Source organism: Nocardioides nanhaiensis (assembly GCF_039542785.1).
Lineage (GTDB): Bacteria > Actinomycetota > Actinomycetes > Propionibacteriales > Nocardioidaceae > Nocardioides > Nocardioides nanhaiensis.
This window is the reverse complement of sequence record NZ_BAABIM010000002.1, coordinates 789,000-903,569: the sequence shown is the minus strand read 5'-3', so window position 1 is coordinate 903,569 and position 114,570 is coordinate 789,000. Positions and strand designations below refer to the sequence as shown.

The window sequence follows — 114,570 nt, the reverse complement described above, 5'->3', positions numbered from 1 at the left end:
GGGTTCGGCGGCCTGGGCGAGGACGAGGCGTGCCAGCGGCTCAGCGTCACCCTGCCCGGCGACGTGACCGCGGAGTCGGTGCGCGCGGGTGAGCGACTGCCGGTGATGGTGTTCCTGCACGGCGGCTCCTACGTCTACGGCGCCGCCGACGTGCCCGTCCACGACCCGGCGACGCTGGTGGCCGAGCAGCGGGTGATCGTGGTCGGGGTGACCTACCGGCTCGGGGTGTTCGGGTTCCTGGGCGGCAGCCTCGGCGAGGGGCGCGAGAGACCCGCCAACCTGGGTCTCCTCGACCAGCTCGAGGCGCTGCGCTGGGTGCAGCGCAACATCGCCGCGCTCGGCGGCGACCCCGAGAACGTCACGGTGTTCGGCGAGTCCGCCGGCGCCGACGCCATCGCGCACCTGGTGGCGACGCCGGCCGCCCGCGGCCTCTTCGGCCGGGCCATCCTGCAGAGCCCGCCGCTGGGCATCGCCCGGGGCCGCGCGGCCATGAGTGCCGCGATGCTGGCACTCACCGAGGAGGTCGAGGCCGCGACGCCGTCGGCGGACGTGGTGGCGCTGCACGAGCGGCTCGAGCAGGCCGCCCGGCCCTTCGGGCTCGTGGCCGCGATGCCCTTCGGCACCCAGTACGGGCACCACCCGCTGCCGGCCGAGGACGACGTCGACGCCGCCTGGCGCGCGGCCGCGCCGGAGGTGGAGGTGCTGATCGGCTCCAACGCCCGCGAGGCGGCGTTCTTCGTGCCCAACGTGCCGCCCGCGGCACGGCTGGGGGCGCTGCCCGTGGTGGGCGGTCCCGCGCTCGAGCTGGTGTGCTCGCTGCTCTCGTGGCGGGTCTACGGCAGCGGCATCGCCCGCTTCGCACAGCGCCACGCCGAGGCGGGTGGCCGCGCTCTGACCTACACGCTCACCTGGGGCGCGCCGGGCAACCCGCTGCGCAGCGCGCACACCATCGACCTGGCGCTGCTCTTCCCGAGCCGCGATGCCTGGGCGGGCTCGCCGCTGGTGGCCGGGGTGGCGTGGGAGGACGTCGTCGCGGCCGGGCGCCCCGTGCGCGCGGCCTGGGCGCAGTTCGCCCGCACCGGCGCGCTGGCGGCCGGGCACCACGGAGCAGCGCTGCGCGTCGCGGAGCCGACGGCACCCCGGGGGATCCTCGGGACGCTCGCGGGCGTCGCGGGTGGCGCGGGGCGGCTGGTCAGCCGGCTGCGCGGATGAGGGCGAGGCGGTCGAGCAGGGTCTCGAGCGCCTCCTCGAACTCCGCCGAGGCGTGGTCCTCCATCAGCCCCGGGCGCAGCCGGGCGACGGTGGGGTGGTCCGCCAGGGACTCCTCCTCGCCGTCGTCGAGCACGTCGAGGGGGCCCAGGTCGGCTCCCAGTCCGGCGACCTCGAGCAGCAGGTGGCCGAGCAGGAAGCTGGTGAAGGCCCGGTAGGCGGCCACCGCGCCGTCGTCGCTGAAGCCGTCGGCGGTGAGCCCGGCCAGGAAGGTCTCGACCCAGTCCAGGCTGCGCAGCGGCGGGCGCAGCCAGGGCGCCTCGGGGGGGCGCGAGGCCACCAGGGGGAAGGCGACGGGGTGGGTCAGGGCCACGCGGCGCACGCCGTGGGCCAGGCGCTGCAGGAAGTCCTGCCAGCCCGCCTGCGGTGCGGGAAGCACGTCGGCGTCCTCGCGCAGGTCGCTGATGAGCGTCTCGACGACGGCGTCGAGCAGCTCCTCCTTGCCGGGCACGTAGCGGTACAGGCTCATCGCCTCGACACCGAGCCGGGTGCCGAGCCGTCGCATCGTCAGCGAGGCGAGGCCCTCGACGTCGATGTGCTCCAGGGCGGCGGTGACGATGCGGTGCCGGCTCAGCGGCACGCGGGCCGAGGGCGGCTCCTCGCCGCGCACGAGGGCGGCGTCGGCGTCGAGGTGGTCCTCGCTGGAACCGGGTGGCGAGGGGGTAGCGTCGTCGGTGCCGATGGCGCTGCCCCCCTCGTCACGGTGCTGCTGGTGTCCGGGTCGTGCCCGAGGTTATCCGGCGTGCCTCAGCGGCCCAGGCCGGCGCGGTCGACCTTGCGGTGGAAGTGCATGCCGGCGAGGCCGCCGAGCATCGCACCGGCCAGCGCGGCCACGACGACGCCGACCAGGGCGACGATCGCGGCGAGGCCGAGCTCGGAGAGGTCGCCGGGGATCCGCGGGAACGCGTTCAGGTTGTCGAGCACGTCGTACTGCGAGCCGGCGACGGCGCCGAGCACGGCGACGACGATGGCGGCGACGACCGCCCAGCCGAACACGGCGATGCCCTGGCGGATGCCGTCGAAGCGGGCCATCCGGCCGGCCACGTAGCCACCGCTGTAGTAGGCGACGAAGACGACGACGAGCACCAGGATCACGCCCGCCCAGCCGATCTCCTCGGCGGAGATGTTGTTGCTCTGGGCGGCGTCGGCCACCTCGGAGGCGCTGGAGACCAGGCCCACACCGGCGCCGGCGGCGGCGACCAGGGCGGTGAGCAGGATGGTCATGCCGGTGGCGGTCATCCAGCCGAAGAAGGCGCAGACGACCTTGACTCCGCCGAAGCGCTCCTTCTCCCGGTCGACGACGGTGCGGCGGCCCTCGTTCTCGGGGCTGGCGCCGGGGGCGGGGGTGGACGCGGGTGCGCTCATGGGGTGACTCCTTCGTCGGGGAAGCGGAACTGTCCACAGTGGACTTACGTTGTAAGGTAACCACTGACGGGCGTTCCAACACGGTCGTGCACTACAGAGGTACCCATGGTGAACAACCGTTCACCGTGTCGCCGCTCACCGGTCTGGTCCGGAGTCGAGCGCCCGATGCAAGGAGGACCCGATGGCCCGTGCGAAGCGCAGCCTGTTCCAGCTGCTGGGGTGGCTGGTCTGGAAGCTGCTCTCGATCCTCGGCGTGAAGAAGGCCAAGGAGAAGCTCGCCGGCGGCCAGGGTCGACGCGGCAGGAGCCGCAACCGGCGCTGAGACCCCGCCGCCGTGCAGCCGCCCGGACGGCGGGGCCGGCTCCCTGGCCTGCCCCGCCGTCCGACCGCGGTCGCCGCGCCTCGAAGGTTTCCCGAAGGGTCTTGTGTCACCGTGCCGACATGACCCGACGCCCCCGTGCCTCCCGTGCGCTCACCCTCACCGTGGCCGGTCTCCTGCTCGTCGCCACCGGCTGCGGTGGTGACGACGGATCCGGCGACGGGGGAGGCGACGGCGCCAGTGGCGACTTCTCCGGTGCCGGAGACATACCCCGCTTGCAGGGCGAGGCCTGCGAGGCGCAGGTGGAGCTGACCGGCGCCGTCGAGCGCAGCCTCGACGGCGAGGGCGTGGTCGACGTCAGCGACTCCGACGTCGCGCCGCCCGCGACCTACCAGATCGGCGACGGCGAGGGCGACGACGCGGTCCTGCTGACCCTGGCCTCCGCCGGCAACGGCTTCGAGGACCCCTCGGTCATCGTGCTCGCGGGCACCGACAGCTACGTCGTCCCCTTCGGCGAGGGCGCCGTCGAGGTGGCCGACGACGGCTCGGGCGCCGAGGTGGACGCGCCCGCCTCCAACCCCACCGGTGAGGCACCCGTGCAGGTGCGCGCCACCTTCAGCTGCTGAGTGCCGGGTGAGCGCCCCCCACGGCCGGCGTCAGTGCGCGAGCTTGAGCCCCACGATGCAGCCGACGAGGCCCAGCAGCAGCAGCACCCGCACCGGGCTGGCCGGCTCCGCCCCGGTGGCCATGCCCACCGCCACGGTGAGCGAGGCCCCGATGCCCACCCACACCGCGTACGCGGTGCCCACCGGCAGGGTGCGCATCGCGTAGCCCAGCCCGGCCATGCTCGCCGTCAGGGCCACCGCGAACACCACCGTGGGCACCAGTCGGGTGAAGCCCTCGGTGCGGCCGAGCGCCAGCGCCCACACCGACTCCAGCACCCCGGAGACCACCAGCACGAACCACGCCACGACGTCACGCTCCTCGTGGCCGTCTTGTCGCGCTCCGGGTACGGCTCCCTCGTCCGGCGGCCCGGCACGGGCCGTGCCTCCACGGTAGCGGAGGCGGGTGGCGGGGGGTTCGGCACGGACCCTGAGGGTTATCCCTTGACTTCGTCCCCAGCCGTGTCGCGGCGGCCGCGCGCGCCCCTACAGTCCCGGCCATCGCCGGTGAGGACGAACGCTCTCGGGACAACCGGCGCTCACGAGGAGATCCCCACTGTGACTCGACCCATCCGCATCGGTGCCGCCACGCTGACCGCGCTCGCCGCCGGCACCCTCGCCAGCACGGCCCTCCCGGCCGTCTCCAGCGCCGCCGAGGCCGGCGACCCGGCCCAGGCCGTGCAGCTGGCCCCGCTGAAGACCGCCGGTGCCGGGGCCATCGACGGGCGCTACATCGTCGTCCTCGAGAGCGACGAGAAGGGCAAGGACACCACCGCGGCCGCCCAGCGCGCCCGCCAGGACGGCGCCCAGGTCACCCGCGTCTACCGCAACATCGGCGGCTACACCGCCAAGCTCAGCGCCGCCGAGCTCAGCGAGGTGCGCAGCGACCCCGCCGTCGCCTACGTCGAGCAGGACGCCAAGGTCAGCATCTCGGCCACCCAGTCCAACGCGACCTGGGGCCTGGACCGCATCGACCAGCGCAACCTGCCGCTGTCGCGCACCTACACCTACAACGCCACCGGCGCCGGGGTCGACGCCTACGTGATCGACACCGGCATCGCTCCCCACCAGGAGTTCTCGGGCCGCCTCGCCGCCGGCGCCAGCGCCATCAACGACGGACGCGGCAGCAGCGACTGCAACGGCCACGGCACCCACGTCGCCGGCACCGTGGGCGGCAGCACCTACGGCGTCGCCAAGAGCGTGACCCTGATCCCGGTGCGCGTGCTCGACTGCGCCGGCTCCGGCAGCAACTCCGGCGTCATCGCCGGCATGGACTGGGTGACCGCCAACGCCAGCGGCCCCTCGGTGGCCAACATGAGCCTCGGCGGCGGCGCCTCCACCGCCGTCGACAGCGCCGTCGCCCGGATGACCGCCGCCGGCGTCACCGTCGCCGTCGCCGCGGGCAACGAGAACCAGAACGCCTGCAACGTCTCGCCGGCCCGCGCCTCCTCGGCCATCACGGTGGGCTCGACGACGAACACCGACGCACGCAGCTCGTTCTCCAACTTCGGCTCCTGCGTCGACGTGTTCGCGCCCGGCAGCAACATCACCTCGGCCTGGTACACCTCGAGCACCGCGACCAACACGATCTCGGGCACCTCGATGGCCTCCCCGCACGTGGCCGGCGTCGCCGCCCTCTACCTGCAGGGCAACCCCGGCGCCTCCCCGGCGACCGTCTCGAGCGCCATCGTCAACAACGCCACCACCGGCAAGGTCACCAGCGCCGGCACCGGCTCGCCGAACCGCCTGCTGTACTCGCTGTTCTGATCGCGCACCGACCGGTCGGCCCCAGCGGCGGCTGACCGACCCCCGACCCCCGGCCCCTGTGGTCGGGGGTCGGCTGCGTCCGGGGCGTGGGGGGTGATCCCACGTCCACGTGGGATCGCGGAACAGGGGGGCCTGGATCCTGGCCCCCCTGTTCCGCGAAAGGCCCCCCGGGTCACCACCACTGAGGCTCGTGGGGCTGCTGTGACACCACCGGGGATCGTGCGCAGGCCCTAGCCTGAGCCGATGAGCCACTCGCCGACCGTGCACGTGCACGTCACGGGACCCGTCACCACCGTCGTCATCGACCGCCCGCAGGTGCGCAACGCCGTCGACGGTCCGACGGCGCAGGCGCTGGCCGCAGCGTTCCGGGCCTTCGACGCCGACGACACCCAGCGGGTGGCGGTCCTGACCGGCGCGGGGGGCACGTTCTGCGCCGGGGCCGACCTGCACGCGGTGGGCACCGAGCGCGGCAACCGGGTGGAGCCCGAGGGCGACGGGCCGATGGGTCCCACCCGGATGCAGCTCGGCAAGCCGGTCATCGCCGCGGTCGAGGGCCATGCCGTGGCCGGCGGCCTGGAGCTGGCGGTCTGGTGCGACCTGCGCGTCGTCGCCCAGGACGCCGTCCTGGGGGTCTACTGCCGTCGGTGGGGGGTGCCGCTCATCGACGGCGGCACCGTGCGGCTACCGCGCCTGGTGGGGGCCGGCCGCGCGATGGACCTGATCCTCACCGGCCGCTCGGTCGAGGCCGCCGAGGCGCTCGCCATCGGCCTGGCCGACCGCGTGGTCGCCCCGGGGACGGCCCGGGAGGCCGCCGAGGCGCTCGCCGTGGACCTGGCGGGGCTCCCCCAGGAGTGCCTGCGCCGCGACCGGCTCTCCGCCGTCGAGCAGTGGGGCCTCGCCCACGAGGAGGCCATGGCCAACGAGCTGCAGCACGGCCTCGCCAGCCTCGCCGCCGGGGCGCTCGAGGGCGCCGCGCGGTTCTCGGCGGGCGCCGGGCGGCACGGCGTCCCGGCCTCCGCTCCCGACAGCGGGGGAGGCGGGGAGACCGGGCGTTCCCCCCGCTGACCCGTCCCCATGTCGGGTCAGCGAGGGGTGTCCCAGGCCCTGCCTCAGCGCGAGCCGAGGCAGGTCGCGACCAGGCTGCCGGGGGTCTCTCCGGTGAAGACCCGCCAGGCCTGGTCGACGTCCACGTGACGCACCCGGCCGTCTTGGCGCACCAGTGCCGACCGCGGAGCGGCGTCCTGGGCGAATCCCGCACCCCGGCAGCCCAGGTCGCGCATGGTGCGCTCCAGGGCAGGCGGGTGGCGCGGGCTCTCGACGGCGGAGGCAGAGCCGCTCGGCGCGACGGGGGCGGCGCCCCAGCCGGAGGCCTGCAGCCCCGAGACGACGAGCAGCGTGAGCACCGCACAGAGCAGGGCGCCCTTGAGGGCCGTCAGCACGGGTGTGCTGCGCCCCCTCGACGTCTGCGTCGCCTCCTGCATGGTCACGTGGGGTCAACGACGTCGGCGCGAGGTGGTCACGTCCCCGACGTTGTTTCCGAGGTCACGTCTGCTGGAAAGGTGCACCGCGGACCGGCGGGGTACGGCGATCCCGCGTGGGGGAGGATGCCCTCCATGAGCTGGTTCGCCTCGCCCGCCGAGGTCGTCGAGCGCCTCGGCGCCGTCGGCTACCTGACCGACACCGCCACGGCCACCACCGCCTTCCTGGCCGGCGCGCTCGAGAAGCCGCTGCTGGTGGAGGGCCCCGCCGGCGTCGGCAAGACCGAGCTGGCCAAGGCGGTGACCGCCGCCACCGGCGCCGAGCTGGTGCGCCTGCAGTGCTACGAGGGGCTCGACGAGGCGCGCGCGCTCTACGAGTGGAACTACCGCAAGCAGCTGCTGCGCATCCAGGCCACCCAGGTCGAGCGGGTGGACGACGCGGGGCACGGGGGTGCGGTCGGCGACGCCTGGCAGCAGACGCACGACGACATCTTCGCCGAGGAGTTCCTGCTCACCCGGCCGCTGCTGAGCGCCATCCGCCGCGAGGAGCCCACGGTGCTGCTCATCGACGAGGTCGACAAGACCGACGTCGAGGTGGAGGGGCTGCTGCTGGAGGTGCTCTCCGACTTCCAGGTCACGATCCCCGAGCTGGGCACCATCACCGCCACGCGCCGGCCGTTCGTGGTGCTCACCTCCAACGCCACCCGCGAGCTCTCCGAGGCCGTCAAGCGGCGCTGCCTCTACCTGCACCTGGACTACCCCGACGCCGACCGCGAGCGCGAGATCGTGCTCTCGCAGGTGCCCGCGCTCGAGGAGCGGATCGCCACGCAGCTCGTGGCGACGATCGGTCGGCTGCGCGAGCTGGAGCTGAAGAAGGCGCCCTCGATCGCCGAGTCGGTCGACTGGGCCCGCACCCTGGTGGCGCTCGAGATCCGCGAGCTCGACGACAAGGCCGTCGACGACACCCTCGGTGTGGTGCTCAAGCACGCCTCCGACCACGAGCGGGCCGTGCGGGAGCTGCGGCTGCGGCGATGAGCCAGTCGTCGAGCCGGTCGTCGGGCCAGCCGGCACGCGAGTCCGGCCTGCTGGACAGGCACCTGTCGTTCCTCAAGGCGTTGCGCAGTGCCGGGCTCGCGGTCTCGCTGGCCGAGGACCTCGACGCCGTCCAGGCCCTGACGGCGCTGCCCTGGGGGCACCGCGCCACGGTCCGCGAGGCCTACGCCGCCACCCTGGTGAAACGGCAGGTGCAACGCCCGATCTTCGACGCGCTCTTCGATCTGTACTTCCCGCGGATGGTCGGGGCGGGTACCGGCGGTGCCGTGGCCGACGACGACGCGGCCACCCTCGACGCCGGCAGCGAGGGCGAGAGCCGCCCCGAGGTGCGTGACAACGCCGAGGCGCTCCAGGCCATGCGGGACCGGCTGTCCGAGGCGCTCGCGCGGGACGACGTCGAGCAGCTGGCGCGCCTCGCGGCCGAGATGGTCGACCGGTTCGGCGCGATGCCGGGGCGTGGGCCCGGTCTCTCCTCGTGGTCGGCCTACACGGCCCTGCAGCGGGTGGCGCCGCAGGAGCTCACCGACCGGCTGGTGGCAGCGCTGGTGGCGCAGGGCGACGCCCGTGACGAGGAGGCGGCCGAGCGCACCGCTGGGCGTCGCATCGAGGCGCTCACCCAGCAGGTCCAGGACGACGCCCGCCGGCGCATCGCCGAGGAGAAGGGCCCCGACCACGTGGCCGACGTCGCCCTGCGGCCGAGCATCGACCGGCTCGACTTCACCTCCGCCCGGCGCGCCGACCTGGAGCAGATGCGCCGCGAGATCTACCCGCTGGCCCGCCGACTGGCCACGCGCCTGACCAAGGAGCAGCACGCCCGCGGTCGCGGACCGCTCGACTTCCGGCGCACCGTGCGGGCCTCCATGTCGACCGGCGGGGTCCCGCTCACCACCCACCACCGCCCCAAGCGGCCCCACCGCACCGAGCTGGTGGTGCTCTGCGACGTCAGCGGGTCGGTGGCCAGCTTCGCGCAGTTCACGCTGCTGCTGGTCTTCGCGCTGCGCGAGCAGTTCCAGAAGGTGCGCGCCTTCACCTTCATCGACCACGTGCACGAGGTCAGCCACCACTTCCGCCCCGGTGCCGACGTCGTCGACGTGATGGCCGACCTGGCCGCCTCCACCGCCCAGGCCGCCCTGTGGGGTCGCACCAACTACGGCCGCGCGTTCGCCAAGTTCGCCGAGGAGCACGCCGACGCCCTGGGGCCGAAGAGCTCGCTGCTGGTGCTCGGCGACGCCCGCTCCAACTACAGCGACCTGCACGAGGGTGTGCTGCGCGACCTCGCGTCCTCGGCCCGCCACGCCTGGTGGCTCAACCCCGAGCACCGTCGCCACTGGGGCACCGGAGACTCCGCCGCCCCCGCCTACGGCGCGATCGTGCCGATGGTCGAGTGCCGCAACCTCACCCAGCTCGGCGAGTTCGTGCACGAGCTCGCTCGCTGACCCGGCGCGCGACGGGACGGGTGGGTGCTCGACCCGTGCGCAGTCGGGACGGGTGGGTGCTCGACCCGTGCGCAGTCGGGACGGGTCGGCGTTCGAGCCGTGCGCAGTCAGGACGGGTGGGTGGTCGAGCCGTGCGTGCTCACGACGGGGCGGCGAGGTAGCCGAGGTCGCGCAGGTGGGCGATCTCGGCCCGCAGCTCCGGGTGGGCGGCGGCGTCGGCGGCCCGGGCGCCGGCCACGTAGACGGCCTCGTGGGCGGGCTCGGACCCCGCGGTCGTGTCGGCGCCCGGGGCCCCACCGGCCGCCGTCCGGCCCACCCGGGCGGCCGCACTCGCGGCGCGGGCGGCCTCGGCGCCGTCGAAGACCACGGTGACGCGGTTCTCGGCGTCGGCGTTGACCAGCGAGCCCAGCACGGCCACGGGGTCGCCGCGGTCCTCGAGCGAGAGCACGCGCACCTCGGCGGGCACCCGGGGGACGTGGGCGGAGGGGGAGCCCGCCGTCACGACCTGGTCGACGACGAAGCCCGCGCCGGCGCCCGACCCGGCCACCTCGACGGCGGTGACGCCGCCGGCCCCGGCACCCACCAGCATCACCCGGGCCTCACCCGAGCCGCCCGTGGCCTGCTCGAGTGCGCGCACCACCTGCGCGGCGTAGGCGGTGTGGTCGCCGCCGACCAGGCGCAGGCGCCGGCCGTCGGGGGCCCCGTCGGGCCCGGTCAGGTAGGCGATCCACCGGTCGGCGCCGGCTCGGTGCACGGTGATGGGAGCGGTGCAGCCGGAGAGCGTGGCCAGCAGCTCGCCGAGACTGTCCGGCGCCTCACCCCCGTGAGAGGCCGCGGCGCCGTCGCGCGCGGGCGCCTGGTGCACCAGGCTGCCCGCGACGTCGCGCAGTGCGGCCGAGAACCCGGCGGGCATGGGGGCGACGCCGGCAGCACGACGTCCGCCGTGGGCCGCCAGGCGGCCGCGCTCCCCGGACAGCACGCCGGTGGTGAGCACTGCTCTCATCTGCAGCGCGTCGAGCAGCCCGCCGCCACCACTGGTGACGTGCTCCATCAGCTCGGGGTTGCTCTCGGCCAGCTCGTTCAGGTACGCCGCGACGCCGTCGCGGTCGAGCGCGTCGGTCTCGATCAGACCGGCTGCCACCACGGCACCACCGAGCGCCACCTCGGGCGCGAGGTAGCCGATGGCGCGGCCGGCGATCGCACCGAGGGTCTCGTAGGCGGCGGCCTGCAGCTCGTCGATCCACCGGTAGGTGAGCACGGTGGCGCGCAGCACCAGCGCGTCGGCATCCAGCTCGATGGAGCGCGTCAGCAGCCCGCGCTTGCCGTTCGTGGCCTGGCGCACGTCCTCCTCGGCGCGGGCGTGCGTGCCGGGGGAGAGCGGGGCGGAGTCGGTGAAGGCCGGGTCGGCGAGGATCTCCCCGCCCAGGGCGGCGCGCTCGCGCATCTGCTCGCCGGTGTCGTCGAAGAAGTCGGCCAGCCGCATCATCCGGTCGTACTTGTCGGCCAGGTCGGCCGCCTCCACGGCGGTGGTGGGCAGCTCGCGCTGCTCGGCCGCGGCCTGCGCGACGACGTCCGGGTGCTCGGGCCGGCCGGCGGTCTCCTCGCTCACGCCGCGACCCCCTCTCCCAGCACCTGGGTGAGCACCGGAGCGAGCTCGCGACCCAGCTGCTCGGCCGTCACCGCCTCGATCTCGACGACGAGCGCGGGGCCGTCGTCGCGGGCCCGGAGCGCGTGCCAGCCGTCGGCCAGCAACGTCCAGGAGACGACGCCGGCCACGGTGGTGCCGCGGGGACCCACCTGCGCCACCAGGGCTCGCAGCCGACCGTGGGCCTCGTGCGAGAGCGCGGCCAGCACCTGCAGCGCCTCGGCCTCGCCCAGCGCGGTGGCCGGGTCGCCGTCGGTGCTGATGGCCTCGGGGTGCTGGGCCAGCAGCACCGGCAGCAGGTCGGGCCGCGACTCGCGGGTGGCCTCGGTGGCGGCGTCGAGCAGCTCGTAGGGCAGGACGAGACGCGCGGGCACCGCGGAGGCGCTGAGCGCGAGGTCCTCGGGCAGCACCGGCACCCGGGCGAGCTCGCCGGCCCAGTGCGCCACCGGGAACCAGGCCAGCTCGAAGACGATGCCGTCGGCGGTCGAGAGCGTGGCGACGGCGCCCTCGGAGTGCCGCTGCCACGACTTGGCCTGCACGCCGCCGGCGACGACGTCGAGGTCGAGCGCGATCCGCGGCGTGGCGAGCAGGCCCACCGCGCCGGCCAGCTGCTCCTCCAGCCGCCCATCGGTGAGCAGGCCCCGGCGGGCCAGCGTCGCGGCGGGGTCGTGCAGTGCCTCGAGCGCCGTCCGGTACGCGCGGTCCTCGGCGGTGCCGCGGGTCGCGCCCAGCCGGGCCTCGATGGGCGAGGTGCCGGGGTCGACCTCCTGCAGGTCGAACGGGAGGGGGGCACCGCCGGCCAGCTCGGCCGCCAGCCGCAGCTCGGGGAGCGTCAGCGAGGCGCGCCGGGGCAGGCCCTCCAGGCGCCCGGCCGGCGGCGGGGGAGGGGTGCTCAGGTCGATGGTGGGCACGGCGGGGTGACTCCTCGGGGTCGACAGGTCACGGGCGGCACGGACTCACAGCCCCGGCAGCTCGACGGCGAGCCAGTCCGGGTGGCCGCTCGGCGGGGGCTCGAAGGCGTCCAGGGTCTGGTCGTCGGGGTCGGGCTCGGGCGGGAGCACGTCGGGGTGCTCGGGGTGCTCGCGCGCTGCGGCCACCCGGGCCAGCCGGGTGCGCGCCTCGGCGACCAGCGTGGTGACGCGCCGCTCCACCTGGGCGACCTGGTCGGCGACGGCCTCGGTCTCCTGGGCGTGCTTCTCCAGCGACTCGGCCGCGAGGTCGTGGTCCTCGGCAGCCCGTCGCAGGTGCGTGGCGCGCTCCTGCACCCGCTCGCGCATCGAGGCCGCCGCGCGGCCGGTCCACCCCAGCGCCTCGGTCTGGGCCACCAGCGCGTCGGCGGTGTGCCGCACGTCGGCGGCCTGGTCGCGCAGCTGGCCCGCGCGGCGACGCAGGACGTCGACCATCAGCTCGGGCTCGCCGTGCACGGTGCCTCCTCGGCGCGGGGACTCTCGGGTGATCCGGTGCGGGGTGGACGCGGCGAGCGGATACCCGCGGCGTACCGCGGGCAAACCCCGACACGGGCTCCCACCGTAGTGCCCGGCGTCGGTCGTCGCGTGGATCAGCGGGGTGCCAGCACCGGCTCGAGCCGTTCCAGCGCGGTGGCGATGGTCCGGCTGGTGCCGGCGAAGCTGACCCGCAGCGAGCGGTGACCCGCGGCGGTGTCGAAGTCGACACCCGTGGCGAGCGCGACGCCGGTGCGCTCGAGCACGTGGTGGGCGAAGGCCATCGAGTCGGTGGTGAGGTGGCCGACGTCGGCGTAGGCGTAGAAGGCGCCGTCGGCCGGCGCGAGGTCGGTGAGCCCCAGGGCGGTGAGCCCCTCGAGCAGCTGGCGCCGGTTGGCGGCGTAGCGGCGCACGTGCCCGTCGAGCTCGGCGTAGCTCTCCTCGGTGAAGGCCGCCAGGGCGGCGCGCTGGGCCAGCACGGGCGGGCAGATCGTGAAGTTGCCGGCCAGCACGTCGACGGCGCGGCGCAGCCGGGGCGGCACCAGCATCCAGCCGATGCGCCACCCCGTCATCGAGAAGTACTTGGAGAAGCTGTTGAACACGACCGCCTCGCGGCTGGTCCCCCACGCCGAGCGGGCCAGCGGCGCGCGTCCCTCGAGCGGCGCGTACTCGATGCCGTGGTAGATCTCGTCGGAGATCAGCTGGACCCGGTGCTCCTCGCACCAGCGGGCCAGCGCGGCGAGCTCCTCGGGCAGCAGCATGGTGCCGGTCGGGTTGGCCGGGCTCGCCACCACCAGCCCGGCGAGCGGCCCCTGCGGCCCCTCGTGCAGCGCGGCAACCTGCTCGACGGTGGGCTGGAACCGGGTGGCCGGGCCGGTGTCGACCTCGACGACGGCGCAACCCAGCGCTGCCAGCACGTTGCGGTAGCAGGGGTAGCCCGGGCGGGCGATCGCCACCCGGTCGCCCACCTCGAAGGCGGCGAGGAAGGCCAGCAGGAAGCCCCCGGAGCTGCCGGTGGTGACGACGACCTCGTCGGGGTCGACCGCCAGCCCGTGCGCGCGCCGGTGGTGCCCCGCGATGGCGGCGCGCAGCTCGCCGATGCCGGTGGCCGGCGTGTAGCCCAGCGGGTCGCCGGAGGTCAGCAGGCGCACGGCCTCGTCACGGACGGCGGCGGGCGCGCCCGTGCTGGGCTGCCCGGCGAGCAGGTCCACGAGGTCGCCGCGGGTCTCCCGGCGCCGGGCCGCGGCCGCCATCAGGTCCATGACGTGGAAGGGCGGGACGGCGGCGCGGGAGGCGGCCGCCCAGCGACCGGCGGAGGCGTCGGGGACGGGCACGGAGCTCACCCCGTGGACTGTAGGTCCTCGCTGCGCACGGTCCGCGCGGCGGCGTGCCGGCCGGCCCGCCGCCCGAAGTAGGAGCCCTCGCCCAGCTGGGTGCCCGAGCAGTAGCCCTTGCCGTCCTGGGCCAGGTTGGAGGCGCACGCGCCCGCGGCGTAGAGCCCGGGCACCGCGGCGCCGTCGGGGCGCAGCGCCTCGCCCTCGAGGCTCACCCGGACGCCGCCGAGGGTGAAGCCGGCGTACATCGCCTTGCCCAGGCGCAGGTCGAAGACGGCCCACGGGCCGGTGCTCTGCGGGGCCAGCCACTCCGCCGCCTTGTGGAAGTCGGGGTCCTCACCGCGCGCCGCGTGCTCGTCGTAGCGCGCCAGCGTGCGCTGCACCGACCCGGTGGGCAGGCCCAGCGACTCCTCCAGCTCGGCGAGGGAGTCGTAGCCGTCGAGCAGCGGCACCAGCGGGTACTTGGCGTACTCCACGTGCTCGCTGTCCACGATCAGGTACGCCTCCGAGCCGGGCTGCTCCATCACGTGCTGGGAGGTGCGCGAGTGGTAGCTGTCCTCGGCCACGAACCGCTCGCCGCGGTTGTTGACGATCACGCCGGTGAGCAGCTCCGAGGGCGGGTAGACCGGGGCGGTGATGAACGGCTCCTCCATGTGCTTGAGCTCCGCGCCCGCGGAGGCGCCGAGCCGGATGCCGAGACCGTCGTCGTAGGTGGAGCCGAGCGTGAAGAGCTTCGAGCCCAGCGCCGGCGTGTGCGCGGCCACCATGTCGGGGTTCATCACGAAGCCGCCGGCGGCCAGCACGACGGCGCCCGCGGCCACCACGCCGGTGCGCTCGAAGCTCCGCCAGGCCAGGCCCACCACGTCGCCCCCGCCACGTGACTCGTCGACGACGAGCTGGGTGGCGCCGGTCTCGTAGCGCACCTCGGCACCCGCCTCCTCGAGCCGGTCGCGCAGCAGGTCCATGACCAGCTTGGTGCCCTCGGTGTCGCCGGGCACCGGCACCTTGTGACCGCGCGGGGCCGGTCGGGCCTGCTCCAGGTAGGGCCACACCTTCTCGTTGCCGGTGTACATGACGCCCTCGGTGCCCGGCTGGATGACGGCCTTGCCGGGGAAGAAGCTGCGCTCGAACTCGAAGCCCAGCGCCTCCAGCCAGGTGAAGTGCTCGACCGAGTCCTCGCAGTAGGCGCGGATCTTGTCGTGCTCGGGCTCCTTGGAGACCGCGACGAGGTAGCGGTACATCTCCTCGGGGGAGTCCTCCTGGCCGGTGGCCTGCTGCACCGGGGTGCCTCCGCCGAGGTAGAAGTGCCCGCCCGACATGCTCGACGTGCCGCCGTGCACGGCCGCGCGCTCCAGCACCAGCACGCGCGCGCCGGCGCGAGCGGCCTCCAGGGCCGCGCAGCCACCCGCGATGCCGAAACCCACCACGACGACGTCGAAACGCTCGGGGTCCGCGCCGAGCGCTGAGGCCGGGAGGAGGTCGGGGACCCGGGTGCCGGGGGCGTCACTCATGCCACCAATGTAGAACACGTTCCAGTTCTCGGCACGCCGTCCACCGGGTCGTGGTCGGCCCGGCGACCCCGCGCCGACCACTAGACTCGGACTCCGCCGCCCGCACCCCGAGCCCCGCCGAGGTGAGATGAGCTTCGACGTCCACCAGCTCGACGTGTTCCTGCTCGTCGGCTCGGCCGTCACGCTCCTCGCCGTCCTCGCCGTGCGGGTCTCCGCCCGAGCCGGTCTGCCCAGCCTGCTGCTCTACCTGCTCATGGGGGTCGCGCTCGGTGAGGCCGGGCTCGGCATCCGCTTCGACGACGCCTCGCTGGCGCACGCGCTGGGTTTCGGCGCGCTGGTGATCATCCTGGCCGAGGGCGGTCTGACCACGAGCTGGCGCGACATCCGGCCGGCCATGCGCCTGGGCGTCGCGCTCGCGACCATCGGCGTCGCCATCTCGGTGACCGTGGTGGCGCTGGCCGGCCACTACCTGCTCGGACTGCCGTGGCAGATCGCGGTGCTCCTGGGCGCCGCGACCTCGGCCACCGACGCCGCCGCGGTCTTCTCGGTGCTGCGGGTGGTGCCGCTGCCCAAGCGGCTCACGGGCTCGCTCGAGGCCGAGTCCGGGCTCAACGACGCCCCCACCATCGTGCTCATCGTGCTGGTCTCCAGCGGCGACGCGGCCGCCGACGGACCGCTGCTCATCGCCGGCGAGATCGCCTTCGAGCTGGTGCTCGGCTCACTGGTGGGGCTGGGCATCGGGTTCGGCGGCGGTTGGTTGATGCGGCGCGCGGCGCTGCCCTCCTCGGGCCTCTACCCGATCGCGGTCCTGAGCCTGACCCTGCTGGCCTACGGCGGCGGCACCTACCTGCACGCCTCGGGCTTCGCGGCGGTCTACCTGGCGGCGCTGGTGCTCGGCAACAGCGAGCTGCCCCACCGCGCGGCCACCCGCTCCTTCGCGGAGGGGCTCGCCTGGATCGCCCAGATCGGGCTCTTCGTGATGCTGGGGCTGCTGCTCTCGCCGGGGCGGATCACCCTGGAGATCGTCGGGCTGGCCCTGCTGGCCGGCCTGGTGCTCACCTTCGTGGCCCGCCCGATCTCGGTGTTCCTCAGCGCGCGCCTGGTGCAGCCGCTGCCCTGGCGCGAGCTGACCTTCCTCTCCTGGGCCGGGCTGCGCGGCGCGGTGCCGATCGTCTTCGCCACGATCCCGCTCTCGGAGGGAGTGCCCGGCGCCGAGCAGCTCTTCGACATCGTCTTCGTGCTCGTCGTGGTCTACACGATGGTCACCGGCCCGACGCTGCCGCTGGTGGCCCGCTGGCTGCGGGTGGCCCGACGCTCGGAGCCACGCGACCTCGAGCTCGAGGCGGCGCCGCTCGAGCGGGTGGCCGCGGACCTGCTGCAGGTGAGCATCAGTCCCGCCTCGCGGCTGCACGGCGTCGAGGTGGGAGAGCTCCGGCTGCCGAAGGGGTCGTCGGTCTCCCTGATCATCCGCGACGGCGAGACGCTCGTGCCCGAGTGGCGCACCGTGCTGCGCCACGCCGACGAGCTGCTCGTCGTCACACCCCGGCGCCAGCGCGAGCGCACCGAGGAGCGGCTGCGCCAGGTCTCGGCCCGCGGCCGGCTCGCGCACTGGCTCGACGACGACTGACGCTCGGGTCGCCGTCCTCGGCCGGATCAGCCCGCGGCGGCGACGTCGGTGTCGGCCTCGGTGTCGGGCAGGGGGCCGCAGATGACGGTCTCCTCCTGGGGCACCACCCGCTGACGGCCGCGGCCGACGTCGTCGAAGCGCTCGCCGACCACCACGGTGACGCCGCCGCCGTCGGTGTCGCGGGCGACGACGGGGGTGCGGGGCCCGAAGAAGCTCGCGACCAGCCGCGCCGAGGGGTTGCCGGGGTCCTCGGCCCAGACCTCCACGCGCGCCACGTCGGCGTCGGCGGGGGCGTTGCCCTGCCGGCCGGGGACGAACCCGCGGGACTCCAGGGAGTCCAGGGTCACCGAGGCCAGGCCCAGGCGGCTGCTGGCGTTGAGCACGCTCACCACCACGTCGTCGGGCCGGATCGGCTCCCCGGCGGGCGCGGTCTGCGGCTCGCAGAGGCTCGCGGCGGTCTCGCCGCCGGGCAGCGGGGCGGTGAGTGCCGACCAGGCCCAGGCGGCACCGCCCACGAGCAGCGCCGCCAGCACCCCGAGGGTGACGAGGCTGCGTACCCGGGCCTGCGTGCGGGCGTCCATCACGCCACCACGCGGTGCACGCGGGCGTGGACGACGTTGCGCTGCTGCAGCGCCGCGCGCAGGGCGCGGTGCAGGCCGTCCTCCAGGTAGAGCTCGCCCTCCCAGTGCACGACGTGGGCGAAGAGGTCGCCGTAGAAGGTGGAGTCCTCGTCGAGCAGGGCGGCCAGCTGCAGGGTGTCCTTGGTGGTCACCAGCTGGTCCAGGCGCACCTGCCGCGGGGGCAGCCCGGCCCAGGCTCGCGCGTCGAGCCCGTGGTCGGGGTAGGGCCGGCCCTCCCCGACCCGCTTGAAGATCACGCAGCCGAGTGTAAGCGGCGTCTCGTCCCGGCCCGCCTACAGTCATCCAGCATGAGCACCCCGCCCGTCCCGTCCGAGCCCGCCGTCGACGCGTCCGAGGCTGTCGAGGCGTTCGACGCCAGGGTGGCGGCCGGCTACCAGTTCGCCGGCCCGGCCCTCGAGCTCGGCGGGCTGATGCGCGACGCGCAGACGCTCACCGACGTTCGGGTGCGGATCCCGCTGGCGATGCTGAACCGGCACGGCCTGGTGGCCGGTGCCACGGGCACCGGCAAGACCAAGACCCTGCAGCTGCTGGCCGAGCAGCTCAGCGCCGCCGGGGTGCCCGTGGTGGCCGCCGACGTCAAGGGCGACCTCTCGGGCCTGATGACGCCGGGGGAGCCGAGCGAGAAGGTCACCGCCCGCGCCGCCTCGGTGGGCCAGGAGTGGCGGGCCACCGGCTTCCCGACCGAGTTCTACGCGCTGGGCGGCGAGGGCACCGGCGTGCCGCTGCGCGTCACCATGAGCGCCTTCGGGCCCACCCTGCTGAGCAAGGTGCTGGGGCTCAACGACACCCAGGAGTCCAGCCTGGGCCTGGTCTTCCACTACGCCGACGGCGCGGGGCTCCCGCTGCTCGACCTCGCCGACCTGCGCGCCGTCGTCGCGCACCTGCTCAGCGACGAGGGCAAGCCGGAGCTCAAGGCGCTCGGCGGCCTGGCCACCTCCACGGCGGGGGTCATCCTGCGCGAGCTCGTCGCCTTCGAGGCCCAGGGCGCCGACGCCTTCTTCGGCGAACCCGAGTTCGCCACCGCCGACCTGCTGGCCCTGGCCCCCGACGGGCGCGGCGTCGTCTCGCTCGTGGAGCTGCCCCAGCTGGCCGACCGGCCCGCGGTCTTCTCCACCTTCCTCATGTGGCTGCTGGCCGACCTGTTCCACGACCTCCCCGAGGTCGGGGACGTCGAGAAGCCCAAGCTCGTGTTCTTCCTCGACGAGGCGCACCTGCTCTTCGACGACGCCTCGGAGGCCTTCCTGGACCAGGTGGCGCGCACCGTCCGGCTGATCCGCTCCAAGGGCGTCGGTGTCTTCTTCGTGACCCAGCAGCCCACCGACGTGCCCGAGGAGGTGCTGGCCCAGCTGGGCTCCCGCGTGCAGCACGCGCTGCGCGCGCACACCCCCAAGGAGGGCAAGGCGCTCAAGCAGACCGTGGAGACCTACCCCACCAGCGGCTACGACGACCTGGGCGCCGTGCTCACCACGCTGGGCATCGGCGAGGCCGTCGTCACGGTCATGGACGAGCGCGGAGCGCCGACGCCGGTGGCGTGGACCCGGCTGCGAGCCCCCGAGTCGCTGATGGCGCCCGCCGACCCGGCCGCGATGGCGGCCGCCGTGCAGGCCAGCCCGCGGATGGCGACCTACGGCACCGAGGTGGACCGCGAGTCGGCGCACGAGATCCTCGCCGCGCGGCTCGAGGAGGGCGCCCGCAAGCACGCGGCCGAGCAGGAGGCGGCCCAGGAGCCGGCTCCCACGTTGCCCGAGGACGACCTGGACCGGGCGCTGCGCCGGGAGGCCGAGGCCGCCTCGCGACGGGAGAAGGGCAGCCGCGGCGGCAGCCGGCCGGCACCCGCGCGTGAGCGCGACGTCGTCGGCGAGGTGATGGGCAGCCCGGTGGTCAAGGACCTGGTGCGCACGGCCGCCCGCGAGATCGCCCGCGGGCTCTTCCGCACCGGGCGGCGCTGACGCGAGGCCGGCGGCACCAGCGCCGGCTGCGGCGCCGACGCCGCCCGGTGGGGCGAGGAGGGGTCAGGCGGTCCAGCGGATCGCGTCGTCGACCAGGTCGGCGAGGGCGTGGACGCCGCGCAGGTCGTCGCGCTGCGCCATCAGCGCGGTGAGGCGCTGGGCGTGGCGGTCCTGGAACTGCTTGCGGCGGGCGACGATCCGCGCGAGGCGGGCGTCGAAGTCGTCGGCCGGGTCGGCGACCGGGTCGGCGACGGAGCGCAGGTGGGGGGTGGTCGGGGTGCTGGTCGTGGTGGCGCCGGGGGTGGTGGCACCGAGGGAGTGGAGGGTCATGCGAGAAGCCTGCGCCGCCGAGTTCTCCGGCAGGTTGCCTCCATGTGACGAGCAGGTCTCCGCCGGTGTGACCTGGACGACGCCAGCCCCCTCCCTGGTCCGCCTCCCCGATCCGCCTCCCCGGTCCGAGGTCGCTCAGAGCGACAGGTCGGTCCAGGCCACCTGCAGCGCCTCGACGCCACGCTCGCGGGTGACCAGGTGGCCACGGCCCGGCGGCTGCTTGCTGGGGCGCAGGTTGCCGAGCAGGGCGCCCTCGTCGCGGCTGCCGGAGAGCATCAGGCCCGGCTGGGCCAGGTCGCGCATGCTCTGGATGATCGGCTCGTAGAGCGCGCGCGAGGCGCCGCCGGAGCGACGGCACAGCAGCACGTGCAGTCCGACGTCGCGGGCCTGGGCCATCAGGGGCTGCAGCACCGCCAGCGGCGAGCCCTGCTGGGTGGCCACCAGGTCGTAGTCGTCGACGACGACGAACACCTCCGCGCCGGCCCACCAGTTGCGGGCGCGCAGCTGCTCGGGGGTCACGTCGGGCCCCGGGATCCGGTTGGTGAGGTACTGGGCGAGCTCCTTCATGGCGGGCGTGGCCTGGGTGGCCGAGGTGAGGTACTGCAGCTGGTACTCCTGCGGCACCTCGCCGAGCAGCGAGCGGCGGTAGTCCACGGGGATGATCTGCGCCTCGCGCGGGGTGCGCGTGCGGACGATCTCCTGCACCAGCGTGCGCAGCACGGCGCTCTTGCCGGACTGGCCGTCGCCGAAGACCAGCAGGTGCTGGTCCTTCTCCATGTCGAGCGTGACGGGGGCGAGCTCCTTCTCGTTGATGCCGAGCAGCAGCCGCAGGTCGCGCTCGGCGGGGTCGCTGCCCTCCTCCGGGGGACCGGCGACGGCACCGGCGCTCACGCGCAGGTCCTCGAGCGAGATGAGCTCGGGCAGCAGGCGCAGCTTGGGCCCGGTCGGGCCGGTCCAGGCGGCGCTGCACCGCTTGATCAGGTTCTCGACACCGTCGCCGAGCGTCTCGGCGGTCGGGTCGGCGTCGACGCGCGGCAGCGCGCCGAGGAAGTGCAGCTTGCCGGGCACCAGGCCGCGACCGGGTCGCCCGGTGGGCACCAGCTGGGCGACCTTGCGGTCGATCTCGGAGTCCAGCGCGTCGCCGAGCTTCAGCTCGAGCTTGGTGCCGAACAGGTCGCGCACCGCGGCGCGGAAGTCGGCCCAGCGCGGCGAGGCGGCCACGATGTGCAGGCCGAAGGTCAGGCCGCGGCTCGCCAGCTGCTGCACGCCGACCTCGAGGTCGTCGAAGTCGCTGCGCAGCGTGCTCCAGCCGTCGATGACCAGGAAGACGTCGCCCCAGCCGTCGTCGGCGCGGCCCTGCTTGCGCCGCGAGCGGTAGGTCTCGATGCTGTCGATGCCCTGGGCGCGGAAGTAGGCCTCGCGCCGGTCGACGATGCCGCTGACCTCGGCCACGATGCGGCGCACGACGTCGGGCTCCGAGCGGGTGCCGACGCCCGAGACGTGCGGCAGCTCGGCGAACGGCGTGAACGTGCCGCCGCCGAAGTCGAGCACGAAGAACTGCGACTCCAGCGGGGTGGTGGTGAGCGACATGCTGGCGACGATCGATCGCAGCAGGGTGCTCTTGCCGGTGCGCGGGCCGCCGACGACGGCCGCGTGGCCGGAGGCACCGGCGAGGTTGATGGTGAGGGTGTCGCGGCGCTGCTCGCGCGGGCGGTCCACGGTGCCGAGCGGGACGGTCAGCCCGCCCAGCCCGCGCCACTGCGGCGAGACCAGGCCGAGCTCAGGGTCCTCGACGAGGTCGGGCATGAGCTCGTCGAGGGTGTCGGGCACGTCGAGCGGCGGGAGCCACACCTGGTGGGCGGGCGGGCCCTGGCCCACCATCCGGGTCACCGCGATGTCGAGCAGCGACTCCTGGTGCTCGTCCTCGCGAGCGGTGGGGCGGGGAGCCTCCTCCTGCTCGGGCTCGAGGTCGGGCACCTCGAGCGCCTGCACCTCCGAGACGGTGAACGGCAGGATGCCCTGCACGTGACCGCCCTCGTCGCGCCGCACGCGCGGGCGGGTGGTGGACGGCGGGCCGGAGACGTAGGCGGCCTTGAACCGCAGCATCGAGGTGGGGTCGGGCTTGAGGTAGCCCAGGCCGGGCACGGCGGGCAGCTCGTAGGCGTCGGGCACACCGAGCACCGCCCGCGACTCCTGGGCGCTGAAGGTGCGCAGGCCGACGCGGTAGGAGAGGTGGGACTCCAGGCCGCGCAGGCGGCCCTCCTCGAGGCGCTGGGAGGCCAGCAGCAGGTGCAGCCCGAGCGAGCGCCCGAGCCGGCCGATGGCGACGAACAGGTCGATGAACTCGGGCTTGGCCGAGAGCATCTCGGAGAACTCGTCGACGACGACGAACAGCGAGGGCATGGGCGCGAGGTCCTCGCCGGCGGCGCGGGCCTTCTCGTAGTCGCGGATCGAGGCGAAGTTGCCGGCCTCGCGCAGCAGCTCCTGACGGCGCACCATCTCGCCGGAGAGGGCGTCCTGCATGCGGTCCACGAGCGTGAGCTCCTGGGCCAGGTTGGTGATGACCGCCGAGACGTGGGGCATCTCGGACATCCCGGCGAAGGTGGCGCCGCCCTTGAAGTCGACCAGCACCATGTTGAGCTGCTCGGGGGAGTGGGTGAGGGTGAGGCCCAGCACGAGGGTGCGCAGGAACTCCGACTTGCCGGAGCCGGTGGCGCCGATCACCAGACCGTGCGGGCCCATGCCCTGCTGGGCGGACTCCTTGATGTCGAGGTGCACGAGAGCACTGCCCTCGCCGAGGCCGATGGGCACGCGCAGCCGGTCGCGCGCCGGGCGCGGACGCCAGGCGGCGGTGGGCTCGAACTCGCGGACGTCGCCGAGGCCGAGCAGGTCCATGAAGTCGGTGGGGCCGGTGATCTCGCCGGAGCCGGTGGTGGACTCGCCACCGGCGTCCACGGAGACGACGTGCAGCGGGGTGAGCCGCCGGGCCAGGGCCTCGGCGGTCGCGAGGTCGCACTGGTCGGCCTTGGCGCGCACGGGCTCCTCGCGCAGCCGCAGCGCCTGCACGGGCAGCAGGCCGTTGTCGTCGAGCGGCTCGTCGAGCAGCTCGATGCGCAGCCGCGAGGCGTCCTCGAGCTCGGTCCACCGGGTGGGCAGGTCGAGGACGGTGACGCCGTGCAGGCCGTCGGGCGGCACCACGTGGTTGCCGGGCGGCAGCTCGGCGCCGTCGGTGACGAGCAGGATGTGGGGTGTGGGCGGTCGCTCGTCGGCGCCGAAGCGCGGCCGGTCGCTGAGGTCGGGCGGCAGCAGCCCGGCCAGGTCGTTGAGCGAGGTGCTGACCATCCGCATCGGGCCGACGGCGTCGGTCTGCTGGCTGCTCTGCGCGTGCGGCAGCCACTTGATCCAGTCCCAGTGCGCGAGGTTCTCATCGGAGGAGAGCACCGCCACCACGAGGTTCTCCGGCGAGGTCAGGGCCACCGCGGAGCTGACCATCGCGCGGGCCAGGGCGCGCGCCTGCGCCTCCTCGCCGCACAGCTCGATGCGGTCGAAGGCCCGCAGGTCGATCGCGGCCGGCAGGTCGGGCTGCAGCCGGTGCACCACGAGCAGCCGGTGCAGGGCGGAGGCGGCAGCGGGGTCGACGTCGTCGACCGGGGCGTTCTCGGGCGGCACCAGCTCGAGCGCGAGCGGCTGCGCGCACAGCCCGTAGCGCACCTGGAGGAAGTGCGGGTCGTTGCTGCCGTGGTCCCAGATGCGTGAGCGCTCCTCGGCCAGTGAGGGCAGCGTGCGGGGGTCGGGGTGGTGCCAGGTCAGCGCGCGGCGCTGCTGGTCGGCGGCCTGGCGGGCCGAGCGCCGCACCGTGGCGAGGTAGCGCAGGTACTCGGTGCGCGAGCCCGTGACCTGCTGGGCGCGCTGCTTCCGCTGCCGGTCGATCTGGACGACGATGAAGCCCAGCGTGGCGAACAGGAACATGCCGGCGGCGATGAAGCTGCGACCGCCGCCTCCTCCGCCGGGGCGGGCCATGGTGGCCACCAGCACGATCGACCCCAGGCTGCCGAGCATCGGGATGGCGTTCATCATGACGCCGGCCGCGCCCTCGTCGCGCTGGATCTGAGGGGGCGGCTGCAGGACGAGACGGCCGCCGGGCATCTCCGGCTCGTCGTGGCGCGTGCCGCGCAGCGTCGTCGTGGTCACAACTCGTCCCGTCGGTCGGTGGAGGGAGCGGCCTGCTGCCGGGGGGCGGCGGGTCGCTCGATGATAGGTCGGCGGACCGACCTCGGCAGCCCTACCCGCGCACGCCATCGCGCACACCCGGTCGGGTGCGGGGGTTACTGTGCCCCGGTGAGCGGCGCGGCGACCGGACGGGACTCCAGCCTGGCCCTGAGCGTGCACGGGCCGCAGGGCGTGGTCGACCTGCTCGTGCCCGCGGGCGCCTCCGGGGTCGACGTCGCCCGCGAGTACGCGGCGCAGGTGGGCAGCCGCTCGGTGCCGGCCCTCTGCACCCGACGGGGCCGGCGGCTCGGTGCCGAGACCTCGCTGGTGGAGTCCGGCGTGCGCTCCGGTGCCCTGCTGGTGGCGCTCGACCCCGCCGGCCAGGACCGCGCGGGGCAGACCAGCCGCCGCGAGCGGTTGCGTGCCGAGATCGTCCCCGTGCGTCGCGTCGGTCCGCCGGGTCGGCTCTCGGCCACCTGGTTCGCCGTCGCGGCGCTGCTGGGCGTGCTGGCCGGCTGGATGGCAGCCGGACTGCCCCAGGACGACCGGCTGCGCGAGGTGACGGTGTACGTGCTGGCCGCGACGGCGTTCGTCGGCGTGCTGCCCGTGGGGCGCTTCGCCGCCCACCGGGCCACCTCGGCGCCGGCCTTCGCCGGTGCGGCGGCCTACGCCGTGGCCTACGAGCCCGTGCCCGAGCGCCTCCCCACGATCCTCGGGGTCTCGGCGCTGGTGGCCGCCGTGACCGCCGCCGTCGGGCGGGCCCTCGACCGGCGCGCCGACGAGGCCCTCCAGGTCTGGGTCGTCACCGGTGTGGCCTGCTTCCTGGTCAGTGCAGGCGCCGCCCTGGTGGGCTTCGCGCCCTCGGTGGTGTGGTGCGCGCTGCTGCTGGGCGCCATGCTCGCCACCCGCTTCGTGCCCTCGTTCGCCGTCGACGTGCCCGACCAGTACCTGATCGACATCGAGCGCCTGGCCGTGACGGCGTGGTCGGCACGCGAGCGGCCCCGCGGTCGCCGCGGCCGGATCATCATCCCGCGCCGGGCGGTGGCGGCCGTCGTCGACCGCGGCACCCGGCTGGTCGTCGCCTCCAGCGCCGCCGTGCTCGCGGTCAGCGCGGTGGCGGCGCCGATGCTCCTGGCCACCGCGACCGGCGACGTCGACCGGATCGGCGCGCGCACCCTGGTGTTCTTCGTCGGCGCCACGCTGATGCTCGTGGGCCGCAGCTACCGCAACGGTGCCGCGCGCCTGATGCTGCGCCTGGCCGGGCTGGCGTGCTGGCTGGTGCTGGCGGTCGCGCTCCTCTCACCGCTGGGCCCGGCAGGCCCGACGGCCCGCGGCTGGGTGGTGACGCTGGCGATCCTGGGGGCCTCGCTGCTGGTGGTGGTGGCCGTCGCCGTCGGCCGGGGGTGGCGCTCGGCGTGGTGGTCGCGGCGGGCGGAGGTCGCCGAGGGGGTCAGCGGCGCGTTCGCGCTCGCCTCCGTGGTCGTCGCCGTCGGTGCGTTCCGCAGCCTGTGGGAATTGACAGGCGCAGGTTTAGGCACCTAGGCCCCGGGTAACACGATGGATGTCCGGCCCCACCGCGGGCCGCAGAGCAGCACCGACCAGAGACATCCACCGCAGGACACCACGCGGCCATGCGCCGCCAACCCGAAGGAGCAAGGCACATGGGCAACACCGACTTCGGCCAGGGCGAGGGCACTCTCACCCAGGCAGCCGACCTGGTCACCACCGCGATGACCGACTTCGAGCGCCTCGCCCAGCGGCTGACCGACCAGATCTCCGCCCTCCAGGGCAAGTGGGGCGGCCAGGGCGCACAGGCCTTCCAGACGCTCTACACCGCCTGGGAGGAGAAGCAGGGTGTGATCGTCCGGGCGCTCAACGGCTTCGCCGACTCGCTGGGCGCCACCGAGCGCCTCAACTACGAGCAGGAGGACCTGGTCGTGCAGAGCACGAGCCAGCTCACCGCCGGCCTCGACGCCACCGCCAAGCCGCCGGTCCTCGGCGCCTGACCTCCGCGACCCACCCAGACACCGAAGACTTGAAGGAGACATGAACATGAGCATGGACGGAATCCGCGTCAACCACGCCGCGCTCGACCAGGCCGCGGCCGACATGTACCAGGCCGTCAAGGACATCGACGACCGCATGAACCGGCTCGAGGACGAGCTGAAGCCGCTGAAGAACGACTGGCACGGTAACGCGCAGACCACCTACACCCAGGCCAAGGCCGCGTGGGACGCCGCCATCCTGGAGATGAAGGACCTGCTGGACCGCAGCTCCAAGACGGTCTACGAGTCCAACGCGCAGTACGCCGCCACCGACAAGAAGGGCGCCGACTACTTCCAGTGAGTCGCGGTGGCCGGCCAGCCCGGTCACGACCCGCCGACCGCGGGGGACGGCACCGCCCGGTGCCGGCCCCCGCGGTCGTGTGTCCGCGGGCGGCTCGCGCCGGTGTGCCCGCGCGTCACGACCCCGCGGGTTAGCATCACGACGCCGCGGGCCCGGCCCGTCCGGTCTCGTCCGTCCCACCCGCCCCCAGCCCTGTCGAGGGAGAGTCGATGAGTCAGGCACCCGCCGCAGCCTCGGGCCTGGTGCGCGTCACGGTGGCCTCCGGCCGTCGTCGCGTCGACCTGGTGCTGCCCGGCGCCATCCCGGTCGCCGAGCTGGTGCCCGAGCTGGCGCGCAGCGTCGGGCTGCTCGACGCCGCCACCGTCTACGGCGGCTACAAGGTCGTCACCGCCGACGGACGGCGCCTGGCCGACGACTCCGGCCTGACGCTGCAGGGCGTCGAGGACGGCGGCGTGCTCACGGTGACGGCAGGCATCGACGAGGAGCCGCCGCGCGTCTACGACGACGTGGTCGAGGCGATGACCGACGTCGTCGAGCACGAGCTCAAGCCGTGGCGCCCCGAGTCCGGACGCCGCACCGCCCTGTGGGCCGCCGGGCTGTTGATGGCGCTCGGCGCCGCGGCGCTCCTGGTGCAGCGCGAGTCGCTGGTGGCCTCCGTGGCCGCCGTCGTGGTGGCGGTGGCCCTGGTGAGCGGAGCCGTGGTGCTCTCCCGGGTGCAGCGCGACGCCGAGGCCGCCGTCACCGTGGCCTGGATCGGATCGGGCTACGCGCTGGTCGCGGGCATCATGCTCGCCCCCGCCGGCGCACTGCTCGGCGAGGTGCTGGCCGTGGCGGGGGGCAGCGCGCTCGCCGCCGGCCTGCTGTGCCTGGTCGGGCTCGGCGAGGGCCGGACGCTGGTGATCCCGCCCGCCGTCGTGGGTGCGGTGCTGGCCGGCACCGGGCTGCTGCTCGACGTCACCGACCTCGACGGCACCGTCGTGCTCACCACCGTGCTCACCCTGGTGGTGCTGCTGGGCAGCGTCTTCCCCTGGCTGGCCCTCAGCCTCACCGGCACCTCGGTGGACCAGCTCTACACCCCGGCCGACATCACCGCCGACCCCGACGACATCGACGCCTCCCAGGTGGGTGCGGACGCACGCCTGGCGCACGAGATCCTGCTGGCCATCTCGGGCACCGTGGGGCTGCTGCTGTTCCTGGTCGCTCCGGTGGCCGTCTCCCGCGGTCTGAGCGGCACCCTGCTGGCCGTCGTCGCCTGCCTGGTGGTCATGCTGCGCACCCGGCAGTACCGCACGGGCTCGGAGGTGATGGTGGGGCTGGCCTCGGGCATCGCGGGCCTGGTCTCCACCGCGGTCTCGGTGCTGCTGCTGCACCCGGACTGGCGGCCCACCACCGCGGTCGTGCTGGCCGCCGCCGGCGGGGTGCTGCTGGCCTCGAGCCTGGTGAGCAGCGCGCCCTCGGTGCGCCGTGGCCGCCTCGGCGACGTCGTCGAGACCGTGGCACTGCTGGCCCTGCTGCCGCTGCTGGTGCTGGCCACCGGCCTGTTCGACGCGATCGTCAGCTAGGGCGCGGCGCGATGGCCAACAAGAAGGACCTCGTCGAGGCCTACTCCTTCAGCCGGCGCCGGCTGGTGACCGCCTTCGTCTCCGGTGCCCCGGGCGGCCGCGAGGTCGAGCCCACCAAGCCCGGCCGCACCATCATCGGCGGCGTCGCGCTGGCGATCCTGCTGGTGGCCGGCGCCGCCGTCACCGGCGTCTTCAAGCCCCGGGTCGACGAGGACTGGACCTCCCCAGGGCTGGTGAGCTCCAAGGAGCGCGCCAGCGACTACCTCATCTTCGAGCCGCCGCCGGGTGAGGAGCCCGTGCTGCGGCCGCTCATCAACATCACCAGCGCCATGCTGCTCTTCGGCGCCGACGTCACCTCCACCTCGGTGCCGGAGGTGGAGCTGAAGACCCTCGACGAGGGGCCGGCCATCGGCATCCTCGACGCGCCGCAGACCCCCCCGGACCCCGAGGACCTCGTCAACGACGGCTGGACGGCGTGCACCGTCGACGGTCAGGGCATCAAGGTCACCGTGAGCTCCGAGCCCCAGGTGCAGGTGCAGCCCGGGGCGGGGCTGCTCGTGCGCAGCGAGCGTCGTCTCTACCTGGTCGGCGAGGGCGAGGGTGAGCGCGGCGAGGTGTCGCGACCGCGCGCCTACAGCTACCTGATCGACGACCGCGGGCGCGACGCCCTGCGTGACGTGACCCTGCAGGGTCTCAGCGGCTACCTCCTCGAGGACGCGGTCGAGGTGCCGCCGGACTGGCTGACGCTCTTCCCCTCCGGCGGGTCGCTCGAGGTCGACACCCTCGGCCTCGGCCGGTTGGGTGACCGGGTCGACTACGCCGGTCAGGGCGGCGTGCCTGCCAACGCCCGCGTCGGGGACCGCTTCGAGAACAACGGGCTGAGCTACGCGATCGCCGAGGACTCGCCGGTCGAGCTCACCACCTTCGCCGAGCGGCTGCTCACCTCCCAGCGCGACGAGGAGATCGAGCTCGACGGCCCGCTCGACCTCGACATCGCGCCCCAGCCCTACGCGGAGGCGCACTTCCCGGCCGAGCCGCTCACCAACGTGCAGGGCGAGCAGTGCGCGGTGCTGGCCACCGATCCGCTCTCGCCCGGCGTGCAGGTGGGTGTGCTGCCCGGCGAGCAGGCCAGCGCGGCCGACGTGGAGGCCGGCATCGAGTACGACGTCGACTCCGGCACCGGTGCCATGGTGCGCTCGGGCCAGTGGGACAACCTGCCCGGCGACGGCGAGGTGTTCCTCGTCGACAACCGCGGCGAGCGCTACCTGCTCCAGGGCGGCGAAGTGCCTGAGAGCCTGGGGCTCGCGAGCGTGGAGCAGGTCTTCGCGCCCGCCGAGTGGATGGACCTGTTCCGCACCGGCGTGACGCTCTCGCGCGACGCAGCCCGGTGCCCGCCCGACCAGGACGACGGTGAGTCGTGCGTCGCGATCAGCAGCTGAGCCGGCCCGGCGGCCGCCGCCGTGGTCTGGCGGCCGTCGCGGCCGGGGGACTCGCGTGCACCCTGCTCGCGCTGCCGGTGGCCACGGCGCCCTCCGCCTGGGCCGCTGACAGTTGCGAGAGCATCGCTCTCGACACCGAGCCGGGCGAGCCGCCCGAGGAGAACGAGGTGGGCGACCGGCTGCGCCTCGACGACGTGCACGCCTGGCTCGAGGCACGCGGGCTCGGCCTCGGCGACGGGACGCAGGTCGCAGTGGTGGCCGGCGGCGTCAAGCCCGTCCCGGGGCTCCCGGTGGTGCCGACCGCCTCCTCGCTGGTGGGGCGCGAGATCGAGATGTACGAGGGCACCGCGCTGGCCGGACTGGTCGCCGGCGGCGAGGAGGAGGGGCTGCAGGTCGGCGTCGCGCCGGGTGCCGAGGTGCTCGACGCACGCATCATGGACTCCTTCGCCGGTGGCGAGGGCGGGCTCTACGACTTCAACGCGACCGCCACCGTCGCGATGCTGGGCGCACTGGCCACCACCGACGTCGACGTGGTGGCGATGCCCTTCCCCCTCCCAGACTCGCCGGAGCTCCAGCGGGCGGTCCGCACCCTGCTCGACCGTGACGTGATCGTGGTCGCCGCCGCGGGCGACCGACCACAGGCGGAGGAGGAGCCCCTCGCCGAGGACTACCTGGAGTCGGAGGGCGAGGGCGAGACCGAGGCCCCCTCGGGGTTCTCGCCGCGCGAGGACGCCGTCGCCGACGCCTTCCCGGCCGGCTACGACCACCCGCTGCTGCTCTCGGTGAGCTCCACCGCGTTCTCCGGCGACCCGCAGCAGTTCGTGCTGCCCAACTCCGGCATCGACCTCGTCGCCCCTACCGAGGGGGCCGTCACCTTCGCGCTCAACGACACCCTGTGCGTCCTCGACACCCCGGGCAGCGCCTGGGCCACGGGCACGATCGCAGGAGTGCTGGCACTGGTGCGCAGCGCGCACCCCGACGACACCCCGCGCCAGGTGGTGGCCCGGGTGCTCGAGACCGCGACGGGCGGCGAGGACCCCGCGCCCGGCAACCGGCTGAGCGGGCGGGGCGTCGTCCAGCCGTTCCAGGCCGTGACGGCGGCGCTGCGACCGGCACGCGACGGCGAGGTCGCCTCCAGTCAGTCGCGGGACCGCACCGAGGCCGCGCCCGTGCCCCAGGACGATCCCGACCTGCTCGCCGGCACCCGGCGAAACGCCGTGTGGTGGGGCCTGCTGGGCGGTGGGGCGCTGCTGGTGGCCGTGGTCGTCCGGCCGCTGGTCACCCGCCGACGCGGGTGAGTGGCAGCCCGAGGCTCACCGGCTGCGGCGCCCCCACGAACGAGCGGCCGGGCGCGTAGGGCTCCGGGTCCAGCTCCGTGCGACGCAGGTGGGGGGCGTGGCGTCGCATCACCGTGAGCACCGCTCCCAGCACCCGCTCGTCGACCCGGTGTCGCGTGGCGGCGGGCAGCTCGAGCAGCACGACGTCGTCGCGCACGCGGGTGCGCAGCACCTGCTCACCGGTCAGCCGCGTGGCCATCGCCTCCCCGGCCTCGACGGCGCGGACCAACCCGGGCGTGACCGGCGTGCCGGTGTAGAGCCGGCTGGCCAGGCACGGCGCGGCCGGCAGCTGGTGCCAGGCATGGCCCCGGTCACCGGCGAGCGCGCGGATGTCGGCCTTGCCCAGCCCCGCCTCCACGTAGGGGTGGCGCACCGCGTGCTCGGCCGCGGCCAGCAGGCCGGGGCGGTACTCGCCGAGGTCGTCGGTGTTGGCGCCGCTCAGCAGCGTCCACCCGGCGTGCGCCTGCGGCAGGTCGGCGACGATTCGCTCCAGCTCGTCGTAGAGGTTGGTCTTGCAGAAGAAGCACCGGTCGACCGGGTTGGCCAGGTAGCGCTCGTCGTCGAACTCGGGGGAGTCCACGAGCACCAGGTGCCAGCCGAGCTCACCGGCCGTGCGGCGCACCCGCTCGGTGGCCGCCTCCGGTACCGCGGGGGTCACCGAGTGGGCGACCACGGTGGTGGCCGGGGCCGCCTCGTGGGCGACCGCCGCCAGCAGCAGGCTGTCGACGCCGCCGCTGCACGCGACGACGCGGCGCGGGTGCGCCGACAGCGTGGCCGTCAGGGCCGCCTGGGCCGGGTGCGTGGACATCGGGGACGAGCCTAGGCGAGCCGGCTCCTAGGGTGGACCCGTGACCCCCGCCGAGCCGTCCGACCCCGGCGAGCAGCCACCGACACTGCACGTGCCCAGCGGCGACGCGCGCCTGGACCTCGACCGAGCCCGGCGGACCGGCGACCCCGAGGTGGTGTTCGGGCAGGGCAAGACCCCGGTGCAGGTGGTCGAGATCCTCGCCGCGCTCCACGCGGCCCACCCCGACCGTGCCGTGCTCGCCACCCGCCTCGACGACGCCGCGCGCGCCGCGGTGCGCGGCGGGCTGCCCGGCGCCGTCGTCGACGAGGTGGCGCGCACCGCGCTGCTCGGCCCGGTGCCGGCGCCGGTGGGCGACGTCGTGGTGGTCACCGCCGGCACCAGCGACCTGCCGGTGGCCCACGAGGCGGTGGTGACGCTGCAGACCCACGGCGCCGGGGTCGAGCTGGTCACCGACGTCGGCGTGGCCGGGCTGCAACGCGTGCTGGAGGTGCGCGAGCGGCTGGCCGCGGCCGACGTCGTGGTGGTGGTGGCGGGCATGGAGGGGGCCCTGGCGAGCGTCGTGGGCGGCCTGGTGGGCTCGCCCGTCGTCGCCGTGCCGACCTCGGTGGGCTACGGGGCGGCCCTGGGCGGGGTGACCACCCTGCTGGCGATGCTGACCTCGTGCGCCCCCGGCGTCAGCGTCGTCAACATCGACAACGGCTACGGCGCGGGCGTGTGCGCCGCGCGGATCGTGCGGGTCGGGCGTGGCTGAGGAGTCCGGTGCCCTCGGGTGGGTCGACGCCTCGGCGGGCGCCTCCGGCGACATGCTGCTCGGCGCGCTCGTGGGTGCCGGCGTGCCGCTCGCGGTGATGGCCGACGCCGCCGCGGCCGTGGCCCCCGAGGCCGTGCGGCTGCACGAGGAGTCGGTGCTGCGCGCCGGGCTGGCCGCGACCCGCGTGCACGTGGAGGTGGCCGACACCACGGAGCACCGCGCCTGGCGCGACGTGCACCAGATGCTCGAGGCGGCTCCGATCGCCGACGCAGTCCGGGCACGCGCGCTCGCCGCCTTCGAGCGGCTGGCTGTGGCTGAGGGTGCCGTCCACGGCATCGAGCCTGCGCAGGTGCACTTCCACGAGGTGGGAGCGCTGGACGCGATCGCCGACGTGGTCGGGGTGAGCGCAGGCCTGGAGCACCTGGGCCTGGACCGGCTCGTGGTCTCGCCGGTCGCGGTCGGGTCCGGTCGGGTGGAGGCCGCGCACGGCTCCATGCCGGTGCCGGTGCCCGCGGTGGCCGAGCTGCTGCGCGGCGTGCCCAGCCTGGCCGGCCCCGCCACCACCGAGGCGTGCACGCCCACCGGCGCGGCGCTGCTGGTGGCCGCGGCCGACGCCTGGGGCGCCCAGCCGCCGATGAGCGTCGCCGCCGTCGGCGTCGGTGCAGGCGGCCGCGACCCCGACTCGCACGCCAACGTCGTGCGGCTGCTGGTGGGCCGGGCGGTGGGGGGAGCGGTGCCGGTGCCGGGCGAGGGGCTGTGGCTGCTCGAGACCAACCTCGACGACCTCGACCCCCGCCTGCTCCCCGGCGTGCTCGACCGGCTGCTCGCGCTCGGCGCCGTGGACGCGTGGCTCACGCCGATCGTGATGAAGAAGGGGCGCCCGGCGCACGTGCTCGCAGCGCTGGTGCCGGCGCCGCTGGTGGACGCCGCGCACGACCTGGTCTTCGCCGAGACCACCACGTTGGGCGTGCGCCGCACCCGGGTGGACCGGGCGGTGTGCGAGCGGGAGGTGCGCCCGGTGCGGGTCGGCGGGGTCGAGATCGCCGTCAAGGTCGCCACCTGGCGCGACCGCGTCGTCAACGCCCAGCCGGAGTTCGACGACGTCGCGGCTGCTGCCGCGGTGCTTGGCCGTCCCGTCGTCGAGGTGCTCGCCGAGGCCGCTGCCGCGGCCCGGGTGCTGACCCCGGGCGCCTGACGGGGACACGAACGCCGGCCCAGGCGCGAGGCGGGGCCGGCGTGTGGCTGCGGGACCGACGCGCTCGTCGGCGGCAGCAGTGGCGGAGGATAGGGGATTCGAACCCCTGAGGGCTGTTAACCCAACCCGCTTTCCAAGCGAGCGCCATAGGCCACTAGGCGAATCCTCCGCGCAGGAGCGTACCGGTGGGTGTCGGGCCGGTGAAATCCGGGGCGTCGGGGCCCCGCGTGCCTGGTGCACCGCTTGCCGCCGCGCCGGACCCATCGCCTAGACTCCGGGGCAACCCCCCGTGCGGCGGCACCTCGCCCAACTCCCCCAGGGCCGGAAGGCAGCAAGGGTAAGTGAGCTCTGTCGGGTGCGCGGGGGGCCTTTTCATGCCCGGGAGGCCGCGCGCTACCGGGTGTCGGAGGCGGTCGTTAGGGTCGGCACGTGGAGTCACCCCTGGCGCTGTACCGCCGCTACCGACCCGAGACCTTCGCGGAGGTCATCGGGCAGGAGCACGTCACGACGCCGCTGCGCGCGGCGCTCGCCGCCAACCGGGTCAACCACGCCTACCTCTTCTCCGGACCGCGCGGCTGCGGCAAGACCACCTCCGCGCGCATCCTGGCCCGGGCCCTGAACTGCGAGCTCGCCCCCGTGGCCGACCCGTGCGGCCAGTGCGACAGCTGCCGCGACCTCGCCCGCGGCGGGCCGGGCAGCATCGACGTCATCGAGATCGACGCCGCCTCGCACGGCGGCGTCGACGACGCGCGCGACCTGCGCGAGAAGGCGTTCTTCGCGCCGGTGCGCAGCAGGTACAAGGTCTACATCATCGACGAGGCGCACATGGTCACCACGCAGGGCTTCAACGCCCTGCTGAAGCTGGTCGAGGAGCCACCGCCGCACCTGCGCTTCGTCTTCGCCACCACCGAGCCCGAGAAGGTCATCGCGACCATCCGCTCGCGCACCCACCACTACCCGTTCCGGCTGATCCCGCCGCGGCTGCTCACCGACTACCTCGGCCAGCTGTGCGAGGCCGAGGGGGTGAGCATCGAGCCGGCGGCGCTGCCGCTGGTGGTGCGCGCGGGCGCCGGGTCGGCCCGCGACACCCTCTCGGTGCTCGACCAGCTGCTCGGCGGGGCCGGGCCCGAGGGCGTCACCTACGACCTCGCCAGCGGACTGCTCGGCTACACCCCCGACACGCTCCTCGACGAGGTGGTCGACGCCTTCGCCGCCGGCGACGGCGCGGCGGTGTTCGGCGTCGTCGACAAGATCATCGAGACCGGCCAGGACCCCCGCCGCTTCACCGAGGACCTGCTGCGCCGGCTGCGCGACCTGGTGATCGTCGCGGCGGTGCCCGACGCGCCCGCCACCGGCCTGATCGACGTCGCCCAGGACGCCGGCGAGCGACTGGTGGCCCAGGCCGCGCGGTTCGGCCGCGCCGACCTGAGCCGTGCGGCCGACCTGGTGGCCACCGGGCTCACCGAGATGCGGGGCGCCACCGCGCCGCGGCTGCTGCTCGAGCTCATCTGCGCGCGGGTGCTGCTGCCCGGGGCCGACCACACCACCCAGGGCGTGCAGGCGCGCCTGGACCGGCTCGAGCGACGCAGCGCGATCACCGGCACCCCCAGCGCGGCAGCCGCCGAGCAGGCGGCCCCCGCGCCGGCACCCGCCGCGCCGGCACCCGCCGCGGCGGCACCGGCGCCGCCCGCCCCGGTGCAGGACCGGGCGGCCCCCGAGCAGCCCGAGCCGGTGCCCGTGCGGGTCGAGCACGAGCGCGAGGCGGAGCCGGCGGGCCCGCACGCCCCGCCCCCGCCCGCCCCGGCCGACCAGGCCCCGCCCCGCATCAGCTCCTCGCCCCCGATCAGCTCCACGCCCCCCGCCGCGAGCCCGCCGCCGGCGGCACCGCAGCCGTCCCCCGAGGAGCGCCCGGTCCCCGATCCCGCGGCGGCCGGCCCGGCACCGAGCCCGACACCGAGCCCGGCACCGAGCGCGCCGGCAGCGTCGACCACGGCGGGCGGCTCCGGCCTGGGGCTGGTCGACGTGCGCCGGCTGTGGCCCGACGTCATCGCCGCCACCGAGCAGCGCCGCCGACTCACCTGGATCGCGCTGCGCACCCAGTGCCAGGTGGTCGGTCTGAACGGCAACGTGCTCACCCTCGGCTTCGGCAACGGTGGGGCGCGCGAGTCCTTCGACCGCAACGGCAGCGGCGAGATCGTGCGCCAGGCGGTCATCGACGTCATGGGCGCCGACTGGCGCATCGAGACCATCGTCGACCCCGGCGCCGACCCGGAGGCCGCCCCGCCGCCGGCCGCCCGACCCGCCGCCCCGATGACCCCCGAGGCCCCGGCTGCCCCGGCCGCACCTGCCCCGACCTCGCCGGGCACCGCGGAGGCTCCCCCCGCCTGGGCCGACCGCGAACCACCTCCCGACGACGAGGCGCCGTCCGAGGAGCCATCGCCCGGCAGTGCCACCGGCAGTGCCACCAGCAGTGCGACCAGCAGTGCGGCGGCCCGCGAGGCCATCAGCCCCACCCGCACCCGGTCCGAGCACGACGCCGGCGGCGGCACCGCTCGTCCCGACTGGGCGGCGGCCGACGCCGACGCCCGGCCCGACGACCTCGACGCCGACCACGACTCCCTGGCCGGACCCGAGCTGCTGGCGCGCGAGCTGGGTGCCGAGGTCATCGAGGAGATCCCCCACCAGTGAGCCCGGCACGACCAGCCCGGCCGCGGACCCGACCGACCACCCGGACCACCCGGACCACCCGGACCACCCAGACCACCCAGACCACCCAGACAACTACGTACGGAGCCTCCCGATGACCCAGAACCCCTTCGACAACCTCGGCGGCGAGGGCGGCTTCGACATGAACGCCCTGCTGCAGCAGGCCCAGCAGATGCAGGAGCAGCTGATGGCCGCCCAGGAGCGGCTCACCGAGATGGAGGTCGAGGGCAGTGTCGCCGGCGGCGCGGTGACCGTCACCCTCACCGGAGGCGGCGAGCTGCGCGGCATCACCGTCCGGCCCGGCACCGTCGACGGTGACGACGAGGAGTCGCTGGCCGACCTCGGCGACCTCGTGGTCGCCGCCTACCGCGACGCCAAGGCCCGGGTCGACCAGCTGGCGCAGGAGGCCCTCGGCCCGCTGGCCGGCGGCATCCCGGGCATGGGCGAGCCCGGCCAGGGCGGCATGCCCGGCCCGGGTCAGCTCGGTTTCTGAGCGGAGCACCCCACTCCCGTGTACGAGGGTGTCGTCCAGGACCTCATCGACGAGCTCGGCCGCCTGCCCGGCGTCGGGCCCAAGAGCGCGCAGCGCATCGCCTTCCACCTCCTGCAGGCCGACCCGGCCGACGTGCGGCGGCTCTCCGACGTGCTGATCGAGGTCAAGGCCAAGGTGCGCTTCTGCGGCACCTGCTTCAACGTCAGCGAGGACGAGCAGTGCCGGATCTGCCGCGACCCGCGGCGCGACCCCTCGGTGCTGTGCGTCGTGGAGGAGTACAAGGACGTCGTCGCGGTCGAGCGCACCCGTGAGTTCAAGGGCCGCTACCACGTGCTGGGCGGGGCGATCTCGCCCATCGACGGCATCGGACCCGACCAGCTGCGCATCCGCGAGCTGATGACCCGCCTGGCCGACGGCACGGTGACCGAGGTGATCCTGGCGGTCGACCCCAACCTCGAGGGCGAGGCCACCGCCACCTACCTGACCCGCCTGCTGACGACGCTGGAGGTACGTGTGACACGGTTGGCCAGCGGCCTGCCTGTCGGCGGCGACCTGGAGTACGCCGACGAGGTCACCCTGGGCCGCGCCTTCGCCGGCAGGAGGAACGCCGAATGAACGAGCAGAGCACCGACCAGATGGACCAGATGGACCAGGTCGACCTGATCGAGCACCTGGGCGCCGAGCCGGCGCCCGAGGTCGTGCTCGACGAGGAGACGGTCGACTTCGCCCAGTCCATCGCCGACTCCGTGGCCAGCTTCCTGCTGGTGCTGCGCGAGCTGGCGCGCGCCGGCGACCCCGCGCCCGCGATCTCGCTGCTGCTGCTCGAGATCAGCCAGATCTCGCTGGCCGGGGCCCGCCTGGGCGCCCAGCAGGACTTCGAGACCGCCGGCCCCTACCAGCCCGACGTGGGCGAGGAGGCCGACCTCGAGGGCCTGCGGCTGCGGCTGGCCACCATGCTCGGCGACGTCGACACCTACAGCTTCGTCTTCGACCCCTACGAGCCCGAGATCGTGGAGGGCCAGCTCTCCGACGACCTCACCAGCATCGCCTCGGACCTCGAGAACGGGCTGCGGCACCACCGCAACGGCGACCTGGCCGAGGCGCTGTGGTGGTGGCAGTACTCCTACGTCTCCTCGTGGGGCAACCTCGCCGGCGCGGCGCTCAACGCGCTGCTGGCGATCGTGGCGCACGACCGCCTCGACGTCGAGCACGTCGGCGAGGAGGAGCAGATCGAGGCCGCCGAGGCCGTGCTCGAGGACGGTCTGGCCGAGGGCGGCCAGCTGCCGCGGGGATCCACGGACTGACCGCGGCCGCCGGGCGACGACGTCCGGCTCGGTAGACTCGGGCGTCCTCGCACGAGCGAACCAAGGAGAGTGCCCGGTGGTCAGCCCCGACCCCGTCAGCGGCCCGATGAGCCGACCCCTGAGCGGCATCGTCGTCCAGAAGTACGGCGGCAGCTCGGTGGCCGACGCCGCGGCCATCAAGCGTGTGGCCCGACGCATCGTGGAGGCCAAGAAGGCCGGCAACGCGGTGGTGGTCGCCGTCTCGGCCATGGGCGACAGCACCGACGAGCTGCTCGACCTGGCCAACCAGGTCAGTCCGCTGCCGCCGGCCCGCGAGCTCGACATGCTGCTCACCTCCGGTGAGCGGATCTCGATGGCGCTGCTCGCGATGGCCATCTCCGACCTCGGCTTCAGCGCCCGCAGCTTCACCGGCAGCCAGGCCGGCGTCATCACCGACTCGGTGCACGGCAAGGCCAAGATCATCGACGTGACGCCGGGCCGGATCCAGTCGGCGATCGACGAGGGCCACATCGTGATCGTGGCCGGCTTCCAGGGCGTCTCCCAGGACACCAAGGAGATCACCACCCTGGGCCGCGGCGGCACCGACACCACCGCCGTGGCGCTGGCCGCCGCCCTGCAGGCCGACGTGTGCGAGATCTACACCGACGTCGACGGCGTGTTCACCGCCGACCCGCGCATCGTGCCGGCCGCGCAGAAGCTGGCCACCGTGACCTACGAGGAGATGCTCGAGCTGGCCGCGTGCGGCGCGAAGGTGCTGCACCTGCGCTGCGTGGAGTACGCGCGCCGCTACGACATCCCGATCCACGTCCGCTCGTCGTTCAGCCAGCTGGAGGGCACCGTCGTGTCCGGCAGCATCGACCACCAGGAGCCCACCATGGAGCAGGCCATCATCGCCGGCGTCGCGCACGACCGCAGCGAGGCCAAGATCACCGTCGTCGGTGTGCCCGACAAGGTGGGCGAGGCCGCGCGGATCTTCGAGGCCCTCGCCGGCGCGCAGATCAACCTCGACATGATCGTCCAGAACGTCTCGGCCGCGGCCACCAACCTGACCGACATCTCCTTCACGCTGCCGCGCAGCGACGGCCAGACCGCCATGACGACCCTCGCGTCGCTGCAGAGCGAGGTCGGCTTCGACTCGCTGCTCTACGACGACAAGATCGGCAAGGTCTCGCTGATCGGGGCCGGCATGCGCAGCCACCCGGGTGTCACCGCCAAGTTCTTCAGCGCGCTCGCCGGCGCCGGCGTCAGCCTGCGGATGATCTCCACCTCCGAGATCCGCATCAGCGTCGTCGTCGACGAGGACGAGGTCGACTCCGCGGTGGCCGCGGCCCACACCGCCTTCGACCTCGACGCCAGCGAGGTCGAGGCCGTGGTCTACGGCGGGTCGGGCCGATGAACGCCCCGCGGAACCCGCTGAACATCGGTGTCGTCGGTGCCACGGGCCAGGTGGGCGTCGCGATGCGCCAGATCCTCGAGGAGCGCGGCTTCCCGCTGGGCGAGGTGCGCTTCTTCGCCTCAGCCCGCTCGGCCGGCACGGTGCTGCCCTTCGCCGGTCGCGAGGTGGTCGTCGAGGACACCGCGACCGCGGACCCCACCGGGCTCGACGTCGCCCTCTTCTCCGCCGGTGCCTCCACCTCGCGCGCCCACGCGGCGCGGTTCGCCGAGGCCGGTGCGATCGTGGTCGACAACTCCTCGGCCTTCCGCCGCGACCCCGCGATCCCGCTGGTCGTCTCCGAGGTCAACCCCGGTGCGCTCGCGCCGGTGCTCGAGGCCGGCCAAGGCATCGTGGCCAACCCCAACTGCACCACCATGGCCGCCATGCCGGTGCTCAAGCCGCTGCACGACGAGGCGGGTCTGGTGCGCCTGGTGGTCAGCACCTACCAGGCCGTCTCCGGCTCCGGCGTCGCCGGCGTCGAGGAGCTGGCCGGCCAGGTGGGCGCGGCGGGCGAGAAGGCCCGTGAGCTGGCCTACGACGGCGGCGCGGTGGCCTTCCCCGACCCCGGGGTCTACCAGCGCACGATCGCCTACAACGTGCTGCCGCTGGCCGGCTCGATCGTCGACGACGGCCTGGGGGAGACCGACGAGGAGCAGAAGCTGCGGCACGAGTCGCGCAAGATCCTCGACCTCCCCGACCTGCTCGTCTCCGGCATCTGCGTCCGGGTGCCCGTCTTCACCGGTCACTCGCTGGCCATCAACGCCGAGTTCGCCCGCCCCCTGGGCCCCGAGCGCGCCCGCGAGATCCTGGCCGGTGCCGCCGGCGTCGAGCTGAGCGACATCCCCACCCCGCTGCAGGCCGCCGGCGCCGACCCCTCCTACGTGGGCCGGATCCGCGCCGACGAGGGCGTGCCCGACGGCCGCGGCCTCGCGCTGTTCGTCTCCGGAGACAACCTGCGCAAGGGTGCCGCCCTCAACACCGTCCAGATCGCCGAGCTGGTGGCCGCCGCCCGCTGATTGTCAGCGCACGGGCTGGTCCACCTCGACGAACGCCGTCGTGACCCACTGGGCCGCCAGGTAGGCGAGCAGCGAGATGGCCGGGATGACCAGCAGCATCCAGGGGCTCAGCAGCACGTCGAGCAGGAACAGCAGGGAGACGACAGCGACCAGTCCGACGGCCAGGAAGCTCGTGGCGGTGGGGTCCGGGACGCCGGCGGCGCGCAGCATCAGGCCGCCCACCACCACGAGGAGCGCGAGGATCAGCACCAGCAGCAGCGTGCCCACGCCGCCGCCGCAGGTGGAGGTGCCCCGCACCGCCTCGCAGCCCTGGAGCCCGCCGGCGGTGAGTCCGACCATCAGCAGCCCCACCACCACGCCGGTCAGGGCCGCGGCGGGGTAGCCGGCCAGGCGGACCAGGGGCCGGACGCCCCGACGCGGCCGCGCGGCGGGCGCCGGCTGCTCGGGCTCGTCGAGCTCGACCGGCGCCTGGTCGGCCAGCAGCGTGTCGGAGAGCGAGCGCGTCTGCGGCGCGGGCGCCTCGTCGGCGAAGAGCGGGGTGCCGTGCGCCAGCGGTCCCGGGCGTTCGTCGGGCATCGTCGGCTCGGGCTCGGGCTCGGGCTCGGGCTCGGGCTCGGGCTCGGGTGTCGGCTCGGGCTCCGGCGCCGGCTCGGGGGCGGCTGGCAGGGGCTCCTCGGGCGGCGGCGCCGGGATCTCCTCGACCACCGTCGGCTCCGGGACGGGAACCGGCTCGACGGGCTCGACGGGCTCGACCGCCTCGACGGGCTCGACCGGGGGCGGCTCCGCAGCGGTGGGCTCGGGCGGCGGGGTCTCGCGGGAGGCGCTGCGGCGCTTGCGCCGGCGCGAGAGCACGCCGGGCAGCTCGAGGCTCGGCTGCTTGTCCTGCTCGTCGGCCATGCACGCAGTCTCGCACCGTCGCCCCGGGCGCGGGGCGCGCACTCCCGGAAACCTCGCGGAAGACCCGGAGACGACGACAGCCGGACCCTGGGGGTCCGGCTGTCCTGCGGTGCTCGGGAGGCACCACTCGCATGGTCGGGCTGACAGGATTTGAACCTGCGGCCTCCTCGTCCCGAACGAGGCGCGCTACCAAGCTGCGCCACAGCCCGATGCAGTCCCAGACAGTACCCCAGCCCGGTGTCCGTGCCGCAATCGGGTGACCGGCGCGAGACCGGGTGGCCGGGCGGTCAGGGGCGGGCGGTCAGCGTCAGCAGCGTGGCCTCGGGTCGGCAGGCGATCCGGACCCGGGTGTAGGGGCTGGCACCGAGGCCCGCGGAGACGTGCAGCCACGCCGACCCCGGGTCGCCGTCGTGGGAGTCGGCCGGGTGGCGGTGCAGCCCCTTGGCGCGCGCGGTGTCGAGGTCGCAGTTGGTGGTCAGCGCCCCGACGCCGGGCAGGCACAGCTGGCCGCCGTGCGTGTGCCCGGCGAGGACGGCGTCGTAGCCGTCGGCGGCGTACTGGTCGAGCACGCGCAGGTAGGGGGCGTGGGTGACGCCCAGACGCAGGTCGGCGTCGGTGTCCGCGGGGCCCCGCACCGCGGCGAGGTCGTCGTAGCCCAGGTGGGGGTCGTCGACGCCGGCCAGGGCGATCCGCACGCCGCGGACCTCCAGGGTGTCGCGCACGTTGGTGAGGTCGCGCCACCCCGCGGCCACGAAGCGCCGGGAGAGCTCGGGCCACGGCAGGGGAGGCGTGTGCGTCTGGCGCTTGCCGTCGTCGGGCAGCACGTAGCGCAGCGGGTTGCGCAGCGTGGGCGCGAAGTAGTCGTTGGAGCCGTGCACGAACACGCCCGGCACCTCCAGCAGGGGGCCCAGCGACTCGCACACGACCGGCACCGCCTCCGGGTGGGCCAGGTTGTCGCCGGTGTCGACCACGAGGTCGGGCTCGAGCCGGGCCAGGCCGCGCAACCACTCCTGCTTGCGCCGCTGCTGGGGCAGCATGTGCAGGTCGCTGAGGTGCAGCACCCGCAACGTCGGCGCCCCGGGGGGCAGCGCGGGCACCTGCACGTGGCGCAGGGTGTAGGCGCGAGCCTCCCAGGCGGCGTAGGCGCCCACCGCGAGGCCGGAGCCGACGGCGAGCGCTGCGGCGCGCGCGAGCGACGTCGGGGAAAGCGGGGGGAGCTGCACGCCCTCAGGCTGCCACAATGGCGGGCATGAGCGCCCTCAAGGACCGACTGCGCACCGACCTCACCGCCGCCATGAAGGCGCGCGACAGCCTGCGCTCCTCGACGCTGCGGATGATCCTCACCGCGATCACCAACGCCGAGGTGGCCGGCAAGGAGTCGCGCGAGCTCACCGACGACGACATCGTCGGGGTGCTCTCCACGGAGTCCAAGAAGCGTCGCGAGGCCGCGGTGGCCTTCGAGGACGGCAACCGTCCCGAGCAGGCCGCGCGCGAGCGCGAGGAGGCCGAGGTGATCGCCGACTACCTGCCCCAGCAGCTCGGGCCGGCCGAGATCGCCGAGATCGTCAGCGCGGCCCTCGAGCAGACCGGTGCCGCCGCCGACGGGATGAAGGGCATGGGCAAGGTCATGGGCGTCGTCCAGCCGCAGGTCAAGGGCAGGGCCGACGGCGCCGCGGTGGCTGCCGAGGTGCGCCGCCAGCTCAACGCCGGCTGACCCCGGCCCCGTCCGGACCGGCCTGGGACTCAGCCCCGGCCGCGCCCGCGGCCGGTGTTCTGCGGCGGCGAGGGGGACGGGGGCGGAGCCACGGAGGTGTTGCCGACGCCGGAGACCCCGCTGGGGTAGACGAAGTCCTCGTACTCGAAGTCGTCGTCGATGACCCGCATCGCCTCGCCCCAGATGGGCGCGGCGAAGCCCGAGCCCGAGGCGGAGTACACGGTGGATCCGCCGACGGTCTTGTACAGCAGGCTGTCGGGCTCGCCGGCCTCGGTGACGCCGGCGATCATCGCCGCGGCCGCCATGCCGGGCATGTAACCCGCGAACCACACCGAGTTGCCGTCGTTGGTGGTTCCGGTCTTGCCCGCGGAGGGCTGGTCGAGCGCCTGCGCGGCTGCGAAGCCGCTGCCCTCGAGCACGCCGCGGAGCACGTCGCTGACGGCGTCGGCGGTGCTCTGCTCCATCACCTGGTCGCACTGGGCGGGGTAGTTCTTCAGCACGTTGCCCTGGGCGTCACGGATCTGGGTGACCGGCCGCGACTCGCAGTGCAGTCCGCGCGCGGCGAACGTGGCGTACGCCTCGGCCATCTCCAGCGGGCTGACGTCGGCGACGCCGAGGGTGAAGTTGGGGTACATCTCGGGCTGGACGCCGCCTTCGCCGTTGGGCGAGGTGAGGCGCACGCCCATGGCGCGCGCCAGCTCGAAGGGCTTGCAGATGCCGACCTCCTCCTCCAGCTGGATGAAGTAGGTGTTCACCGAGAGCCGCGTGCCCGAGTACATGTTCATCAGGCCGCTCGAGGTGGAGTTGACCATCGGGAAGGTGCCGCCGAGGTCGGGACCGTAGTCGCAGGTCTCGAAGTTGGCCTGGTCGAAGGTCATCGGGGACAGCGAGTTGTAGGTGGTCGAGAGCGGCAGGCCGTCCTCGAGGGCGGCCGCGAGGGTGAAGGACTTGAAGGTCGAGCCGGCCTGGAAGCCGTTGGCCTTGCCGATCTCCTGCGGGATGACGTAGTTGAGGAAGGTCTCGCCGGCGTCCTTGTCGGCGCCGTAGGGCCGCGACTGGGAGATGGCCTTGACCTCACCGGTGCCCGGCTCCACCACGGCGAGGGCGCCGATGGCCTGCTCGCGGGGGAAGACGTTGTCGGAGACGGCCTGGTCGGCGGCCTCCTGGTACTTGAAGTCCACCGTGGTGCGGATGGTCAGGCCGCCGCGCTTGAGCATCTGCTCGCGCTGGCGGGGGGTGCGACCCAGCGAGCGGTCCTGCTTGAGGTAGCTCACCACGTAGTCGCAGAACAGCGGCACCCGCGAGGTGACGCAGCCGTTCTGCTTGGCCGGCTGGTCCAGCCCGAGCTTGCGGGTCTTGAGCTGGTCGGCCCGCTGCTGCTCGATGACGCCGAGCTCCGCCATCCGGTTGAGCACCACGTTGCGGCGCTCGGTGGCGAGGTCGGGGCTGTTGGTGGGGTCGAAGCGTCCCGGGTTCTGCACCAGACCGGCCAGCATGGCGGCCTGGCGCAGGTTGAGCTGCCCGGCGTTGACGTCGAAGTAGTTGCGGGCGGCGGCCTGGACGCCGTAGGCGCCGTCGCCGAAGTAGGCGGTGTTGAGATAGCGCTCCAGGATCCAGTCCTTGGAGTGCTCCTGCTCCAGGGCGATCGCGTAGCGCAGCTCGTTGATCTTGCGGGCGTAGGAGTCGTCCTGCGCAGCGGCGATCTCCTCGGGGGAGTCGGCCTGCTGGATCAGCGTCAGCTTGACCAGCTGCTGGGTGATCGAGGAGCCACCCTGCACGACCGAGTCGCTGGCCTGGTTGCTCACGAACGCGCGCAGCGTGCCCTTCAGGTCCAGGGCGCCGTGCTGGTAGAAGCGGAAGTCCTCGATGGAGACGATGGCCTGCACCATGGGCCGCGAGACGTCCTTGAGGCTCACGTTGACGCGGTTCTGGTCGTAGAGCGTGGCGATGGTCTCGCCGCGCTGGTCGACGATACGGGTGCGCTGCGGGAGCGCGTCGGTGACCAGCTCCTGCGGCAGCTCGTCGATGCCGGAGGCCACGGTGCGGGCGGTGAAGCCCAGCACGCCGGCGAAGGGGATGGCCAGGCCGGACACGACGACGCCGAGGACGGCCGCGACGACCACCATCACGCCGAGGTGGGAGACCACCCGCGGTGCGGAGAGACGCTCGCTTCGAGGACGCGACATGACTCTCAATGTACGTGAGTGCCACAGGCCCCCGCGATTCCGCGGACGGCGGCCCCCAGCGCCCGCTGGCCAGGAGGGACTAGTCATTTCGGACTATCGAAGTTGGGACGAACGCGCCTGTCGCGAATTGCGGTACTTCTTTAACTTTGTCCTCAAGAGTTTCTCAGGGATGGCGTCATGGGGCGTCGACCTCCTCTTCCGACGATGTAGGGACAACATCATGTGGGTGGAAGATTGGGCGCCTCGCGCCGCGTGCAAGGCGACGACGCCGGACCAGCTGTTCGTGCGTGGTGCCGAGCAGAACAAGGCCAAGCAGCTGTGCAACGGCTGCCCGGTGCGCACCGAGTGCCTCGCCGAGGCCCTCGACAACCAGATCGAGTGGGGTGTCTGGGGCGGCATGACCGAGCGCGAGCGCCGGGCGCTGCTGCGGCGCAAGCCGCACGCCTCGTGGCGCGCGGTGCTCGAGACCGCCCGCACCCAGGCCACCGACCCCAGCCTGGTCTGACCCGCCGGCGGGCCGGCCGCTAGGCCGTCTCGGCCAGCAGCTCGCCCACCCGGCGCAGGCCGTCGAGGTCGTGCACGTCGCCGGCGAGCGCGGGCACGGTGGTCGTCGGCACCTGCGGGTGGGCGGCGGCGAACCGCTCGCGCAGCCGCGCCTCGCGCTCCACCATCCGCTGCTGGTCGGCGTGCAGGCGCAGCAGGCCGGCCGTCGTCGAGGAGCCGGTGGTGTCACCGGCTGCTCCGGACCGCCGCAACCGCTCGACCGCTGCCATGGCCTCGTCGGCGTTGAGGTCGCCGCGGGGAGCGGTGCTGGCGCGGTTGACCAGCAGCCCGGCCAGCGGCATGTCGTCCTCGCTGAGCCGCTCCACGAAGTAGGCGGCCTCGCGCAGCGCGTCCGGCTCCGGGGCCGCCACCACGATGAACGCGGTGCCGGGCGCCTGCAGCAGCGCATAGGTCTTCTGCGCCCGCTGGCGGAACCCGCCGAAGACGGTGTCGAGCGCGGTCACGAAGGTCTGCAGGTCGCGCAGCACCTGGGTGCCGAGGACCTTGGCCAGCGCGCCGGTCACGAGCCCGAAGCCGGCCGTCATCAGCTTGGCCGGCCCCCGGGCGGGGGCCAGCATCAGCCGGATGAAGCGTCCGTCGAGGAAGCTCGAGAGCCGCTCGGGCGCGTCGAGGAAGTCCAGCGCCGACCGGGAGGGCGGCGTGTCGACGACGACGAGGTCGTAGGTGCCGGTGCGCTCGGCGTCGGCGTGGATCTGGCCCAGCTTCTCCATCGCCATGTACTCCTGGGTGCCGGCGAAGGAGCTGGAGAGCGCGATGTAGAAGGGGTTGGCCAGGATCTGCTGCGCCTTCTCGGGGGTGGCCTGGCTCTCCACCACCTCGTCGAAGGTGCGCTTCATGTCGAGCATCATCGCGCTGAGGCTGCCGCCGGCCTCGTGCCCGACGTCGGTGACCGGACGCGGGGTGTTGTCCAGCTCCTCGATGCCCATCGACTGCGCCAGCCGACGGGCGGGGTCGATGGTCAGGACGACGACCTTGCGGCCGCGCTCGGCGGCGCGCAGCGCCAGGGCGGCCGAGGTGGTGGTCTTGCCGACGCCCCCGGAGCCGCAGCACACGATGATCCGGGTGGCGCGGTCGTCGAGGAGTGCGTCGACGTCGAGCTCGCCGGCGGAGGTGGTGTGCGTGGGCCGGGTCGAGGTGTCCTGCGGGCCGACGCGGCTGTGCTTCCTGCTGGGCTTCCTGCTGGCCATGGTCACGCCATCCCTTGCTCGCGGAGGTGACCGGCGAGCTCGTAGAGCCCGCCGAGGTCGACGCCGGCGGGCATCCGCGCCAGCTCGTAGGTGGGGACGCCCAGCTGCTGCACCAGCGCGCGCTGGGAGTCCTCCAGCGCGCGGCGCTCGGCGTGGTCGCGAGCACCGGCCAGCAGCCCGTCGAGCAGCTCGTCCTGCGCCTCGACGCTGGCGGACTCCAGGTCCCCGGCGAGGGCCTGCCGGTCGAGCGAGCCGTCGCGGGCGGCGCCGAGGGCCTCCGTGCTGAGGTCCTGGGGCCGCACGAGGTTGACGACGACGCCGCCCACGGGCAGGTCGGCGGCGCGCAGCTCGGCGATGCCGTCGGTGGTCTCCTGCACCGGCATCTCCTCGAGCACGGTCACCAGGTGCACGGCGGTGCGGGGGGAGCGGAAGAGCGTCATCATCGTGTCGGCCTGCGACTTGATGGGGCCCACCTTGGCGAGCCCGGCGAGCTCGTTGCTGACGTTCATGAACTGGGCGATCCGGCCGGTCGGCGGGGCGTCGAGCACCACGTGGTCGTACTCGATGGCGCCCTTGTTGCGGCTGTTGCGCTGCACCGCCTCGAAGACCTTGCCGGTGAGCAGCACGTCGCGCACCCCGGGTGCGATGGTGGTGGCGAACTCGATGACGCCGAAGCGGTCGAGCGCGCGCCCGGCACGACCGAGCTTGTAGTAGAGCGAGAGGTACTCCAGCAGCGCGGCCTCGGGGTCGATGTTGAGCGCGTGCACGACTCCGGCGCGGCCGTCGGCGCCGGGCAGGCCGGTGGTGAGCCGGCGCTCCTCGGGGGGCAGCGGCTCGACGTCGAACATCCGCGCGATGCCCTGGCGCCCCTCGACCTCGCAGAGCAGCACGTTCTTGCCGCCGGAGGCCAGGGCCAGGGCGAGGGAGGCGGCCACGGTCGACTTGCCCGTGCCGCCCTTGCCGGTGACGACGTGCAGCCGCACCTTCGGCCAGTCGGTGGAGGTGCTCACCTCGTCGACCCTAGTGGGCGGTGGGGCCTCAGCCACGCGCTCGCGGTGTGACGTCGGCAGCGCTCTGGACCGCCTGGGAGAGCTCGTGCGCCTCGTGCAGGAGCAGGGCGCCGAGCTCGCGACGGCGGGCGGGGCCGAAGCGCTGGGCGATGCCGGTGAGGCTGAGCGCCCACCCGGGGCGGCCCGCGGCGTCGAAGACCGCGGCACCCATGCCCCAGCTGCCCTCGACGAGCAGGCCGGGGTTGACGGCGTAGCCGAGCTCTCGGGTGCGTCGGATGCGCGTGCGCAGCGGTCGCACGGCGTGCGCCGGGCCGTGCTCGGCGGTGAGGTCGTGGCGGGCCAGGAAGTCGCGCACCTGCGCCTCGGGCAGGTGCGCCAGGATCGCCAGACCGGCGGAGGCGACCCCGAGCGGGAAGCGGATGCCCTCGTGCAGCACGTGCGATCGCAGCGGGAAGCTGCCGTCCTCGCGCAGCAGGCAGATCGTCTCCTCGCCGCGCCGGGCGGAGAAGAAGGCGCTCTCGCCCGTGGCGAGCGCGAGGCGGCGCACCACCGGCTGGGCGTGGGCCGTCACGTCGTACCGGGCGGCCGCGGCGCTGCCCAGCAGGTACAGCTCGGGTCCGAGCACCCAGTGGCCGTGCTCGGGCGTCCGCTCGGTGAGCCCCTCGGCCTCCAGGGAGGTGAGCAGCCGGTGCGCGGTCGGCCTGGCCAGACCGGCGGCACGGGCGAGCGCGGCCGTGCCCGCGCCGGTGGGCTCGGCGGCCGCCACCGCGCGCAGCAACAGCGCGGTGCGGCCCACGACGTCGACGGGTGCGTCCATCCAGCGGACGCTACCGCGTGCGGTCGTCCACTGGTCGAGAGATCGCCTGGCGCGGCGGTGCTGCCCGTTGACGGCCTCGCGGTCGCTGGGTTGGATCGGCCGCATGGACAAGGTGTGTGCGACGGCAGCGGAGGCGGTGGCCGACATCGGCTCGGGCGCCACGCTGGCCGTGGGCGGGTTCGGATTGTGCGGCATCCCCTCGGCGCTGATCGAGGCGGTGCTGGAGGCCGGCGTCGAGGACCTCGAGGCGGTCTCGAACAACTGCGGGGTCGACGACTGGGGGCTGGGCCGGCTGCTCATGGCCAAGCGGCTGCGCCGGATGATCAGCAGCTACGTCGGTGAGAACAAGGAGTTCGCCCGGCAGTACCTCTCCGGTGAGCTCGAGGTCGAGCTGACGCCGCAGGGCACCCTCGCCGAGCGCATGCGGGCAGGTGGCTCGGGCATCCCGGCGTTCTACACCGCCACCGGCGGCGGCACCCAGGTGGCCGAGGGCGGGCTGCCCTGGCGCTACGACAGCGAGGGCGCCGTCGTGGTGGCCTCGCCGCCGAAGGACACCCGCGTGTTTGGCGAGGGCGACGAGGCGCGCGAGTACGTGCTCGAGGAGGCGATCGTCGCGGACTTCGGTCTGGTGCGCGCCTGGCGCGGCGACCGGCACGGCAACCTCGTCTACCGCGACTCCGCGCGCAACTTCAACCCGCTCGCCGCCATGTGCGGCCGGGTCACCATCGCCGAGGTCGAGGAGCTGGTGGAGCCGGGGGAGCTGGACCCCAACCACGTGCACACCCCCGGGGTGTTCGTGCAGCGCGTGGTCGCGCTGACGCCCGAGCAGGCGGCCGAGAAGCGGATCGAGAAGAGGACGGTGCGGGAGGCATGAGCTGGACGCGTGAGCAGATGGCGGCGCGGGCGGCGTCGGAGCTGACCGACGGGTCGTACGTGAACCTCGGCATCGGGCTACCGACGCTGGTGCCCAACTACGTGGCCGACGACGTCGAGCTGGTGCTGCAGAGTGAGAACGGCATCCTCGGTGTCGGTGCCTACCCGGCGGCCGGCGAGGAGGACCCGGACCTCATCAACGCCGGCAAGGAGACCGTGACGGTGCGCCGCGGTGCCTCGTTCTTCGACTCCGCCACCTCGTTCGGGATGATCCGCGGCGGCAAGATCGACGCCGCGATCCTGGGCGCCATGCAGGTCTCGGCCGCCGGCGACATCGCCAACTGGATGATCCCCGGCAAGATGGTCAAGGGCATGGGTGGTGCCATGGACCTGGTGCACGGCGCCAAGCGGGTGATCGTGCTGATGGAGCACGTGGCCAAGGACGGCTCGTACAAGATCGTGGAGCAGTGCTCTCTGCCCTACACCGGCAAGGCCGTCGTCCAGCGGATCATCACCGACCTCGCGGTCATCGACGTCGTCCCCGCCTCGGAGGGTGGCGGTCTGAAGCTCGTCGAGCTGGCGCCCGACGTGACCGAGGACGAGGTGCGCGAGAAGACCGAGCCCGAGCTGGCCTGACCTCAGCGCTCCTTTGGGGGCAGCGCGGCGGCGACGGCGTCACCGCGCCGGCACCAGGCGCGGAGCGCGTCGTAGTCGGTGAGCAGCCCGGTGGCCACGACCACCCACGAGGCCGAGGCGCGCCCACCCATGACCATGGGCCCGACGCCGTCCTGGGCACGCAGCGCCGGGGAGTCCTCGGCCGGCACCCGCACGAGCAGTCCCTCGCCCGAGCCGGCGACGCAGACCGCCATGTGGCCGCCGTCGGTGAGGAAGCCCAGCCCGCCGAACATGGGGCGCTCGCGCACCGGCGCGACCGGCAGGCTCGGCACGAGGGCGCGCACCCGCTCGGCCAGCTGCTCGTCGTAGGGCATGTGAGCAGTCTGGCGCCGCGGCAGGGCGGGTGGAAGGGTGTCGCCCCATGAGCGACCTCGGGAGCACGCCCACCGACCCCGCCGCCGACGAGCGCCCACCCCGCTGGCGGGTGATCGGGCCCGGACTGGTGGTGGCGGCCACCGGGGTCGGAGCCGCCGACCTCGTGGCCACGCTGGTGGCGGGCTCGCGCTACGGCTACACGCTGCTGTGGGTGGCGGTGCTCGGCTCGATCATCAAGGTGATCCTGGTGGAGGGCGCGGGACGGTTCTCGCTCGCGACGGGCCGCACGATCTTCGAGGGTTGGCGCAGCATCGGCCCCTGGACCGCCTGGTACTTCGCTCCCTACATCATGGTCTGGGGCCTGGTCTACGGCGCGACGGCGATGTCCTCGACCGCGTTGCCGCTCGTCGCCGTGTTCCCCGACCTCCCTCTGCGGCCGGTCGCGATCGTCGCCGGGCTGGTGGGGCTGGCGCTGGTGTGGTTCGGCAGCTACGGCTTCTTCGAGAAGATCATGGCGGCGCTGATCGGCGTCATGTTCGTGGCGGTGATGGGCGCGGCGATCCTCACCCTGCCCAACCTGGGCGAGGTCCTGCTCGGCCTGCGCCCGATCGTGCCCGAGGGCTCGGTCGTCTACCTGCTCGGCATCCTCGGCGGCGTCGGCGGCACCATCACGCTCGCGGCCTACGGCTACTGGCTGCGCGAGAAGGGCTGGGTGACGCCGCGGTTCATGCGCGTCATGCGCCTCGACAACGGCGTCGCCTACGCCATCACCGGGCTGTTCGTGGTGGCCATGCTCGTCGTGGGCGCCGAGCTGCTCTACTCGGCCCAGATCGCGATCGACACCGGAGACCAGGGGCTCGTGCAGCTCAGCGACGTGCTCGAGGACCGCTACGGCCAGGTCTTCGGCTACGTGTTCCTCATCGGCTTCTTCGCCGCCTCCTTCTCCTCGCTGATCGGCGTCTGGAGCGGCGTCAGCCTGCTCTTCGCCGACTTCGTGGGCAACCTGCGCGGGCTGCCGTCCGGTCACCCCGACACCCGCACCGGCGGCCGCTACTTCCGGGTGTACCTGCTGTGGCTGACGTTCCCACCGATGCTCCTGCTGCTGCTCGACCGCCCGGTGGGTCTGATCCTCGCCTACGGCGTGCTCGGTGCCCTGTTCATGCCCTTCCTCGCCGTCACCCTGCTGATCCTCCTCAACCGCAAGGGTTCTGGACTCTCCGAGGACGACGGCGTACCGGATCAGTGGCGCAACCGCTGGCTCTCCAACGCCGGCATGGTGCTCTGCGCGGTGCTGTTCGTCGCGCTCGCGGTCAACGAGATCCGCAACGCGGTGGCGGGGGCTTTCTGACGCCTACGGCACGAGCGGGCGTGTCGCTGGTGGTGTGATGCCGTGGAGTCGTGGGCGCGGCTATCGTGCCCCGCGTGCGGCAGCGTTCTCTCGAGACGGCGGATCGGTGCGTGACACCGGTCAGCCTCCCCGGGGCTACCCCGGGGGCCACCGGAATGTTCGGGCACGGCACCGCGCGCGACTCGCTGCGCTTCGCTGCAGGTCATCGCGCGCACGACGGGACAGGTCGAGCAGCGCTGCCGCACGCTCCCTCGTCCGCCCGGCCCGCGCCAGCATGAGGGCCGACCTGGCGCGGGCGTTGGCGTCCGGCTTCCTCGCGGGGGAATGGACGTCGGCGGGACTCGCCACGAGCGGAGCCGCCGTCCTGGGACGCCGGGCACGGTGGCTGACGCCGCTCGTGCGTCAGACGCTGGAGCTCTATCCACGACCCCCACACGACCGGCCGCGAGAGCTGGCCACGAACATCGCCTCCCGCCCGGCGGCAGCGAAGGCAGCCCACGCAAGGCCGCTCAGGCAACCCGTGGCCGAGACCCGGATGACCACCAACCGCTGGCGGCTCCCGGTGCTCGACAACATCGGCGACCTCGCCGACCTCCTGGGCATCACCACGTCCGAGCTGGACTGGTTCTCCGACCCGCGCCACCTGGCACGCTCGACACCGACCGGACCTCTCCAGCACTACCGAGTCAGCCACAGGGTCGCCGCGAGCGGGGCCATCCGAGTCCTGGAGGCGCCCAAGAGACGACTCAAGACCCTTCAACGACAGCTGCTCGACGACGTCGCGTCCCTGATCCCTCCGCACCCCGCGGCCCGCGGCTTCCGCCCTGGCGGGTCGGTGCGGTCATACGCCGAGCCGCACGCGGGCCGGCCTGTCGTGATACGTCTGGACCTCGAGGCGTTCTTCGGCAGCATCACCGTCTCCAGGCTGTACGGGATCTGGCGCTCGGCGGGCTACCCCGAGCCGGTCGCGCACCGCCTGGCCGGTCTGGTGACCAGCACCCTGCCGCGCTCGGGCTGGCGTGCGGTCCCGCGCCCCGCGGACGACCGGCTCCTCGACGCGCACTGGCGCCTGGGCCGTCGACTGGCCGCGCCACACCTGCCCCAGGGAGCGCCCACCTCTCCCGCGATGGCCAACCTCGCGGCGTTCCGGCTCGATGTGCGCCTCACCGCGCTCGCGGAGTCGTGGGGTGGGCGGTACACACGCTACGCGGACGACCTCGCGTTCTCTGGTGACCGAGGTTGGGGAAGCGGCACGTCGCGACTGCTCGACGTCGTGGAGGAGATCGTCCGGGGCGAAGGATTCCGGCTCAACGCCCGCAAGACGGGGGTCATGCCTCGCGCTGGTCGTCAGACCCTCGGCGGGCTGGTCGTCAACCAGCGACCGCGGGTGTCTCGTGCCGAGGTCGACGTCCTGCGTGCCATCCTGCACAACTGCCGCCGTCACGGTCCGAGCAGCCAGAACCGGGCCGACGTCCCGGCGTTCGAGCACCACCTGCGCGGCCGGATCGCCTGGGTCGCCCAGCACGATGCCACCCGCGGGGCACGCCTGCTGGCTGACCACGCGGCCATCGACTGGACCCGATGAAGGATCGCTCTGGCTCCCGGACGGCTCACGCTACGACCTGGCACCACATCACGTGAGCGACTTCGGGCGGCGTCAGCTCGGCGCTCGGACAACTCGATGATCTGGCCGATCTACTCGGTCAGCGGGTAGTCGAAGACGGGATCGTCGGGAGATTCGGCTTCCCAGTCCTCGGGTGGTGGGGGTTTCGGCCACTGTGGTTCGTGGGTGCCGAGGTGGTCGCGGACGATGGTCATCCCGGTCTGGAACTCCCACTCGTAGGCACCCGGCCCGAGTCGTCGGTAGGTGACGGCGCCGTGGGTCTTGAACCTGTGGTGGCGTCGGCAGAGTGGGGCGAGGTTGCAGGTGCAGGTCGCGCCGCCCTGCTCGTAGGGCTTGAGGTGGTCGCAGTCGCAGCGGTCGCCGGGTCGGTTGCAGTGGGGGTAGACGCAGCGCGGGTCGGTCCACCGGGAGCGTTGCTTGATCCGGTCGGGGACCTCGTACTGCTCCACGTGCACCGCACCGTTGAGGTCGATGACCGGCCGGATGGTGATCTTGGCGGCGGTGCTGCACCACGCGCGGATCACGTCGGCGCTGACCGGGGTCTGGGTGCTCTCGAGGCGGCCGACCATGAACCCGGCGGCGGTGAAGGCCTCATCGGAGAGGTGCACGACCAGCTCGACCGCGCGGCCGTGCTGAGGCAACGGCTCCTGGACCTCGCCGGTCTCGAGGTCGAGGGCAAGCTGGTTGCGGGCCAGTTCGCCGACGGCGGCGGCGCGGCGGACGTCCAACGAGTCCTCGCACCCGGCCTTGCCGAGCGCCCTCGCGGTGTGACGGATCGCGGCCTCGAGGTCCGCAGCGTCCGCGGCGTCCAGGCACCCCGTCACCTCGACCGTGCCGGCCAACGACTCCAGGGTTCCGGCGATGGACTCGGTGCGGCGGGACTCGCCGACGTCGAAGAACCGCCGCTCGCGCTTCTTCTCCGCTGCTTCGGCTGCGGCGTCGGGATCGAACCTCGCCTGGGTCTCGGCCACCAGGCGCTCCATCTGGCGCTTGCCGATCTTGCCGGCCGCCGCCTCGACCTGCCGGTCCACGTGCCCCGCCGCCTCGTACGGGAGGCTCTGGGTGAGGTCGGCCAGCTCGAACGCCTTCCACACCGGCACCTGCAGCTCCTCCACCCGCCGGTACAGCCGCGGGAGGCGGTACTTGAGCTCCAGCACCCGCCCCACCAGGGTCAGACCGGCATCGGTGCCCATGCCGAGCGTGCTAGCGAGCTCCACCACCGCGAACTCGCTGACCACCGGCGCACCCGTACCCGCCACCGACAGCCAGCGGTCGCAGAATCCCTGGTCACCCAGGGCGGCCTCGAGCTCGGCGACCTGCTCGTCGCTCATGACGGCGTCGGGGTCGGGCTCGCCTTCGAGGTGGTCGTCGTCGAGGCGGTTGACCTTGGCCCACTCCACGATCATCCGGAGCTCGTCCACCTCGGACCGCATCCGGTTGGCCCGCGCCGAGCGCACCATCCGCAACGCGTGCTCACGCTCACCACGATCGCGCTCCTCGCGCGCGAGAGCCTCGGCGAGGTCGGGAGCGGTGGTGGTCATGGGTCTACCCAAGCACTCACCACCGACACTCCAGCCACGGTTTCGGGGGTTATCCACCGAGCACTCAGGAACAAGCTGGTAACAGTTTCCTGCACAGCGGACTGAGTGGTAAGTGTCGGCAGTTGAGTTCAGGGGTCTCGCATCGAGCACGCACCGTCCCTCGTTCCTCGGGACGGCGCTACTCGACCACCGGTAGGCGGCGTCGCCACCCGGCTGCGCGACCACCGGAAGGCGGCCGCCCTCCGTGACCCACCGCGGCACGTTCGCCGTCGTCGCTGGCGCTCCTCGCACCTCAACCAGCAGGGGATCGGCGCTCCTCAGGCGGAGCCGGCAGTCACGGGTCGACGTGCCAGCTCGAGCGCGAACCAGACGGTGGTGCCGGCGGCGTCGAGCTCGGAGCCCCAGCGGTCGGTGAGCTCCTCGACCAGGGCGAGACCGCGGCCGTGCACGCGCAGCGGGTCGACCAGGTCGGTGCTGGGGACCGTGGGGCGGTGGCGGGTGCCGGCGTCGCGCAGCACGACGGTGAGCACGCCGCGGTCGAGGGTGACACGCAGCTCGGAGGGGGAGCCGGTGTGCACGACCGCGTTGGTGACCACCTCGGAGAGGCAGAGCAGGGCGTCGTCGGCGACGTCGTCGTCCACCTCCCACTCCTGCAGCCGGTGCCGCACGGCCCGGCGGACCGTCCCGACCGCGCGTGGGTCGGGCTCCACCTCGACGTCCACCACCCGTGCGCCCTCGGGGACCGGTTGGGCGGCGAGCGGTGCGTCGGTGCGGGGGACCGCGGCCTGCGCTGCCCGCACCGTGGTGGCGATGTGCATGGCGCGTCGGACCAGGTCGAGGCGCTGCTCGGGGTCGAAGCGTTGCGCGATGCCGTAGAAGAGCACCAGACCCCCCACGGGTGGGCCGTCGGCGACCAGCGGGACGGCGGCGATGCTCGCGATCCCCGCCTCGCGCTGCTTGGCGACGACACCGTGGAAGCGCCCCTCGAGCTCGTCGAGGTCACCGAGGAGCACCTCGCCGGTGCGCACCACGGCGGTCAGCGGCACGTCGTCGTAGGCATCGATCAGGCACCAGTCGACGAGGGGGCCGCGGCGGTCGCTGGCGGTGAAGTGCAGACGGCGCCCACCGCCCTCGGTGAGCGCGAGGCCGGCCCGCACCACCCCGGGCAGCCCGGCGAGCAAGGCGAGCGACTCCGCGACGGCGACGTCGACGGGGCCGCCCGGTGGCGGCGTCGTGGAGTGGGGGAGGCCGGCCACCCGACGAGGGTAGCCCGACGCGTGGGACCGGCGGAGTGCGCGCGGCGGGGTGGCTGGCCAGGAGCCGGGGAGCGGGTCTAGCGTCCGATCCCATGAGCGTGTGGCGGACCAAGAGCATCGAGCAGTCCATCCAGGACACCGACGACCCGGAGACCAAGCTCCGCAAGGACCTCGGGGCGCTGGACCTCGTGGTGTTCGGCGTCGGCGTCATCATCGGCGCCGGGATCTTCGTGCTGACCGGCACCGTCGCGGCCACCAACTCGGGCCCCGCGCTCGCCATCAGCTTCGTGATCGCCGCGGTGGCGTGCGGCCTGGCGGGCCTGTGCTACGCGGAGTTCGCCTCGACCGTCCCGGTGGCCGGGAGCGCCTACACCTTCAGCTACGCCACGCTCGGCGAGCTGGTGGCCTGGATCATCGGGTGGGACCTGGTGCTCGAGTTCACCATCGGCTCGGCGGCCCTCGCCTCGAGCTTCTCGGGCTACCTCGACCAGGTGCTCGGCATCGCCGGGATCACCCTGCCGACCTCGCTCTCCTCGGCCTCCGACGGCTTCGTCGACCTGCCCGCGATGCTCGTGGCGCTGCTGGTGATGGGCATGCTGGTGCGCGGCACCAAGTTCTCCAGCCGCTTCAACCAGGTGGTCGTGGCGATCAAGCTGCTGGTGGTGGCGCTGGTGATCGTCGTCGGCGTCACGCTGATCGACACCGCCAACTGGGTGCCGTTCATCCCCGAGTCGCAGCCGGTGGGCGACACCGGCGGCGGGTTCCGCGACCTGCCGCTGATCACCTCGCTGTTCGGCATCGAGCCCGCCGTGTTCGGTGTCGGCGGCGTCATCGCGGGTGCGGCCATCGTCTTCTTCGCCTTCATCGGCTTCGACATCGTGGCCACCACCGCCGAGGAGGCCAAGAACCCCCAGCGCGACGTGCCGATCGGCATCCTGGGCTCGCTGGCCATCGTCACCGCGCTCTACGCGGCGGTCTCGCTGATCGTCACCGGCGTGCAGAGCTACGAGGACATCGACCCCTCCGACGGCGCCCCGCTGGCCACCGCCTTCGACGCAGCCGGCGCCGAGTGGGTGGGCAACATCGTGGCGGTGGGCGCGTGCATCGGCCTGATCGTCGTCGCGATGATCCTGATGCTCGGGCAGAGCCGCGTCGCCTTCGCGATGGCCCGCGACGGCCTGCTGCCGCGCTCGCTGGCCCGGGTGCACCCCACCTACGGCACGCCGCACCGCATCACGATCATCGCGGGCGTCGCCATCTCGCTGCTGGCGGGCTTCGTGGACCTGGAGACCCTCGCGAACCTGGTGAACATCGGCACCCTGTTCGCCTTCGTGCTGGTCAGCATCGCGGTGCTGGTGCTGCGCCGCACCCGGCCCGACCTCCCGCGCGCCTTCCGCACGCCGATCGCCCCGGTGGTGGCCGGCGGCGCCGTGCTGCTGTGCGTCTACCTGATGCTCAACCTCACCGGTGAGACCTGGGAGCGCTTCCTGATCTGGATGGCGCTCGGCGTGGTCGTCTACTTCGCCTACGGGCGCCGGCACAGCCGGCTCGGCCTGCAGGGCCGCGACGGCGCCTCACTCGACGGCCAGCCCGGCAGCGGGAGCGGTGCGGGCGGCACGGCGGGCGGGCAGCACCCCGGCCAGTAGCCCGGCGAGCCCGGCGACGGCGACGACGCCGGCCAGCTGCCCCCACGGCAGCACCATCGGCGTCTGCTCGACCGCGAGGGTCACCATCACCTGGACCCCCACCCAGGCGAAGGCCGTCCCGATCAGCGTCCCGATCAGGGTGGCGGCCACCGAGAGCAGCACCGCCTCGGCCGCGAGCGTGGCCCGCAGCTGACGGCGGGTGAGGCCGAGCGCACGCAGCAGCGCGTTCTCCCGGGCCCGCTCCAGCACCGAGAGCCCCAGGGTGTTGGCGATGCCCAGCAGCGCGATCACGACCGCGATGCCGAGCAGGCCGACCACGGAGCCGGTGACGACGTCGAGCTGCAGCTCCACCCACGCCCGGCCCTCGATGCCGGCGAGCGAGGTGGCGCCGCCGGCCTCCGCGACGTCGGCGAGGTCGGTGGCGAGCGCCGTACCGTCCACGTCGTCCGCGGTGCTGCCCCAGACGGCGAGCACCTGGGCGCCGGCGCCGCCGGCCAGCCGGGTCAGGGTGGCCGGCGCGACGACGGCGGCCTCCCCGAAGCCGTCGCCGGTGACGACGCGCAGCGTGACGGCGCCTCCGGGCCCGGTGACGCGGACCCTGCTGCCGGGGGTGACGCCGAGCGACCAGGGCACGAGCACCTCGCCGGCGGCCGGCGTCAGCACTGCGCGGTCGCGCGCCAGCGAGAGTGCGGCCTCGTCGGGTGCGAGGGCGGGGAGCGCACCGCCGCCGCGGACGCGCACCTGCACCCCGCGGACGGGCTCGGCCGCGGTGACTCCGTCGACCGCGCGCACGCGGGCGAGGTCGGCGTCGTCGAGCGCGTCGCCGCCGCTCACCACCAGGGCGTCGACCGGGTGCTGCCGGTCGAGCTCGGTGAGCAGCGCCGATCGAGCGGTGGCCATGCCGGTGAGCACGGCCGTGGTGAGCGTGACGCCGACCAGCAGCGACGCGGTGGTGGCGGCGGTGCGCCGCGGGTTGCGCACGGCGTTGTCGGTGGCGAGGCGCCCCGGGACGCCGGCCACTCCCAGCGCCCGCCCGCACCACCGCACGACTGCGGGCACGACCACCGGACCGAGCACCAGCACCCCGGTGAAGAAGACGGTGCCGCCACCGAGCATGGCGGGCACCGACTGGGCCAGGACCGCGAGCCCGAGCAGCGCCGTGCCGACGATCAGCATCAGCACCCCCAGCAGCACGCGACCGCGGCCGGCACGCGTGCCGAGCCCCGGTGCCGGCTCGGTGCGCAGCGCCGCGACGGGCGCCACGCGCGCGCTGCGCAGCGTGGGGAACCACGCGGCGACGAGCGTCACGAGCAGGCCGACGACGAAGGCGCCGGCGTACCAGGCGGGCGCGATGCTGACCCGGCCGAGGCCGACGTCGGGGAAGAGACGCGCGACGAGCGCAGTGATCGCGTGAGCCAGCAGGGTGCCGGCGAGGAGGCCCACCGTGGCGGCGGTGACGCCGAGCGCGAGCGCCTCGGTGCGCAGCGCGCGGACCACCTGACGACGGGTCGCGCCGACGCAGCGCAGCAGCGCCACCTCGCGCTGGCGCTGGGCGAGCAGGACGGCGAAGGTGTTGGCGATGACGAGCACGGAGACGAACAGCGCGATCGTGGCGAAGACCAGCAGCAGGATGGCGAGCACGTCGACGCCGTCGTTGGCCTGGACCACGAGCTGGGCCACGTACTCCTCGGCCGGCACGACGGTCGCCCCCGGTGCCACCCGGGTGATGGGATCGGTCGGACCGGCCCAGGTGACCAGGTCGACGCCCAGGGAGTCGACGAACGGCGCGAGGTCCCGCTGCGGCAGGTACAGCTGTCCGTACCCCGCGGACTCGACCAGGCCGACCACCCGCACCTGCAGGGTCTGCCGGCTGCCCGACGGGGTGAGCACCAGCTCGTCGCCGGGCTCCACCCCCACGGCTGCCGCGGCGTCGGCCTCGGCCACCGCCTCGCCCGGGCCCTGGGGCCAGGCACCCTCCAGCAGCTCCTCCTGACGCAGCGGGCCGGCGTCGGGGAGGAAGCCGATCAGCGTCTCCTCGGCCAGGACCCGACCGCCGCGCGAGGTGGAGGCCAACGCCACGCCCTGCACGGCGGCCTCGGCCCCCGCCTGCTCCGCGGCGGTCAGCAGCGGTGCGACGTCGCTGCCGCCGAGGCCGGTGAGCACGACGTCGGCGCCGGCGAACGGCGCGGAGACCTCCTGCTCGATGCCGTGGCGGGCCGAGGAGGAGATGCCCGCCGTCACGACGACGAACGTCACGCCGATGACGACGGCGAGGCCGGCCGCCACGTAGCGGCGCCCGTGGTGGCGCAGCGAGGCCAGCAGGACGGTCCTCATCGGGCACCTCCGCGCAGCGTCTCGACGAGCTGGTCGGCCGTGGGCTCCACCAGGTGCGCGCGGATCCGGCCGTCGGCGATCACCACGACGTCGTCGGCGTAGGCCGCGGCCTCCACCTCGTGGGTCACCATCACGACGGTCTGGCCGAGCTCGCGCACCGAGCGACGCAGGAAGTCGAGGACCTCCGCGGAGGTGGTGCTGTCGAGGTTGCCGGTGGGCTCGTCGGCGACGACGATCGCCGGCTGCGCGATGAGGGCGCGGGCGATCGCGACGCGCTGCTGCTGCCCGCCCGACAGCTCGGAGGGGCGGTGGTGCAGCCGGTCGCGCAGGCCCAGGGTGTCGACCACCTGGTCGAACCGGGCGCGGTCCTCCGCGCCCAGCCGCCCGCGGCGGCCGGTGCGGCCGGCCAGCTCGAGGGGAAGCACGATGTTCTGCTCCGCGCTCAGCACCGGCAGCAGGTTGAAGCTCTGGAACACGAAGCCGAGGTGCTGGCGGCGGAACAGCGTCAGGGCGGTGTCGTCGAGCTGCTCCAGCGCCGTGCCGGCCACCACCACCGAGCCGCTCGTGGGCTGGTCGAGGCCCGCCAGGCAGTGCAGCAGGGTGCTCTTGCCGGAGCCGCTGGCGCCCATGACGGCGGTGAAGCGGCCCGCCGGCAGGTCGAGGTCGACGCCGTCGAGGGCGCGCACCTCGGCGTCGCCGCGCCCGTAGGTGCGGGTGAGGCCGCGGGTGCTGGCGGCCAGGGTGGTGGCGCCGGCCCCGTGCTGGTGCTGGGAGGAGATGAGTGCTGTCCGGGTCATGCCTCCAGCCTCGGCGCCGGGAGGGGTGCCCGTCGTCCACCCGGGGTCTGGACCTGCTCCACCCGTGGGTGGATACCGGCGTGGGACCGGCGTCAGACCAGGCGCAGCTCGTGCGCCAGGACCACCAGCTGCACGCGGTCGCGCGAGCCGGTCTTGGCGAGCAGCCGGCCCACGTGGGTCTTCACCGTGGCCTCGGCCACCACCAGCTCGGCCTGGATCTCGGCGTTGCTCAGGCCGCGGCCCACCAGCACCAGCACCTCGCGCTCGCGCTCCGTGAGGCCGACGAGCCGTCGGTCCTGCGGGTGGGCCGGCTCGGCGGGCGCGTCGGTCTCGTGGGGGCCGGGTGGGAGCGAGTCCGCGAACCGCTCGAGCAGCCGCTTGGTGGCGCTCGGGGCCACGACGGCGTGGCCGGCGTGCACGGTGCGGACGGCGTCGAGCAGCTCGTCGGGGCGGGCGTCCTTGAGCAGGAACGCCGAGGCGCCGGCCCGGATGGCGGCGAAGACGTGCTCGTCGAGGTCGAAGGTCGTCAGCACCACCACGGCAGGCGGGTCGGGGCGTGCCGTCAGCTCGCGGGTCGCGGCGACGCCGTCCAGGCGGGGCATCCGGACGTCCATCAGCACCACGTCGCAGTCGGTGCCGGCCAGCACGTCGAGGGCCTCCTGGCCGTCGCCGGCCTCGCCCACCACGGTCAGGTCCGGCTGGCTCTCCACCAGCATCCGGAAGCCGGCGCGCACCATGGCCTGGTCGTCGACGAGGAAGACCCGGATCGGGTTGCTCACCGGGGGATCCTCGCGCGCACCGCGAAGCCGCCACCCGGCCGGGGTCCCGCGTGCAGCTCGCCGTCGTGCGCGGCGACCCGCTCGTGCATGCCGAGCAGGCCGAGGCCCTGCCCGTCGGAGTCGGCAGCGGCGCCGCGGCCGTCGTCGAGCACCTCGACCACGACGGCGTCGCCGGCCACCTCCACGCGCACCCGCGCGGCCGCACCGGGGCCGGCGTGCTTGCGCACGTTGCTGAGCGACTCCTGCACCACGCGGTAGGCGGTGAGTGCGACCCCGTCGGCGACGGGGGAGTCCAGGCCCAGCAGCTCGGACTCGACGTCGGCGCCGCCCACCAGGTCGACCAGGTCGCCGAGCCGGGGCTGCGGGGCGGTGGCCGGGGAGTCGTCGTCGCGCAGGACGCCGAGCAGCCGGCGCATCTGGGTCAGCGCCTCGCGGCCGGTCTCGCCGATGTCGCCGAGCGCTTGCACCGCCACCTCGGGGCGCTGGGCGGCGGCGTAGCGGGCGCCGTCGGCCTGCACCACGATGGTGGTCAGGCCGTGCGCCACGACGTCGTGCATCTCGCGGGCGATGCGGGCCCGCTCGGCCGACGCCGCGAGCGAGACCTGTTGTGCCGCCTCGCGCTGCACCTGGTCGCTGCGCTCGATCAAGGCCTCCACGTAGGCCAGGCGGGTGCGGCCCAGCGTGCCGAGCGCCCAGGCGGCCACCACGATGACGGTGATGGTGAGGAAGTAGGCGGAGAGGTCGCCCAGCGTGAAGGTGCCGTAGGCGCGCACCCAGTCCAGCGCGGCCACGCCGGCGCCGATGACGCCGGTGGTCACGGCCGCCACCCCCCACGCCGCCGAGGCGAACCGGGCCACCGAGTACACCGCCACCGGGAAGGCGACCTGGCTGTAGAGCGGGGCGTCGAGCAGGACCGCCTGCGTCACCGAGGCGGCTGTGACGAGCAGGAACACGGTGACCGGCTGGGTGCGCCGCCAGTAGAGGGGCACCAGCTGGGCGAGCGAGAGCGGCAGCGCGACGAGCGCCAGGCCGGCGGCGGGGTAGAGCAGCAGCGGCAGCAGGAGCCCGGTGGCCAGGGTGCGGTCGAGCCACACCAGCTGGCGCGAGGAGAGCCGCCGGGGCCTGCGCGGCGCCGGCGTCGGCTCGGGCGGGCTCACCGGCCCTACGCTAGCCGCGGCGGCGGGAGAGGTCGTCAGACCACGGTCTGACTCCCTGGCCGGACGAGTAGGGTCCGGGCATGACCAAGTGGGAGTACCTGACCGCACCGATCCTCACGCACGCCGCCAAGCAGATCCTGGACAACTTCGGGGCCGACGGCTGGGAGCTGGTGCAGATCGCACCCGGCATGAACCCCGAGAACCTCGTGGGCTACTTCAAGCGCCCGCTGGAGGGCTGAGCCGTGGCGGGGGCGACGCCCGAGGAGCGGCTCGCCGAGCTGGGCCTGGCGGTGCCCGAGGTGGCGGCCCCGGTCGCGGCCTACGTGCCGGCCGTGCGCAGCGGCGCCCACGTGTTCACCTCCGGCCAGCTGCCCATGCGCGAGCGACGCCTCATCCTCACCGGCAAGGTCGGCGAGGAGGTCACCCCGGAGCAGGCGGTGGAGTGCGCCCAGCAGTGCGCGCTCAACGGCATCGCCGCGGTGCGTGCCGAGATCGGTGATCTCGCGCTGGTCAAGCGCGTCGTCAAGGTCGTTGTCTTCGTGGCCAGCACGCCCGACTTCACCGGGCAGCCCGCGGTGGCCAACGGCGCCTCCGAGCTGCTGGGCAAGGTGTTCGGCGACGCCGGGGTGCACGCCCGCTCGGCGGTCGGCGTGGCCGTGCTGCCGCTCGACGCGCCCGTCGAGGTCGAGCTGCTGGTGGAGGTGTGAGGATCCCGCTGCCGCCGGTGCCGCTGCCCGAGAAGGTGGTGGGCATCGCCCGGGAGTACGAGGACGGCACCCGGACGCCGGTCGAGCCGCGCGACGCGGCGACCGTGATCCTGGTGGCGCCTGCGCAGGGCCCCGACGCCGGGCCGGCCGTGTACTACCTGCGGCGCCAGGTCTCCATGGACTTCGCCGGCGGGATGGTCGTCTACCCCGGTGGCGGCGTCGACCCGCGCGACTTCGACGCAGGCGTCGCCTGGGCGGGCCCGACGCCCGCCGAGTGGGCCGAGCGCCTGGGGTGCGAGGAGGACAAGGCGCGTGCCCTGGTGTGCGCCGCGGTGCGCGAGACCTTCGAGGAGTCCGGGGTGCTGCTGGCCGGGCCCTCCGACCACGAGGTCGTGGCCGACACGACCGGCGAGGACTGGGAGGCCGACCGGGTCGCGCTCGAGACCCGCGAGCTGGCGATGACCGACTTCCTCACCCGCCGCGGCCTGGTGCTGCGCACCGACCTGCTCGGGGTCTGGGACGCGTGGCTGACGCCGGTCTTCGAGCCCAAGCGCTTCCGCACCTGGTTCTTCGTCGCGCGGCTGCCCGAGGGGCAGGTGACCCGCGACGTCTCCACCGAGAGCTCCGAGGTCACCTGGCTGCCGGCCGGCGCCGCCGTCGAGCAGGCCGAGGCCGGCACGCTGGCGATGATGCCCCCCACCTACCTGACCTCGATGGAGGTCGCCGAGCACGCCGATCCCGACGCCGTGATGGCGGTGGCGGCCGACCGTGCGGTGCAGATGTTCACGCCGTCGGTGGAGCCGTTGGGCGAGGGCCACACGCTCTCGATGCCCGAGCGGCTGCGCCCGCTGGCGGCGGCCCGGCGCGCAACCGTGAGCGACGGCGACTGAGGTGGCCCGGCCCGACCCGTGGCGGGGCGGCTCCTTCGGGGAGCGCGGCACCTGCCTGCTGGCGCCCAACCCCGGGATGATGACGCTCGACGGCACCAACACGTGGGTGCTGCGCGAGCCCGGCGCCTCGCGCGTCGTCGTCGTCGACCCCGGTCCGGTCGAGGACGGCCACCTGGACCTGCTGGTCGAGAGCCTCGACGACGTCGCGCTGGTGCTGCTGACCCACCACCACCACGACCACTCCGAGGTGGCGAACGCGTTCGCCGACGCCAAGCACTGCAGCGTCCGCGCGCTCGACCCCGCCTTCTGCCACCGCGGCGACCCCCTGCGCGACGGTGAGGAGATCGAGGTCGAGGGGCTGGGGCTGCGGGTGCTCACCACGCCCGGCCACACCGCCGACTCGGTCTCGTTCGTGCTGCCCGCCGACCGCGCGCTGCTCAGCGGCGACATGGTGCTCGGCCGCGGCACCACCGTCGTCGCCTACCCCGACGGCCAGCTGGCCCCCTACTTCGACTCCCTCGAGCGCATGCGCGCCGTCGCCGAGTCCGAGGTCGACGTCGTCTGGCCCGCCCACGGGCCGGTGCTCGACGACGCCGCCGGCGTGCTCGACCACTACCGCGATCACCGGCAGGCCAGGCTGGCGCAGGTGCGCGCCGCGCTGGGCGAGCTGGGCCTGTCTCCGGCCTCGCTCGACCCCGGCGTCGCGGACGACGACACCGTCCCGCGCCAGGTGGTCGAGGTCGTCTACGCCGACGTCGACGAGTCGCTGTGGGGTGCCGCCGAGCTCTCCGTGCGGGCTCAGCTGGGGTACCTCGCCGTCCACGGCTGAGTCGGTCACTACGATGGGCCTCGTGCCCCGAGTCGTCGTCGACGTGATGCCCAAGCCCGAGATCCTCGACCCCCAGGGGAAGGCGGTGCTCGGCGCGCTGCCGCGCCTGGGCTTCTCCGGCGTCACCGAGGTGCGCCAGGGCAAGCGCTTCGAGCTGCAGGTCGAGGGCGAGGTGACCGAGGCCGTGCTGGCCGACGTGCACCGGATGGCCGAGATGCTGCTCTCCAACCCCGTGATCGAGAACTTCGAGGTGCGCGTGGAGGAGACGGCGTGAAGGTCGGCGTCGTCACCTTCCCCGGCTCGCTCGACGACCACGACGCCCAGCGCGCGGTGCGGCTGGGCGGTCACGAGGCCGTGGCGCTGTGGCACGGCGACCACGACCTGCGCGGCGTCGACGCCGTCGTGCTGCCGGGAGGATTCTCCTACGGCGACTACCTGCGCTGCGGGGCCATCTCGCGCTTCTCGCCGGTGATGACCGAGGTCGTCGAGGCTGCCGGTCGCGGCCTGCCGGTGCTCGGCATCTGCAACGGCTTCCAGGTCCTGTGCGAGGCGCACCTGCTGCCCGGCGCGCTGATCCGCAACGACCACCGCAAGTTCGTGTGCCGCGACCAGCGGCTGCGCATCGAGAACAACCGCACCGCCTGGACCGCCGGCTACGAGGAGGGCCAGGAGGTCACCATCGTGCTGAAGAACGGCGAGGGCGGCTACGTGGCCGACGAGCCCACGCTCGAGCGGCTCGAGGGCGAGGGCCTGGTGGTGGCCCGCTACCTCGACGACAACCCCAACGGCTCGCTGCGCGAGATCGCCGGAATCACCAACCCGGCCGGCAACGTCGTCGGGCTGATGCCGCACCCCGAGCACTCGGTGGAGGAGCTCACCGGCTCTGGCACCGACGGTCTGGCGTTCTTCACCTCGCTCGCCGCCTCCGCGTTCGCATGAGCGGAGCGGGTGCGACGACCCCCACCACGGTCAGCCCGCTGCGGCTGTTCCGGGTCGTGGCGGTGGCCGAGGCGATCACCTGGGCGCTGCTGCTGACCGGCATGTTCCTCAAGTACGCCACCGAGACCACCGAGCTCGGCGTGAGCATCGGCGGCATGCTGCACGGCGTCGTGTTCGTGGCCTACTGCGTGACCACCGTCGTCGTCGCCCTCGACCAGCGCTGGACGCCGGGTCGCACGCTGCTCGGCCTGGCCGCCGCCGTGCCGCCCTTCTTCACCATCTGGTTCGACCGCGCCGCCGAGCGTCGCGGCTGGCTGGGCACCGCGTGGCGGCTGCGCCACGACGAGCCTGCCACCACCCTCGAGCGCCCCACCGCCTGGGTGGTGCGCAACCCCGCCCGCGGGCTGCTCGCCGGCATCCTCGCCGTCGTCGCCCTGACCGGCGTCGCGCTGCTGGTGGGTCCGCCGGTCGGCTGAGGCTCAGCGCTTGGCGGCCCGCAGCAGCGCCCAGCCGCGCGAGTTGATCACGCCGGTGGGCGGCAGGCCGACCGTGCGCTGCCAGGCCTTGATGGCGTTGCTGGTGCGGGTGTCGGCGGTGCCGGTGGGCACCAGCTTGGTGGTGGGGGAGGCGGCGTTGAGGGCGCGCTGGACCCGACGCACGTGCGGGCCGTAGGAGCCGAACTTGACCACCTGGGTCGCGCCCGAGGGGCCGGCGGCGAAGGCCGACATCCAGTTGGCGCGCGACCACCACATGCTGCGGGTCGCTCCGGTGCGGGCCTGCCAGGCGTTGACGGCGGTGCGGGTCGCGGCGTCGTAGCTGCCGCTGATGGCGCCCGCGTAGACGCCGTGCTCCTTGAGCAGGCACTGCATCGCCTTGACCAGCGGGGCCGGGGAGGTGCGACCGGCCTTGGGCGGCCGCAGCGGCGTGTAGTCGGGGAAGCCGATCCGGGTGCCGCCACAACGGTTCTCGGGCAGGGCGCGCGAGCCGGTGCCGAGGTCGAGGTAGTTGCTGTCGATGTTGATGCGGACGCCACCGTGCACCTCGTCGTGACCGCCGAGGTACTGCTTCATCCGGCCGCCGGGGCGCCAGCCGTCGTTGGTGATGTAGGTGCTGGAGGTGTTCGCGATGCCGTCCCAGCGCGCGAGCCAGATGAACTCCGGCAGCGTGACGTCGGTGCGGCCGGCCCGGCGGGCGTCGTCGAGCATCTTGATGCCCGAGGAGGCGCTGGAGTACATGCCGGTGCGGAAGCCGAGCTTCTTGGTCTGCACCGACCAGCCGCTGACGAAGGCCAGCGCGGACTCGCGGCAGCGGGTGTCGCCGAGGTTGAAGCCCTCGAGGTCGTACCAGAGCGTGCTGCCCGGGGCGATGCCGAGCCGCTTGGCGTCGGCGGCGTTCTTGACCGCCTCGGTGCGGCCCTGCTTGCGAGCGACCGAGTACTGGCCGTTGCGTCCGGGGGTGGGGTTGATCCGGAAGTCGTCGGCGTACCGCGGGAAGCGCGGCTGGCAGGAGGCCTGGGGGCCCAGGATGATCGGCAGCAGCCGCCAGCCGATCGCCAGCTGCCGGCTGATCCACGCCGGCGTCAGGTTGGGCTGGCTGCGGCAGGCGCGCGAGTCGCCGGAGATGTAGATGCCCACGGCCTGGTAGGGCGAGTGCAGCCACCAGCGGTTCATCGACTTCTGGGTGGGCGCCAGGCACTGGTCGAAACCGAACCCGGTGAAGTTGCCGGGCGTGACCGGGTTGGCGGCGCGGGCGGCGGTGGGCGCTGCCACCGCTGCGGCTGCGGGGGCCGATGCGGGGGCGGCCGCGGTGCTCGGCGCGGCCATCAGGCCGGCGGCCAGGGCGAGTGCGGCCAGGGGGGTGGCCAGGGGAAGGCGGGGCATGGCGGGGCTCCAGGGGAAGGGGGGCGTGCCGTCGAACCGTCACCCTAACCTCACCAGTCACACCCGTCACAGCGATCGACGTGAACTACAGGCCTGTACTTCACGAGCGCCCGACCGGGGCGGACGCGCGCGGGCCGCCGTCGGTGGCGGTCGGTAGATTGCGGCCCGTGCCCGAGACCCGCGAGACCACCGAGGCGCCGCGCCTCGACACCGTCGCCGTCGCCGCCCAGGACCCGGGTCGCGAGCAGCCCTGGGCCGACCTCGGGCTCAAGGCCGACGAGTACGAGCAGATCCGCGAGATCCTCGGCCGCCGACCCACCAGCAGCGAGCTGGCGATGTACAGCGTCATGTGGAGCGAGCACTGCTCCTACAAGAGCTCCAAGGTGCACCTCAAGCAGTTCGGCGAGCTCAGCCAGGAGACCCCGGCGGGCAAGATGCTGGCCGGCATCGGCGAGAACGCCGGCGTCATCGACATCGGCCAGGGCTATGCCGTCACCTTCAAGGTGGAGAGCCACAACCACCCCAGCTACGTGGAGCCCTACCAGGGCGCCGCCACCGGCGTCGGCGGCATCGTGCGCGACATCCTGGCCATGGGTGCGCGGCCCGTCGCCGTCATGGACCCGCTGCGCTTCGGCCCCCTCGAGGCCGACGACACCCAGCGCGTGCTGCCCGGGATCGTGGCCGGCGTGGGCGGCTACGGCAACTGCCTGGGCCTGCCCAACATCGGCGGTGAGGCCGTCTTCGACAGCACCTACCTGGGCAACCCGCTGGTCAACGCGCTCTGCGTGGGCGTGCTGCGCCACGAGGACCTCCACCTCGCCAAGGCCTCCGGCACCGGCAACCAGGTGATCCTCTACGGCGCCCGCACCGGCGGCGACGGCATCGGCGGCGTCTCGGTGCTGGCCTCGGAGACCTTCGACGAGACCGGTCCCGCCAAGCGCCCCAGCGTGCAGGTGGGCGACCCCTTCATGGAGAAGCTGCTCATCGAGTGCACCCTCGAGCTCTTCGCCGCCGGCGTCGTCGCCGGCATCCAGGACCTCGGCGGCGCCGGCCTCTCCTGCGCCACCTCCGAGCTCGCCAGCGCCGGCGACGGCGGGATGCACGTCGAGCTCGACCGGGTGCCGCTGCGCGACTCCACGCTCGCGCCCGAGGAGATCCTGATGAGCGAGAGCCAGGAGCGGATGATGGCCGTCGTCGAGCCCGACGACGTCGCCGCGTTCCTGGCCATCTGCGCCAAGTGGGAGGTCGACGCCACCGTGGTCGGCGAGGTCACCGACTCCGGCCGCCTGCAGATCGACTGGCACGGCGAGCGCGTCGTCGACGTGCCCCCGCGCTCGGTGGCCCACGACGGCCCCACCTACGAGCGCCCCTACGCCCGCCCCGAGTGGCAGGACGCGCTGCAGGCCGACCGTGCCGAGGCGCTGCCCCGGCCCGCCGTCGAGGACCTGCGCGGGCTGCTGCTGCGCATGGTCGGCTCACCCAACCTGTGCGACAAGTCGTGGATCACCGACCAGTACGACCGCTACGTGCGCGGCGACACGGTGCTCTCCCAGCCCAGCGACTCCGGCATGGTGCGCGTCGACGCCGAGAGCGGCCTGGGCGTCGCCGTCAGCACCGACTGCAACGGCCGCTTCGCCAAGCTCGACCCCTACGCCGGCGCCCAGCTGGCGCTCGCCGAGAGCTACCGCAACGTCGCCACCGGCGGCGCGGTGCCCGTCGCCATCAGCGACTGCCTCAACTTCGGCTCGCCCGAGGACCCCGCCGTCATGTGGCAGTTCGCCGAGGCCTGCCGCGGTCTCAAGGACGCCTGCGCCACCCTGGGCGTCCCGGTCACCGGCGGCAACGTCAGCCTCTACAACCAGACCGGCGAGACGGCGATCCTGCCCACCCCCGTGGTGGCGGTGCTCGGCGTGGTCGAGGACGTCACCCGTCGCACCCCCACCGGCTTCGTCGCCGACGGCGAGGCGGTGCTGCTGCTCGGCGCCACGCGCGAGGAGCTCTCCGGCTCGGAGTGGGCGCACGTCGTGCACGACCACCTGGGTGGCACCCCGCCGATGGTCGACCTCGAGGCCGAGCGCTCGCTGGCCGCCCTGCTGCACGAGGGGGTCGGCCTGCTCACCAGCGCCCACGACCTCTCCGACGGCGGCCTGGCCCAGGCGCTGGCCGAGTCGTGCCTGCGCCGCGGCATCGGCACCCGGGTGGCGCTCGAGGGCGTCGCGCAGGACCCCTTCGTCGCGCTGTTCTCCGAGTCCACCGCGCGGGCCCTGGTCACCGTGCCCGAGGCCGACGTCGAGCAGGCGCGCGCGCTCGCCGAGCGCCACGGCGTCCCGGTCACCGTGCTGGGCAGCACCGGCGGCACCGACCTCGAGGTCGACGGCGTCCTGCAGATCGACCTCACCCTGCTGCGCGACGCCTGGACGGCGACGCTGCCGAGTGTCCTGGGCTGATCGGGTCCGAGCTCACGCGGACCCGATCGTCAGCCGAGCTCGTCGAGCACAGCGAGCGTCTGCGCCCACGCCTCCGAGTCGGGGTCGATGACCACGAAGTGGTCGCCGGCCACCTCCACCAACGTGGCCTCGGCACCGGCCTCCTGGGCGCGGGCCACGTAGGAGCCCGACTGGGAGAGCGGCACGTTGGTGTCGGCGGTGCCGTGCACGCACCAGACGGGCACGTCGAGGGGGATCTGCTGGGCGGGGTCGTAGGCGGCGTCGGCCTCGGTGGGGGCGTGGCCGAGCAGCGCGGCGGCCGCACCGCCGCCGAGCCCGGCCTCCTCGGAGGCGCGCAGGTCGAGCACGCCGGCCTGCGAGACCACCGCGGTCACGGGCAGGCCGCCGGCCCACCGCTGGTCGCGCAGGCGGCCCGCGGCCCAGGCGGCGAGGTGGCCGCCCGCGGAGTGCCCGAGCGTGACGACGGGCGCGGTCGCGAGGTCCAGGCCGCCGAGCCGCAGGTCGCGCAGGGCGTCGATGCCGGCCGCGACGTCGTCGAAGGTGGCCGGCGTGCCGCCGCCGTTGCCGATCCGGCGGTACTCCAGGTTCCACGCCGCCCAGCCCTCCGCGGCCAGGCTGACGGCGAGGGGCCGGCCCAGGCTCGCGTCGTACTCGGCGCGCCAGAAGCCCCCGTGGATCACGACGACGACGCCGCGCGGCGCCCCGACCGAGGCGTCGGGCAGGTAGAGCTCTCCGTACTGGCTGGGGTCCTCGCCGTAGGCGATGCGGCCCTCCCCGGGGGCGTCGGGTTCGCGCACGGACCCATCCTGCCCCGGGACGGCCGGTGCGCACGCCGCGGCCGCGGCCGCGAGGACCCCGAGAGCGGGCAGGCCGAGCAGGGTGCGTCGCTTCACCAGGAGGGTTCGCCACCGAGCGCCGCGCGGATGGGAGAGCCGGTCCCCACATCCCGGCTCAGTCGTCGCGGGCGCTGCCCCGACCGCGCTTGGTCTCGCCGCGGCGCTTCTTGGCCGCGAGCCGCCGCTCCTGCGACCCGCGCGTGGGGCGGGTCGGTCGGCGACGCGGCGGGGGCGGCGCGGCGGCGTCGCGCAGCACCGAGGCCAGCCGCTCGCGGGCGGCCCGCCGGTTGGCCAGCTGGGTGCGGTGCTCGCTGGCGGCCAGGGTCAGGACGCCGTCGACCAGCCGGCGCTCGAGGCGGTCCAGCAGCCGTGCCCGCAGGTCGTCGGGCACCGCGGGCGAGCGGGCGACGTCGAAGGAGAGCTCGACGCGGCTGTCGGCGGTGTTGACCCCCTGCCCGCCCGGCCCCGAGGAGCGGGAGAACCGCTCGGTCAGCTCGCCCGGTGGGATTCGCAGCCGCGAGGTGACGACCAGCTCCTCGCCGGTGCTCACGGCAGGGCGACGTCGCCGCGGGCCTCGACGCTCAGCGTGTCGGGGGCGTCGATCACGCCACGCGCGAGCTCGCGGGTGAGCTCGATGCGGCGACCCACGCTGATCTGCCCGGGCACGCGCCCACGCACCTCGAAGGTGAGGAAGTCGGTGACGGTCGCAGGCCCTCGCTCGGCGGTGTCGACCTCGAGCGGGCGCTCGCCGCCGAGGCGGGTGGTGCTGCGGCTGGAGGCGACGGCGTAGGTGGCCGAGGAGAGCCCGTCGGCGCCGGGGAGCAGGTAGCCCTCGAGGGTGGAGGTGACGCCGACGACGGCGAACGAGGTGCCCTCCTCGGCCCAGGCGCCCTGGCGGAACGGCGTGACGAGCGGGTTGGTGACGGTGCAGTAGAAGTACAGCTGCCCCAGCGGGGCGTCGTCGGGGGCCCAGTCGCGATCGGGGCACTCCCGGGTGCGCACCTCGAAGCCCTGCAGGGGGTAGAGGCCCTGGGCGACGCCGGACTCGCGCTCGCCGGTGCGCAGGTCGAGGGTCTGCGTGACGCCCGCGTAGGCCAGCTCCAGCTCGAGGTCCTGCCCGTCGCCGGCCACCGCCACGTAGAACTCGTCCTCGTCGGAGGCGCTGCGGTCCTCGGCGGGCGGCACCAGGGGGTAGCGCTCGCCCTCGGCCACCAGCGTGACGCCGAGCTCCTGCGGCGCCCCGAACACCGAGGCAGCGGCGTCGAGCACGTCGGTGAGGTAGCGCCAGGTGAGCGGCACCAGCACCGAGCCCTCCGGGGCGACGACGGCCTCCCGGGCGCGGGTGGCGTCGCCCTCGACCTGTGCGGTCGGCTCGCCGGCCCGGACCTCGAGCCGGCCGGTGGGCACCACCAGGAAGGGGGTGCGACCGGTGGACTCCACCTCCAGCTGGCGCGCGACCACCACCTCGCCGGCCTCGACGGTGCGCGGGCCGGTCTCCTCCTGGGGGCTGCACGCCGTCAGGAGTGCCGTGGCCACGGCCGGGACGAGCGCGAGGACGAGCGCACCGCGTCGTCGGGGGTGGGGGGAGCGCAGCACGCGCCCCATCCTTCCGCACCGGGGAGTGATGCGGCGGATCATCCTGGATTCATCGCAGCAGCTGGATCTTCTGCCACACGTTGCGCGACATCGAGCTGGTCACGGTCTCGATGGTGCTGACGGTCTGCAGCACCACCTGGTCCTGGCTCTGCTCGGCGCACAGCGCCGCGGTCTTGCCCACCAGGCTGAACAGCTCCGAGCAGTAGTCCAGGTAGGCCTCCATCTGCGCGCGGTCCAGGTCGACCTCCACGCTCGCGGGGCTGGGGCGGAAGTCGCTGCGCAGCCGCTCGGGGTCCTTGGTGAGCTGGTGCATGTCGATCACGTGGGCCAGCGAGCGCAGCCGGTGCAGCTGGCGCAGCAGCCGCTCGCGCTGCAGCCGCTCGGGCACCGACCACAGGAACCAGGCGGCCAGCCCGGCGAAGACCAGGTCGTTGATGACCGACTCGAGCAGGGGTAGCCAGTCCAGCGTCTCTTCCGGTCCGCGCCGCGAGAGCGCCTCGCCGGTGGCGAGCACCAGGAGGACGACGGTGGCCGCCACCACCGCCGCCATCAGGACGCGCGAGGCCCAGCGCGCGACGCGTCGGCCGACGCGTGCCTCGCCCGCGGCCTGCTCGACGTCGGAGACCAGCACCCGCAGCTGGGCGGCGACGCGCAGCAGCCCGCGCTGCGGGAAGCGCGCCGCGATGCGCTCCTCGAGCCGGGTGACCGTGGCCAGCACCGGGTCGGCGCGCAGCCGGTCGAAGCCGCTGCTCGCCCCCGCGCCGGTGGTCACGGGGGCGAGCGTAGTGGCGCCGAGCCGCGCGGCGGCTCAGCTGCGGCGGTTGATGGTGCGCAGACCGACGACGAGCCCGAGCGCCGCCACCAGCAGGGCAGCACCCGCGCCCGCCGCCAGCTCACCCGCGGGGAAGGTGCCGGCGAACAGGGCCCGCTCGGCCCCGACGATGTAGGTGAGCGGGTTGAGGTCGGAGGCCACCTGGATCCACCGCGGGCCGTCGTCGACCGGCAGCAGCACGCCGGCCAGGAGCAGCAGCGGGAAGATGAGCGTCTGCTGCACCGTCCAGAAGAGCCAGTCCTGGCCCTCCGAGACCAGCGCCAGGGCGAACGAGAGGGCGCCCACGCCGACGGCGAACACCGCCAGCATCAGCGCCCCCACCAGCACGCCGGCCAGGTGCAGGTCGAAGCCGAACGGGGTCACCACCGCCACGATCAGCGCGGCCTGCGCCAGCACCGGCACGACCTCCTTCAGGGCGCGACCCACCAGCAGCGAGGTGCGGCTGAGCGGCGAGACGAGCAGCCGCTCGTGCGAGCCCGAGGTGATCTCGAGGGTCAGGTTGGAGCCGGTCATCGAGGCGCCCATGAGCGCGGTCATCGCGATGATTCCGGGCACGAACCACTGCAGCGCCGAGCCGCCCTCGACCTCGGGCAGGAGCGGGGCGAACAGCGCGAGGAAGACCAGCGGCTGCACCATCGCGAACAGCAGCGAGACCGGCTCGCGGAGCACCGGGCGCAGCTCGCGCGTCATCACCAGCCAGGTGTCGGTGAGCACCCCGGGGGTGCTGTCGGTGCGGATGCTCTCGGTGGTGGTGCTCATGCGGCTGCTCCCTCGGTGGCGGTGGCGGTGGCGGTGGCGGTGGTCGTGGCGGGGTCGGTGGTCTGCTCGCTCTCGCGCAGGCTGCGGCCGGTCAGCTGCAGGAAGACGTCGTCGAGGGTGGGGCCGGCCACCTCCAGGCGAGCGACGGCGGCGCCGGCCGCGGCGAGGTCGGCGACCAGGCCGGGGGCCAGGTCGCGGCCGTGCGGCACCCGCAGCACCAGGCGGGCGCCGTCCAGCGCGACCGTGGCGCCGGGCAGTCGCCCCGCGCGCTCGGCCGCCGTCGTGGCCTGCCCCGGGGAGTCGAAGCCCAGGGTCACGAGGTCGCCGAGCCCGGACTTGAGCCGGTGCGCGCTGTCGTCGGCGATCACCCGCCCGTGGTCGATCACCACCACCCGGTCGGCGATGGCGTCGGCCTCCTCCAGGTAGTGGGTGGTGAGCACGATCGTGGTGCCGAGGTCGCGGTTGAGCCGCACCACCTGCTCCTGCAGGTTGGCCCGGTTCTGCGGGTCGAGCCCGGTGCTCGGCTCGTCGAGGAACAGCAGCCGGGGCCGGTGCACGAGGCCGATGGCGACGTCGAGGCGACGGCGCTGGCCGCCCGAGAGCGTGGCGACCGGGCGGTCGGCGTGCTCGGCGAGGTCGAAGGCCTCCAGCAGCTCGCCGGCACGCCGCGACGCCTCGCTGCGGGTCAGGCCGTGGGCGCGACCCTGCGCGACCACCTCGTCGCGCCCGCGCTGCTGGGGGCCGGCGGCGTTGCCCTGGCCGACGAAGCCGATGGCGTGACGCACCTGCCGGTGCTGGCCGACGACGTCGAAGCCGGCGACCTGCGCCGAGCCCGACGTGGGCGGCAGGAGGGTGGTGAGCATGCGCAGGGTGGTGGACTTGCCGGCGCCGTTGGGGCCGAGGAAGGCCACCAGCTCGCCGTCCGCCACCTCGAGGTCGAGGCCGCGCACGGCCTCCACCGGGGTGCCGTGCTGCGAGTAGGTCTTGGTGAGGGCGGAGGTCCGGATCGCCGGACCGGGCTGGGGTGCGTGTCGGGTCATGACGAGGACTCTTCCGGCCCCAGCGGTCAGGTCCTGGCCACAATCGGACCTAGTCTCGGACCATGTCCACCAGCGCCCGGATGCTCTCGCTGCTCTCGCTCCTGCAGACCCACCGCTACTGGCCCGGCGAGGAGCTGTCCTCGCGGCTCGAGGTGAGCCCTCGCACGCTGCGGCGCGACATCGAGCGACTGCGCGACCTCGGCTACCACGTGGACTCCTCCCGCGGCGTCGCCGGCGGCTACCAGCTGCGCGCCGGGGGCCAGCTTCCCCCGCTGCTGCTGGAGGACGACGAGGCCGTGGCGATCGCCGCCGGCCTGCACTCCGCGGCGGCCGGCTCGGTGGGTGGCCTCGAGGAGAGCTCGGTGCAGGCGCTCACGAAGGTGATGGGCATGCTGCCGCCGCGGCTGCGACGCCGGATGGACGCCGTCGCCTCCCAGACCGAGACGCCTGCGCCGTGGGCGGACGGACCCCGGATCGGAGCCGACCTGCTCACCTCGCTCGCCCAGGCCTGCCGCGACGACGAGCTCGCCCGCTTCGGCTACTCCGGCCGTGACGCCGAGCCCACCCAGCGTCGCGTCGAGCCCCACCGCCTGGTCTCGCTGGGCCGGCGCTGGTACCTGGTGGCCTACGACCGTGACCGCGGCGACTGGCGCTCCTTCCGGCTCGACCGGATCGGCGAGCTCACCCTCACCGGCGAGCGGTTCCGCCCCCGCGAGCTGCCGGCCCCCGACGCCCTCACCTTCGTGCGCTCCGGCTTCACCCAGCGCCCCCAGCGGTACGCCGTCTCGGCGCTGGTGCACGCGCCCGCGGAGCAGGTGCGCGCCGCGCTCGGCCACTGGGGCGAGGTCGAGCCCGAGGGAGAGCAGCGCTCCCGCATGCACCTCAACGTCGACTCCCTGCACTGGCCGGTGATGGTGCTCGCGCACGTCGGCGCCCACTGCACCGAGGTCGAGCCCGTCGAGCTGCGTGACGAGCTGGCCCGGGTGTCCCGGCAGTTCGCGGGGATCGTGGGTGGGTGATGGTGTCTTCGGCTCGGTGCATGTGGTGGGTGTGCCCGCGCCGGTAGCACGGCCGGTCTCACCGTCAAGGACCTCACTTCGTTCGGCCGCTTCGCGGTCGGCTCCGCCGATCCGTTGACGGCGAGCCTCGTCGGCCGTGCTGATGGCCGGCACTGGGGCGGCGGCAAGCCGCCGCCCTCCAGGCGCGGGCCCTCCGGGCCCGCCCCTGTCCCAGCGGGTGGGACGGACCGGGGACTTGTCGGCCAAGGCCAATGCTTGTCGGCCAACGCGTTGGCCGACAAGTTCCACAACAGGCCGACAAGTCCCCGGCTGATCCCGCATCCCGAGACACACCACCCGATGGGGGCTCGGTGCGGGCCCAACGCCAGCCCGAGGACAACAACCCGCTGAGAGCACTCAGTCCGGAGCCGGCCCCGGCTGGCAGTGGGGGCACCAGTAGGTGACCCGGCGGTCGCGGTCGTTGGGCACCTCGTCGCGGCGCTCGATGCCGGTGCCGCACCGGCGGCAGGGGCGGTGGCGGCGGCCGTAGACCCAGTGGTCCTGGCCAGGACGGGCGTTGCCGGTGGTCACCTGGTAGGCGCCGGGGGTGTGGGCGGAGTGCCGCAGGAAGCGGGCGGCGCGGTCGACGACCTTGGGCAGGTCGGTCTCGCCGACGGGGCGCCACGGGTTGATGCCCAGCACGAAGGCGAGCTCGTTGACCCACAGGTTGCCCAGGCCCGCCACCAGCGTCTGGTCCAGCAGCGCCGAGACGAAGGGGCGGTCGGGGTCGGTGCCGAGACGGCGCACGGCCTCGGCGGCGTCCCAGTCCTGGCGCAGCGGGTCGGGGCCGAGGTGGCCCACCAGCCTGTCCTCCTGGGTGGTGGCCACGAGGTCCAGCTGGTGCAGGCGCAGTCCCCAGGCGGTGCCGGCGGCGGTCTCGAGCACCAGCCGCACGTCCTTCATCATCCGCGCGGGCAGCCGTCGGCCGGGGCCGGTGGCGGTCCACTCGCCGTCCATGAGCAGGTGGCTGTGCAGCGTGATGCCCTCGCTGAACCGGGTCAGCAGGTGCTTGCCGTGGGTGGCGTGGCCGAGCACCGTGCGCCCCGACAGGTCGCGGGTGGCCAGCTGCGGCACGCGGAAGTCCGAGCGCACCACCTCGCGGCCGCGCAGCGCCCGGTCGAGCTTGCGCGCCAGCAGGAACACGGTGTCGCCTTCGGGCACGTCGGCCAGCGTAGGCTCCCGCCGTGCCTGCCCGTCTGCGACCCGCACCGGCGGCCGAGGTCGCCGCAGCCCTGGCCCGCGCCGAGGCCGCCGTCCACGCGGGGGACGCCGCGGAGCGCGCCGACCTCAAGCTGCTCACCAAGCACTACCTCGCGGTGCTGGAGGAGCGGGCGCCCGGCCACTCCGTGGAGGTGCGGGTGCCCCCGTTCGCCGCGGTGCAGGTGGTGCCCGGCGTGCGGCACACGCGCGGCACCCCGCCGGCGGTCGTCGAGACCGACGCCGCCACGTGGATCGCGCTCGCCAGCGGCGCCCTGACCTGGGCGCAGGCGGAGGCCGACGGGCGCGTGCGGGCCTCGGGGGAGCGGGCCGACCTGAGCCCCTACCTGCCGCTCACCGCTGGGTAGGTTGGCGGGCATGAGCCAGCCGACCCACCATGACCACCTCGAGGCCGCCGCCATCCGCCAGCGCGTCCAGGAGCTGATGCCCGGCATCCGCGCCGACCTCGAGGACCTGGTGCGCATCGAGTCGGTGAGCGCCGACCCGGAGCGCGCCGCCGAGGTGCAGCGCAGCGCCGAGGCCGTCGCCGCGCTCGTGCGCGCCGAAGGCTTCGACGACGTCGAGATCGTCAGCGCCCGCGCCGACGGCGGCGCCCCCGCCGTCATCGCCCACAAGCCGGGGCCGGCGGGCTCGCCCACCGTGCTGCTCTACGCCCACCACGACGTGCAGCCCGAGAACGACCACGCCGACTGGGACAGCCCGCCGTTCGAGCCCACCGAGCGCGGGGAGCGCCTCTACGCCCGCGGCGCCGCCGACGACAAGGCCGGCATCGCCGCCCACCTCGGGGCGTTGCGGGTCTTCGGCGACGACCTGCCGGTCGGCGTGACGCTGTTCGTCGAGGGTGAGGAGGAAGTGGGGTCCGAGACGTTGCCCGACCTGCTGGCCGCCCACCGCGAGCGCCTGCGCGCCGACGTGATCGTGATCGCCGACTCCGGCAACTGGGACATCGGCGTCCCGGCCCTCACCACCAGCCTGCGCGGGTTGGTGCGCGTCGACGTCGAGGTGCGCACGCTCACCCACGCGGTGCACTCCGGCATGTGGGGCGGGCTGGTGCCCGACGCGCTGATCGCGCTGAGCCGGTTGATCGCCAGCCTGCACGACGACGACGGTGCGGTCGCCGTGGCCGGGCTGCACCGCGGCCCCGCGGCCGACGTCGAGTACCCCGAGGAGCGGCTGCGCGCCGAGTCCGGGGCGACCGCCGGCGTGCAGTGGATCGGCGAGGGGTCGGCCGTCGAGCGGCTGTGGACCCAGCCCGCGCTGAGCATCACCGGGCTCGACGCCCCGCAGGTCGCGGGGGCGAGCAACACCCTGGTGCCGGCGGCCCGGGCCCGGATCAGCATGCGCATCGCGCCCGGCGACACCACCGCCAACGCGCTGGCGCGCCTGCAGGAGCACCTCGAGCAGCACGTGCCCTGGGGAGCCGAGCTCACCGTCACCGTCGTCGACACCGGCGAGGCCACCCAGATCGACGCCACCGGCCCCGCCTACGACGCCGCCCGCCAGGCCTTCACCGAGGCCTGGGACGGCACGGCTCCGGTCGACATGGGGGTGGGGGGCTCGATCCCGTTCATCGCCGAGTTCCTCGAGGCCTTCCCCGAGGCCAGCGTCCTGGTGACCGGCGTCGAGGACCCCGACACCCGCGCCCACGGTGCGAACGAGGGTCTGCACCTGGCCGAGTTCGAGCGCGTGGTGGTGGCCGAGGCCCTGCTGCTGCGCAACGTGGCCGCGGCCCTGGGCTGAGCCGGGAGGGTCGGCGGGTGCGGGCGCAGACACGGGAGTTCCTCGCCGAGCACCGTCGCGCCCGCGTGGTGCCGATCGCCCACCACCTGGTCGACGTGATCGTCGAGGAGAACCGCGGCTACCGCGACCTCCCGGTGGTCACCCGGGCGGACCTGCTGCGCTCCTGCCTGGCCAACGTGGCCCGGTTGCTGGAGCTGCTCGCCGAGGCCGCGGACACCGGGCGGCTGCGCGACGGCGGCGACCCCGCCTACGACGCGGCCCGCGAGACCGGGCAGCGCCGCGCCGAGCAGGGCTTCCCCCTCGACGACGTGCTGCGCTCCTTCCGGATGGGCGGCCGGCTGATCTGGGCCGACCTCGTGGCCCAGGCTCCCGCGGTGCTCGACTCCGCCGACGTGCTCGACATCGGCACCGCCCTGTGGGAGGTCGTCGACCGCACCTCGGCGGAGGTGGCCACCTCCTACCACCGCCACGAGCGGGCGGCGGTCGACGCCGACGCCCAGCAGCGCGCCGAGCTGTGGGAGGGGCTGCTGACCGGTCGGGCGCGCGAGCCGGCCTTCGCCCACCTCGCGGCCCGGGTGCTCGACCTGCCGGTGAGCGGTGACTACCTGGTGGTGAGCGGCACCGAGCTCGAGCTGCTGCGGGCCGAGCGCTCCACCGGCGCGGCGGCCTCGCGCTGGGTGCGGCGCACCGACGGCGTCGTCGGGCTGGTCGCGCTGCGCGAGAGCGACCCCGCCCCGGTGCTGCGAGCGCTGGCCCACGAGGCCGAGGCCTCCGGGTGCGTGCTCGGCGTCTCGACGGTGGTGGCCGGGCTCTCGCGGGTCGACGACGGCGTCGGGCAGGCGCAGCTGGCCCTGCGCGCCCGGGACGGCCGTCCCGGGCTGGCCACGTTCGACGAGCAGCTGCCCGAGGCCCTGCTGCTGAGCTCGCCCGTGGTCACCCGGCGGCTGGTCGCGGTCTGGCTCTCGCCCGTGCTCGAGCTGGGCGGCAGCGAGAGCGGCGTCCTGATCGACACCCTGGCGGCGTGGGTGGCGAGCGGGGGGTCGGTCACCGCGACGGCGACCGCGGTGCCCTGCCACCGCAACACGGTGATGAACCGGCTGCGGCGCGTGGAGGGGCTGCTGGCGCTCCCCTTGCTGGACCGGGCGCCGCCGGTCGAGCTGGCGCTGGCACTGCGCGCCGTCAGGCTCGGGCCCCAACCATGAGCCAACCCTGAACCAACCCTCGACGACCGCCGGATTCGCACAACCGAGTGTCGCGTAGAGCGCGACAACGGCCGAGGTGCCCCGGAGGTTACTGTGCATTCTGCACAGTAACCGTGGTCACGTTGTGGGCGTCACACCCCTTCGGTGCGCACGTGGCGGCTGTCACGCTCGGAGGTACGTCACGGTGAACGCCGTCCCTCGGGCTCCCGCTCGGCATCGTGGCGCGAAGGGGTGCCGCCATGACAGTCCTGGACCAGAACCACCACGCCGCCGACGACGACGGCTCGCGCGCACGACCGAGTGGTCTGCCGCGTCGCAGCTTCCTGGGGTACGTGATCGGCGGCAGCACGCTGATCGCCGCCGCCGACATGGCGCTGGGCGCCTCGCCGGCCAGCGCGATCCCCAGCGCGCCGAGCATCCCCGAGCTCTACGACCTCAACGACTTCCTCACCGACGCCGCCCGGCCCACCGCGAACCTGATCAAGATCGTGATCGAGGAGGACGGCACCGCCTCCTTCGCGCTGCCGCGCTCCGAGAACGGCCAGGGCATCGTCACCTCCACCGCGATGATCATCGCCGAGGAGCTCGAGCTGCCGGTCGAGAAGGTCAACGTCACCCTCGCCGACGCCCGCCCCGAGCTGCTGTTCAACCAGCTCACGGGCGGCTCCAACACGACCATCTCGACCTACACCCCGATCCGCGTCGCCGCGGCCATCGCCAAGGGCGCGCTGCTCGAGGCCGCCTCCAACCTGCTCGGCGACGAGGTCGACAAGCTCGTCGCCAAGGGTGGCGTGATCCAGGGGCTCACCAAGTCGCTCACCTACGGCGAGCTGGCCCGCGAGGCCGCGAGTGCCACCACCCAGCGCCGCGAGGTCGAGCTCAAGGAGTCCGGCTTCCGCGTGATCGGCACCGGGCAGCGCCGCACCGACGCCCTCGCGGCCGTCACCGGCGCGAAGGAGTACGCCACCGACCTCGACGTCGCCGACGCGCTCCCGACCATGGTCTGCCGCGCCCCCACGCTCAACGGCACCGTCCGCAACCTGGTGAACGGCCGCGCCATCCTGGAGATGCCCGGTGTCACCGACGTCGCCATCGTCGACACCGGCGTGGCGGTGCGTGCGCGCACCTTCGGTCAGTGCATCGACGCCGTCCGCGCGATGCAGGTGGAGTGGAACGACGGACCGGTCGCCGGCCTCTCGGACCAGGACATCCTCGACAACCTCAAGAAGGCCGAGGTGGCCCTGCCCAGCAACAAGCAGCTGGGCCTGGACAAGCTGGGTCTGGACAAGCTCGGCCTGGTCAAGACGATCGACGCCGACTTCACCTTCTACTTCCGCAGCAACTCCGCGATGGACACCAACTCCGCCATCGCCGACGTGCGTGCCGACTCCGCCGAGATCTGGGCCGGCCTGAAGTCCCCGGTCACCGCCCAGGCGCGCATCGCCGAGGCTGTCGGCCTGCCGCAGGACAAGGTGACGGTGCACGTCACCCAGGGCGGTGGCTCCTTCGGTCGCCGCCTGTTCTTCGACGCCGCGCTCGAGGCCGCCAAGATCAGCAAGGCCATGGGCAAGCCGGTCAAGCTCATGTGGCACCGTGCCGACGACGCCCGCGTGGGTCGCGGCCACCCGATGGCCACCAGCAAGATCAAGGCCGTCTACGCCGGCAAGGAGGTCCTCGCGCTCACGCAGGGTCACACCAGCGTCGAGACCGACTACCGCCACGGCCTGGGTGACCTGATCAGCGCCAACGTGGCGAGCCTGCCCACCGGCCTGGGCAACCTGGGGTTCGCGGAGACGATCTTCGCGCTGACCCAGGAGGTGCCCTACAACTTCGGCGCCGTCGTGCAGACGCTCACCGAGACCGACGACCGGTTCAACACGGCCTCGATGCGCAACATCTACTCGCCCGACGTACGCACCGCCAACGAGCTGGTCGTCGACCAGCTGGCCAAGGCCATGGGGGAGGACCCCTTCGAGTTCCGGCGCCGCACCCTGCGCGACGAGCGCACGCTCGCGGTCCTCGAGAAGGTCGCCGAGGTCGGCGACTGGGGCCGCCGGCTGCCCGCCGGCACCGCCCAGGGCATCGCGATCCACAAGGAGTACAAGGGCTCCAGCGCCTGCCTGGTCGAGATCGACTGCCGCCCCGAGACGGTCAACCGTCCGATCCGCGAGGGTGTCACCGGCCCGCGCGTCACCCGCGTGGTCTTCGCCATCGACGTCGGCCTGCCGATCAACCCGCTCGGCCTGGAGGCCCAGATGCAGGGCGGCATCAACGACGGCATCGCCCAGGCGCTGACCTCCAGCATGCACCTGGAGAACGGTCACTTCGTCGAGGCCAGCTGGGACAACTACTTCTACACGCGGCAGTGGAACACGCCGCCGGTCGTCGACGTGATCATCATGCCGGAGACCACCGGCGTCCCCGGTGGCGCCGGCGAGGCCGGCGTCGCCGCCTCGATGGCCGCGGTGGCGTGCGCCTACGCCCGGGCTACCGGCGAGGTGCCGACCTACTTCCCGATCAACCACAAGGCCGAGCGGCCCTTCGAGGTCAAGTCCTACGAGCCGCCGCTGCCCGCATCGCCCACCAACGGGCTCAAGCTGACCTTCTGACCGCCCGCCCACCACGACCACAGAGCAACTGAGCAACGGAGACTCCCATGCCCATGCAGAGCTTCATCGTGAACGGCGAGCGTGTCGAGGTCGACGTCGAGGACGACGTCCGCGTGCTGTGGGTGCTGCGCGACATCCTCGGGGTCAAGGGCCCCAAGTACGGGTGCGGCATCAACGTGTGCAAGGCCTGCACCTCGCACGTCAACGGCAAGGCGTTCAACCCCTGCGCCGTCCCGGTGGGCGACCTCGCCGAGGACGACGAGATCACCACCATCGAGGGACTGGCCGACACCGTCGAGGGTGACGGCCTGCACCCGATGCAGGAGGCCTGGCTCGACCGCGACGTCGCGCAGTGCGGCTACTGCCAGCCCGGCCAGATCATGGCGGCCGTGGCGCTGGTCCGCAAGGCCAAGGAGGAGGGCCGCCAGGTCACCCTCGGCGACATCGAGGGCCTGCGCAACATCTGCCGCTGCGGCACCTACACCCGCATCCGCGAGGCGATCGAGCAGGGCGCCCGCGCCATGTGAGTGCCCCCGCCCCGACCACCGACCGCCCCGGAGCCCACGGCTCCGGGGCGTTCGTCGTCCACGGAGCGTCTATTCGGCTAAAGACAAGTGATCTTGTAGAGTCACTCCGGTGAGTGACAGCGCACCCGGCCCCGTGACCAGTCCCGCGACCTACCGCGTCAGCGTGGTGGGCGGCGGCGCGAGCGGCGTGCTCACCGCCATCAACCTCCTGGCAGCCGACCGCGAGCACCGGCTGCGCGTGACGGTCCACGAGGCCACCGGCATCCTCGGCCGCGGGATCGCCTACGGCACCTCCGACCCCCGGCACCTGCTCAACGTCCGGGCGCGACACATGAGCGCCTTCCCCGACGTGCCCTCCGACCTGCTCGACTGGGCCTCCCGGACCGGCCGCGACGTGCACCCGCAGGGGTTCCTGCCGCGCCGCGATTACGCCGCCTACCTGCAGGACACCCTCGCCACCGTGGCCGACCACCGGCTCACCGTGCGCGCCGGACGGGTCGAGGACCTCCAGGAGGTGGCCGGCGGCGGCTACGCGGTGCACGCTCCCGGTGGGCCGCAGGAGTCCTGCGAGGCCGACGCCGTCGTGCTGGCGCACGGCAACCAGCGACCCCGCCCGCTCACCGTCGACGGGGACGAGCTCCCGGCCGCCCCCTGGCACGTCGCCGACCCCTGGGACCTCTCCCGCCTGCACCACCTGCGCCCCGACGCCACCGTCGTCGTGGTGGGCTCCGGGCTCACGGCCGTCGACGCCGTCATCACGCTGCTGACCGACCACCCGCGCCGGCGGGTCGTGATGGTCAGCCGCACCGGCCTGCTGCCCCGCACCCACGTGGCGCAGCTCTCCACCGCGTGGGTGAGCCCCGTCCCGACCGGTCGGCTGACCGCCGACGGCCTCGCCGCGCTCGTGCGCGAGCAGGTGGCCGCGGCGGCCGCGCAGGGCGTCGACTGGCGCGCCGTCGTCGACGGGCTGCGCGCGCCCACCCAGGACCTGTGGAGCCGGCTCGACCTCGCCGAGCGCACCCGCTTCCTGGCCACCTACGCCCGCGAGTGGGACGTGCACCGGCACCGGATGGCGCCCGAGGTGGCGCAGGCGCTCGCCGGCTTCGAGGCCGAGGGTCGGCTGCTGCGCGTGACCGGTCGGCTCAGTGCCGTCGCCGACCGGGGCGAGCGGTGCACGGTCCGCGTCCGTACCGACCACGGCACGGGACCGACGACGGCCGAGGGCGAGCCGGTGCTGGCCGACGCCGTGCTGAACTGCACCGGCCCGCTGACCGACGTGACCCGCTCCGACGACCCGCTGCTGCTGGCGCTGCGCGAGCGCGGCCTGGCGGCCCCGGACCCCCTCTTCCTGGGTCTGGCGTGCACCACCGACGGTCGGCTGACCGACCCCGAGGGTCGGGCCCGCCCCGAGCTGCTCGTGGTCGGTCCGGGGCGCAAGGGGGTCCTGTGGGAGTCCACCGCCATCCCCGAGATCCGTGCCCAGGCAGCCGAGGTCGCCCACGCCCTGGTCGCCCGCGCCGGCCGGACGGTCGGGGTCGGCAGGTGCCGCCCCTACGCGCCGGGCGCCACGGGCGCCGGCGCGGCGCGCAGGTAGAGCCGGAACTCGCTGCCCTTCCCGGGCCGGGAGGAGACCTCCACCCGGCCGCCGTGGCGCCGGGCGATCCGCTGGACGATCGCCAACCCCAGGCCGGTGCCCTTGCGCTCGAGCGCGTGGGGGTCCGCGGCCCGGTAGAACTCGGTGAACAGGTGCGGCAGGTACTCCGGCGCGATGCCGATGCCGTCGTCGCGGCACCAGACGACGACCTCCTCGCCGTGGACCGTCGAACCCAGCTCGACCCGCCCGCCCTCGCGCCCGTACTTGACCGCGTTGGCCAGCAGGTTGCTCAGCGCCCGGTCCAGCTCGGCGGCGTCGCCGCGCACCCACACGTCGTCGGCCAGCGCCGTGCGGATCTCGACACCGGCCAGCTGGGCGGTGGCGCGCTGCAGCTCGACCGCCTCCTGCCCCAGCCGCCCCAGGTCGACGGCGGCGACCGGCGGTGGTGCGGCGGGGTCGCCGACCCGGGAGAGCAGCGTGAGGTCGTTGATGACGCGCTGCAGGCGTGCGGTGCCCCGACCCATCGGGGCCAGGGCGCGGCGCAGGTCGTCGCTGCCGGCACCGGTGGTGCTCAGCAGCTCGAGGTGGCCGACGATCGCGGCCAGGGGGCCGCGCAGCTCGTGGGAGACCGTGGCGATCAGGCTGCTCTTCTCGGCCTCGACGGCGCGCATCTCCGCCGTCAGCCGCTGCTCGCGCGCGAACGAGCTGGCGTTGCGCATGGCGCGCCCGAGGTCGCGCCCGATCTCGAGCGCCATCTCGCTCTCGTTGGGGCTCCAGGTGCGGTCCGGCGAGACGTCGCCCAGCGTGAGCTGACCCGTGCACCGGTCGCGGAAGCCCACCGGCACCAGCAGGGCGCTGCCGATCCCGGCGGCGTCGGTGAAGTGCCGCAGCGCCGCGACCTCCTCGGCGCTCACCGCGGCCCCCTGGACGTCGTCGGGCCGGACCGCCAGCACCCGTTGTGTCGCCCAGAGCCGGGCGCACAGCTCGCGCACGATCCGCACCTCCCGCGCCGAGGCGGGGATGGGGTCGGTGCCCTGCCCGCGGACCCCCGGTCCGTCGGCGTACTCGCGCACCAGCACGGTGGCGACCCGGAAGCCCTCCCGCAGGGCGGTGACGACGGCGGGCACCGAGGCGGTGAGGTCCATCCGGGCGGTCACCCGACGCACCACCTCGCGCGCAGCCTCGGCCAGGCGCACCTGCTCGTCGAGCTGCTGCTGCTCCAGGGAGCCGCGCAGCTCGCGCTCGGCGTGCGCGGCGTAGGCGGTCACCAGCGCGTGGACGGCGACCGCCGTCAGCGGCGTCCCCGGGTCGCCGCTGGCCACGAACAGGCGCGCGCGGACGCCGCCGCTGCGGTCGCGCAGCGGGAGCACGCACAGGTCCGGGGTCAAGCGGGCGGCCGACCCGCCGCCCTCGGCGGTGGTCGGGGCGAGGCGGGCCAGCACCTCCTCCAGCGACGGCGGGCGCGGCGACGCGGGCCCGTCCAGCTCGTCGCACTCCGAGGTGGCGTGGGCCAGCAGCGCGGGCTCGAGCCCGGTGCTGACGACGCCGGCCCGGGCGCGGGGCAGTGCGACCACGAGGCCGTCGACGATCAGGGCCAGCCCCTCCAGCAGCAGGTGGCGCGAGCGCTCCTCGAGCTCGAGGAGCACGTCCTCGGGCGCGGCGGCAGGGAGCACGCCCTCCACGTCACCGCCTCCTCTCGCCGGGCTCGACCGGGTCATGCTACGGCGCTGTCAGGCCGCCGGGAGCCGGACGACGACGGTGGTCCCCCACCCGGGGCGCGAGGAGATCTCGACGGCGCCACCCCACCGCTCGGCCACGCGCTGGACGATCGTGAGGCCGAGCCCGGTGCCCACGGCGGCGCGCACCCGGGGGTGCGGGCTGCGCCAGAACTCGGTGAAGACCTCGGGCAGCTCGTGCTGCTCGATGCCGATCCCGCGGTCGGCCACGGTGAGCTCGACGTGGCTGCCGGGGTGCTCCACGGTGACGCTCACCTTGCCGCCGGGGCGGCTGTAGCCGATGGCGTTGTCCAGCAGCTGCGCCACCACCTGGCGCAGGTCGCGCGTCGTGCCGGGCACGTCCGTGGACCCCGAGCGGGCATCCACGTGCAGCGCGACGCCGTGGTTCTCGGCGCGGGTCGCCACCTCGTCGAGCACCTCGGCCACCACGCCGACGAGGTCGACCGGCCCGGCCTGCTCGCCCCGGCCCACGGGGTCGGCCAGTCGCGCCAGGGTGAGCAGGTCGTCCACCACCCGGCCGAGCCGACGGGTGCCCCGGTCCATGGCCTCGAGGGAGGAGCGGGTGGGGTCGGGCAGCGGGTCGTCGGTCTGGTCGAGCATCTCCAGGTGGCTGGCGATCGCCATCAGCGGTGTCTTGATCTCGTGCGAGACGGTGGCGATGAGCCGGCTCTTGTAGGTGTCGAGCTCGCGCAGCTCCTGGGCCAGCCGCCGCTCCCGCTCGAAGGCGCGGGCGTCGAGGATCGCCGAGCCGAGGTCCCGGCCGATGTCGAGGGCGCCCGCGGACTCCACCGCCGACCACGGTCGACCGCCGGGCTTGCGGGTGAGCGCGAGCATGCCGAAGTACGCCTCGCCGGCACCGAGCGGCGCCACGAGCATCGTCGCCTGCCCGCGCTCGCTCATCTGCTCGACGACGGTCGCGAGGTCCTCCGGCCCCAGGAGCGGGGTCGAGGTGGGGGCCTCGGCGCCGATGACGGCGACGGACTGCTCCTCCCACAGCCGGCGCGAGAGCTGGTCGACGGCGCGGACGGCGGGATGGTCGGTGGCGAGCAGGTGTCCCGGCAGTCCGGCCCGGACGTTGAACGTCGAGCCGGTCCCGTCGTCGACGAGCATCCACAGGGCGTGGGCGCGGTAGCCCTCGAGCAGCGCCCCGCGGACCTCGCGCAGCACCTGCGCCGCGCTCGCGTCGCCCGCCGAGACGCGCACCAGGGCGCGTGCGGTCTCGGCCAGGCGGATCTGCTCGGCGATCTCCGCCCGGTCCAGGGCCAGCTGCACGGCCCGCTCGGCCTGCGCGGCGTAGCGCTCCAGCAGGCGGCGCTGGTCGGCGCCGGGGCGCCGCCCGCTGATCGGCAGGTCGATCGACATGACGCCGATCCACCCGCCGTCCGCGTCCAGGAGCGGCGCGGCGAGCAGGTCGAGCGGGCGCCAGGCGTCCTCGCCGCCCAGGGGCACGAGGTCCGGCACCCACATCGCGTCGGTGGCGCGGGCGTCGTAGCGCTCCTCGGGCAGGAAGCGGAAGCGCCCCCAGACCTGGGCCCTGTCGAGCTCGCGACGCAGCCGCTCGACCGGGTAGGCCGACCCCAGCAGCTGCTCGCGGGCGGCCGGGTCGCCCGCCACCGAGACCGCCACCAGCAGGTCGTCGAGCACGATGGAGATGCAGGCGACCCGGAAGTCGACCAGCTCCAGCGCGGAGGCGGCGATCAGGTCGAGGGTCTCGCGGGAGGCGGCGTCGGACCACGACGTCATGTCGACGTAGCGCGCGCTCGCCTCGGTGCTGCTCATCTCTCCCCATGCCGACCCCGGCGCGCGTCGCCGGGTGACGGTGCCGTGGGGGGTAGGCACCACTGTATGGCCGGAAGCGGGGTCCGGCGCCCGGTTCTCCTACACTCGGTCCGTGCCCTACGAGAGCAGTCGTGCCCGGCGGACCGGGGGCGACGGTCGCCTCACGGCCGCGCTCGACCCCCACGACGCCGGCCCGCAGGACGCCTGCGGCGTCTTCGGCGTCTGGGCGCCGGGCGAGGACGTCGCCAACCTGACCTACTTCGGGCTCTACGCGCTGCAGCACCGCGGCCAGGAGTCCGCCGGCATCGCGGTCAGCAACGGCCGCCAGATCCTGGTCTACAAGGACATGGGCCTGGTCTCGCAGGTCTTCGACGAGACCACGCTGGCCTCGCTGCGCGGGCACGTGGCCATCGGCCACTCCCGCTACTCCACCACCGGTGCCAGCACCTGGCAGAACGCGCAGCCCACGTTCCGCCCGACCGCTGTCGGCTCGATCGCGCTCGGCCACAACGGCAACCTGATCAACACCCACGAGCTGGCGCAGATGGTCGCCGACCTGCCCTCCGACGAGGGCGAGCTCGACATCCACAGCCACCAGCTGGAGGGCTCCACCAACGACACCGGCCTCGTGACGGCGCTCCTGGCCCACCACCCCGACACCACGCTCGAGCAGCGCGCGCTCGAGGTGCTGCCGCAGCTGCGCGGGGCGTTCTGCTTCGTGTGGATGGACGAGGACGCCCTCTACGCCGCCCGCGACCCCCAGGGCATCCGGCCGCTGGTGCTCGGGCGCCTGGACCGCGGCTGGGTGGTGGCCTCCGAGGACGCCGCCCTGGCCACCATCGGCGCCAGCGTGGTGCGCGAGGTCGAGCCCGGCGAGATGATCGTCATCGACCACGAGGGCCTGCGCACCCACCGCTTCGCCGAGCCCGACCGCAAGGGCTGCGTCTTCGAGTACGTCTACCTGGCCCGGCCCGACGCGCGCATCAGCGGCCGCAGCGTGCACGAGGCGCGGGTCGAGATGGGCCGCGAGCTGGCCCGCCAGTTCCCGGTCGAGGCCGACCTGGTGATGCCGGTGCCCGAGTCGGGCACGCCCGCGGCGGCGGGGTACGCCGAGCAGAGCGGCATCCCCTTCGGCCAGGGCTTCGTGAAGAACGCCTACGTGGGCCGCACCTTCATCCAGCCCAGCCAGACCCTGCGCCAGCTCGGCATCCGGCTCAAGCTCAACGCGCTCGAGCACATGATCCGCGGGCGGCGCATCGTGGTCGTCGACGACTCGATCGTGCGCGGCAACACCCAGCGGGCGCAGGTGCGGATGCTGCGCGAGGCCGGTGCGCTCGAGGTGCACGTGCGGATCTCCTCGCCGCCGGTCAAGTGGCCCTGCTTCTACGGCATCGACTTCGCCACCCGCGCCGAGCTGATCGCCAACGGCCTCGACGTCGACGAGATCGCCGCCTCCGTGGGCGCCGACAGCCTCGGCTACATCTCCCTGGAGGGGATGGTGCAGTCCACCGGCCAGGCATCCGAGACGCTGTGCCAGGCCTGCTTCACCGGCGAGTACCCCGTGGCGCTGCCCGACGAGAGCCAGCTGGGCAAGCACCTGCTGGAGACCAGCCTCGCCTCGCCCACCCTGGGCAAGGCGCTGCCGGTGCTCAACAACCCCTGACCCGACACCGACCCGGGCCTGACCCGAGCCCCGCAGGAGCCACACCGTGAGCGACCCCGTCACCCCCTCCGCCTACGCCGAGGCCGGCGTCGACATCGAGGCCGCCGACACCGCCGTCGAGCTGATGAAGGGCTGGGTCGCGAAGGCCAGCCGCCCCGAGGTGATCGGTGGTCTGGGCGGGTTCGCCGGCCTCTTCGACGCCTCGGCGCTGACCCGCTACACGCGGCCGCTGCTGGCCACCTCCACCGACGGCGTGGGCACCAAGGTGGCGATCGCGCAGATGATGGACGTCCACGACACCATCGGCCACGACCTCGTCGGCATGGTCGTCGACGACCTCGTGGTCTGCGGCGCCGAGCCGCTGTTCATGACCGACTACATCGCCACCGGCCGGGTGGTGCCCGAGCGGATCGCCGCGATCGTCAAGGGCATCGCCGAGGCGTGCGTGCTGGCCGGTTGCGCGCTGGTGGGTGGCGAGACCGCCGAGCACCCCGGCCTCCTCGACCCCGAGGAGTACGACGTCGCCGGCGCGGCCACCGGCGTCGTCGAGGCCGACCGGCTGCTGGGCCCGGGGCGGGTGCGCCCCGGCGACGCCGTCGTGGCCATCGGCTCCAGCGGCCTGCACTCCAACGGCTACTCGCTGGTGCGGCACGTGTTCTTCACGCAGGCCGGCTGGGAGCTGGACCGCGAGGTGCCCGAGCTGGGCCGCACCCTCGGCGAGGAGCTGCTGACCCCGACCCGCATCTACGCCCGCACCTGCCTCGACCTCGCCGAGCAGGTGGAGGTGCACGCGATGTCGCACGTGACGGGCGGCGGCCTGGCCGCGAACCTGGCCCGGGTGATGCCCGTGGAGCTGGGGGTGGCCCTGGAGCGCGGCACCTGGACCCCCGGCCCGGTCTTCGACCTGGTGCGCCAGGTGGGCGCCGTCGGCCAGGAGGACCTCGAGGCGACGCTCAACTGCGGCGTCGGCATGGTGGCCGTCGTGGCGCTGGACGCCGCCGGCCCGGCGCTGGAGGTGCTGGCCGGCCACGGCCTGGAGGCCTGGGTGATGGGCGAGGTGGCCGTCGACCCCGAGCAGGCGGGCACCGTGCGGATGGTGGGCCAGCACCCGGGCTGGCGGGCGTGAGGCCCGTCCCGCGGGCCTGCGGCACGTGATTTCGCCGACGGCGTAGCCCATTTACGGCGGCGGGTGTGCGGGAACCTGGGGCGAGCGGGTACCGTGAGCATCACGACGAAACTCAGGTGTCCCGGAGGCCTTGGTGCCCCGGCAGAGCGTGCGAGGGGGCTGGACCCTATGGGCCGCGGCCGAGCAAAGGCCAAGCAGACGAAGGTCGCGCGCGACCTGAAGTACCGGACTCACGAGACGGACTTCGCCGCGCTTGCCAGTGAGCTGCATGGTGACGACAGCAAGAACGACACCGAGCGACTCCCCGAGGAGGAGCTCGAGAAGTGGTCGGACTACGACCCGCGTCGCGACTGACGTCGTCGACGCCCTGAGTCACCAGCACGACGCCGCCTGAGCGGGCGGTCCCGGCGTGCGCCGGGACCGCCCGCTCGGCACGGTCAGTGCGTGGTGGGCAACCAGATGCCGCGCAGGCGGCCGACCTCGCGCATGCGCTGCTCGGCCAGGCGGTCGGCGGCCACGCCCGGCGGGACGCCGTCCTCGGCGGCCCGGGCGAAGATGGCACTCGTCGTCGCGCCGATGCCGGTGGCGCGCTGCTGGGCGCGCTCGAAGCTGAAGCCGGAGGGGTCGAGCTCGTCGGCCACCTGGATCAGGCCGCCGGCGTTCACGCAGTAGTCGGGCGCGTACAGCACGCCGCGGTCGGCGAGGGTCTTCTCGACGCCGGGGTGGGCGAGCTGGTTGTTGGCCGCTCCGCACACGATGCGCGCGCCGAGGGTGGCCGCCACCGTGTCGGTGAGGGCACCGCCGAGCGCGCAGGGGGCGTAGACGTCGAGCGGCAGCGCCAGCAGCGCCTCGGTGCTCTCGGCCACCTGCACCTGCGGGTGCTCCTCGCGCAGCGCGGCGACCGCGGGACCGTGGGGGTCGGTGACGATGACGGTCGCGCCCTCCGCGAGCAGGTGGCCCACCAGGTGGCGACCCACCTTGCCGACGCCGGCGACACCCACGGTGCGCCCGACCAGCGCGGGGTCGCCCCAGGCGACCTCGGCGGCGGCGCGCATGCCCTGGTAGACGCCGTAGGCGGTGAGCACCGAGCTGTCTCCCGCCCCGCCGTGCGCGGTGGTGCGGCCGGTCACGTAGTCGCACTCCCGGGCCACGTGGTCCATGTCCTCGGAGTAGGTGCCCACGTCGCAGGCGGTGCGGTAGCGGCCACCGAGCGACTGGACGAAGCGGCCGTAGGCGCGCAGCAGGGCCTCGGACTTCAGCCGGGTCGGGTCGCCGATGATCACCGCCTTGCCACCACCGAGGTCCAACCCGGCCAGGGCCGCCTTGTAGGACATCCCGCGGGAGAGGTCGAGCACGTCGCGCACGGCGTCGTCGGTGCTCGCGTAGGGGTAGAACCGGGTGCCGCCCAGGGCGGGGCCCAGCGCGGTGGAGTGGATGGCCACCACGGCGCGCAGCCCGGTGGCCGCGTCGTGGGCGAGGACCACCTGCTCGTGCTCGGAGGCGAGCTCGAAGAGGTCCTCGGGGTGGTGGCGGGGGCTGCTGGTCTCGGGCACGGGTCTCGTCCGTTCTGCTCGGGGCCACGGGGTGGGTGGCCGGGGTGGGCCGCAGGGGTGGCGCGACCGTGCGACCAGGGTAGGCCCAGACGTGCCGGTCAGGTGAGCAGCGAGGTGGCGGCGTAAGCGGCGCCGAAGCACGCCACCGCGACGAGCAGGCTGATCAGCACCAGCGGCCATCGGACGGACCGGCCGGCGTGGCCGGCGTCCCCGCCCAGGGTGGTGCCCTCCAGCGGGGGCGCCGCGGCGCCCTGCCACACCGTCGTCACGCGGTGCGGGGCGGCCTCGACCGCAGGGACGGCGGCGCGCAGCGCGAGCACGAACGCGTCGACGTCGGGCCACCGGTGGCCGGGCTCGGGCGCCAGTGCGCGCGCGAGCACGGCACCGACGCCGGGCGGCAGCTCGGCCAGCTCGTCGGCCGGGCGCGGTGGCAGCGCTCGCGCCACCTCGGCCACCGAGCCCCGGCGCGCCGGGTGCCCGGTGAGCAGGTGGTAGGCCACGGCGCCGAGGGCGTGCACGTCGGCGCGCACGTCGATCGGCTCGCCGGTGGCCTGCTCGGGAGCCATGTACGCGGGCGTGCCGACCACCTGGGTGAGCCCCGAGGCGTGCAGCAGCGCCTTGGCGACGCCGAGGTCGGCCACCAGCAACCGCTCGCCGCCGTCGGTGCCGCTGGTGCGCAGCAGCAGGTTGTGAGGGGTGATGTCGCGGTGCACGACGCCCAGCCCGTGCAGCACCCGCAGGCCGTCGGCGGCCTGCTCCACCAGGTCCAGCACGCGGCCGGGGTCGACCGGTCGGCCGGCCTCCACCAGCGGGCCCAGGGAGCCGCGGTCGGCGTAGGACATCACGAAGTAGGGGGTGCCGTCGGCCTCGCCGACGTCGTAGACCCGCACGATGTGGTCGGAGTCGGCGCGCCGCAGGATGCGCGCCTCCTCGACGAAGCGCTCCCGCACGTCGAGCCGCTGCGCCCAGTTGTCGGCCAGCGCCTTGACGGCGACGTCGGAGCGCAGCTCGGCGTCGTGGTAGAGCCAGACGGAGGCGAACCCGCCGACCCCGAGCCGCTCGACCCGCCGGAGCCGACCGAGACGTTCGGGCAGCGACACGCTGGGTATCGTGCCAGACGATGACCGACGCCCCGGGCGAGATCACCCCCGACGACCTCGACGCGCTGGCGCTGCGCGCCGCCGCGGGCGACCGCGATGCCCTCGAGGCCGTGCTCGCACACGTGCAGCCGCGGGTGCGCCGGATCTGTGGGCGGATGCTGCTGCACCCCGAGGACGCCGAGGAGGCCGCGCAGGAGGCGCTGCTGCTGGTGGCGACCCGGATCGGCTCCTTCGCCGGACGCAGCCGGTTCACCACCTGGCTGCACGCCGTGGCCTCCAACAGCGCCCGCACCACCTACCGGTCGCTCAAGCGACGCAGCGCCGAGCACCCCACCGACGAGCTGCCGGTGCGGGCCGACCCGCGCACCACCAGCGTGATCGCGGGCAGCCGGCTGGACCTGCTCGAGGCCCTCGAGGTGGTGGGTGCCGACCACCCCGAGCTGGTGGAGCCGCTGGTCCTGCGCGACGTGCAGCAGCTGGACTACAACGAGATCGCCACGCTGCTCGAGGTGCCGCTCGGGACGGTCAAGTCGCGCATCCACGCCGCCCGCAACGCCGTCCGGCCGTTGCTGCGCGTCGCCGACTGAGCTGGTGCCCGGCCGATCCAGCTGGGCCAGCCGGTCAGCCCGGGTGCTGCCGCAGCGCCTCGACGGCGGCACGCATCTGCTCGCCCAGGCGTGAGCGGGCCGCGCGCGCCGACTCCGTGCGGCCGTGCCGGGCGTGGTCCTCGACCTCGGCGGCCACCTCGGCCAGCCGTTCCAGCCCCAGGTTGCCCGCCGCGCCCTTGAGGCTGTGGGCGAGGCGGACGACGGTGTCGGTCTCACCCCGCTCGAGCGCCTCCAGCAGCTCGCGCCGCACGTCGTCGGCGCGCGCCAGGAAGGAGGCGCGGGTGCGCACGAAGAAGCTCACGCCGTCCTTGACCAGCTCGCTCAGCGCCTCGACCCGGGTCAGGTCGAGCACCGGGGGCAGGTCGGGATCCGGGAGCGGCTCCTCACGAGGCCCGGTCGCGGTGGGGCGCTCCTGCAGCCCGGGGATCCAGCGCGCCAGGGCCCGGGCCAGGGCGTCGGGGTCGACGGGCTTGGTGAGGAAGTCGTCCATGCCGGCCTCGAGGCACCGCTGGCGCTCGCTCGCCACCGCCGAGGCCGTGAGCGCGATGATCGGCACCCGCTGCGACTCCTGGGCGGCCCGGATGGCGCGGGTCGCCCCGTAGCCGTCCAGGCGCGGCATCCGGCAGTCCATCAGCACCGCGTGCAGCGGCGGGGCGCCCGGGCGGGTGACGCGGTCGACCGCCTCGACGCCGTCGGCGGCGACCTCCACCTCGAGTCCGAGGCGCTCCAGGAAACCCCGTGCGACCAGCTGGTTGACGGCGTCGTCCTCGACGACGAGGACGCGCGCCAGCGGTGCCTCGGGAGTCGTGGTGACCGCTGGCTCCGGGGCCTGCTCCGACGTGGAGCCGCCCCGCACCACGGTCCGCACCGCCTCGAGCAGCTCGCGGTCCCCCACGGGGGTCGCCAGGCCGGCACGCGCCCCGAGCGACTCGGCGACGCCCTCGGGGACGCCCGGCAGCCCGGCGAGGAGCAGCAGCGGCGAGCGCGAGGGCAGTCCGCCCCGGGCGTCGTCCGAGAGCGACGCTCCGGAACCGCCGGGCACGCCGAGGTCGAGCACCACCAGGTCGGGGTCGGGACCGTCGTCCACCCGGTGCTCGACGACGTGGGCCCCCCATCCGCGGAGCCGCTCCGTCAGGGCGTCGCGGGTGGCCGCCCGCTCGCCGAGCACGAGCACCTCGGTGCCGGCGAGCTCCCGGTGCGAAGGGGTGGCGGACGGTCGCGCGGAGCCGGTGCGCAGGGGCAGGACGCACGCGAAGGTGCTCCCCGTGCCCGGGGTGCTGTCGATCTCCAGCCGCCCGCCCATCGCCCGCACGATCCGGTCGACGATCGTCAGGCCGAGTCCCGAGCCGCTGTGGCGCCGGGTGGTCGAGCCGTCGCCCTGGGTGAAGGGCTGCAGCAACCGCTCGCGGTCCGCGGGGTCGAGGCCGATGCCGGTGTCGCTGACCGCCAGGCGCAGCTCCCCGTCGATGGTCGGGAGGACCCGGAGCGTGACGTGTCCGTCGTCGGTGAACTTGACCGCGTTGGATCCCAGGTTGAGCAGCACCTGCTCGAGGCGCAGCGGGTCGCCCCGCACCGTCGTCGGCACGGAGCCGTCGCACCACGCCGCGAGGTCGAGCCCGCGCTCGGCCGCGGGGCCGGCCAGCATCCCGGCGACCCTGTCCAGCAGCGCACGCGGGTCGAGCTCGTCGTCGGCCAGGTCGAGGTGTCCCGACTCGATGGCCGAGAAGTCCAGGAGGTCGGAGATCAGCGCGACCAGGGTGTCGCCGGTGCTGCGCAACCGGGTGAGGAGCCGGCGCTGGTGGTCGTCGAGGTGGGTGTCCAGCAGCAGGTCGGCCAGGCCGATGACGCCGTTCATCGGGGTGCGCAGCTCGTGGCTCACCGCGGCCAGGAAGGCCGACTTGTGGTCGGAGGCGGCCAGGGCCTCGTCACGGGCCTCCTCCAGCTGTGCCGCGACGTGCTCGCGCGCCGCCACGTGCCCGAGGATCGAGGCGGCATGGCTGGCCAGGTCCAGGTAGTCGCAGGGATCCGGGGTGGTGGCCGACATCTCGACCACGCGCACCACCTCCTCCTCGCGCAGCACCGGGACGGCGACGATGCTGAACCCGGGCAGGTCCTCGCGCGGTCGGAAGACGGGGCGTGCACCGGTGAACGCCTCGGACGCGAGGTCGGGCGCCAGCGGCTCCGCGGACGTCGGGGTCAGGGGGTGCCAGGTGGCGGGAGCGGTGCTCTCGGGGTCTCGACGGTGGTAGCCCAGGGCGCGCCATCCCGAGTGCGCGGTCACGGACTCCAGCGCGCGCACCAGGAGCGGGTCGAGGCGCTGCGCCCGGTTGGCGGCCTCGGCGACCTCCTGCAGCATCAGGAGGTCCTCGCGCGCCCGCTCGGCGCGCTGGTGGCTCTCGGTCAGCTCGGTGACGTCCTCGACGGTGCCGGTGAGGCGCACGACGTCGTCCCGCGACGACTGGTGGGTCAGCCAGCGCATCCGCACCCACCGGACGGTGCCGTCAGGACGCACCACGCGTCCGGTCCACGGCTCCCCGGAGTGCCCGACGTAGGAGCGGGCCAGCAGCCGGCGCAGGGAGGGCTGGTCCTCGGGATGGATCGAGCCCAGCACCTGGTCGGCGGCACCGGGCCCGAGGGAGGGGTTGCGGCCCAGGATCCGGTAGAGCTCGTCGGACCACCAGAACTCGCCGGTGTCGGTGCGCATCTCCCAGGTGCCCACGTGTGCCACCGCCTGCGCGGAGGCCAGCTGCTGCTCGCGGCGTCGCAGCTTGTCGATCAGGCGTCGGTGGTCGGAGAACTCGGTGAACGAGTGACCCCACCCCAGCAGCTCGTCGTCGTCGTCACGCAGCGGGCGCCACGAGGTCAGCGTCCACACGGGTGTGCCGTCCGGACGGTGCAGCAGCACCTCCACGGAGTCCTCCCCGGGATGGCCGGTGCGCATGAGCTCGAGGTAGAAGTCGAACTGCCGCGCTCCCTCCTCGTCGAGCAGCGCGGTGATGCTCAGCCCCACCAGCTCCTCGGGCGTGCGCCCGACGATCCGGGCGGCCTCGGTGTTGGCGTAGGTGATGCGGCCGTCGATGTCGACGAGCCAGGCCGCCTCCAGCCCGCGCTCGACGCTGTAGCGGTGCAGCTGCGTGAGGGCGGAGGGATCCGGCGGCGAGGTGCCGTAACCACCGAGGCGTTGCTCGGCCATGCCCGCCTCCCGCTCCCACTCACGCGTGCTGCTGAGCCCCCGCGGTCATCCTGCCTCACCACGGACCGACGCGCGGGCGCCGTGGGGAGCCGGTCGGGTCGGTCTAGCCCAGCAGCTCGCGCATGCGGTCGATCTCCGCGGTCTGCCCCAGCGTGATGTCGGCCGCCAGCTCGGCGACCCGCACGTCGACGCCGTCGACGGCCACGGCGCCCGCCATCGTCAGCGCTCCCTCGTGGTGCTGGATCATCCGCTGCAGGAACATCCGGTCGAAGGCACGGCCGCGGGCCTTCGCCAGCGCGTCGAGCTGCGGCGTGGTGAGCATGCCCGGCATGCCGGACATGTCCATCCCGTCCATGCCGTCCATGCCCTCCATCCCCTCCATCCCCTCCATGCCCTCCATCTCGTCCATGTCGTGACCCTCGTGGTCGCCGTGCGCCTGCGCCCCGGCCTCCTCGAGCAGCGAGGACATCAGCACGATCTCGGGCCCCTGCGCGGCGCGGATGCGGTCGGCGAGCGCACGCACCGGGCGACTGGTGGCGTAGCGGTCGGCGAGCTCGGCCATCTCCACCGCCTGCGCGTGGTGGGGCACCATCATCGCCAGGAACTCCAGGTCGGCGTCGTTGGGCGCCGGCGGCTCGGCTACCTCGACCTCGCCGGGCGCCGCGGTGCTGGCGTCGTCGCCGGGGGCACCGGGCACCAGCACGGTGACGTCGTCCTCCGTGCCTGCTGACGGCGCCTGCGACGTCGCCTCGGGAGACGGCCGGTCCGCGGCATCACCTCCCCCGCCGGCGTCGGAGCAGCCCGCGAGCGCCAGCCCGAAGGTCACGAACAGGATGAGAATCAAGGCCCGAGTCTTGTGCAGCATGGTGCGTTCACGGTACGACAGACCCTCGAAGTAGTGCACCGCCTGTTCTCGGAAGGACCGTGCCTTGTCTCGGATCACCTCGGCGACCCCTCGCCACCCCTCCCGCCGTCGCGGCCGCCCGCTCGTCGCGGCCGTCCTCGGCGCCGTGGGCCTGGGCCTCACCCTCGCCCCCGTCTCCTCCCAGGCCGAGGAGGCCACCGCGGCCGCCGCGGCGCAGGCCGACTGCCCGCCCGGGCTGGTCAAGAAGCTCCAGGCCGCCGGTGACCGGTTCGGTACCGGCTGCTCGGTGGCGGGCGGCAAGTTCGCCAAGCTCGACGACAGCGACACCGTGCTGCCGCCGGGCTCGCAGGCCAGCAGCAAGAACCTCGGCCTCGTCGCGAACCTGCCCAAGACCGGAGCGTTCGCCGCCGAGACCGCCTACAACTCCGACCTCGCCTTCCAAGGCAAGTACGCCTACGCCGGCAACTACGAGGGCTTCACGGTCTACGACATCAGCAAGCCGACGCGGCCGCGTGCGGTCACGCAGGTCGTCTGCCCCGGTGCGCAGAACGACATCTCGGTCTACAAGAACCTGCTGGTGCTCAGCGTCGACAGCAGCCGCAGCAACGACACCTGCACCAACACCGCCCAGTCGGCCACCATCAAGGAGTCGTGGGAGGGCATCCGGGTCTTCGACATCTCCGACCCGACCGAGCCCGAGTACGTCGCCGCCGTCGAGACGCCCTGCGGCTCGCACACCCACACGCTCGCGCCCGACGACAACGGCCGCAACGTGTACGTCTACGTCTCCAGCTACAGCCCCAACGCGGCCTTCCCCGACTGCCAGCCCCCGCACGACGCGATCAGCATCGTGAAGATCCCGCGCAGCGCGCCGGACGCCGCGATCCTCAAGTCGACGCCGGTCCTGTTCCCCGACGGCGGCAACCCGGGCAGCGCCCAGGGCGCCACCCCCGCCTACTCCGCGACCAGCGGGTGCCACGACATCACCGCCTACCCCGAGCGCGACATCGCGGCCGGTGCCTGCATGGGCGACGGCATCCTGATGGACATCTCCGACCGTGAGAAGCCCGTCGTCACCGAGGTCGTGCGCGACACCGAGAACTTCGCCTTCTGGCACTCCGCGACGTTCAGCAACAACGGCCGCAAGGTCGTCTTCACCGACGAGCTCGGCGGCGGCGGCGCCCCCACCTGCAACCCGACGGTCGGTCCCAAGCGCGGCGCCAACGGCATCTACGACATCGTCGCCGGCCAGCTGGAGTTCCGCAGCTACTACAAGATCAAGCGCACCCAGTCCAACACCGAGAACTGCGTGGCCCACAACGGCTCGCTGATCCCCGTCAAGGGCAAGGACCTGATGGTCCAGGCCTGGTACCAGGGCGGCATCTCCGTCTACGACTTCACCAACTCCCGCAAGCCCAAGGAGATCGCCTGGTTCGACCGCGGCGCCCTCTCCGCGGACCGTCTCGTGCTCGGCGGCTCGTGGTCGGCGTACTGGTACAACGGCTACATCTACAGCAACGACATCCAGAAGGGCCTGGACGTGCTGAAGCTGAACGACAAGGCGATCAAGAAGGCCCAGAAGTACAAGGGCTCCTTCAACCCGCAGTCGCAGCCGTCCTTCAACGGGTGACGGCCGGCTGACCCACCGCACGACCCTGACAGGCGCGGTCCGCTTCGGCGGGCCGCGCCCGTCGGCGTCTGCCGAGCCTCACGGCAGGTCCCGCCAGAGGACGAGGAGGTCCACGAACCCCAGCGTGGGGTGCAAGAAGCCACCAGGTGCGGCTCCGACGACCCGGAAGCTTTCGGACTCGTAGAGCCGGACGGCGCGCTGGTTCGAGGCCACCACAGCGTTGAACTGGATGCCGCGGAAGCCGTACCCGGTCGCCCACGCGACCATGTCTCGCACGAGCGCCCGACCGACGCCGCGGGCTCTCGCCGGGGCCGCCACCATGAGCGAGCCGGAGGCGACGTGCGAGCCTTGGTTCGGACGGTTGGCGTACATGTTGGCAGTGCCCAGGACCTGTCCCACGATGTCGATTGCGACGACGACCCGGCCAGGGGGCTGCGTCATCCACGACGCACGCATCGCACACTCGCTGGGCGTCGCCTCCATCGCGAAGGTGTCCTGAGAGGCCGCGATCTCCAGGATGATCGGCCAGATGCAGGGCCAGTCGGCGTCGGTGGCAGGCCGGACGGAGATCGTCATGCGGACCAGCACAGCGGAGACCGCTTCGGTGCCGCAACCGCATTCACCGGCTCCGGTCGCCGACTGAGCTCCCGGTAGGTGGTCGGACGGAGTGCGCTGCGCGGCAGGCCGGGTCGCGCTAGCGTCGTGCGCTGACAAGAAGCCGGTCCGGCGAGCGTCGCCCGACTCCCTCGCGCATCTCGATACTCCTGAAGCCCGCGCTGTCCAACCGCCGCTGCATCTCGCCACGCGTCCACGGACGCATCTCGAAGAGGAACTCGCTCACCTCCGGTGCCTCGCCACGGTCGCCAGTGAGCTCGTGGCGTTCCTGCACCACGATGCGTCCGTCGTGCCATGTCGGTCGGCTGACGAACCGCAGCGTCGAGCCGTCCTGCAGATCGACGCCCGCCGTGCGCCAGGTTCCATCCGCTCGGTGCTGGGACATCGCGGCCTCCCGCACGTCGAGCACCAGGACACCGCCGCGGCGGGTGAGTCGTGCGAAGGCGTCGAGCGCACCCGCCCTCTCGTCATCGGTCAGCAGGTCGTTGAGGACGCCTCGGGCGATGACGGCATCGAACGCTCCGCCGATGGCGGGGTCGCAGAGATCTGTCACGACAGCAGGTGCGTCGGGACAGCGCCTGCGGGCGATCGTGATCAACGCCTCCGAGGCGTCGAGCAAGGTGACGTGGTGCCCGCGCTCTATCAGTGCAGCAGCGTGGCGCCCGGTGCCACAACCAGCGTCAAGCACCTGTGCGGTGCTGAATCCTGCGGCCCGCAGTGACGCATCAGCAGCCTCTACCCACGGCTCGACCGGGTCCGAGACCAACGCGTCGTAGGCGTCGGCGTGTCGGGCGTAGAACGGCCGCTCGGCAGCCACGTCGGCGGAACGAGATGCCACATCGACAGAGTGTCACGAAGGTGGCACCCCGTGGGAACCGGAGGCTCGCATCTCTGCATGGGTCGCAGGCGAGCCCGCGGAGAGGCATGGCGGGTGACACCGGGGAAAGGGTCATCGCAGCGAGTCGACCGCTGTCACAGCGGCCTGGCTGATCGCTGCGTTCGCCGCCCACGGATCGAGCGGCGGTTCGAGCGCTCGGGCGAAGACGGCCACCGCGTACGCCGAGCCGTCCGCCAGCGTGACCACCCCGACCTCGTTGCGCCACACGCCGAAGAGACCGCCGCTCTTGGCCGCGACCTCGGCGCGGCCACCGAAGCCGGCCGCCAGCCGGTCACGAGTCAGCTGACGCTGCATCGCCCAACGAACGGGAGCCGCGGCCGGCTCCGCCCAGACAGCCCGCAACAACGTGGTCTGGTCGCGTCCGGTCGTGCTGAGGGGGCCGTCCGCCGAGACGTCGTGCCTCGCGATCAGGTCGCCCAGCGAACACTCCATGCGTGTGGCGCGGAGACCGAGGGCGTCCGCGAGCCCACGGAGCCGCTGAGGTCCGACCAACCGGTAGAGGGCATCAGTCACCACGTTGTCGCTGATGGTCAGCATGAGGGTCACGGCGTCTCGGACCGAGAGCTCGGCCTCGTCCCGGAACAACGACAGTCCCACCGGCCCAGGAGTGCGTTCGGCATCTCCGAGACGCAGGCGCTGACTGCCGTCCAGCTCACCGCAGGCAAGGGCGAGCAGCACCTTGATGACCGATGCAGGATTCACGGGATCATCTGCCCCGGACCCCACCTCGTCACGTCCGTCGAGCCGGATGGCATGCAGGTGCCCGGTGCATCGCGCCCGATCGAAGGCCTCGGCGATCGATTCGCTGGACACATTGCGAAGACTAGATGGACCCTGCCGTGTGGCCCTCGCGGGTTGCGGGAGGACGCTCGGGTGCGGGATCTCGGTACGCGCCGTCCCTCGTTCCTCGGGACGGCGCTACTCGATCAGCGGGGAGGGGCGGTCGAGGACTGGGTCGTCCGATGGTTCGATGTCGAAATCGTCCGGTGGTGGGGGCTTGGGCCACTGGGGCTCATGGGTGCCGAGGTGGTCGCGGACGATGGTCATCCCGGTCTGGAACTCCCACTCGTAGGCGCCGGGTCCGAGTCGGCGGTAGGTGACGGCGCCGTGGGTCTTGAACCGGTGGTGCCGTCGGCAGAGGGGTGCGAGGTTGCAGGTGCAGGTCGCGCCGCCCTCGTCGTAGGGCTGGGTGTGGTCGCAGTCGCAGCGGTCGGCGGGGCGGTTGCAGTGCGGGTAGACGCAGCGGAGGTCGGTCCACCGGGTGCGTTGCTTGATCCGGTCGGGGACCTCGTACTGCTCGACGTGGACCGCACCGTTGAGGTCGATCACGGGCCGCACGGTGATGCGGCCGGCGGTGCCGCACCACTCGCGGATCACCTCGGCGCTCACCGGGGTCTGGGTGCTCTCGAGGCGGCCGACCATGAACCCGGCGGCGGTGAACGCCTCGTCGGAGAGGTGCACCACCAGCTCGATCGCGCGGCCGGTGTGGGCCGATGGCTCGTGGATCTCGCCGGTCTCGAGGTCGAGGGAGAGCTGGTTGCGGGCGAGCTCCCCGACGGCGGCGGCGCGGCGGACGTCCAGCGAGTCCTCACAGCCGGCCTTGCCCAGCGCGCGGGCGGTGTGGTGGATAGCGGCTTCCAGGTCCGCGGCGTCCGCGGCGTCCAGGCAACCGGTGACCTCGACGGTGCCGGCCAGCGACTCCAGGGTCCCGGCGATGTCGGGGGTCCTGCGGGACTCGCCGATGTCGAAGAACCGGCGCTCGCGCTTCTTCTTCTCGGCCTGGGCTGCGGCGTCGGGGTCGAACCGGGCCTGGGTCTCGGCGACCAGGCACTCCATCTGGCGCTTGCCGATCTTGCCTGCGACGGCCTCGACCTGCCGGTCCACGTGCTCGGCCGCCTCGGCCGAGAGCGGCGTCGTGAGGTCGGCCAGCTCGAAGGCCTTCCACACCGGCACGCCCAGCTCCTCCACCCGCCGGTAGAGCCGCGGGAGGCGGTACTTGAGCTCCAGGACCCGTCCGACCAGGGTCAGTCCGGCGTCGGTGCCCATGCTCAGGGTGGAGGCGAGCTCCATGACCGCGAACTCACTGACGACGGGCGCACCCGGACCGGCGACCGAGAGCCAGCGGTCGCAGAACCCCTGGTCACCCAGCGCGGCCTCGAGCTCGGCGACCTGCTCGTCGCTCATCACGGCGTCGGGGTCGGCCTCGCCCTCGAGGTGGTCGGCATCGAGACGGTTGACCTTGGCCCACTCCACGATCATCCGCAGCTCGTCCACCTCCGAACGCATCCGGTTGCTCCTCGCCGAGCGCACCATCCGCAACGCTTCCTCACGCTCACCGCGCTCGCGCTCCTCGCGTGCGAGGACCTCGGCGAGGTCGGGAGCGGTGGTGGTCATGGGTCTACTCAAGCACTGACCACCGACACTCATGGCTCGGAATCGGTGGTTTATCCACCGGACGCTGAGGAACAAACCGGTAACAGTTTGTGGCATACGTGAGCGAGTGGCTGAGGCGGGCGGTCGTGTGCGGGGGTCTCGCATCGAGCACGCCAGGTGTCTCGCAAGCTCGCCACCCGGCTACTCGACCACCGGTGGGTGGCGTCGCCACCCGGCTACTGGACCAGCGGAAGGCGGCCGCCCTCCGTGACCCACCGCGGCGCTCGCCGTCGTCGCTGTCGGTCCGGACCACCGACCGCCCGTCACGAACGGTGCCGGTTCTCAGGCTGCTTCTCGGCTCGCTGGGTTTCGAGGCTCGTCGCTGGCGCTCCTCGCACCTCAACCAGCAGGGGCAGCTGGCGCTCCTCGCACCTCAACCAGCAGTCCGAGCAGTCGCTACCTGCCGAGCGAGGACGACGTCGCCGTGGCTGCCGTAGCCGACGAGCGGACCGCCCGAGGGGGTGGTGTCGAAGCCGACCATCAGCAGGCCGGCGGAGGAGGGGACGAGGGTCGGCCAGGGGATGTTGGTGGGGTAGGGGGCGTCGAGAGCACCGATCTCGGTCAGGTCGAGGTCGAAGACCGGGTAGCGCTCGCGCTGACCACGCCGTCCGTCGCGGCCGTCGCTGGCGAGCACGAGCCACCCGTCACCGACACGCGGGTCGCGGTGCAGGGTGGTGCCCTCGGTGGCGGTGCGCCGTGCGGCCGCCGCACGCAGGGCGAGCCGGTCCAGAGCAGGGCCCTCGGCGAGCACGGGGTGGAAGCGGAAGAACCGCGAAGCGCTCACGTAGCCCACGAGCCACCGGTCGTCGTCGAGCACGAGGTGCGGGTCCCAGACCCCGACCGACGTCAGCCCGTCGGTGGGGAGCGGGAGGGGCGAGGAGTCCAGCAGGTGCACGCCCTGGGTCAGGTCGGCGGAGGACTCCGCGAGCGTGACGCCGACCGAGGCGCCAGGGCGTCGCTTGTCGAAGTCGCCCCACGTGCTCGCGGCCACCAGCCACTGACCCTCGTGGTGCAGCAGGTGCACGGCGTGGTCCCCGAAGACACCCGTCCCCGCCGCACCGCGGCGCCGGAAGAACAGGTCGGCGCGGTGCGTGAGCTCGAGGCGGGCGGTGTCGAGCGCCCACACCGAGCAGTGCCCGCTGCTGAACGCACCGGGGCCGGCGCTGGTGGCGGTGAGCAGCACGTGGTCCGCCGGCAGGTCGGGAGCGCGGTAGGCAGTGCCGTCCGCCTCGGTGACCAGGCGCAGGTCGCGCAGCCCCACCTGCCCGAACAGGCCGTGCTGCGCGGCGTCGGGTCGCAGCGAGGCCAGCCAGTCCTCCCGGTGGACCTCGACGCCGTGGTCGACGGCGAGATCGACCCGGGCGCGCACCCGCCACCGGCCGGCCTCCAGCGTCCAGGCCACCAGGTGCGGTCCGGTGAGGGTGAGGGCGAGCGAGTCCGGCGCCGCCTCCGGTCGTCCGTGGCGACGGCTGCGGTGCCGGTGGGTCTCAGCCACCCCGGCGAGCCGCACCTCGAGTCGGACGCCGTCTCGGTCCAGGTGTGCGGCGATCTCGGTGCCGTCCTCGGCGCGCCATCCGGTGCGGGTGGCGGCCCCGGCGACGGGCTGTGCTACGGCGAGGCAGGGTACGGCGGGCAGGGGACCGGCCACGGGCCGCACGAGGTCGACCGGGCGCAGCCGTCGCACCTCCTCGAAGCGTCCCAGCACGCGGCCCAGGCTACGAGGTGGCGAGTGCCTGCCAGTCGGGCCCGTCGAGCCGAGCCGCCTCGGAGCGCGCCGGCACGGCGACGTGCAGCGCGTTGCGGCGCACGGAGAACTCCACCGGGGTGGCGGAGGCGATCTCGCCGTCGAGGTTGACCGGGCGCGCCGGGTCGGTGACGACGCGCACGCGGCGCGTGGTCAGGTGCAGCACCCGCTCGTGCTCGATGAAGGTGCCGTCCTTGAGGAAGCGGGCGATCGAGACGTGGTCGCGCAGGCGGCCGCGGGTGATGGCGTAGACGTCGAGCAGGTCGTCGTCGAGGCCGGCGGTGGGGGAGATGCTGTTGCCGCCGCCGTAGTGGCGCCCGTTGCCGACCGCCACCTGCATGAGGTCCTCGAGGGCGAGCGCGGTGTGGTCGCCGTCGGGGAACTCCAGCACCGCCGCGAACGGCTGGTGGTGGCGGTAGGCGCGCAGGGTGGCAGCGGGGTAGGCGAGCGGGCCCAGGCGGCGCTTGAGGCGCGGGGTCAGCCGCTCGGTGACGCCCACCGAGAGCCCGAGCGAGGCCACGTTGAGGAACGTGCGGTCGTTCGCTGCGCCCAGGTCGACGTCGACGACCCGGCCGTGCAGCAGCTCGGTGACCGCCGCCGGGAGGTGGCTGGGGATGCCGAGGGTGCGGGCGAAGTCGTTGGCGGTGCCGAGCGGCAGCACGCCGAGCACCGTGGAGGAGCCGGCCACGCGACCGGCGGCGGCCCCCACCGTCCCGTCGCCACCGCCGACGACGAGCAGGTCGGGGCGGGTGGCGACGACGGCGTCGAGCGTCGGCTCCAGGTCCAGGCCGCTTCCCACCGCGTGCGCCTGCACGGGCACCCCGGCGTCGGCCAGCAGCTCGCGGGCCTGGGTCAGCGCGTCGCGCCCACGGCGCGAGCCGGCGTTGACGACGAGGGCCACGCGGGGCGCCTCGGGTCGGGTGAGCAGCTGCGAGACCTCCATGGCACACGACCGTAGGGGCGGTGGATGAGGGTTCGGTGAGAGGAACCTGTGAGCGGTCTGTCGGGTGGGCCCAGCGTGCGGCCCGGCGTGCTGCGGGTCAGTCCCGCGACCCCGAGATGATGCTCACGGCGATCAGCAGGTCGATGATCGACTCCACCCGCCGCACGTCGCAGCCGGTGCGCTCGGAGATCCGCTCGAGGCGGTAGTAGACGGTGTTGGCGTGCACGTGCAGCTGCAGCGCGGCCAGCTTGGCGTTGAGGTCGCAGGCCACGTACTGGCGCAGGGTGGCCACGAACGTGCCGCCGGCGGCGAGGTCCTCCTGCACGAAGGCGCGCACCTCGGGCCGCACGAGGCGCCGCGCCGTGCGGTCGTGGGTCTGCACCAGGTAGTCGAGGGTCGACATGGTGGAGAGCGACTGCACGCCGGTGCGCCCGCGCAGCGAGCGCCGGGCCAGGCAGGCCTCCTCGTAGGCGTCGGGCACGTCGGTCAGGCCGGTGCGCACCGAGCTGACGCCCACGCACGGGAAGACGCCGTGCCCGGCCAGCGAGGCCACCGACGCCCGCATCCGCGCCAGCACCTTCTCCTCGCCCCCGACGTCGACGGGCAGCACCGCCACCACCTCGTCGTGGCGTGCCACGGTGAGGCCGCGGCCGGGGTTGTTGAGGGCGGTGCGCAGCATCGCGTGACCCGCACGGGTGCCGGTCTCGTCGTCGGGCACCGCGTAGGAGCCGACGGCGACGACGAGCTGCTGGCCCTCGGCGATGCCGACGTCGGCGAGCATCTCGAGCCGCCGGGCGACCGTGGGCGGGCGGCCCTCGAGCAGGTCGTCGAGCAGGTCGCGGGCGAGGCGGGTCTGGTCGGCGAGCGTGAACTGCTGGGCCTCCAGGTAGGCCTCGGCGGCCGCGGAGCTGCCGACCTCGATGGTGCGCATCAGCTGGCCGGCGATCGAGAGGGCGGAGTCCTTGGTCTGGGGGTGGTCCTCGACGACGTCGAGCACGCGGTCCCACATGGTGATCTGCCCGACCCGGAAGGCCTTGGTGAAGTCGGGGAGGGGGATGCCGAGGTCGACGCGGCGCATCGCGTGGCGACCGGTCCACGGGAAGTCGGCCCGGGTCGGGTCGCGGCGCGAGTCGAGGCTGCCGAGGAAGGCCGAGACGACCTGGTGGCAGTGGGTCTGCACCTCGGCCTGGAGGTTGCCGTCGGCGGAGGCACCGTAGGAGTCGATCTGCTCCCAGATGCTCACGGTCGCGTCGGCGGCGATCTCCTCGATCCGCGTGCGCACGGAGCGGGAGAGGAAGTCGATGCCGTGAACCGAGGCACCTGCTCGGAGCCTCGGCCCAGGTTCTGTCGAGGCAGTCGGTGTCCCGTGCTCCGCACCCATCACGCACCCCATCGTCGCCGTCCGTGCCCACCCGGACGTGGTGCCGCCCAAGCATGCCCGGGTGGTGGCCGTCACACCACCGTCCCGGGCCGGTCGTGGACAGCCGATACCGGTTCGTGACCCGCCTCGGGGCGCCGCGAGTTGTCGCGAGGCGCGGTGTGCGCGGGGAAAGCCCTGGTCAGCGGCCTCTTGTGACCGGGTGACGGGTGCCCCCACCCGGATCTTGTGCCGCAGACACAAAGACAACCGTGTGACGGTCACCACAGGATGGGGACGTGCTCAGTGCCCGCAACCTCGAGGTCGTCTACGACGACGTCGTGCGCGCCCTCCGTGGGGTCAGCCTCGACGTGCCCGACGGCCGCATCGTCGCCCTGCTCGGTAGCAACGGCGCCGGCAAGACGAGCCTGCTGCGCTCGCTGACCGGTCTGCTCGACGTGCACCACGGGGAGGTGACCAAGGGCACCGTGAGCCTCGACGGCGACGACCTGCGCCGCACCCCGCCGGAGAAGATCGTCAAGCGCGGCGTGCGCCAGGTGCTCGAGGGCCGCCGGGTCTTCGTAGAGCTCAGCGTCGAGGAGAACCTCAAGGTCGGCGCCCACACGGCCAGGTCCCTGATGGCGCAGAACCTCGAGCGGGTCTACGGGCTCTTCCCGGTGCTGGCCGACCGTCGCGGCAAGACCGCCGGCTACCTCTCGGGCGGTGAGCAGCAGATGCTGGCGATGGGGCGCGCGATGATGTCGTCCCCGCGCTACCTGCTGCTCGACGAGCCGAGCCTGGGCCTCGCGCCGCTCATGGTGGCCGCGATCCGCGACGTCATCGTCGAGATCAACCAGGAGGGCACCGGCATCCTGCTCGTGGAGCAGAACGCGGCGATGGCGCTCTCGATCGCCCACCACGGCTACGTGATGGAGACCGGCCGGGTGGTGCTCGACAAGCCCGCCGCCGAGCTCAACGCCGACGACGACGTGCGCGAGTTCTACCTCGGCCTGCACCCCGGCGAGGACGGCGAGGGGCGCAAGTCCTTCCGCGACGCCAAGCACTACCGACGCAGGAAGAGGTGGTCGGCATGAGCGGCACCCAGACGGGCTCCCACCGGGCCGGCGGCGCGCACGCCTCCCCGGTGGTCGAGCTGGACGACGTCCACCTCTCCTTCGCGGGGGTCAAGGCGATCAACGGCGTCAGCCTGCAGGTGCAGCCGGGCGAGCTGTTCGCCGTCATCGGCCCCAACGGCGCCGGCAAGACCTCGCTGTTCAACGTGATCTCCGGCGTCTACCGGCCTCAGAAGGGCCGGATCAGCGTGCTCGGCGAGGACGTCCTGGGCGCCAAGCCCAACGCGATCGCGCGCCGGGGCGTGGCTCGCACGTTCCAGAACATCGCCCTCTTCGAGCACCTCACGGTGGTCGACAACCTGATGCTGGGCCGCCACCAGCACATCGGCTACGGCGCGCTCTCGGCGGTGCTATGGCGCGGCCGTGCGCGCAGCCAGGAGATCGAGCACCGCCGCCGCTGCGAGGAGATCGTGGACTTCCTCGAGCTGGCGCAGTGGCGCTCGCTGCCCGTGGGTCTGCTGCCCTACGGCGTGCAGAAGCGCGTCGAGCTGGGGCGCGCTCTCGCGATGGAGCCCAAGCTGCTGCTGCTCGACGAGCCGGTGGCCGGCATGAACCTCGAGGAGACCGAGGACATGGCCCGGTTCGTCCTGGACATCCGTGACGAGCTCGACCTCGCGATCATCATGGTCGAGCACGACATGGGCCTGGTCATGGACCTCGCCGACCGCGTGCTCGTCGTCGACTTCGGCACGCCCATCACCACCGGGACGCCCGACGAGGTGCAGCGCCACCCCGAGGTCGTCCGCGCCTACCTGGGGGAGGCCCTCTCGTGACCGCACCCGCCGTCGAGCGCACCGGCTCGCCCGCGACGTCGTCGACGACGCTCGTGACCCGCGTGCGCGAGCACGCCCGCACCCGCCCGAAGGCCGTGGCGCTGCGTGACAAGCACCTGGGTGTCTGGCGGCCCTGGACCTGGGAGCACTACTGGGACCAGGTGCAGCTGACCGGGCACGCGCTGCTCGCCCTCGGCGTCTCGCCCGGCGACCGCGTGGCCATCCACTCCGAGAACCGCCCCGAGTGGCTGGTCGCCGACCTCGGTGCGCTCGCGGTGCGTGCCGCCTCGGTGGGGGTCTACCCGACCAACCCCGCGGCCGAGGTGGCCTACCTGCTGGCCGACTCCGGCGCCGTCGTGCTGGTGGCCGAGGACCAGGAGCAGGTCGACAAGGCGCTCGAGGTGATCGACCAGTGCCCCGACCTGCGCCACGTGGTGTACCTGGAGCCCCGGGGCATCCGCGGCCGGTACGACCACCCGGCGCTGATCTCGTGGGAGGACTTCCTGGCTCGCGGCGCCGAGCACCGTGCGGCGCACCCGGGTGCCGTCGAGGCCCTGGCCGACGCCGCCGAGCCCGACGACCTGGCCACGCTGATCTACACCTCCGGCACCACCGGCCCGCCCAAGGGCGCGATGCTGACGGTGCGCAACGTGGAGTTCGCGGTGAGGATCCTCGCCGAGGAGGGCGCCTTCACCGACCCGCCCCCGGGCCCGGACGACCTGCTGCTCTCCTACCTGCCGCTCTCGCACGTGGCCGAGCGCATCTTCACCACGTGGTTCAACGCCGCCTCGGCCACCCAGGTCAACTTCGCCGAGTCGATCGAGACCGTGCCGCAGAACCTGCACGAGGTGCAGCCCTCGGTGCTCTTCGGCGTGCCGCGCATCTGGGAGAAGCTGCTGGCCGGCGTCGAGACCCGGCTCTCCGGCGCGAGTCGCCTCAAGCGCGCCTCCGCCAGGTTCTGGCTCAAGGTGGCCGAGGGCATCGGCGACGACCTGGTGGCCAACGGTGGTCAGCACACCACCTCCACCCGGCTGCGCTACGCGATCGGCTGGGTGTTCTGCTACCGGGCGCTGCAGGAGCGGCTCGGCATGCGCCGCGTGCGCTACGCCGCCTCGGGCGCCGCCCCGGTCGCCCCGGAGGTGCTGAAGTTCTTCATGGGCATCGGCATCCCCATGCACGAGGTCTACGGGATGACCGAGAACACCGCCGTCGCCACCGCCAACCGGCCCGGTCGGGTCAAGCTCGGCAGCGTCGGCGAGGCGCACCCCGGCGTCGAGGTGCGCGTCGACGAGACCACCGGCGAGATCCTCACCCGCCACGACGGCGTCTTCGCCGGCTACTGGCGCAAGGAGGAGGCCACCGCGGCGGTGCTGCGGGCCGACGGCTGGCTGCACACGGGCGACGTCGGCGAGTGGGACGGCACGCACCTGAAGATCACCGATCGGATGAAGGACATCATCATCACCGCCGGCGGCAAGAACATCTCGCCCTCGCAGATCGAGAACGAGCTGAAGGCCTCGCCGTTCGTCAAGGAGGCGCTGGTGGTGGGCGACGGACGCACCCACCTGACGGCGCTGATCGGCATCGAGCTCGACACGGTCGGCGAGTGGGCGCAGCGCAAGAAGCTCGGCTACAGCACCTACCGCGACCTCACCCAGAAGCCCGAGGTGGTCGAGCTGGTGCAGAAGGTCGTCGACGACGTCAACACCCGCTTCGCCACGGTCGAGCAGATCAAGACCTTCCGGCTGCTGCCCAAGGAGCTCGACCACGAGGACGGCGAGCTGACGGCCACCCAGAAGGTCAAGCGCTCCGCGGTGGTCGGCGCGTTCGCGGAGCTGGTGGAGGACATGTACGGGACGGGGGCACGCGGATGACCGACCTGCTCGAGGCGCTGCTGCGCGGGCTCGGCACCGGTTCGGTGTACGCCCTGCTGGCACTGGCCTTCGTGATCATCTACAAGGCCACGCGCGTGATCAGCTTCGCGCAGCCGGCCATGATGCTCACCGGTGCCGTCGCCACCTCCTACATCGCCCCCGCGATCGGGTTCGTGCTCTTCACGGGGCTCTCCTTCTTCATCTCCGTGGCCCTGGCCGCGCTCGCCACCGCCGCGCTGGCGCTGGTGGTCGAGCGGCTGGCCATCCGGCCCATGGTCGGCAAGGAGGTCTTCGTCGTCGCGATCATCACGATCGGCATCGACATCGCCATCCGCGTGGTGGCCAACGGCTTCATCGGCCTCGGCGCCCGTCCCATCGGGTTCCCCTGGGGCCTGGACCGGGTCGAGCTGCTCGGCCTCCAGGTGCAGATCCGGCACCTGGTGATGATGGGCACCGTCGCCGTCGTGGTGGCGCTGCTGTTCCTGTTCTTCCAGAAGACCCGCTACGGCCTGGCCATGCGCGCCGCCGCCTTCGACCAGGAGGCCGCGATGACGCAGGGCGTCAGCGTGGGCGGCGTGTTCGCCATGTCGTGGGCGATGGCGGGGGCGCTCGCCGCCATCGCCGGCTCGCTGCTGGCCACCGGCGCCGGCGTCGACCGACAGCTGTGGCTGGTCGCGCTCGCCGCCCTGCCCGCGATCATCCTCGGGGGCCTGGACTCCCTCGAGGGCGCGGTGGTGGGCGGTCTGGCGGTCGGCGTGGTGGAGGCGCTGGTGGGCACCTACCAGCGGGAGTACGCACCGTGGCTGGGCGACAACGTCGCGCTGGTCTCGCCCTACGTGCTCATGCTGCTGGTGCTGCTCGCCAAGCCCTACGGGATCTTCGGCACTCCAGAGGTGAGGCGGGTATGAGGGGACGTCCTGCGTTCTACGAGAGCTACTCCCAGGAGCTCGCGCTCTTCAACACCCGCCCCAAGCAGGTGGGCGTGGGGGTGCTGGTCGTCATCGCGGTGCTGATGCCGTTCGTGCTCCAGGACGCGCTGCTGCGCACCCTGGCCATCGCGTTCGTGTTCGCCATCGGCGCGCTGGGGCTCAACATCGTCACCGGTCTCGCCGGTCAGGTCTCGCTGGGCCACGCGTTCTTCCTGGGGGTGGGCGCGTACACCGCGGCCGCGATCTCGGGGGACCCGGAGGGTCGCACCATCGGGTTCGGCATCCAGGAGATGTGGGTGTGGCTGCCGGCCGCCGGCATCGTCGCGGCGATCTGCGGCGTCATCGTGGCACCGCTGGCCACCCGGCTGCGTGGTCTCTACCTGGCGATCGTGACCCTGGGCCTGGTCTTCATCGGTGAGCACGTGTTCCGGGAGTGGAGCGACCTCACCGGTGGTGCCGGCGTCGGGCGCACCGCCGCCGAGCCCGTGCTGTTCGGCTTCAACTTCAGCGAGAGCAGTGCTTCCTTCTCGCGGGACCAGCAGCTGTACCTGCTGATGTTCGTGCTGATGCTGGTCTTCGCCCTGGCGGCCCGCAACATCGCGCGCAGCCGGGTGGGCCGGGCGTTCTCCGCCATCCGTGACCGCGACATGGCCGCGGAGATGATGTCGATCGACCTGCCGCGCACCAAGACGCTGGCCTTCGCCATCTCCTCGTTCTACGCCGGGTGCGCGGGGGCGCTGCTCTACACGATCTCCGGCTTCTTCGA

Annotated in this window: 103 protein-coding genes, 2 tRNA genes, 1 other RNA gene and 1 riboswitch (2 of these 107 running past the window's edge); of the genes, 56 read left to right on the top strand and 50 right to left on the bottom strand. The window is 73.7% G+C overall.

The window, feature by feature from the left end; translation table 11 throughout:
- On the top strand, positions 1-1,212 hold the 3' portion of the coding sequence (locus ABD948_RS12440; protein ID WP_345266202.1) for a carboxylesterase family protein. 240 nt of this gene lie to the left of the window's left edge; the window shows 1,212 of its 1,452 coding nt (coding positions 241-1,452); its start codon lies beyond the left edge, outside the window; the stop codon is at positions 1,210-1,212.
- Here ABD948_RS12440 and ABD948_RS12435 read toward each other — a convergent pair.
- Positions 1,193-1,879, bottom strand: a complete 687-nt coding sequence (locus ABD948_RS12435) for a TetR/AcrR family transcriptional regulator C-terminal domain-containing protein (RefSeq protein ID WP_345266200.1) — start codon at positions 1,877-1,879, stop codon at positions 1,193-1,195. The genes ABD948_RS12440 and ABD948_RS12435 overlap by 20 nt on opposite strands.
- A gap of 137 nt (positions 1,880-2,016) precedes the next feature.
- Entirely contained in the window at positions 2,017-2,634 is a 618-nt protein-coding gene (locus ABD948_RS12430) for a hypothetical protein (protein ID WP_345266198.1), read from the bottom strand.
- Between the two features lie 181 nt (positions 2,635-2,815).
- Between ABD948_RS12430 and ABD948_RS12425 the strand changes: the two genes are divergently transcribed.
- Together ABD948_RS12425 and ABD948_RS12420 are read left to right on the top strand one after the other, a co-directional pair.
- Positions 2,816-2,956 carry a hypothetical protein gene (locus tag ABD948_RS12425; RefSeq protein ID WP_345266196.1) on the top strand — a complete coding sequence of 47 codons (141 nt, stop codon included), beginning with the start codon at positions 2,816-2,818 and terminating at the stop codon, positions 2,954-2,956.
- 119 nt (positions 2,957-3,075) lie between these two features.
- On the top strand, positions 3,076-3,579 hold the full coding sequence (locus ABD948_RS12420; protein ID WP_345266193.1) for a hypothetical protein: 504 nt from the start codon (positions 3,076-3,078) through the stop codon (positions 3,577-3,579).
- Between the two features lie 30 nt (positions 3,580-3,609).
- Here the strand turns inward: ABD948_RS12420 and ABD948_RS12415 are convergent, their stop codons facing one another.
- Entirely contained in the window at positions 3,610-3,924 is a 315-nt protein-coding gene (locus ABD948_RS12415) for a DMT family transporter (RefSeq protein ID WP_345266191.1), read from the bottom strand.
- A 13-nt stretch (positions 3,925-3,937) separates the two neighbouring features.
- A riboswitch (guanidine-III (ykkC-III) riboswitch) is annotated at positions 3,938-4,001 on the bottom strand.
- Between the two features lie 172 nt (positions 4,002-4,173).
- On the opposite strand from ABD948_RS12415, the gene ABD948_RS12410 reads away from it, so the two are divergent.
- Positions 4,174-5,382: a S8 family peptidase gene (locus ABD948_RS12410; protein WP_345266189.1), complete on the top strand. Its 1,209-nt coding sequence runs from the start codon at positions 4,174-4,176 to the stop codon at positions 5,380-5,382.
- A gap of 243 nt (positions 5,383-5,625) precedes the next feature.
- Entirely contained in the window at positions 5,626-6,447 is an 822-nt protein-coding gene (locus tag ABD948_RS12405) for a crotonase/enoyl-CoA hydratase family protein (protein WP_345266187.1), read from the top strand.
- Between the two features lie 44 nt (positions 6,448-6,491).
- Here the strand turns inward: ABD948_RS12405 and ABD948_RS12400 are convergent, their stop codons facing one another.
- Positions 6,492-6,821 (bottom strand): hypothetical protein, encoded by a 330-nt coding sequence (locus ABD948_RS12400; RefSeq protein ID WP_345266185.1) that lies wholly within the window; start codon positions 6,819-6,821, stop codon positions 6,492-6,494.
- A 165-nt stretch (positions 6,822-6,986) separates the two neighbouring features.
- Here ABD948_RS12400 and ABD948_RS12395 point away from each other — a divergent pair, with 165 nt between their 5' ends.
- Together ABD948_RS12395 and ABD948_RS12390 are read left to right on the top strand one after the other, a co-directional pair.
- Positions 6,987-7,895, top strand: a complete 909-nt coding sequence (locus ABD948_RS12395; RefSeq protein ID WP_345266183.1) for an AAA family ATPase — start codon at positions 6,987-6,989, stop codon at positions 7,893-7,895.
- On the top strand, positions 7,892-9,349 hold the full coding sequence (locus ABD948_RS12390; protein WP_345266181.1) for a vWA domain-containing protein: 1,458 nt from the start codon (positions 7,892-7,894) through the stop codon (positions 9,347-9,349). Before ABD948_RS12395 ends, ABD948_RS12390 begins: the two co-directional genes overlap by 4 nt.
- 139 nt (positions 9,350-9,488) lie before the next feature.
- On the opposite strand, the gene ABD948_RS12385 is transcribed toward ABD948_RS12390, so the two are convergent.
- The 5 genes from ABD948_RS12385 to ABD948_RS12365 all read right to left on the bottom strand — a co-directional run bounded on the left by ABD948_RS12385 (position 9,489) and on the right by ABD948_RS12365 (position 15,281).
- A complete protein-coding gene (locus tag ABD948_RS12385; protein WP_345266179.1) occupies positions 9,489-10,958 on the bottom strand; it encodes a hypothetical protein in 1,470 nt (489 codons plus the stop codon).
- Positions 10,955-11,905 carry a hypothetical protein gene (locus ABD948_RS12380; RefSeq protein WP_345266177.1) on the bottom strand — a complete coding sequence of 317 codons (951 nt, stop codon included), beginning with the start codon at positions 11,903-11,905 and terminating at the stop codon, positions 10,955-10,957. Before ABD948_RS12380 ends, ABD948_RS12385 begins: the two co-directional genes overlap by 4 nt.
- A 45-nt stretch (positions 11,906-11,950) precedes the next feature.
- Positions 11,951-12,418, bottom strand: a complete 468-nt coding sequence (locus ABD948_RS12375) for a WXG100 family type VII secretion target (protein WP_345266175.1) — start codon at positions 12,416-12,418, stop codon at positions 11,951-11,953.
- Positions 12,419-12,552: 134 nt separating this feature from the next.
- Positions 12,553-13,779 carry a pyridoxal phosphate-dependent aminotransferase gene (locus tag ABD948_RS12370; RefSeq protein ID WP_345266173.1) on the bottom strand — a complete coding sequence of 409 codons (1,227 nt, stop codon included), beginning with the start codon at positions 13,777-13,779 and terminating at the stop codon, positions 12,553-12,555.
- Positions 13,776-15,281, bottom strand: a complete 1,506-nt coding sequence (locus ABD948_RS12365; protein ID WP_345266171.1) for an FAD-binding protein — start codon at positions 15,279-15,281, stop codon at positions 13,776-13,778. The genes ABD948_RS12370 and ABD948_RS12365 overlap by 4 nt, the downstream gene beginning before the upstream one ends.
- A gap of 127 nt (positions 15,282-15,408) precedes the next feature.
- On the opposite strand from ABD948_RS12365, the gene ABD948_RS12360 reads away from it, so the two are divergent.
- Positions 15,409-16,908 carry a potassium/proton antiporter gene (locus tag ABD948_RS12360; RefSeq protein WP_345266169.1) on the top strand — a complete coding sequence of 500 codons (1,500 nt, stop codon included), beginning with the start codon at positions 15,409-15,411 and terminating at the stop codon, positions 16,906-16,908.
- A 26-nt stretch (positions 16,909-16,934) separates the two neighbouring features.
- On the opposite strand, the gene ABD948_RS12355 is transcribed toward ABD948_RS12360, so the two are convergent.
- Together ABD948_RS12355 and ABD948_RS12350 are read right to left on the bottom strand one after the other, a co-directional pair.
- Complete coding sequence (locus ABD948_RS12355; protein WP_345266167.1) at positions 16,935-17,489, bottom strand: LytR C-terminal domain-containing protein; 555 nt, start codon at positions 17,487-17,489, stop codon at positions 16,935-16,937.
- Positions 17,489-17,785, bottom strand: a complete 297-nt coding sequence (locus ABD948_RS12350) for a type II toxin-antitoxin system VapB family antitoxin (RefSeq protein ID WP_345266165.1) — start codon at positions 17,783-17,785, stop codon at positions 17,489-17,491. Before ABD948_RS12350 ends, ABD948_RS12355 begins: the two co-directional genes overlap by 1 nt.
- A gap of 51 nt (positions 17,786-17,836) precedes the next feature.
- Between ABD948_RS12350 and ABD948_RS12345 the strand changes: the two genes are divergently transcribed.
- Positions 17,837-19,498: a helicase HerA-like domain-containing protein gene (locus ABD948_RS12345; RefSeq protein WP_345266163.1), complete on the top strand. Its 1,662-nt coding sequence runs from the start codon at positions 17,837-17,839 to the stop codon at positions 19,496-19,498.
- 63 nt (positions 19,499-19,561) lie between these two features.
- Here ABD948_RS12345 and ABD948_RS12340 read toward each other — a convergent pair whose 3' ends face one another.
- On the bottom strand, positions 19,562-19,828 hold the full coding sequence (locus tag ABD948_RS12340) for a hypothetical protein (RefSeq protein ID WP_345266161.1): 267 nt from the start codon (positions 19,826-19,828) through the stop codon (positions 19,562-19,564).
- 135 nt (positions 19,829-19,963) lie between these two features.
- Positions 19,964-24,019: a type VII secretion protein EccCa gene (gene eccCa / locus ABD948_RS12335; protein ID WP_345266159.1), complete on the bottom strand. Its 4,056-nt coding sequence runs from the start codon at positions 24,017-24,019 to the stop codon at positions 19,964-19,966.
- 147 nt (positions 24,020-24,166) lie between these two features.
- On the opposite strand from eccCa, the gene ABD948_RS12330 reads away from it, so the two are divergent.
- The 6 genes from ABD948_RS12330 (at position 24,167) to ABD948_RS12305 (ending at position 30,682) form a co-directional block, all read left to right on the top strand.
- The gene (locus ABD948_RS12330) at positions 24,167-25,579 is read left to right on the top strand and encodes a hypothetical protein (protein ID WP_345266157.1); all 1,413 of its coding nucleotides are present in this window, start codon (positions 24,167-24,169) and stop codon (positions 25,577-25,579) included.
- A 119-nt stretch (positions 25,580-25,698) separates the two neighbouring features.
- Complete coding sequence (locus tag ABD948_RS12325) at positions 25,699-26,043, top strand: WXG100 family type VII secretion target (protein WP_345266155.1); 345 nt, start codon at positions 25,699-25,701, stop codon at positions 26,041-26,043.
- Between the two features lie 46 nt (positions 26,044-26,089).
- A complete protein-coding gene (locus ABD948_RS12320; RefSeq protein ID WP_345266153.1) occupies positions 26,090-26,383 on the top strand; it encodes a WXG100 family type VII secretion target in 294 nt (97 codons plus the stop codon).
- A gap of 209 nt (positions 26,384-26,592) precedes the next feature.
- Positions 26,593-27,945 carry a type VII secretion integral membrane protein EccD gene (eccD, locus tag ABD948_RS12315; RefSeq protein ID WP_345266151.1) on the top strand — a complete coding sequence of 451 codons (1,353 nt, stop codon included), beginning with the start codon at positions 26,593-26,595 and terminating at the stop codon, positions 27,943-27,945.
- A gap of 11 nt (positions 27,946-27,956) precedes the next feature.
- Positions 27,957-29,384, top strand: a complete 1,428-nt coding sequence (locus tag ABD948_RS12310; RefSeq protein ID WP_345266149.1) for a type VII secretion protein EccB — start codon at positions 27,957-27,959, stop codon at positions 29,382-29,384.
- The gene (locus tag ABD948_RS12305) at positions 29,363-30,682 is read left to right on the top strand and encodes a S8 family serine peptidase (RefSeq protein WP_345266146.1); all 1,320 of its coding nucleotides are present in this window, start codon (positions 29,363-29,365) and stop codon (positions 30,680-30,682) included. Before ABD948_RS12310 ends, ABD948_RS12305 begins: the two co-directional genes overlap by 22 nt.
- Here the strand turns inward: ABD948_RS12305 and larE are convergent.
- The gene (gene larE / locus ABD948_RS12300) at positions 30,663-31,529 is read right to left on the bottom strand and encodes an ATP-dependent sacrificial sulfur transferase LarE (RefSeq protein WP_345266144.1); all 867 of its coding nucleotides are present in this window, start codon (positions 31,527-31,529) and stop codon (positions 30,663-30,665) included. The two genes, ABD948_RS12305 and larE, sit on opposite strands and share 20 nt — an antisense overlap.
- Before the next feature lie 40 nt (positions 31,530-31,569).
- Here larE and larB point away from each other — a divergent pair, with 40 nt between their 5' ends.
- The gene (gene larB / locus ABD948_RS12295) at positions 31,570-32,280 is read left to right on the top strand and encodes a nickel pincer cofactor biosynthesis protein LarB (RefSeq protein ID WP_345266142.1); all 711 of its coding nucleotides are present in this window, start codon (positions 31,570-31,572) and stop codon (positions 32,278-32,280) included.
- Positions 32,273-33,475, top strand: a complete 1,203-nt coding sequence (larC, locus tag ABD948_RS12290) for a nickel pincer cofactor biosynthesis protein LarC (RefSeq protein WP_345266140.1) — start codon at positions 32,273-32,275, stop codon at positions 33,473-33,475. Before larB ends, larC begins: the two co-directional genes overlap by 8 nt.
- Positions 33,476-33,555: 80 nt before the next feature.
- Here the strand turns inward: larC and ABD948_RS12285 are convergent.
- Positions 33,556-33,644, bottom strand: a tRNA-Ser gene (locus ABD948_RS12285).
- 112 nt (positions 33,645-33,756) lie between these two features.
- Here ABD948_RS12285 and ffs point away from each other — a divergent pair.
- From ffs to ABD948_RS12250, 7 genes are all read left to right on the top strand, one after another.
- An RNA gene (gene ffs, locus ABD948_RS12280) (signal recognition particle sRNA small type) lies at positions 33,757-33,847 on the top strand.
- 57 nt (positions 33,848-33,904) lie between these two features.
- Complete coding sequence (locus tag ABD948_RS12275; RefSeq protein ID WP_345266138.1) at positions 33,905-36,163, top strand: DNA polymerase III subunit gamma and tau; 2,259 nt, start codon at positions 33,905-33,907, stop codon at positions 36,161-36,163.
- 112 nt (positions 36,164-36,275) lie between these two features.
- Positions 36,276-36,674, top strand: a complete 399-nt coding sequence (locus tag ABD948_RS12270; RefSeq protein ID WP_345266136.1) for a YbaB/EbfC family nucleoid-associated protein — start codon at positions 36,276-36,278, stop codon at positions 36,672-36,674.
- A gap of 18 nt (positions 36,675-36,692) precedes the next feature.
- Positions 36,693-37,289 (top strand): recombination mediator RecR, encoded by a 597-nt coding sequence (gene recR / locus ABD948_RS12265; RefSeq protein WP_345266134.1) that lies wholly within the window; start codon positions 36,693-36,695, stop codon positions 37,287-37,289.
- The gene (locus ABD948_RS12260; RefSeq protein ID WP_345266132.1) at positions 37,286-37,978 is read left to right on the top strand and encodes a DUF5063 domain-containing protein; all 693 of its coding nucleotides are present in this window, start codon (positions 37,286-37,288) and stop codon (positions 37,976-37,978) included. Before recR ends, ABD948_RS12260 begins: the two co-directional genes overlap by 4 nt.
- Positions 37,979-38,084: 106 nt before the next feature.
- Positions 38,085-39,374: an aspartate kinase gene (locus ABD948_RS12255; protein WP_345266801.1), complete on the top strand. Its 1,290-nt coding sequence runs from the start codon at positions 38,085-38,087 to the stop codon at positions 39,372-39,374.
- On the top strand, positions 39,371-40,429 hold the full coding sequence (locus ABD948_RS12250) for an aspartate-semialdehyde dehydrogenase (protein ID WP_345266130.1): 1,059 nt from the start codon (positions 39,371-39,373) through the stop codon (positions 40,427-40,429). The genes ABD948_RS12255 and ABD948_RS12250 overlap by 4 nt, the downstream gene beginning before the upstream one ends.
- Positions 40,430-40,432: 3 nt before the next feature.
- Here ABD948_RS12250 and ABD948_RS12245 read toward each other — a convergent pair whose 3' ends face one another.
- The 3 genes from ABD948_RS12245 to ABD948_RS12235 all read right to left on the bottom strand — a co-directional run bounded on the left by ABD948_RS12245 (position 40,433) and on the right by ABD948_RS12235 (position 42,549).
- Positions 40,433-41,326, bottom strand: coding sequence for a hypothetical protein (locus ABD948_RS12245; protein WP_345266128.1), 894 nt, complete (start codon positions 41,324-41,326; stop codon positions 40,433-40,435).
- A gap of 132 nt (positions 41,327-41,458) precedes the next feature.
- Positions 41,459-41,535 (bottom strand) — tRNA-Pro (locus tag ABD948_RS12240).
- Between the two features lie 78 nt (positions 41,536-41,613).
- Positions 41,614-42,549, bottom strand: coding sequence for a metallophosphoesterase (locus ABD948_RS12235; RefSeq protein WP_345266126.1), 936 nt, complete (start codon positions 42,547-42,549; stop codon positions 41,614-41,616).
- Positions 42,550-42,575: 26 nt separating this feature from the next.
- Here ABD948_RS12235 and ABD948_RS12230 point away from each other — a divergent pair, with 26 nt between their 5' ends.
- Positions 42,576-43,040: a GatB/YqeY domain-containing protein gene (locus ABD948_RS12230; protein WP_345266124.1), complete on the top strand. Its 465-nt coding sequence runs from the start codon at positions 42,576-42,578 to the stop codon at positions 43,038-43,040.
- 29 nt (positions 43,041-43,069) lie between these two features.
- On the opposite strand, the gene ABD948_RS12225 is transcribed toward ABD948_RS12230, so the two are convergent.
- A complete protein-coding gene (locus ABD948_RS12225; protein WP_345266122.1) occupies positions 43,070-45,226 on the bottom strand; it encodes a transglycosylase domain-containing protein in 2,157 nt (718 codons plus the stop codon).
- Positions 45,227-45,446: 220 nt separating this feature from the next.
- On the opposite strand from ABD948_RS12225, the gene ABD948_RS12220 reads away from it, so the two are divergent.
- Entirely contained in the window at positions 45,447-45,731 is a 285-nt protein-coding gene (locus ABD948_RS12220; protein ID WP_345266120.1) for a WhiB family transcriptional regulator, read from the top strand.
- Positions 45,732-45,750: 19 nt separating this feature from the next.
- On the opposite strand, the gene bagB is transcribed toward ABD948_RS12220, so the two are convergent.
- The 3 genes from bagB to ABD948_RS12205 are packed head-to-tail and all read right to left on the bottom strand — an operon-like array spanning position 45,751 to position 48,804.
- Entirely contained in the window at positions 45,751-46,977 is a 1,227-nt protein-coding gene (bagB, locus tag ABD948_RS12215) for an ArsA family ATPase (RefSeq protein WP_345266118.1), read from the bottom strand.
- A 2-nt stretch (positions 46,978-46,979) separates the two neighbouring features.
- Positions 46,980-48,023, bottom strand: coding sequence for an ATPase BagA (gene bagA, locus ABD948_RS12210; protein ID WP_345266116.1), 1,044 nt, complete (start codon positions 48,021-48,023; stop codon positions 46,980-46,982).
- Positions 48,016-48,804 (bottom strand): IclR family transcriptional regulator, encoded by a 789-nt coding sequence (locus ABD948_RS12205; protein WP_345266114.1) that lies wholly within the window; start codon positions 48,802-48,804, stop codon positions 48,016-48,018. Before ABD948_RS12205 ends, bagA begins: the two co-directional genes overlap by 8 nt.
- Before the next feature lie 103 nt (positions 48,805-48,907).
- Here ABD948_RS12205 and ABD948_RS12200 point away from each other — a divergent pair, with 103 nt between their 5' ends.
- Together ABD948_RS12200 and ABD948_RS12195 are read left to right on the top strand one after the other, a co-directional pair.
- Positions 48,908-49,678: a CoA transferase subunit A gene (locus tag ABD948_RS12200; protein ID WP_345266112.1), complete on the top strand. Its 771-nt coding sequence runs from the start codon at positions 48,908-48,910 to the stop codon at positions 49,676-49,678.
- Positions 49,675-50,313, top strand: a complete 639-nt coding sequence (locus ABD948_RS12195) for a CoA transferase subunit B (RefSeq protein WP_345266110.1) — start codon at positions 49,675-49,677, stop codon at positions 50,311-50,313. Before ABD948_RS12200 ends, ABD948_RS12195 begins: the two co-directional genes overlap by 4 nt.
- 2 nt (positions 50,314-50,315) lie before the next feature.
- Here the strand turns inward: ABD948_RS12195 and ABD948_RS12190 are convergent, their stop codons facing one another.
- Positions 50,316-50,666 carry a TfoX/Sxy family protein gene (locus ABD948_RS12190; protein ID WP_345266108.1) on the bottom strand — a complete coding sequence of 117 codons (351 nt, stop codon included), beginning with the start codon at positions 50,664-50,666 and terminating at the stop codon, positions 50,316-50,318.
- 47 nt (positions 50,667-50,713) lie between these two features.
- Here ABD948_RS12190 and ABD948_RS12185 point away from each other — a divergent pair, with 47 nt between their 5' ends.
- Positions 50,714-52,015, top strand: coding sequence for an Nramp family divalent metal transporter (locus ABD948_RS12185; RefSeq protein ID WP_345266106.1), 1,302 nt, complete (start codon positions 50,714-50,716; stop codon positions 52,013-52,015).
- Positions 52,016-52,550: 535 nt separating this feature from the next.
- A complete protein-coding gene (locus ABD948_RS12180; RefSeq protein WP_345266104.1) occupies positions 52,551-53,600 on the top strand; it encodes a reverse transcriptase family protein in 1,050 nt (349 codons plus the stop codon).
- Between the two features lie 110 nt (positions 53,601-53,710).
- Here the strand turns inward: ABD948_RS12180 and ABD948_RS12175 are convergent, their stop codons facing one another.
- Both ABD948_RS12175 and ABD948_RS12170 read right to left on the bottom strand, forming a co-directional pair.
- Positions 53,711-55,180, bottom strand: a complete 1,470-nt coding sequence (locus ABD948_RS12175; RefSeq protein WP_345266102.1) for an HNH endonuclease signature motif containing protein — start codon at positions 55,178-55,180, stop codon at positions 53,711-53,713.
- Positions 55,181-55,497: 317 nt separating this feature from the next.
- A complete protein-coding gene (locus tag ABD948_RS12170; RefSeq protein ID WP_345266100.1) occupies positions 55,498-56,436 on the bottom strand; it encodes an ATP-binding protein in 939 nt (312 codons plus the stop codon).
- Positions 56,437-56,528: 92 nt separating this feature from the next.
- On the opposite strand from ABD948_RS12170, the gene ABD948_RS12165 reads away from it, so the two are divergent.
- Positions 56,529-58,082, top strand: a complete 1,554-nt coding sequence (locus ABD948_RS12165) for an amino acid permease (protein WP_345266098.1) — start codon at positions 56,529-56,531, stop codon at positions 58,080-58,082.
- Here ABD948_RS12165 and ABD948_RS12160 read toward each other — a convergent pair.
- The 4 genes from ABD948_RS12160 to ABD948_RS12145 all read right to left on the bottom strand — a co-directional run bounded on the left by ABD948_RS12160 (position 58,011) and on the right by ABD948_RS12145 (position 63,149).
- The gene (locus ABD948_RS12160; RefSeq protein WP_345266096.1) at positions 58,011-60,416 is read right to left on the bottom strand and encodes an ABC transporter permease; all 2,406 of its coding nucleotides are present in this window, start codon (positions 60,414-60,416) and stop codon (positions 58,011-58,013) included. The genes ABD948_RS12165 and ABD948_RS12160 overlap by 72 nt on opposite strands.
- The gene (locus tag ABD948_RS12155) at positions 60,413-61,213 is read right to left on the bottom strand and encodes an ABC transporter ATP-binding protein (RefSeq protein WP_345266094.1); all 801 of its coding nucleotides are present in this window, start codon (positions 61,211-61,213) and stop codon (positions 60,413-60,415) included. Before ABD948_RS12155 ends, ABD948_RS12160 begins: the two co-directional genes overlap by 4 nt.
- 92 nt (positions 61,214-61,305) lie before the next feature.
- Complete coding sequence (locus ABD948_RS12150; protein ID WP_345266092.1) at positions 61,306-61,992, bottom strand: response regulator; 687 nt, start codon at positions 61,990-61,992, stop codon at positions 61,306-61,308.
- Complete coding sequence (locus ABD948_RS12145) at positions 61,989-63,149, bottom strand: sensor histidine kinase (RefSeq protein ID WP_345266090.1); 1,161 nt, start codon at positions 63,147-63,149, stop codon at positions 61,989-61,991. The genes ABD948_RS12150 and ABD948_RS12145 overlap by 4 nt, the downstream gene beginning before the upstream one ends.
- An 80-nt stretch (positions 63,150-63,229) precedes the next feature.
- Here ABD948_RS12145 and sp36 point away from each other — a divergent pair, with 80 nt between their 5' ends.
- From sp36 to ABD948_RS12110, 7 genes are read left to right on the top strand one after another with little or no spacing between them, the layout of a single operon-like run.
- Positions 63,230-63,388, top strand: a complete 159-nt coding sequence (gene sp36 / locus ABD948_RS12140) for a Sp36 family protein (protein WP_180935256.1) — start codon at positions 63,230-63,232, stop codon at positions 63,386-63,388.
- Positions 63,389-63,391: 3 nt separating this feature from the next.
- Entirely contained in the window at positions 63,392-63,856 is a 465-nt protein-coding gene (locus tag ABD948_RS12135; RefSeq protein WP_345266087.1) for a RidA family protein, read from the top strand.
- Positions 63,853-64,746 carry an NUDIX hydrolase gene (locus tag ABD948_RS12130; protein WP_345266085.1) on the top strand — a complete coding sequence of 298 codons (894 nt, stop codon included), beginning with the start codon at positions 63,853-63,855 and terminating at the stop codon, positions 64,744-64,746. The genes ABD948_RS12135 and ABD948_RS12130 overlap by 4 nt, the downstream gene beginning before the upstream one ends.
- 1 nt (position 64,747) lies before the next feature.
- Positions 64,748-65,575, top strand: coding sequence for an MBL fold metallo-hydrolase (locus ABD948_RS12125; protein ID WP_345266083.1), 828 nt, complete (start codon positions 64,748-64,750; stop codon positions 65,573-65,575).
- A 22-nt stretch (positions 65,576-65,597) separates the two neighbouring features.
- On the top strand, positions 65,598-65,849 hold the full coding sequence (gene purS, locus ABD948_RS12120) for a phosphoribosylformylglycinamidine synthase subunit PurS (RefSeq protein ID WP_345266081.1): 252 nt from the start codon (positions 65,598-65,600) through the stop codon (positions 65,847-65,849).
- Complete coding sequence (purQ, locus tag ABD948_RS12115; protein ID WP_345266077.1) at positions 65,846-66,514, top strand: phosphoribosylformylglycinamidine synthase subunit PurQ; 669 nt, start codon at positions 65,846-65,848, stop codon at positions 66,512-66,514. Before purS ends, purQ begins: the two co-directional genes overlap by 4 nt.
- A complete protein-coding gene (locus ABD948_RS12110; protein ID WP_345266075.1) occupies positions 66,511-66,990 on the top strand; it encodes a DUF3817 domain-containing protein in 480 nt (159 codons plus the stop codon). Before purQ ends, ABD948_RS12110 begins: the two co-directional genes overlap by 4 nt.
- Before the next feature lie 3 nt (positions 66,991-66,993).
- Here ABD948_RS12110 and ABD948_RS12105 read toward each other — a convergent pair whose 3' ends face one another.
- Positions 66,994-68,394, bottom strand: coding sequence for a glycoside hydrolase domain-containing protein (locus tag ABD948_RS12105; RefSeq protein ID WP_345266073.1), 1,401 nt, complete (start codon positions 68,392-68,394; stop codon positions 66,994-66,996).
- A gap of 167 nt (positions 68,395-68,561) precedes the next feature.
- Between ABD948_RS12105 and purL the strand changes: the two genes are divergently transcribed.
- Entirely contained in the window at positions 68,562-70,841 is a 2,280-nt protein-coding gene (purL, locus tag ABD948_RS12100; RefSeq protein ID WP_345266071.1) for a phosphoribosylformylglycinamidine synthase subunit PurL, read from the top strand.
- 29 nt (positions 70,842-70,870) lie between these two features.
- Here purL and ABD948_RS12095 read toward each other — a convergent pair whose 3' ends face one another.
- The 6 genes from ABD948_RS12095 to ABD948_RS12070 form a co-directional block, all read right to left on the bottom strand.
- Positions 70,871-71,638 (bottom strand): alpha/beta hydrolase, encoded by a 768-nt coding sequence (locus ABD948_RS12095; protein ID WP_345266069.1) that lies wholly within the window; start codon positions 71,636-71,638, stop codon positions 70,871-70,873.
- 154 nt (positions 71,639-71,792) lie between these two features.
- The gene (arfB, locus tag ABD948_RS12090; protein ID WP_425576594.1) at positions 71,793-72,209 is read right to left on the bottom strand and encodes an alternative ribosome rescue aminoacyl-tRNA hydrolase ArfB; all 417 of its coding nucleotides are present in this window, start codon (positions 72,207-72,209) and stop codon (positions 71,793-71,795) included.
- A gap of 14 nt (positions 72,210-72,223) precedes the next feature.
- Positions 72,224-73,273 (bottom strand): hypothetical protein, encoded by a 1,050-nt coding sequence (locus tag ABD948_RS12085; RefSeq protein WP_345266065.1) that lies wholly within the window; start codon positions 73,271-73,273, stop codon positions 72,224-72,226.
- A gap of 49 nt (positions 73,274-73,322) precedes the next feature.
- A complete protein-coding gene (locus ABD948_RS12080) occupies positions 73,323-74,045 on the bottom strand; it encodes a hypothetical protein (RefSeq protein ID WP_345266063.1) in 723 nt (240 codons plus the stop codon).
- A gap of 36 nt (positions 74,046-74,081) precedes the next feature.
- Complete coding sequence (locus ABD948_RS12075) at positions 74,082-74,864, bottom strand: ABC transporter permease (RefSeq protein WP_345266061.1); 783 nt, start codon at positions 74,862-74,864, stop codon at positions 74,082-74,084.
- Positions 74,861-75,904 carry an ATP-binding cassette domain-containing protein gene (locus tag ABD948_RS12070; RefSeq protein ID WP_345266059.1) on the bottom strand — a complete coding sequence of 348 codons (1,044 nt, stop codon included), beginning with the start codon at positions 75,902-75,904 and terminating at the stop codon, positions 74,861-74,863. Before ABD948_RS12070 ends, ABD948_RS12075 begins: the two co-directional genes overlap by 4 nt.
- 62 nt (positions 75,905-75,966) lie before the next feature.
- On the opposite strand from ABD948_RS12070, the gene ABD948_RS12065 reads away from it, so the two are divergent.
- Positions 75,967-76,923 (top strand): helix-turn-helix transcriptional regulator, encoded by a 957-nt coding sequence (locus ABD948_RS12065; protein WP_345266057.1) that lies wholly within the window; start codon positions 75,967-75,969, stop codon positions 76,921-76,923.
- A 396-nt stretch (positions 76,924-77,319) separates the two neighbouring features.
- Here ABD948_RS12065 and ABD948_RS12060 read toward each other — a convergent pair whose 3' ends face one another.
- On the bottom strand, positions 77,320-78,123 hold the full coding sequence (locus ABD948_RS12060; RefSeq protein WP_345266055.1) for a DNA-formamidopyrimidine glycosylase family protein: 804 nt from the start codon (positions 78,121-78,123) through the stop codon (positions 77,320-77,322).
- Between the two features lie 23 nt (positions 78,124-78,146).
- On the opposite strand from ABD948_RS12060, the gene ABD948_RS12055 reads away from it, so the two are divergent.
- The 6 genes from ABD948_RS12055 (at position 78,147) to ABD948_RS12030 (ending at position 85,852) form a co-directional block, all read left to right on the top strand.
- On the top strand, positions 78,147-78,527 hold the full coding sequence (locus ABD948_RS12055) for a sterol carrier family protein (protein WP_345266053.1): 381 nt from the start codon (positions 78,147-78,149) through the stop codon (positions 78,525-78,527).
- A gap of 10 nt (positions 78,528-78,537) precedes the next feature.
- Positions 78,538-79,920: a dipeptidase gene (locus ABD948_RS12050; protein ID WP_345266051.1), complete on the top strand. Its 1,383-nt coding sequence runs from the start codon at positions 78,538-78,540 to the stop codon at positions 79,918-79,920.
- A 17-nt stretch (positions 79,921-79,937) separates the two neighbouring features.
- A complete protein-coding gene (locus ABD948_RS12045; protein WP_345266049.1) occupies positions 79,938-81,122 on the top strand; it encodes a PucR family transcriptional regulator in 1,185 nt (394 codons plus the stop codon).
- A gap of 239 nt (positions 81,123-81,361) precedes the next feature.
- Positions 81,362-83,731: a molybdopterin cofactor-binding domain-containing protein gene (locus ABD948_RS12040; RefSeq protein ID WP_345266047.1), complete on the top strand. Its 2,370-nt coding sequence runs from the start codon at positions 81,362-81,364 to the stop codon at positions 83,729-83,731.
- A 47-nt stretch (positions 83,732-83,778) separates the two neighbouring features.
- A complete protein-coding gene (locus ABD948_RS12035) occupies positions 83,779-84,258 on the top strand; it encodes a (2Fe-2S)-binding protein (protein ID WP_345266045.1) in 480 nt (159 codons plus the stop codon).
- A 109-nt stretch (positions 84,259-84,367) separates the two neighbouring features.
- Positions 84,368-85,852 carry an FAD/NAD(P)-binding protein gene (locus tag ABD948_RS12030; RefSeq protein ID WP_345266043.1) on the top strand — a complete coding sequence of 495 codons (1,485 nt, stop codon included), beginning with the start codon at positions 84,368-84,370 and terminating at the stop codon, positions 85,850-85,852.
- Here ABD948_RS12030 and ABD948_RS12025 read toward each other — a convergent pair.
- A complete protein-coding gene (locus ABD948_RS12025; protein WP_345266041.1) occupies positions 85,810-87,534 on the bottom strand; it encodes a sensor histidine kinase in 1,725 nt (574 codons plus the stop codon). The genes ABD948_RS12030 and ABD948_RS12025 overlap by 43 nt on opposite strands.
- 48 nt (positions 87,535-87,582) lie before the next feature.
- Positions 87,583-89,367, bottom strand: a complete 1,785-nt coding sequence (locus tag ABD948_RS12020; RefSeq protein ID WP_345266039.1) for a sensor histidine kinase — start codon at positions 89,365-89,367, stop codon at positions 87,583-87,585.
- A gap of 112 nt (positions 89,368-89,479) precedes the next feature.
- On the opposite strand from ABD948_RS12020, the gene purF reads away from it, so the two are divergent.
- The 3 genes from purF to ABD948_RS12005 all read left to right on the top strand — a co-directional run bounded on the left by purF (position 89,480) and on the right by ABD948_RS12005 (position 92,510).
- The gene (purF, locus tag ABD948_RS12015; protein ID WP_345266037.1) at positions 89,480-91,030 is read left to right on the top strand and encodes an amidophosphoribosyltransferase; all 1,551 of its coding nucleotides are present in this window, start codon (positions 89,480-89,482) and stop codon (positions 91,028-91,030) included.
- Positions 91,031-91,076: 46 nt separating this feature from the next.
- Positions 91,077-92,156, top strand: coding sequence for a phosphoribosylformylglycinamidine cyclo-ligase (purM, locus tag ABD948_RS12010; protein WP_345266035.1), 1,080 nt, complete (start codon positions 91,077-91,079; stop codon positions 92,154-92,156).
- 168 nt (positions 92,157-92,324) lie between these two features.
- Complete coding sequence (locus tag ABD948_RS12005; protein WP_345266799.1) at positions 92,325-92,510, top strand: DUF3073 domain-containing protein; 186 nt, start codon at positions 92,325-92,327, stop codon at positions 92,508-92,510.
- Between the two features lie 83 nt (positions 92,511-92,593).
- Here ABD948_RS12005 and ABD948_RS12000 read toward each other — a convergent pair whose 3' ends face one another.
- Positions 92,594-93,709: a Glu/Leu/Phe/Val family dehydrogenase gene (locus ABD948_RS12000; protein WP_345266033.1), complete on the bottom strand. Its 1,116-nt coding sequence runs from the start codon at positions 93,707-93,709 to the stop codon at positions 92,594-92,596.
- A 98-nt stretch (positions 93,710-93,807) separates the two neighbouring features.
- Complete coding sequence (locus ABD948_RS11995) at positions 93,808-94,809, bottom strand: serine/threonine-protein kinase (protein ID WP_345266031.1); 1,002 nt, start codon at positions 94,807-94,809, stop codon at positions 93,808-93,810.
- A gap of 20 nt (positions 94,810-94,829) precedes the next feature.
- On the opposite strand from ABD948_RS11995, the gene ABD948_RS11990 reads away from it, so the two are divergent.
- A complete protein-coding gene (locus ABD948_RS11990) occupies positions 94,830-95,396 on the top strand; it encodes an RNA polymerase sigma factor (protein ID WP_345266029.1) in 567 nt (188 codons plus the stop codon).
- Between the two features lie 34 nt (positions 95,397-95,430).
- Here the strand turns inward: ABD948_RS11990 and ABD948_RS11985 are convergent, their stop codons facing one another.
- Positions 95,431-98,610: an ATP-binding protein gene (locus ABD948_RS11985; RefSeq protein ID WP_345266027.1), complete on the bottom strand. Its 3,180-nt coding sequence runs from the start codon at positions 98,608-98,610 to the stop codon at positions 95,431-95,433.
- A gap of 103 nt (positions 98,611-98,713) precedes the next feature.
- Positions 98,714-99,454, bottom strand: coding sequence for a DUF305 domain-containing protein (locus ABD948_RS11980; protein ID WP_345266025.1), 741 nt, complete (start codon positions 99,452-99,454; stop codon positions 98,714-98,716).
- Positions 99,455-99,539: 85 nt separating this feature from the next.
- Between ABD948_RS11980 and ABD948_RS11975 the strand changes: the two genes are divergently transcribed.
- A complete protein-coding gene (locus tag ABD948_RS11975; RefSeq protein WP_345266023.1) occupies positions 99,540-101,105 on the top strand; it encodes an LVIVD repeat-containing protein in 1,566 nt (521 codons plus the stop codon).
- Positions 101,106-101,183: 78 nt separating this feature from the next.
- Here the strand turns inward: ABD948_RS11975 and ABD948_RS11970 are convergent, their stop codons facing one another.
- From ABD948_RS11970 to ABD948_RS11940, 7 genes are all read right to left on the bottom strand, one after another.
- Positions 101,184-101,693, bottom strand: a complete 510-nt coding sequence (locus ABD948_RS11970; RefSeq protein WP_345266021.1) for a GNAT family N-acetyltransferase — start codon at positions 101,691-101,693, stop codon at positions 101,184-101,186.
- 106 nt (positions 101,694-101,799) lie between these two features.
- Entirely contained in the window at positions 101,800-102,558 is a 759-nt protein-coding gene (locus tag ABD948_RS11965) for a class I SAM-dependent DNA methyltransferase (RefSeq protein WP_345266019.1), read from the bottom strand.
- A gap of 111 nt (positions 102,559-102,669) precedes the next feature.
- Positions 102,670-103,431 (bottom strand): serine hydrolase, encoded by a 762-nt coding sequence (locus ABD948_RS11960; RefSeq protein WP_345266017.1) that lies wholly within the window; start codon positions 103,429-103,431, stop codon positions 102,670-102,672.
- Between the two features lie 105 nt (positions 103,432-103,536).
- Positions 103,537-105,012, bottom strand: a complete 1,476-nt coding sequence (locus ABD948_RS11955) for an HNH endonuclease signature motif containing protein (RefSeq protein WP_345266015.1) — start codon at positions 105,010-105,012, stop codon at positions 103,537-103,539.
- A gap of 412 nt (positions 105,013-105,424) precedes the next feature.
- Positions 105,425-106,756, bottom strand: coding sequence for a hypothetical protein (locus ABD948_RS11950; protein WP_345266013.1), 1,332 nt, complete (start codon positions 106,754-106,756; stop codon positions 105,425-105,427).
- Positions 106,757-106,766: 10 nt separating this feature from the next.
- Positions 106,767-107,738 (bottom strand): lipid kinase, encoded by a 972-nt coding sequence (locus ABD948_RS11945; protein WP_345266011.1) that lies wholly within the window; start codon positions 107,736-107,738, stop codon positions 106,767-106,769.
- Between the two features lie 97 nt (positions 107,739-107,835).
- On the bottom strand, positions 107,836-109,020 hold the full coding sequence (locus ABD948_RS11940; RefSeq protein ID WP_345266009.1) for a PucR family transcriptional regulator: 1,185 nt from the start codon (positions 109,018-109,020) through the stop codon (positions 107,836-107,838).
- Positions 109,021-109,394: 374 nt separating this feature from the next.
- On the opposite strand from ABD948_RS11940, the gene ABD948_RS11935 reads away from it, so the two are divergent.
- The 5 genes in view from ABD948_RS11935 to ABD948_RS11915 are tightly spaced (each overlapping or abutting the next) and all read left to right on the top strand, a layout consistent with a single transcriptional unit that may run on beyond the window.
- On the top strand, positions 109,395-110,189 hold the full coding sequence (locus ABD948_RS11935) for an ABC transporter ATP-binding protein (protein ID WP_345266007.1): 795 nt from the start codon (positions 109,395-109,397) through the stop codon (positions 110,187-110,189).
- On the top strand, positions 110,186-111,001 hold the full coding sequence (locus ABD948_RS11930) for an ABC transporter ATP-binding protein (protein ID WP_345266005.1): 816 nt from the start codon (positions 110,186-110,188) through the stop codon (positions 110,999-111,001). The genes ABD948_RS11935 and ABD948_RS11930 overlap by 4 nt, the downstream gene beginning before the upstream one ends.
- Positions 110,998-112,875 carry an AMP-dependent synthetase/ligase gene (locus ABD948_RS11925; protein ID WP_345266004.1) on the top strand — a complete coding sequence of 626 codons (1,878 nt, stop codon included), beginning with the start codon at positions 110,998-111,000 and terminating at the stop codon, positions 112,873-112,875. The genes ABD948_RS11930 and ABD948_RS11925 overlap by 4 nt, the downstream gene beginning before the upstream one ends.
- Complete coding sequence (locus ABD948_RS11920) at positions 112,872-113,783, top strand: branched-chain amino acid ABC transporter permease (protein ID WP_345266003.1); 912 nt, start codon at positions 112,872-112,874, stop codon at positions 113,781-113,783. The genes ABD948_RS11925 and ABD948_RS11920 overlap by 4 nt, the downstream gene beginning before the upstream one ends.
- Positions 113,780-114,570 carry the 5' portion of a branched-chain amino acid ABC transporter permease gene (locus tag ABD948_RS11915; RefSeq protein WP_345266002.1) on the top strand. 310 nt of this gene lie beyond the right edge of the window, so 791 of the gene's 1,101 nt are visible here — the first part of the coding sequence; it begins with the start codon at positions 113,780-113,782; the stop codon falls past the right edge of the window. The genes ABD948_RS11920 and ABD948_RS11915 overlap by 4 nt, the downstream gene beginning before the upstream one ends.

Coding starts and splice junctions, on each gene's coding strand:
- ABD948_RS12225 (WP_345266122.1), bottom strand. CDS start 45,226: ATGTCGCGTCCTCGAAGCGAGCGTCTCTCCGCACCGCGGGTGGTCTCC.
- ABD948_RS12340 (WP_345266161.1), bottom strand. CDS start 19,828: ATGACCCTCCACTCCCTCGGTGCCACCACCCCCGGCGCCACCACGACC.
- ABD948_RS12250 (WP_345266130.1), top strand. CDS start 39,371: ATGAACGCCCCGCGGAACCCGCTGAACATCGGTGTCGTCGGTGCCACG.
- ABD948_RS12270 (WP_345266136.1), top strand. CDS start 36,276: ATGACCCAGAACCCCTTCGACAACCTCGGCGGCGAGGGCGGCTTCGAC.
- ABD948_RS12325 (WP_345266155.1), top strand. CDS start 25,699: ATGGGCAACACCGACTTCGGCCAGGGCGAGGGCACTCTCACCCAGGCA.
- ABD948_RS12395 (WP_345266183.1), top strand. CDS start 6,987: ATGCCCTCCATGAGCTGGTTCGCCTCGCCCGCCGAGGTCGTCGAGCGC.
- ABD948_RS12255 (WP_345266801.1), top strand. CDS start 38,085: ATGAGCCGACCCCTGAGCGGCATCGTCGTCCAGAAGTACGGCGGCAGC.
- ABD948_RS12180 (WP_345266104.1), top strand. CDS start 52,551: ATGACCACCAACCGCTGGCGGCTCCCGGTGCTCGACAACATCGGCGAC.
- ABD948_RS12155 (WP_345266094.1), bottom strand. CDS start 61,213: ATGACCCGGACAGCACTCATCTCCTCCCAGCACCAGCACGGGGCCGGC.
- ABD948_RS12200 (WP_345266112.1), top strand. CDS start 48,908: ATGGACAAGGTGTGTGCGACGGCAGCGGAGGCGGTGGCCGACATCGGC.
- ABD948_RS11920 (WP_345266003.1), top strand. CDS start 112,872: ATGACCGACCTGCTCGAGGCGCTGCTGCGCGGGCTCGGCACCGGTTCG.
- ABD948_RS12190 (WP_345266108.1), bottom strand. CDS start 50,666: ATGCCCTACGACGAGCAGCTGGCCGAGCGGGTGCGCGCCCTCGTGCCG.
- ABD948_RS11945 (WP_345266011.1), bottom strand. CDS start 107,738: ATGGAGGTCTCGCAGCTGCTCACCCGACCCGAGGCGCCCCGCGTGGCC.
- ABD948_RS11930 (WP_345266005.1), top strand. CDS start 110,186: ATGAGCGGCACCCAGACGGGCTCCCACCGGGCCGGCGGCGCGCACGCC.
- ABD948_RS12005 (WP_345266799.1), top strand. CDS start 92,325: ATGGGCCGCGGCCGAGCAAAGGCCAAGCAGACGAAGGTCGCGCGCGAC.
- ABD948_RS12075 (WP_345266061.1), bottom strand. CDS start 74,864: ATGAGCACCACCACCGAGAGCATCCGCACCGACAGCACCCCCGGGGTG.
- ABD948_RS12355 (WP_345266167.1), bottom strand. CDS start 17,489: ATGGACGCCCGCACGCAGGCCCGGGTACGCAGCCTCGTCACCCTCGGG.
- ABD948_RS12050 (WP_345266051.1), top strand. CDS start 78,538: ATGAGCCAGCCGACCCACCATGACCACCTCGAGGCCGCCGCCATCCGC.
- ABD948_RS11955 (WP_345266015.1), bottom strand. CDS start 105,012: ATGACCACCACCGCTCCCGACCTCGCCGAGGTCCTCGCACGCGAGGAG.
- ABD948_RS12220 (WP_345266120.1), top strand. CDS start 45,447: ATGTGGGTGGAAGATTGGGCGCCTCGCGCCGCGTGCAAGGCGACGACG.
- ABD948_RS12185 (WP_345266106.1), top strand. CDS start 50,714: ATGAGCGACCTCGGGAGCACGCCCACCGACCCCGCCGCCGACGAGCGC.
- ABD948_RS12405 (WP_345266187.1), top strand. CDS start 5,626: ATGAGCCACTCGCCGACCGTGCACGTGCACGTCACGGGACCCGTCACC.
- ABD948_RS12260 (WP_345266132.1), top strand. CDS start 37,286: ATGAACGAGCAGAGCACCGACCAGATGGACCAGATGGACCAGGTCGAC.
- ABD948_RS12160 (WP_345266096.1), bottom strand. CDS start 60,416: ATGAGGACCGTCCTGCTGGCCTCGCTGCGCCACCACGGGCGCCGCTAC.
- ABD948_RS12040 (WP_345266047.1), top strand. CDS start 81,362: ATGACAGTCCTGGACCAGAACCACCACGCCGCCGACGACGACGGCTCG.
- ABD948_RS12070 (WP_345266059.1), bottom strand. CDS start 75,904: ATGACCCGACACGCACCCCAGCCCGGTCCGGCGATCCGGACCTCCGCC.
- ABD948_RS12245 (WP_345266128.1), bottom strand. CDS start 41,326: ATGGCCGACGAGCAGGACAAGCAGCCGAGCCTCGAGCTGCCCGGCGTG.
- ABD948_RS12195 (WP_345266110.1), top strand. CDS start 49,675: ATGAGCTGGACGCGTGAGCAGATGGCGGCGCGGGCGGCGTCGGAGCTG.
- ABD948_RS12020 (WP_345266039.1), bottom strand. CDS start 89,367: ATGAGCAGCACCGAGGCGAGCGCGCGCTACGTCGACATGACGTCGTGG.
- sp36 (WP_180935256.1), top strand. CDS start 63,230: ATGACCAAGTGGGAGTACCTGACCGCACCGATCCTCACGCACGCCGCC.
- ABD948_RS12165 (WP_345266098.1), top strand. CDS start 56,529: ATGAGCGTGTGGCGGACCAAGAGCATCGAGCAGTCCATCCAGGACACC.
- ABD948_RS12345 (WP_345266163.1), top strand. CDS start 17,837: ATGAGCACCCCGCCCGTCCCGTCCGAGCCCGCCGTCGACGCGTCCGAG.
- bagB (WP_345266118.1), bottom strand. CDS start 46,977: ATGGCCAGCAGGAAGCCCAGCAGGAAGCACAGCCGCGTCGGCCCGCAG.
- larE (WP_345266144.1), bottom strand. CDS start 31,529: ATGTCCACGCACCCGGCCCAGGCGGCCCTGACGGCCACGCTGTCGGCG.
- eccD (WP_345266151.1), top strand. CDS start 26,593: ATGAGTCAGGCACCCGCCGCAGCCTCGGGCCTGGTGCGCGTCACGGTG.
- ABD948_RS12205 (WP_345266114.1), bottom strand. CDS start 48,804: ATGGACGCACCCGTCGACGTCGTGGGCCGCACCGCGCTGTTGCTGCGC.
- ABD948_RS12105 (WP_345266073.1), bottom strand. CDS start 68,394: ATGCCCCGCCTTCCCCTGGCCACCCCCCTGGCCGCACTCGCCCTGGCC.
- ABD948_RS12230 (WP_345266124.1), top strand. CDS start 42,576: ATGAGCGCCCTCAAGGACCGACTGCGCACCGACCTCACCGCCGCCATG.
- ABD948_RS12425 (WP_345266196.1), top strand. CDS start 2,816: ATGGCCCGTGCGAAGCGCAGCCTGTTCCAGCTGCTGGGGTGGCTGGTC.
- ABD948_RS12390 (WP_345266181.1), top strand. CDS start 7,892: ATGAGCCAGTCGTCGAGCCGGTCGTCGGGCCAGCCGGCACGCGAGTCC.
- ABD948_RS11990 (WP_345266029.1), top strand. CDS start 94,830: ATGACCGACGCCCCGGGCGAGATCACCCCCGACGACCTCGACGCGCTG.
- ABD948_RS12110 (WP_345266075.1), top strand. CDS start 66,511: ATGAGCGGAGCGGGTGCGACGACCCCCACCACGGTCAGCCCGCTGCGG.
- ABD948_RS12430 (WP_345266198.1), bottom strand. CDS start 2,634: ATGAGCGCACCCGCGTCCACCCCCGCCCCCGGCGCCAGCCCCGAGAAC.
- ABD948_RS12420 (WP_345266193.1), top strand. CDS start 3,076: ATGACCCGACGCCCCCGTGCCTCCCGTGCGCTCACCCTCACCGTGGCC.
- ABD948_RS12360 (WP_345266169.1), top strand. CDS start 15,409: ATGAGCTTCGACGTCCACCAGCTCGACGTGTTCCTGCTCGTCGGCTCG.
- ABD948_RS11985 (WP_345266027.1), bottom strand. CDS start 98,610: ATGGCCGAGCAACGCCTCGGTGGTTACGGCACCTCGCCGCCGGATCCC.
- ABD948_RS12035 (WP_345266045.1), top strand. CDS start 83,779: ATGCCCATGCAGAGCTTCATCGTGAACGGCGAGCGTGTCGAGGTCGAC.
- ABD948_RS12365 (WP_345266171.1), bottom strand. CDS start 15,281: ATGAGTGACGCCCCCGGCACCCGGGTCCCCGACCTCCTCCCGGCCTCA.
- ABD948_RS12310 (WP_345266149.1), top strand. CDS start 27,957: ATGGCCAACAAGAAGGACCTCGTCGAGGCCTACTCCTTCAGCCGGCGC.
- ABD948_RS12175 (WP_345266102.1), bottom strand. CDS start 55,180: ATGACCACCACCGCTCCCGACCTCGCCGAGGCTCTCGCGCGCGAGGAG.
- ABD948_RS12065 (WP_345266057.1), top strand. CDS start 75,967: ATGTCCACCAGCGCCCGGATGCTCTCGCTGCTCTCGCTCCTGCAGACC.
- ABD948_RS12320 (WP_345266153.1), top strand. CDS start 26,090: ATGAGCATGGACGGAATCCGCGTCAACCACGCCGCGCTCGACCAGGCC.